This window comes from Citrobacter freundii complex sp. 2024EL-00216, assembly GCF_043945515.1.
GTDB lineage: Bacteria > Pseudomonadota > Gammaproteobacteria > Enterobacterales > Enterobacteriaceae > Citrobacter > Citrobacter portucalensis.
In genome coordinates this window covers 1-115343 of the sequence record NZ_JBIMRA010000001.1, presented here as the reverse complement: position 1 = coordinate 115343, position 115343 = coordinate 1, and the positions used below count along the sequence as shown (strand labels likewise).

Genomic DNA, 115343 nt, shown 5'->3' with positions numbered 1-115343 from the left:
TCCGAATCGTGTGCGCGTGCCTACTCGTCGTGAACTGGCTTCATATGGCATAAAACTGCCGTCACAGCGTATGGCTGAAGAGAAAGCGCGCGAAGAGCAGCTTGATACAGATGCGTACAGTGACGATGAAATGGATGCAATGCAGCAGGACGAGCTGGCACGTCAGTTCGCTCAGTCGCAGCAGCATCGTTATGGCGAAGAGTATCAGGACGATACCCACCAGACTGATGACGAAGATTCAGCCGCAGAAGCGGAACTGGCTCGCCAGTTTGCTTCTTCTCAGCAGCAGCGTTATTCCGGTGAACAGCCTGTCGGAGCGAATCCGTTCTCCCTTGATGACTTTGAATTTTCGCCAATGAAAACACTGGTGGATGAGGGTCCGCATGAGCCGCTGTTTACGCCTGGCGTAATGCCGGAGCCCGCGCCGCAGTACCAGGAACCAGTTGCACCGCAGCAGCACTATCAGCAACCGGCGCAGCCAGTTGCACCGCAGCAGCACTATCAGCAACCGGCACAGCCAGTTGTACCACAGCAGCATTATCAGCAACCAGCGCAGCCTGTTGCACCGCAGCAGCACTACCAGCAACCGGTGCAGCCAGTTGCATCGCAGCATTATCAACAGCCAGCGCAGCCAGTTGCACCGCAGCAGCATTATCAGCAGCCAGCGCAGCCTGCTACACCGCCGCCGCAGGATAGTCTTATCCATCCGCTGCTGATGCGTAATGGGGATAGTCGTCCGGCGCACCGTCCAAGCACGCCGCTGCCATCGTTAGATCTGCTCACGCCGCCGCCGAGCGAAGTTGAGCCGATAGATACGTTCGCACTGGAACAAATGGCACGTCTGGTGGAAGCGCGTCTGGCGGATTTCCGCATTAAAGCCGATGTGGTGAACTATTCTCCTGGCCCGGTGATTACCCGCTTTGAGCTTAATCTGGCTCCAGGGGTTAAAGCAGCGCGTATTTCTAACCTATCACGAGATCTGGCGCGTTCATTGTCGACCGCGGCGGTACGTGTGGTCGAGGTTATTCCAGGCAAACCGTATGTCGGACTGGAGTTACCGAACAAAAAACGTCAAACCGTCTATCTGCGAGAAGTGCTGGATAACGCTAAATTCCGTGATAACTCATCTCCGCTGACTGTGGTGCTGGGCAAAGATATTGCGGGCGAACCGGTGGTGGCCGATCTGGCTAAAATGCCGCACCTGCTGGTGGCAGGGACAACCGGTTCCGGTAAGTCTGTTGGGGTGAACGCCATGATCCTCAGCATGCTGTACAAAGCGCAGCCGGAAGACGTTCGCTTTATCATGATTGACCCGAAAATGCTGGAACTTTCTGTTTATGAAGGTATTCCACATCTGCTGACTGAAGTTGTGACCGACATGAAAGATGCCGCCAATGCCTTGCGTTGGAGCGTCAATGAAATGGAACGTCGCTACAAACTGATGTCGGCGCTTGGCGTGCGTAACCTTGCCGGTTATAACGATAAGATTGCTGAAGCCGCCCGTATGGGACGTCCGATTCCAGACCCATACTGGAAGCCGGGCGACAGCATGGATGTTCAGCATCCGGTGCTGGAAAAACTGCCGTATATCGTGGTGTTGGTGGATGAATTCGCTGACCTGATGATGACCGTTGGCAAAAAGGTGGAAGAACTGATCGCTCGTCTGGCGCAAAAAGCGCGTGCGGCGGGTATCCACTTGGTGCTGGCAACCCAGCGACCGTCAGTTGACGTTATCACTGGTCTGATTAAAGCGAACATCCCGACGCGTATCGCCTTTACAGTGTCCAGTAAAATTGACTCGCGTACCATCCTTGATCAGGGCGGCGCGGAATCGCTGTTGGGTATGGGTGACATGCTTTATTCTGCACCAAACTCGACGATCCCTGTACGTGTACACGGCGCCTTTGTACGCGATGAAGAAGTTCACGCGGTAGTTCAGGACTGGAAAGCGCGCGGCCGTCCACAATACGTTGATGGCATTACCTCTGACAGCGAAAGCGAAGGCGGCGGTGGCGGCTTTGATGGTGGCGAAGAACTGGATCCGCTGTTCGATCAGGCTGTGAACTTTGTTACTCAGAAACGCAAAGCCTCAATCTCCGGCGTCCAGCGTCAGTTTCGTATCGGTTACAACCGAGCGGCGCGCATCATCGAACAGATGGAAGCGCAGGGAATAGTCAGCGAACAAGGGCATAATGGTAATCGTGAAGTGCTGGCTCCGCCGCCCTTCGAATGATTGCAAAGTTAAGTAATTCAGTATTTTCTACTTTCCTCATGCTGATTTTTGGCCTGAAATGGATAGCAGAGGGATCTCCCCGTTGGGAGTGACGTATTTTGAGGAATAATGATGAAAAGAATCGCAATCACCTGTGCATTACTGTCTAGCTTTGTGGTGAGCAGCGTCTGGGCTGATGCTGCCAGCGACCTGAAAAGCCGTCTGGATAAAGTCAGTAGCTTCCATGCCAGCTTTACTCAGAAGGTCACGGACGGTAGCGGCGCGGCGGTGCAGGAAGGTCAGGGCGACTTATGGGTTAAACGCCCTAATCTGTTTAACTGGCATATGACGCAGCCTGACGAGAGCATTCTGGTTTCCGATGGTAAAACGCTGTGGTTCTTTAACCCGTTTGTTGAGCAGGCGACTGCGACCTGGTTGAAAGACGCTACGGGCAACACGCCGTTTATGCTGATTGCGCGTAACCAGGCCAGCGACTGGCAACAGTACAACATAAAGCAAAACGGCGATGATTTCGTGCTGACGCCAAAAACCAGCAGCGGTAACCTGAAGCAGTTTACTATCAATGTTGGGCGGGACGGGACGATCCATCAGTTCAGTGCCGTTGAGCAAGACGATCAGCGCAGCAGCTATCAGCTGAAATCTCAGCAGAATGGTGCGATTGAACCTTCGAAATTCACCTTTACCCCGCCGCAAGGTGTAACGGTTGACGATCAACGTAAGTAGAGGCGTGTGAGTGAGCAATCTGTCGCTCGACTTTTCTGATAATACCTTTCAGCCACTGGCCGCACGTATGCGGCCAGAAAATTTAGCGCAGTACATCGGCCAGCAGCATCTGCTGGCTGCGGGTAAACCCTTGCCGCGTGCCATCGAGGCCGGGCACCTGCACTCTATGATTTTATGGGGTCCGCCGGGGACGGGGAAAACCACGCTAGCCGAAGTTATTGCCCGTTACGCTAACGCCGATGTTGAACGAATTTCGGCGGTCACGTCTGGTGTAAAAGAAATTCGTGAAGCGATTGAGCGGGCGCGTCAGAATCGTAACGCGGGTCGACGTACGATCCTGTTCGTGGACGAAGTTCACCGTTTTAATAAAAGCCAACAGGATGCGTTTTTACCGCATATTGAAGACGGTACCATCACGTTTATTGGCGCCACCACTGAAAATCCCTCGTTTGAACTGAACTCGGCACTGTTGTCGCGGGCGCGTGTTTATTTACTGAAATCGTTAACCACCGACGATATTGAACAGGTGCTGGACCAGGCGATGTCAGATAAAGCCCGTGGTTACGGTGGTCAGGATATCGTACTGCCACCAGAGACGCGTCGGGCGATTGCCGAACTGGTGAATGGCGACGCGCGGCGAGCGCTGAATACGCTGGAAATGATGGCCGATATGGCCGAAGTTGATGATTCAGGCAAGCGCGTATTGAAACCAGAATTGCTCACTGAAATTGCCGGTGAACGCAGCGCACGCTTCGATAATAAAGGCGATCGTTTTTACGATCTCATCTCCGCATTACACAAATCGGTTCGCGGCAGCGCCCCGGATGCGGCGCTTTATTGGTATGCGCGCATCATTAGTGCAGGTGGTGATCCGCTGTATGTAGCCCGTCGCTGTCTGGCAATTGCCTCTGAAGATGTGGGCAATGCCGATCCTCGCGCCATGCAGGTGGCAATTTCCGCATGGGACTGCTTTACCCGCGTGGGACCCGCGGAAGGCGAACGGGCGATTGCACAGGCTATTGTTTATCTGGCCTGCGCGCCGAAAAGTAATGCGGTTTACACCGCCTTTAAAGCCGCGCTGGCTGATGCCCGCGAACGTCCGGATTACGACGTGCCGGTCCACCTGCGCAATGCGCCAACTAAGCTGATGAAAGAAATGGGCTATGGTCAGGAGTATCGTTACGCCCATGATGAACCAAATGCCTACGCCGCCGGAGAAGAGTACTTCCCGCAGGAAATGGCACAAACGCGCTATTATCACCCCACAAACAGAGGTCTTGAAGGCAAGATTGGCGAAAAGCTCGCCTGGCTCGCCGGACAGGATCAAAATAGCCCTATAAAACGCTACCGTTAGTGTTATCGTTGCGGTAATGTTGTCTCTGTATCCCTGTGACCGCAGGCTGTGGTCACTTTCTCCTATTTTAATTCGATAAGCACAGGATAAGCATGCTCGATCCCAATCTGCTGCGTAATGAGCCAGACGCAGTCGCAGAAAAACTGGCAAGCCGGGGCTTTAAGCTGGATGTAGATAAGCTGCGCGCTCTTGAAGAGCGTCGTAAAGTTCTGCAGGTACAAACTGAAAACCTGCAGGCAGAGCGTAACTCTCGATCGAAATCCATCGGCCAGGCAAAAGCGCGCGGGGAAGATATCGAGTCTTTACGTCTGGAAGTGAACAAACTGGGCGAAGAGCTGGATGCCGCGAAAGCTGAACTTGATACCTTACAGGCCGAGATCCGCGACATTGCGCTGACCATTCCTAACCTGCCAGCGGACGACGTTCCGGTGGGTAAAGATGAAAATGACAACGTTGAAGTCAGCCGTTGGGGTACTCCGCGTGAGTTTGATTTCGAAGTGCGCGATCACGTTACCCTGGGTGAAATGCACACGGGTCTTGATTTTGCCGCTGCGGTTAAGCTGACCGGCTCTCGTTTCGTCGTGATGAAAGGGCAGATCGCGCGCATGCACCGTGCGCTGTCTCAGTTCATGCTGGATCTGCATACCGAACAGCATGGTTACAGCGAAAACTACGTTCCGTATCTGGTTAACCATGACACGCTGTACGGAACAGGGCAACTGCCGAAATTTGCTGGCGATCTGTTCCACACCCGTCCGCTGGATGAAGAAGCTGACAGCAGCAACTATGCGCTGATCCCAACGGCAGAAGTTCCGCTGACCAACCTGGTTCGCGACGAAATCATTGACGAAGATGCGCTGCCGATCAAAATGACCGCGCATACGCCGTGCTTCCGTTCTGAAGCAGGTTCTTACGGTCGTGATACCCGTGGTCTGATCCGTATGCACCAGTTCGATAAAGTTGAAATGGTGCAGATCGTTCGCCCGGAAGACTCTATGGACGCGCTGGAAGAGATGACCGGCCATGCTGAGAAGGTTCTTCAGCTGCTGGGCCTGCCGTACCGTAAGATCATCCTGTGCACAGGCGACATGGGCTTCGGCGCATGCAAAACGTACGATCTGGAAGTGTGGATCCCGGCGCAGAACACCTATCGCGAAATCTCCTCTTGCTCCAACGTGTGGGATTTCCAGGCTCGTCGTATGCAGGCGCGTTGCCGCAGCAAATCCGACAAAAAGACCCGTTTAGTACATACGCTGAACGGTTCCGGTCTGGCGGTTGGACGTACGCTGGTTGCGGTGATGGAAAACTATCAGCAGGCTGATGGCCGTATTCAGGTTCCGGAAGTGTTACGTCCGTACATGAATGGCCTGGAATTTATCGGCTAAGCTACCTTTCTTTGCTAAAAAAGCGCCTCAGGGCGCTTTTTTTATGCCCGTTTGACGTCGGACAATAACGCCTACCTCCATAGGAGTAATACTGCCTTCGAATGAAAGTCAGTATTTATCTCTGTCTTTTCGCAAATTCAGTATCTACCAGTCTGTATATTGATATTAACGATATATAAAAATCTATATAACGAGTATTTCTCTTTTGTTTATTGTGAGCAGCAGAGTGAGCCACTATGAAAACTAAGATCCCCGATGCCATGCTGGCAGCTGAGGTTAGTCGCCGAGGTTTGGTGAAAACGACGGCGATAGGCGGACTGGCGGTGGCCAGTAGCGCGTTTACCCTGCCATTTACCCGTATTGCAAATGCTGCAGAAGCCCTTAATCCGACACAGGCCAATGAGAAAGTCATATGGAGCGCGTGTACGGTGAACTGTGGTAGCCGCTGTCCTCTGCGTATGCACGTGGTAGACGGTGAAATAAAGTATGTTGAAACCGACAACACCGGTGATGACAACTATGACGGCTTGCACCAGGTACGCGCCTGTCTGCGTGGTCGCTCCATGCGTCGTCGCGTTTATAATCCCGACCGTCTGAAATACCCGATGAAACGTGTCGGTAAACGTGGCGAAGGGAAATTTGAGCGTATCAGCTGGGATGAAGCCTACGACATCATTGCCAGCAATATGCAGCGTCTTATCAAAGACTACGGCAACGAGTCTATCTACCTGAACTACGGCACAGGTACGCTGGGCGGCACCCTGACACGTTCCTGGCCGCCAGGCAAAACGCTGGTAGCACGTCTGATGAACTGCTGTGGCGGCTACCTGAACCACTACGGTGACTACTCTTCAGCGCAAATCGCTGCCGGGTTGAACTACACCTACGGCGGCTGGGCAGACGGTAACAGCCCGTCCGACATTGAAAACAGCAAGCTGGTGGTTCTGTTCGGGAATAACCCAGGTGAAACCCGTATGAGCGGGGGTGGGGTAACCTATTACCTTGAACAGGCGCGACAGAAATCCAATGCTCGCATGATTATTATCGATCCTCGCTACACGGATACCGGTGCGGGTCGTGAAGATGAATGGATCCCGATCCGCCCAGGTACCGATGCGGCGCTGGTGAATGGTCTGGCGTATGTGCTGATCACCGAAAACATGGTCGATCAACCGTTCCTTGATAAATACTGCGTGGGTTACGACGAGAAAACCTTACCGGCCGACGCACCGAAAAACGGTCACTATAAGGCGTATATTCTTGGGCAGGGCAAAGACGGTATCGCCAAGACCCCGGAATGGGCAGCGCAAATTACCGGTATTCCTGCTGATCGAATCGTCAAACTGGCACGTGAAATCGGTAGCGCTAAACCGGCATATATCAGTCAGGGGTGGGGACCGCAGCGCCATGCTAACGGTGAAATAGCGACTCGTGCCATTTCTATGCTGGCAATCCTTACCGGTAACGTTGGGATTAACGGCGGCAACAGCGGGGCGCGTGAGGGCTCATACAGTTTGCCGTTTGAACGTATGCCTACGCTGGAAAACCCAGTCGAAACCAGCATCTCTATGTTTATGTGGACGGACGCCATTGAGCGAGGTCCGGAGATGACGGCGCTGCGTGACGGTGTTCGTGGCAAAGATAAGCTCGATGTTCCGATTAAGATGATCTGGAACTATGCCGGTAACTGTCTGATTAACCAGCACTCTGATATCAACCGCACACATGAAATCCTACAGGATGATAAGAAGTGCGAGATGATCGTTGTCATCGACTGTCATATGACCTCCTCGGCGAAATACGCGGATATTTTGCTGCCGGACTGCACCGCTTCGGAGCAGATGGACTTCGCACTGGATGCCTCCTGCGGAAATATGTCGTATGTGATTTTCACCGATCAGGCGATCAAACCACGCTTCGAATGCAAGACTATCTACCAGATGACCAGCGAGCTGGCGAAACGCCTTGGTGTTGAGCAGCAGTTTACAGAAGGTCGTACTCAGGAAGAGTGGATGCGTCATCTGTACGAGCAGTCGCGCAAAGCCATTCCTGAACTGCCAACGTTTGAAGAATTCCGCAAGCAGGGGATCTTTAAACAGCGCGACCCACAGGGACATCACGTGGCCTACAAGGCGTTCCGTGAGGATCCTAACGCCAATCCGCTGACCACGCCGTCAGGTAAGATCGAAATTTATTCGCAGCAGCTTGCCGAGATCGCGTCAACCTGGGAACTGTCGGAAGGTGATGTGATTGATCCACTGCCGATTTATACCCCAGGTTTTGAGAGCTTAAACGATCCGCTGGTGGAGAAATTCCCTCTGCAGTTGACCGGCTTCCACTATAAGTCTCGCGTTCACTCGACCTATGGCAACGTGGATGTTCTGAAAGCATCCTGCCGTCAGGAAATGTGGATCAACCCGATGGATGCACAGCGACGCGGCATTAACAACGGCGACAAGGTGCGCATCTTTAACGATCGTGGTGAAGTGCACATCGAGGCGAAAGTAACTCCGCGTATGATGCCTGGCGTGGTGGCATTGGGCGAAGGGGCGTGGTATGACCCGGACGCAAAACGCGTGGACCAGGGCGGTTGTATTAACGTCCTGACGACCCAGCGTCCGTCTCCTCTCGCGAAGGGGAACCCATCACACACGAACCTTGTTCAGGTTGAAAAGGTGTAAGGAGTAACCGATGACAACCCAGTATGGATTTTTTATTGATTCCAGCCGTTGCACCGGTTGCAAAACCTGCGAACTGGCGTGCAAAGATTTCAAAAATTTAACCCCTGAAGTCAGCTTCCGCCGCATTTATGAGTACGCGGGCGGTGACTGGCAGGAAGACAACGGCGTCTGGCATCAGAACGTCTTTGCCTATTACCTCTCCATTGCGTGTAACCACTGTGAAGACCCGGCCTGTACCAAAGTGTGTCCGAGCGGTGCGATGCACAAACGTGAAGATGGCTTTGTCGTTGTCGATGAAGATGTGTGCATCGGCTGCCGCTATTGCCACATGGCCTGTCCTTACGGTGCACCACAGTACAATGCTGACAAAGGGCACATGACCAAATGCGATGGCTGCCATGAGCGCGTCGCTGAAGGTAAGAAACCTATTTGCGTCGAGTCCTGTCCACTGCGTGCGCTGGATTTTGGCCCAATTGATGAACTGCGCAAAAAACACGGTACTTTGGCTGCGGTTGCGCCATTGCCGGGCGCGCACTTTACCAAACCGAGCATTGTCATCAAACCTAACGCCAATAGCCGCCCGACCGGGGATACCACAGGTTATCTGGCTAATCCGAAGGAGGTGTAAGATGGGAAGTGGATGGCATGAATGGCCGCTGATGATCTTCACGGTCTTCGGACAGTGTGTGGTTGGCGGTTTTATTGTTCTGGCGCTGGCGTTGATGAAAGGGGGCTTACGCCCAGAATCGCAGCAACGCGTAATTACCTGCATGTTTGGGCTGTGGGTATTAATGGGCATTGGTTTTATTGCTTCCATGCTCCACCTGGGCTCACCGATGCGCGCCTTTAACTCACTCAATCGCGTTGGGTCATCTGCGTTGAGTAACGAAATTGCCAGCGGCTCACTCTTCTTTGCCGTTGGCGGTATCGGCTGGCTGCTGGCTATGTTGAAGAAAATGTCGCCCGCATTACGCAATCTGTGGTTAGTTGTCACCATGGTGCTGGGTGTGGTTTTTGTCTGGATGATGGTGCGCGTGTATAACACTATCGATACCGTACCGACCTGGTACAGCGTCTGGACACCGCTGGGCTTCTTCCTGACGATGTTTATGGGCGGTCCGCTGCTGGGATATCTGTTACTGAGAATTGCTGGCGTGGATGGTTGGGCGATGCGCCTGCTGCCGGCTATATCAGTGCTTGCTCTGGTCGTGAGTGCCATCATGTCGGTAATGCAGGGGACTGAACTGGCGACAATCCACAGTTCGATTCAACAGGCCTCTGCGCTGGTTCCGGATTACGGTTCGCTGATGGCGTGGCGGATCGTGGCGTTGGCGTTAGCGCTGTGCTGCTGGATAGTACCGCAAGTGAAGGGTTACCAACCTGCCGTTCCGTTGCTTTCCGTCGCGTTTATTCTGCTGTTAGTCGGCGAGCTGATTGGTCGTGGCGTGTTCTACGGGCTGCATATGACAGTCGGTATGGCGGTGGCGAGTTAATCCATAATATGCCGGATGGCGCCACGTGCTTTAACAAGCCTACAATATCCGTAGGCCTTAAAGCTGCGCGCTATCCGGCTACATGTCAGGCCAGGGTTTTGCCCCAGTCTTTACTTCTGCTTAGTTAACGTGTCATAGCTGGTCATCAGATTGCGATAATCCGGAATGTGATTAGAGAACAACGTCGCCAGACCTTCGACATCGTTGCGCCAGTCGCGGTGCAGTTCGCATGCTACTCCGAACCATGTCATCAATTGAGCGCCTGCCTGAGACATCCGATCCCATGCTGAATGGCGGGTAATTTCATTAAACGTGCCTGAAGCATCGGTGACAACAAAGATGTCAAAACCTTCTTCAATAGCCGAGAGCGCTGGGAAAGCGACGCAAACCTCCGTCACGACACCAGCGATAATCAGCTGCTTTTTGCCGGTCGCTTTTACTGCTTTCACGAAATCTTCGTTATCCCATGCGTTAATGTTTCCTGGGCGAGCAATGTAGGGCGCATCGGGAAATTGAGCTTTCAGTTCCGGTACCAGCGGTCCGTTTGGTCCTGTCTCAAAACTGGTTGTCAGAATGGTTGGGAGGTTGAAGTATTTTGCTAAGTCACCGAGCGCAAGCACGTTGTTTTTAAATTTATCGGGATCGATATCCCGAACCAGAGAGAGCAGGCCAGCCTGATGGTCGACCAGCAGTACTGCCGCATTGTCTTTATCAAGTCTTACGTAAGGTTTAGTTATGGTATTTCTCCTGTTCAGTATCAGTGGGGGAAATTTGATGAGTTTAAGTCTACGAAAAGAACGATATTTGGATTAGATAGATAAATAAGAACTCACTGTTCTATTTTGAAGACAATGCAGCTCAGCATCCCGCATAGAGTTTAGTAAGAAATAAAAGTAAGGGGAGTCCATGAAATTTTTCGACTGAACGTAACGCGAGATTTTTGTTTTAGATCAATAAAAACAAGCAGATGTGTTTTTGTGTTTTTTATCTATTCACATTAAGAATCAGTAATGCAAATCGATCGACCAGAAAGCGCCTCAGCCCTCTGATTCCGCCGATTGACAATGTTTTTAGCAGTGGCATGATGCGCATGAAATTTGAACTTCCTCACGGTTTTTATTCATGTCCACCTATACCCGTCCCGTCATGCTATTGTTGTGCGGGCTACTTCTGTTGACCCTGGCGATCGCCGTGTTAAACACGCTCGTCCCGCTTTGGCTCGCCCATGAAAATCTGCCCACCTGGCAGGTAGGCGTGGTGAGCTCGTCTTACTTTACCGGTAATCTGGTAGGGACGTTGCTGACAGGGTATTTAATAAAACACCTTGGTTTTAACCGCAGCTATTACATCGCCTCGCTTATTTTTGCCGCGGGCTGTGTCGGGCTGGGGATTATGGTGGGATTCTGGAGCTGGATGACATGGCGTTTTATCGCCGGTGTTGGCTGCGCCATGATCTGGGTGGTCGTGGAAAGCGCGCTGATGTGCAGCGGGACGTCACGTAATCGCGGACGGTTACTTGCCGCCTATATGATGATCTATTATGTGGGAACGTTTTTAGGCCAACTGCTGGTTAGTAAAGTATCAACAGAATTGATGAACGTCCTGCCGTGGGTGACGGGTACTATCCTGGCGGGTGTTTTGCCACTGCTCTTTACGCGCATTGCTAATCAGCAGGGCGATGAACTGCAGTCTACGCCTATTGTCTCCATGCTGAGGTTGCGTCAGGCGCGCCTGGGCGTTAATGGCTGCATTATTTCCGGGATCGTGCTGGGGTCTTTGTATGGCCTGATGCCGCTGTATCTCAACCATCAGGGGGTGAGCAACGCCAGCATTGGTTTCTGGATGGCGGTTCTGGTAAGTGCCGGTATTCTGGGGCAATGGCCGATTGGCCGTCTGGCGGATAAGCTGGGACGTCTGCTGGTTTTACGCGTCCAGGTCTTCGTGGTGATCGTCGGGAGTATCGCCATGCTGAATCAGGCGGCGATGGCGCCCGCGTTGTTTATGTTGGGTGCGGCAGGCTTTACCCTCTATCCGGTCGCGATGGCCTGGGCCTGTGAAAAGGTGGAACATCATCAGCTGGTCGCCATGAATCAGGCATTGTTATTGAGCTATACCGTGGGCAGCCTGCTGGGACCTTCATTTACTGCGATGCTGATGCAGAATTATTCAGATAGCTTGCTGTTTATCATGATCGCCAGCGTATCGTTTATTTATTTACTAATGCTGCTGCGTAAGACGGGCCATACGCCCAATTCTATTGCGCACATTTGACCTGATTTAACAGAATATGAACAGGTTCCCATACATACTGTTTATGTATGCTTTATGGGAACCTGCATTATTTAATCGCACACGTCTGCCCTGAAAATAAAGTGTGCAGAAGGTTATAGTTTTACATCCTGCCGTTTCCGCTCGCTCATTTTACCGCGCATAATCCCACGCCTCATATATTGATAATCAAAAAGCTTCCACAAAGGATTGCGTATGGCTGGTGTGCAGGAAAAACAATTGCGATGGTACAACATTGCATTAATGTCATTTATTACCGTCTGGGGTTTTGGTAACGTCGTCAACAACTATGCTAATCAGGGATTGGTTGTTGTCTCCTCCTGGATATTTATTTTCGCGCTCTATTTTATTCCTTATGCGTTGATCGTCGGGCAGCTTGGCTCAACCTTTAAAGAGGGTAAAGGCGGCGTCAGTACCTGGATTAAACATACCATGGGGCCAGGGTTGGCCTATCTTGCTGCCTGGACCTATTGGGTTGTTCATATACCTTATCTGGCGCAAAAACCGCAGGCTATTCTGATTGCGCTGGGATGGGCGCTGAAGGGCGATGGTTCGTTGATTAAAGAGTACACCGTCGTGGCGTTACAGGGGCTGACGCTGGCGCTGTTTGTCTTTTTCATGTGGGTTGCGTCCCGTGGCATGAAGTCGCTGAAAATTGTTGGGTCAGTTGCTGGCATCGCGATGTTTGTGATGTCCATTTTGTATGTCGTGATGGCGGTAACCGCGCCTGCAATTACGGATGTGCAAATAGCGACAACCAATATCACCTGGGAATCGTTTATCCCGCACATCGATTTTACCTACATTACTACGATCTCCATGCTGGTCTTTGCCGTGGGCGGTGCGGAGAAAATTTCGCCATACGTTAATCAGACACGTAATCCGGGCAAAGAATTTCCAAAAGGGATGCTCGTTCTGGCTGTTATGGTGGCGGTATGCGCGATTCTCGGTTCGCTGGCTATGGGAATGATGTTTGACTCCCGGCATATTCCAGATGACCTGATGACGAATGGTCAATATTACGCCTTCCAGAAATTGGGTGAGTATTATGGTATGGGTAATTCGCTGATGGTTATTTACGCGATTGCCAATACGCTGGGACAGATTGCGGCATTGGTATTTTCTATTGATGCACCGCTTAAAGTTCTGCTGGGTGATGCTGATCGTAAATATATTCCCGAGAGCCTGTGTAAAACCAACGCTTCCGGTACGCCGGTAAATGGTTATATTCTGACGCTGGTGCTGGTGGCGATTTTGATTATGTTGCCAACACTGGGAATTGGCGATATGAACAACCTGTATAAATGGCTATTGAATCTTAACTCTGTCGTGATGCCATTGCGTTATTTATGGGTGTTTGTGGCGTTCATTGCCGTTATTCGCCTGGCGCAAAAATATAAATCGGAATATGTCTTTATTCGCAACCGCTCGCTTGCGATGACCGTGGGGATCTGGTGCTTTGCCTTTACCGCATTTGCCTGTCTGACCGGGATTTTCCCGAAAATGGAAGCCTTTACCCCTGAGTGGACATTCCAGCTCACGCTGAATATCGTGACGCCATTTGTGCTGGTTGGGCTGGGATTGATTTTCCCGCTACTGGCGAGAAGAGGACGCTAAAGACAAGTGTGGCAGAAGAGCAGGAGATAGTGATGCTATCTCCTGCTTTGCCTCTCAAAACAACGGGGACAGTTCTTTTGGGATGGCATACTGTTTGCCATCATAACGCAGTACCCAACTGGCTTTCCCCGGTTTATCCTTTGATGCGCACTGCTCGTTGGCGTCTGTATAGGCCGTTGATTCCACGTTTTTCTCGTTTACCCGAATATCGAAGTATCCATTATGTGAATCAGGCGCAAGGGCAAGGGTGCGTTTAATATCGTGGAATGTTCCCACACAGTTCCCGTCCCATTCACCGGTGCTATTCTCAAGTACGATTCCGTTTAATACCGCCCGTAGTTGATTATTTTCAATAACAAACAGCGATAGCGCATCTTCACTAAAAGGATTTACACGGGAACTGCCGGTGCGGGCGACTCGTAAGCCAAATGCGGTCTGATCTGGGGTAACTTTCCAGCGCGCAGTATCCAGCGCCAGACCGGTAATTTGAATGGCATCGTCATTCATACGTTCGGGCAGGCGTAGCCGCTGTTTTACGTCGAGGTTTGTGGAATCCAGTACCAGAAGCTCCAGATCGCCAATGCGATCGTAATCGCTATATTGTTGTGCCATCAGCGGAATCGCCGCTAGGGTCAGTTCCGGGTGGGCTGGCCAGACACGGCAAATTGCGCTTTGCGGTGAGTTACCTGTGATATCGATAACCTGATTATGTTGTGTGAGTAGCTTGCCTTCCGCTGTCGGTTTTGCATCTGGCCACGCATGTTGCACAATGGCGTTGATATCACAGTTGCTGGCGGCATTTACGTATTGGGCAGATAACAGCAACATGCCAGAAATGAATAACCGCATGGCGTCCTTTCCTTTAATTCGAGTGGTTGTCGCTTAGATAGCAAAACGGCTGCCGTTCAGGGCAGCCGTTTCGTGGTGGCTAAAACTCAATACATCACTTTATGTCCATATTGCTCGAGAATGCCCTTCACGCGCTCCATGGTCTCTTTCTTCGGTGGTTTGACGCCATCCAGTTTGTACTCTTCGCCCATTGCCACCCATTTGTGTTTGCCCAGCTCGTGGTAAGGCAGCAGCTCGATTTTTTCAACGTTACCCATATCGCGGGTAAATTCGCCGAGGCGGTGTGCGGAGTCATCGTCATCAGACCAGCCAGGTACGACAACATAGCGGATCCACACTTTGATGTCTTTGTTTGACAGGTAACGCGCGAACTCCAGCGTACGATGGTTAGATACGCCGACCAGATTCTGATGGATTTCATCGTTCATCTGTTTGAGATCGAGCATGACCAGGTCGGTGACTTCCAGCAGCTCATCGATCACCGGATCGTAGCGGCGAACAAAACCGTTGGTATCCAGACAGGTATGAATACCTTCTTTTTTACAAGCGCGGAACCAGTCACGTACGAATTCAGCTTGCAGGATAGCTTCGCCGCCAGACGCCGTCACGCCGCCGCCGGATGCGTTCATAAAGTGGCGATAGGTCACCACCTCTTTCATTAATTCGTCGACGGTGACTTCTTTACCGCCGTGTGTATCCCACGTGTCACGGTTATGGCAATACAGGCAGCGCATCAGGCAGCCCTGAAAGAAGGTAATAAAGCGGATGCCCGGGCCATCAACAGTGCCACAGGATTCAAAGGAGTGAATGCGACCAATAACTGACATTGCGGTGTTTCTCCAGGTGTGGCCCATCCGGGGCCAGTGTTAGTGCACAGTTATTAACTGTGTCGAGTCTGTTTTGGCTGCTATCCATACTTTTCGTCTTTCAAGATGCATCTTTGTTAGCTTCCTTCGCTCACCCCAGTCACGTACTTCTGTACGCTCCAGGGGATTCACTCCGTTGCCGCCTCAATGCAACTCGAAATCCATCGAGTATATAAGTATAGATAGCTGACAAAGCAGGCTATTAAAAAGGCCCCACTTACGTGGAGCCTTTATTGTACGCTTTTTAAAGTACGATTTCAGTCAAAACCAATTACATGGTCTGAGTGAAGGTACGAGTAATAACGTCCTGCTGCTGTTCTTTAGTCAGGGAGTTAAAACGTACTGCGTAGCCAGAAACGCGGATGGTCAGCTGCGGATATTTTTCCGGATGTTCCATCGCATCCAGCAGCATTTCGCGGTTCATGACGTTCACGTTCAGGTGCTGACCACCTTCGATGGACGCTTCGTGGTGGAAGTAACCATCCATCAGACCAGCCAGGTTGGTCTTACGAACTTCGTCGTCTTTACCCAGAGCGTTCGGAACGATAGAGAAGGTGTAAGAAATACCATCTTTAGCGTAAGCAAACGGCAGTTTAGCAACGGAGGTCAGAGAGGCAACAGCACCTTTCTGGTCACGACCGTGCATTGGGTTAGCACCCGGTCCGAACGGCGCGCCAGCACGACGACCATCTGGGGTATTACCAGTTTTCTTACCATAAACCACGTTAGAGGTGATGGTCAGAACAGACTGAGTCGGGATAGCGTTACGATAAGTAGTCAGTTTCTGAATTTTCTTCATGAAACGTTCTACCAGGTCAACCGCCATGTCATCAACGCGAGAGTCGTTGTTACCAAACTGCGGGTATTCGCCTTCGATTTCGAAGTCGATAGCCAGACCGTCTTCGTCACGAATCGGTTTAACTTTCGCATATTTGATTGCAGACAGGGAGTCAGCAGCAACGGACAGACCAGCGATACCACACGCCATGGTGCGGATAACGTCACGGTCGTGCAGCGCCATCAGAGAGGCTTCGTAGCTGTACTTGTCGTGCATGTAGTGGATAACGTTCAGTGCAGTGACGTACTGTTTAGCCAGCCAATCCATGAAGTGATCCATGCGGTCCATAACTTCGTCGAAGTTCAGAACGTCGCCTTTGATCGGTTCAGATTTAGGACCAACCTGCATTTTCAGTTTTTCATCAACGCCACCGTTGATTGCGTACAGCATGGTTTTCGCCAGGTTTGCACGCGCACCGAAGAACTGCATTTGTTTACCAACAACCATCGGGCTTACGCAGCAAGCGATAGCGTAGTCGTCGTTGTTGAAGTCCGGACGCATCAGGTCATCGTTCTCATACTGCAGAGAAGAGGTGTCGATGGACACTTTAGCGGCGAATTTCTTGAAGTTCAGAGGCAGTTTCTCAGACCACAGAACAGTGATGTTCGGCTCCGGAGAAGGACCCATGGTGTACAGGGTGTTCAGGAAGCGGAAGCTGTTTTTGGTAACCAGAGTACGGCCATCAACGCCCATACCACCGATTGATTCAGTTGCCCAAATCGGGTCACCGGAGAACAGTTCATCATATTCAGGAGTACGCAGGAAACGAACCATACGCAGTTTCATGACCAGGTGGTCGATCATTTCCTGTGCGTCTTGCTCGGTGATTTTGCCTGCTTTCAGGTCACGTTCGATGTAAGCATCCAGGAAGGTGGATACGCGACCGAAGGACATTGCTGCACCGTTCTGAGATTTAACTGCGGCCAGGTAGCCGAAGTAAGTCCACTGGATAGCTTCCTGAGCGTTGGTAGCCGGACCAGAGATATCGCAGCCATATTTAGCAGCCATTTCTTTGATCTGACCCAGAGCGCGGTGCTGTTCAGCGATTTCTTCACGCAGACGGATAGTTGCTTCCAGGTTTACGCCGTTTTCCAGATCGGACTGCAGAGAGACGAACTGAGCGTATTTGTCTTTCATCAGGTAGTCGATACCGTACAGCGCAACGCGACGGTAGTCACCGATGATACGGCCACGGCCATACGCATCTGGCAGACCAGTCAGAACACCGGATTTACGGCAGTTCAGAATGTCTTTGGTGTAAACATCGAATACGCCCTGGTTGTGGGTTTTGCGGTATTCGGTGAAGATTTTTTTCAGCATCGGGTCCAGTTCGCGATTGTACGCTTTGCAGGAACCTTCAACCATTTTGATGCCGCCAAACGGAATGATCGCACGTTTCAGCGGAGCTTCAGTCTGCAGACCAACAATCTTCTCGAGCGCTTTGTTGATGTAGCCAGCGTCGTGAGAAGTGATGGTAGAAGCAACGGAGGTGTCAAAGTCAACAGGCGCGTGAGTGCGGTTTTCCTGTTTAACGCCTTCCATCACGCTGTCCCACAGTGCAGTGGTCGCATCAGTTGCGCCAGCCAGGAAGGACTCGTCACCCTCATACGGAGTGTAGTTTTTCTGAATGAAGTCACGTACGTTTACTTCATTCTGCCAATCACCTTTGGTAAAACCTTCCCAGGCTGTGGCTAACTTTTCATTAAGCTCGGACATGTAACACCTACCTTCTTAAGTGGATTTTTTATTTACTGCGTGTAATGGGCATCAACAGATTAATGATGATCGTTACCACGCAGATAAATGACCCAGTATGTCAACCCGACCAACAAACCGCCGCCGATAATGTTACCGATCGTAACCGGAATCAGGTTATCGGTGATGAAATTCATCACGGTCAGGTGAGAAAAATTCTCCGGAGAAGACCCAACTGCGGTCCAGAATTCCGGGGTGGCGAAATCGCGTATTACAATACCCATAGGGATCATAAACATGTTTGCGATACTGTGCTCAAAACCGCTGGCAACAAACATTGCGACCGGTAATACCATGATAAACGCTTTGTCCATCAGGCTGCGGCCCGAGTAGCTCATCCATACGGCCAGACACACCATCAGGTTAGCCAGGATACCAAGGCTCACTGCCTCAACAAAAGTATGGTGCACTTTGTGGTCGGCTGTTTGCAGAACGTTGAGCCCCCATGCGCCGTTGGCGGTCATATACTCGCCAGAAAGCCACATGAGTAACACAAAGATCAGGGCGCCAATCAGGTTGCCGACATAAACGTTAAGCCAGTTTTTCGCTAACTGACCCCAGGTAATACGACCACTGGCTTTAGCAACGACGATCAGTACGGTTGAAGTGAAGAGGTCTGCACCGCAGACAACACAAAGGATCAGCCCCAAGGAAAAGCAGATACCACCTACTAATTTCGCCATGCCGAAAGGCATAGTACCAGTGCCGGTTGTGGCGGTGATATAGAAAACAAAGGCAATTGAAATGAATACACCGGCAGTAATTGCCAGATAGAACGTCTTAAGCGGATGTTTCGTTGCTTTATAGACGCCTGCTTCTTCGGCAACTTTGGCCATTGCAGCAGGTAGAATAAGATCAAAAGGGTTGTCAGCTTTCACACTAACTCTCTCTTTATTAAGTCGGCGACGAGATACTAACAAAGCATTATAGATGAGAATTTGATATAGATCATATCTCGCCTGGCTTATAGGCCCGTAAGACGCATGGTTTTTATGCGATTACGGTGTAACATGTTGATTATCCATATAAAAATAAATTTTAAAAATTATAAAGTGAGTTGAATTTTTTCTTTCAGCCTCCTATGGGACGGTTAATTAAAATGGAGTAATTGAGATAAAAAACCACATTAATAAGCTAATTTTTTTAATATCAACTACTAATATTTAACCTTGCTTTTACATTTATTTTTTGGTTTGACCAAAATAAAAAACGGGGCGCTTTAAGCGCCCCGTAATATAGCTCAGACAATACATTTAGCCTACTCGAGGCAAGTTGTTTGTCACTATTTTGACCAGTGTGCCGCTTTCGCGCGTTGCAATTTCTCATAGGCTTTCAGCAGAGACTGATGTGCCGGGAATGCGTGCAGATCGCTGTCTACTGGCTGAAGTCCATAAAACGGTGCTTCACCACTCAGTGCCGCACTTGCCGCTTCAACCGCCTCAGCGCCGTACATGCGGACGAATGCGTTCAGATACTGCAGCGGCTGACGGTCTTCTTCCTGAGACAGCAGCAACAATGTTTGCAGGCAGCGATAGTAGTTTGCACGTTCCGCGCTAAAGACGGAGGCGTTAAATTCCATCGTCCATTCGGTCCACACCAGGGCCTGCTCCAGATCGCCACCGGCCAGCGCCAGCATCACTTTAAGCTCGCCAATACGCAGGGTGTACCAACCGTTATCCGCACCGGTCGCCAGACCGAGCAGCTCGCGCACGCGGGTGAAGTCGTCAAAACCTTCTTCATCCAACTGTTCAATCAGATTGAGGTAGTCTTCTTTATCCCACTCACTGCCTGGCAGAGAGAGAATGGTGTCACGCAGATGGGTGCCCATAGCGTTGTTGGCTAACCACAGATCTTCTGCCGGATAGATGTCAGACATTCCCGGAACAATAATGCGGCACGCGTAAACGCCCAGGTGCTCATAGTCAGCGATATACACTTCTTTATCTTCAGCATTGAAGATGGCCATCAGGGTGGCGAACTCTTCTTCCGTGGTGCCGGAGAAATTCCAGTCAACGAACGGATAGTCGGCATCCTGCTTGAACAGATCCCAGGAGATCAGACCGCTGGAATCGATGAAGTGAGTTTCAAGGTTGGTATGTTCTGCCACTTCCTCATCGTCGAAGGTCGGTGGGGTGAAGACATCAAGATCCTTCAGACCACGGCCCTGCAGCAGTTCAGTCACGGTACGCTCCAGCGCAACGCCGAAATCCGGGTGTGCGCCGAAGGAGGCAAAGCAGGTACCGTTGGCCGGGTTGAACAGGACAACGCAAATCACCGGATACTTACCGCCCAGCGAGCCATCGTAGGCAAAAATTGGGAAACCTTCTGCTTCCAGTGTGGCGATGGACTCCACCACTGCCGGATAGCGCGCCATCACCTCGGCCGGGATTTCCGGCAGGCTGATGCTTTCGGCAATAATACGGTTCTTCACATGGCGCTCAAAGACTTCAGACAGGCCCTGAACGCGAGCTTCGTTAGGTGTGTTACCCGCAGACATGCCGTTAGAAACATACAGGTTGCCGATAATATTCATCGGAATGTAGACGGTCTGGTTATCAGACTGGCGGGTAAACGGCAGGCCGCAGACGCCACGCTCTTCATTACCAGACTGTAGATCGATAAGCATGCTGCCGGTCAGTTCGTTATCTGGATCGTAAAACGCACGCAGACGTTCATCCAGTAAACCTTCTGGAACATCGTCTTCTTCAGTCAGCGGGAACCATTTTTCGTTCGGGTAATGTACGAACGGGCCATTGGCGATAGTTTCGCCCAGCCAGAAATCTGCAAAGAAGTAGTTAGTCGACAGACGCTCAAAGTATTCGCCCAGCGCAGAAGCCAGCGCCGCTTTTTTTGTCGCGCCTTTACCGTTGGTGAAGCACAGCGCGCATTCTTTGTCGCGAATATGTACAGACCAGACGTTAGGGACGGGATTCAACCACGAAGCTTCTTCAATTTGAAAACCGAGGTCGAGCAATTTTTGCTGGAAGCGAGCGATGGAGTCTTCCAGAGCGGCATCTTTGCCGGGGATAAATGTTTGCGTCATGAAAATCACTTTTGTCGTACGGAAAGCGCGCAATGATACGGGTTTTCAATGAACGGCGCTATCGTCGCCGGAGCCCATGCGTAAATAAAAGCATTGGCTATGCTTTCTTACAGCCAATCACGTTTAGAGCATATTAATGAAAGCTTTCGATTTACACCGTATGGCGCTTGATAAGGTGCCCATGGATTTTCTGGGGGAAGTTGCGCTACGCAGCCTTTACACCTTTATATTGGTTTTTCTGTTTTTAAAAATCACCGGACGTCGTGGCGTACGCCAGATGTCGCTTTTTGAAGTCCTTATCATCCTTACGCTGGGTTCCGCCGCGGGAGACGTGGCGTTTTATGACGATGTTCCGATGCTGCCGGTGCTGGTGGTCTTTATTACTCTTGCTGTGCTGTATCGGCTGGTAATGTGGCTAATGGCGCATAGTGAAAAAATGGAGGACCTGCTGGAGGGCAAACCCGTCGTGATCATTGAAGACGGCGAGCTGGCATGGTCAAAGCTCAATAGCGCCAATATGACGGAATTTGAATTCTTTATGGAACTGCGTTTGAACGGCGTGGAGCAATTGGGACAAGTGAAACTGGCTATTCTGGAGACGAATGGGCAAATCAGCGTCTACTTCTTTGCCGATGAAGATGTAAAGCCGGGGCTCAGTATTCTGCCTAAACGTTGTACGCAACGATTTAAAGTAATACCTGAAGCAGGGGACTATGCCTGCATACGTTGTAGCGAAGTAGTGCAAATGAAGGCCGGAGATCATCAATTATGTCCGCGCTGTGCAAATCCAGAATGGTCGAAGGCCAGTCGGGCAAAACGGGTTACCTGACAGCAAAAATCTCGGTTTTTACCCGTCAATCCGATAGATTCTGTTGTGTGACCGATGACACATTTTTACCCTTGCCAGTTTTACCCATTGCGGCGCGTGTCACTGAATGATAAAACCGATATCCACAGGAATAACTTATACCAATGTCTGTCACCGGATTATCGTCAATGACAGGATGTTGATTGGACAACAACACAACGTGGTGAGGGGAAATGGCTCAGGTCTTCAATTTTAGTTCAGGTCCGGCAATGTTACCGGCAGAAGTACTTAAACTGGCTCAACAGGATCTTTGTGACTGGAACGGTCTTGGCACGTCAGTGATGGAAATTAGCCACCGTGGCAAAGAATTCATCCAGGTCGCAGAGGAAGCGGAGCAGGATTTTCGCGATCTTCTCAGCATCCCCTCCAACTATAAAGTGTTGTTCTGCCATGGCGGTGGTCGCGGGCAGTTCGCGGGTATCCCGTTAAATATTCTGGGCGATAAAACCACCGCGGATTACGTCGATGCCGGTTATTGGGCCGCCAGCGCAATTAAAGAAGCGAAAAAATACTGCACGCCAAACGTTATTGATGCCAAAGTCACCGTGGACGGCCTGCGTGCTGTTAAGCCGATGAGTGAATGGCAACTTTCTGATAACGCGGCATACCTGCACTATTGCCCGAACGAAACCATCGATGGCATTGCGATCGATGAAACGCCGAATTTTGCCAGCAACGTTGTGGTCACGGCGGATCTGTCCTCTACCATTCTTTCCGCACCGCTTGACGTTAGTCGTTATGGCGTAATTTATGCCGGGGCACAGAAAAATATCGGCCCGGCCGGTCTGACGATTGTCATCGTCCGTGAAGATTTGCTGGGTAAAGCTCATGTCTCATGCCCGTCAATCCTCGACTATACCGTGCTGAATGACAACGATTCCATGTTCAATACGCCGCCAACCTTTGCCTGGTATCTGTCTGGCCTGGTCTTTAAATGGCTGAAAAAGCAGGGCGGTGTTAATGCGATGGATAAAATTAACCAGCAAAAAGCGGAATTGCTCTACGGCGTAATCGATAACAGCGATTTCTACCGTAACGATGTGGCGAAATCTAACCGTTCACGCATGAACGTACCGTTCCAGCTGGCTGATAGCGCATTGGATAAACTGTTCCTGGAAGAGTCTTTTGCTGCGGGCCTGCACGCGCTGAAAGGGCATCGTGTAGTCGGCGGTATGCGTGCGTCCATCTACAATGCCATGCCGCTTGAAGGTGTTAAAGCACTGACCGATTTCATGGTCGATTTCGAACGCCGCCGCGGCTAATCTGCTGTACTTTTCATCCCCACAGCCCGTCTGTGGGGTTTTTATGTCTGTTTTTGAGAGTCTAGTTTCATGGAATCCCTGACGTTACAACCCATTGCGCGGGTGGATGGCACCATCAATCTGCCTGGATCCAAAAGTGTTTCTAACCGCGCTTTGCTGCTGGCTGCATTAGCCAATGGCACCACTGTCCTGACCAATCTGCTGGACAGCGATGATGTTCGCCATATGCTCAATGCTCTGAATGCGTTAGGGATTAGCTATACCCTTTCTGCCGATCGTACCCGCTGCGAGATAATTGGCAATGGCGGTGCGTTGCACGCAGAAGGTGCAGTTGAGCTGTTCCTTGGCAACGCCGGAACCGCAATGCGCCCGCTGGCCGCAGCGCTATGTCTGGGCAGCAATGACATCGTGCTGACGGGCGAACCGCGCATGAAAGAGCGCCCGATTGGCCATCTGGTTGATGCGCTGCGCCAGGGCGGAGCCAAAATTGACTATCTGGAGCAGGAAAACTATCCACCTTTACGTCTGCGCGGTGGCTTTACCGGAGGCCAGGTTGAGGTAGACGGTAGCGTTTCCAGCCAGTTCCTCACTGCGTTGCTGATGACTGCGCCGCTGGCGCCGCAGGATACGACGATCGCAATTAAAGGTGACCTGGTATCCAAACCTTACATTGATATCACACTGAACCTGATGAAAACGTTTGGTGTTGAAATTGAAAATCAAAACTACCAGCGCTTTGTCGTGAAGGGGCAGCAGCAGTATCAGTCACCGGGTGCATACCTGGTTGAAGGTGATGCTTCTTCCGCTTCCTATTTCCTTGCGGCGGGTGCTATTAAAGGCGGTACGGTAAAAGTTACCGGGATTGGCCGCAACAGCATGCAGGGTGATATTCGTTTTGCCGATGTACTGGAGAAAATGGGTGCAACCATTACATGGGGCGACGATTTTATTGCCTGTACTCACGGCGAGTTGAACGCAGTGGATATGGATATGAACCATATTCCTGATGCGGCGATGACCATTGCAACGGCGGCGCTGTTCGCTAAAGGCACCACGACATTACGTAATATCTACAACTGGCGCGTCAAAGAGACCGATCGTCTGTTCGCGATGGCGACGGAGTTACGCAAAGTGGGCGCGGAAGTGGAAGAGGGGCATGACTTTATCCGCATCACCCCGCCTGCAACATTGCAATTTGCGGACATCGCGACCTACAACGATCACCGCATGGCGATGTGTTTCTCGCTGGTGGCGCTGTCTGACACGCCGGTGACCATTCTTGACCCAAAATGTACCGCCAAAACCTTCCCGGATTATTTCGAACAGTTGGCTCGTATTAGTACATCTGCCTGATTTTATTGCCGCACTTTCGGGTGCGGCACATTCTGACATCTCCGATTGCCTATTTATTCTACACTCAGCTTCAATGATTCTGCATTTTTCACACAAAGATAACGATCGTTGGCGTTGGCGCGTATAATGCGCGGCGTTCACGTTAATGTACGCCCTTTTAAGGAGAAAAAGATGACGGCAATTGCCCCGGTTATTACCATTGATGGCCCAAGTGGTGCAGGTAAAGGCACCTTGTGCAAGGCAATGGCGGAAGCATTGCAGTGGCATCTGTTAGATTCAGGCGCGATTTACCGCGTACTGGCGCTCGCAGCGTTACATCACCATGTTGATGTCACATCTGAAGATGCTCTGGTACCGCTTGCCTCACACCTTGATGTGCGTTTTATCTCAACAGACGGCAACCTGGAAGTCATTCTTGAAGGTGAAGATGTCAGCGGTGAAATACGTACTCAGGAAGTAGCGAATGCCGCCTCTCAGGTTGCGGCGTTTCCCCGCGTGCGTGAAGCGTTATTACGTCGTCAACGCGCATTTCGCGAAACCCCAGGTCTGATTGCTGATGGACGTGATATGGGCACCGTGGTGTTCCCGGATGCGCCGGTGAAAATTTTTCTGGACGCCTCCTCGCAAGAACGTGCGCATAGACGTATGCTACAGTTGCAGGAGAAGGGCTTTAGTGTTAACTTTGAACGCCTTTTGGCCGAGATCGAAGAACGCGATTATCGCGATCGTAACCGTGCTGTAGCGCCGCTGGTTCCCGCTGCTGATGCTTTAGTTTTGGATTCAACCCGATTAAGCATTGAGCAAGTGATTGAAAAAGCGTTACAATACGCGCGCCAAAAACTGGCTCTCGCTTAAGTGCGACCGAATTTGCAGTACCCCCGTTGCAATGGATTGACAGCGGGTATGTTAAACAACCCCATCCGGCATGGAGCCAGGTGGACGTTAAATATGAAACCTGAAGATTAAACATGACTGAATCTTTTGCTCAACTGTTTGAAGAATCCTTAAAAGAAATCGAAACCCGTCCGGGTTCCATCGTTCGTGGTGTTGTTGTTGCTATCGACAAAGACGTAGTACTGGTTGACGCTGGTCTGAAATCTGAGTCCGCCATTCCGGCAGAGCAGTTCAAAAACGCCCAGGGCGAGCTGGAAATCCAGGTTGGTGACGAAGTTGACGTTGCTCTGGATGCAGTAGAAGACGGCTTCGGTGAAACCCTGCTGTCCCGTGAAAAAGCTAAACGTCACGAAGCTTGGATCACGCTGGAAAAAGCTTACGAAGAAGCTGCAACCGTTACTGGTGTTATCAATGGCAAAGTCAAGGGTGGCTTCACTGTTGAGCTGAATGGTATTCGCGCGTTCCTGCCGGGTTCCCTGGTAGACGTTCGTCCGGTCCGCGACACGCTGCACCTGGAAGGCAAAGAGCTTGAATTCAAAGTAATCAAGCTGGATCAGAAGCGTAACAACGTTGTTGTTTCCCGTCGTGCCGTTATCGAATCCGAAAACAGCGCAGAACGCGATCAGCTGCTGGAAAACCTGCAGGAAGGCATGGAAGTTAAAGGTATCGTTAAGAACCTCACTGACTACGGTGCATTCGTTGATCTGGGTGGCGTTGACGGCCTGCTGCACATCACCGACATGGCATGGAAACGCGTTAAGCATCCGAGCGAAATCGTAAACGTTGGCGACGAAATCACTGTTAAAGTGCTGAAGTTCGACCGCGAGCGTACTCGTGTATCTCTGGGCCTGAAACAGCTGGGCGAAGATCCATGGGTAGCTATCGCTAAGCGTTATCCGGAAGGTACCAAACTGACTGGTCGCGTGACCAACCTGACCGACTACGGCTGCTTCGTTGAAATCGAAGAAGGCGTTGAAGGCCTGGTTCACGTTTCCGAAATGGATTGGACCAACAAAAACATCCACCCGTCCAAAGTTGTTAACGTTGGCGATGTAGTGGAAGTTATGGTTCTGGATATCGACGAAGAACGTCGTCGTATCTCCCTGGGTCTGAAGCAGTGCAAAAACAACCCATGGCAGCAGTTCGCGGAAACCCACAACAAGGGTGACCGTGTTGAAGGTAAAATCAAGTCTATCACTGACTTCGGTATCTTCATCGGCTTGGACGGCGGCATCGACGGCCTGGTTCACCTGTCTGACATCTCCTGGAACGTTGCAGGCGAAGAAGCAGTTCGTGAATACAAAAAAGGCGACGAAATCGCAGCAGTTGTTCTGCAGGTTGACGCAGAGCGTGAGCGTATCTCTCTGGGCGTTAAACAGCTCGCAGAAGATCCGTTCAACAACTGGGTTGCACTGAACAAGAAAGGCGCAATCGTAAACGGTAAAGTCACTGCAGTTGACGCTAAAGGCGCAACCGTAGAACTGGCTGACGGCGTTGAAGGTTACCTGCGCGCTTCTGAAGCTTCACGTGACCGCGTTGAAGATGCAACTCTGGTTCTGAGCGTAGGCGACGACGTTGAAGCTAAATTCACCGGCGTTGATCGTAAGAACCGTGCAATCAGCCTGTCTGTTCGTGCTAAAGACGAAGCTGATGAGAAAGATGCAATCGCAACTGTTAACAAACAGGAAGATGCTAACTTCTCTAACAACGCAATGGCTGAAGCTTTCAAAGCAGCTAAAGGCGAGTAATATCGAGTGCTCTAAATCCTTTGTGCTGTTAACGGCACAAAGGGTGACGAGTAGCTTGACAGATTACAGGATTCGTCCTGTAATCAATGACAAAGGGCGGCTACGGCCGCCCTTAATCAATGCAGCAGCTAATTATGCCTTTAAGGAACCGGAGGAATCATGACCAAGTCAGAATTGATTGAAAGACTTGCAACCCAGCAACCTCATATTCCCGCGAAAGCGGTTGAAGATGCAGTTAAAGAGATGCTGGAACATATGGCCTCGACTCTTGCGCAGGGCGAGCGTATTGAAATCCGCGGTTTCGGCAGCTTCTCTTTGCATTACCGCGCACCACGCACCGGACGTAATCCGAAGACCGGCGATAAAGTGGATCTGGAAGGGAAATACGTTCCGCACTTTAAACCAGGTAAAGAACTGCGCGATCGCGCCAATATTTACGGTTAAGTTTTTAGCGAGACTTAACGCCGAGAAAAGCACCCAAATGGGTGCTTTTTTCATTTCTGTCCACCTATCCTGGAATCCTCATCCCAGTTAATTTGTACGTTACAACCATCACTAAATGTCTGCGGAACTCAGGTCGTATAACGATAAATTGATGCCAGACAACCGTCGAAGAGTACTGCACACTCCCTGTAACAGGGAGGTGATTGATGAAAATAACAACGGTGAGTACCTGCGCATTACTCGGCATTCTCCCACTCATGCTATTACCTATGCTGCCAGGCATGTTGTGTATCGGCATTGTATTTTGTCTGGCATGTCTGCTCTGTTTTCTCCCCTACAAATATATGCGTTCCGCCGGACTAACCCTGCTGTTTTTTCTTTGGGGAATCCTGGCCGCGAAAGAGGCTATGTGGGCCGGTAATACGCTGCCTGCGAAAACCCAGCAAGCCATTGTGCGGATAACCGGAACTGACAATATGACAACGCACTACGGCCAGATCACCCACCTTCAGGGGAAACGAATCTTTCCTGAGCAAGGAATCGTCTTGTACGGGCAGTATTTACCCGGTGATGTTTGTGCGGGTCAGACATGGGCGATGACGTTGAAAGTCCGCGCTGTACACGGTCAATTAAACGAAGGCGGATTTGATAGCCAGCGTTACGCATTGGCGCAGCATCAACCGCTGACGGGACGATTCTTGCAGGCTTCGGTAATCACACCACAATGCGGTTTGCGTTCGCGGTATCTCGCCTCGTTGAAAACGGCACTCACCGACTATCCCTGGCAGCAGGTCATACTGGGTCTGGGAATGGGGGAGCGCTTGTCTGTGTCACAAGAGGTGAAAACGATTATGCGTGATTCCGGCACGGCTCATTTGATGGCTATCTCCGGGCTGCATATTGCGTTTGCTGCATTACTGACCGCAGGATTGATACGTGCTGGACAATTTTTTATGCCAACAAGGTGGATTTGCTGGCAGATGCCATTAGTGGGTGGGATTGTCTGCGCCACATTTTATGCCTGGCTGACGGGGCTGCAACCCCCGGCATTACGAACGGTTGTTGCGCTGCTAGTCTGGGGGGCGCTGAGACTTAGCGGCAGGCAGTGGAGTGGATGGTCGGTCTGGATCTGCTGTCTGGCAGCCATCGTGGTGGTGGATCCTGTTGCTGTTCTTTCGCAAAGCCTATGGTTGTCTGCATCCGCCGTTGCGGCACTGCTGTTCTGGTACCAATGGGTACCGCTCCCGGACTGGCCGCTGTCGCGTGCTGGACGTCAATTTCTGGCGCTGGCTCATCTGCAATTGGGTATTACGCTTCTGCTTTTTCCCGTGCAAATCGCAATGTTTCACGGTTTTAGTCTGACCTCGTTTCTGGCTAATTTGTTTGCCGTCCCTTTGGTCACGTTTGTTTCCGTACCCTTGATATTAGCAGGCATGATCGTGCATTTAGCCGGGACGGTGATGGTTGAATCAAGCCTGTGGTATCTAGCGGATCGTTCTCTGGCGCTGCTATTTTGGGGGCTCAGAAGTCTGCCTGAAGGGTGGATCAATATTGATGCACGCTGGCAATGGCTGGCATTTTTACCCGGAATGATGATTATCGCATGGCGACTAAATATCTTGCGTACGCTACCGGTGGTCTGTTTCTCTGTGCTCCTTTTGCTGAGTGGGCCGCTTTGGCGTGTACCACGTACTGATGTGTGGCAAGTGCATATGCTGGATGTCGGGCAGGGGCTGGCGATGGTGATCGCGCGAAATGGGAAAGCGCTGCTTTACGATACAGGTCTGGCATGGCCTGAAGGCGATAGCGCACAACAGCTGATTATTCCCTGGTTGCGTTGGCATAATCTGGAGCCAGAAGGAATTATTTTAAGCCATGAGCACATGGATCACCGCGGCGGGTTGCACTCCTTACAACAAGCCTGGCCGTCGCTATGGGTAAGAAGTCCGCTGAGCTGGAAAGGTCATCTCCCGTGTTTTCGCGGAGAGCATTGGCAATGGCAAGGGTTAACCTTCAGTGCGCACTGGCCTGTGCGTGGAAATACAGACCAGGGGAATAACCACTCCTGTGTGGTTAAGGTCGATGACGGATATCAGAGTATTCTGCTGACCGGCGATATCGAATCTCCTGCTGAACAAAAAATGCTAAGTCACTATTGGCAGCACCTTCAGTCGACGGTGATGCAGGTTCCACATCATGGCAGCAATACTTCATCATCACTGGCACTCATTCAGCGGGTTGACGGGCAGGTCGCACTCGCCTCTGCATCCCGTTACAACGCCTGGCGTCTGCCGTCCTGGAAAGTGAAGCAACGTTATCGGCAACAAAATTATCAATGGCTGGATACCCCCCATCAGGGACAGATTACGCTGGATTTTTATCAAAAAAACTGGCGCATACGCAGCATGCGGGATCAGATTTTACCTCGTTGGTATCATCAGTGGTTTGGCGTGTCGGAGGATAACGGGTAGAATATGCGGCTATTCTAACAAATGCTGGTTTTTTGAATGCATAACGATAAAGATCTCTCTACGTGGCAGACGTTTCGCCGACTATGGCCAACCATAGCGCCTTTTAAATCGGGTCTGATCGTGGCGGGTATAGCGTTAGTCCTTAACGCGGCCAGCGATACCTTCATGTTATCGCTCCTTAAACCATTACTGGATGATGGTTTTGGTAAAACGGATCGCTCGGTGCTGCTGTGGATGCCGCTGGTGGTCATTGGGCTGATGATAGTTCGTGGCTTAACCAGCTATGTCTCCAGCTACTGTATCTCATGGGTGTCAGGCAAAGTGGTCATGACCATGCGCCGCCGCCTGTTTGGTCATATGATGGGCATGCCCGTCTCCTTTTTTGATAAACAGTCTACAGGGACATTGTTATCACGTATTACCTATGATTCAGAACAGGTTGCGTCATCGTCTTCCGGCGCGCTGATCACCGTGGTACGTGAAGGGGCCTCAATCATTGGCCTGTTTATCATGATGTTCTATTACAGCTGGCAGCTGTCGCTGATCCTGATTGTACTGGCGCCAATTGTGTCAGTGGCAATCCGTGTGGTTTCCAAGCGCTTTCGTAGCATCAGTAAAAACATGCAAAACACCATGGGGCAGGTTACGACCAGTGCGGAGCAGATGCTGAAAGGCCATAAAGAAGTTCTGATTTTTGGTGGTCAGGAAGTTGAAACCAAGCGCTTTGATAATGTCAGCAACAAGATGCGTTTGCAGGGCATGAAGATGGTTTCTGCTTCTTCTATCTCCGACCCTATCATCCAGCTGATTGCGTCTTTGGCACTGGCCTTCGTGTTGTATGCGGCCAGCTTCCCAAGCGTAATGGAAAACCTGACAGCAGGTACAATTACGGTTGTCTTCTCCTCAATGATCGCATTAATGCGTCCGTTGAAATCTCTGACCAACGTCAACGCGCAGTTCCAGCGCGGTATGGCGGCATGCCAGACCTTATTTACGATTCTGGATAGCGAACAGGAGAAAGATGAAGGTAAACGTGTGATCGATCGTGCTACCGGCGATCTCGAGTTCCGCAACGTGACTTTCACTTATCCGGGACGTGAAGTACCGGCTCTGCGTAACATCAACCTGAATATTCCAGCGGGTAAAACCGTTGCTCTGGTTGGCCGTTCGGGCTCAGGGAAATCCACTCTCGCCAGCCTGATTACGCGCTTCTACGATGTTGATGAAGGGCAGATTCTGATGGACGGACACGATCTGCGCGAATATACCCTGTCATCACTGCGCGATCAGGTTGCGTTGGTTTCGCAGAATGTGCACTTGTTTAACGATACGGTTGCCAACAATATCGCCTACGCGCGTACCGATATGTACAGCCGTGAGCAGATCGAAAAAGCGGCACAGATGGCCTACGCTATGGATTTCATCAACAAGATGGACAATGGCCTGGATACGGTGATTGGTGAAAACGGCGTCCTGCTTTCCGGCGGACAACGTCAGCGTATCGCTATCGCCCGTGCCTTGTTGCGTGACAGCCCAATTCTGATCCTTGATGAAGCAACATCGGCTCTTGATACTGAATCTGAACGCGCGATTCAGTCTGCGCTGGATGAGCTACAGAAAAACCGTACTTCTCTGGTCATTGCTCACCGTCTTTCAACCATTGAACAAGCCGACGAAATCATCGTGGTGGAGGATGGTCTGATTGTCGAACGCGGAACCCATAGCGAGCTGATTGAGCAGCGCGGGGTGTATGCGCAATTACACAAAATGCAATTTGGTCAATGATCGCACGTATCTGGTCTGGTGAATCGCCGCTGTGGCGATTGTTACTTCCACTCTCCTGGCTGTATGGCCTGGTGAGTGGCGCGATCCGCTTATGCTACAAGTTGGGGCTTAAACGCGCATGGCGCGCGCCAGTCCCGGTAGTGGTGGTCGGAAACCTTACTGCGGGCGGAAACGGTAAAACGCCGGTGGTGATTTGGTTGGTTGAACAACTGCGACAACGCGGGATTCGCGTGGGTGTGGTGTCGCGTGGTTATGGCGGGAAAGCAACTGCTTACCCGCTGTTGCTAACCGCTGATACTACTACCGCAGAAGCGGGCGATGAACCTGTGCTGATCGCCCAACGTACCGGCGTGCCGGTAGCGGTATCCCCGGTAAGATCGGATGCGGTAAAAGCCATTTTGGCCCAACACGACGTGCAGATTATTGTGACGGACGATGGACTACAGCACTATCGTCTGGCGCGAGATGTTGAAATCGTAGTCATTGACGGCGAACGTCGGTTTGGCAACGGCTGGTGGCTTCCCGCTGGTCCAATGCGGGAACGCGCAGGTCGCCTTAAATCGGTGGATGCGACTATTGTTAACGGTGGCGTTGCGCAACCAGGGGAAATCCTTATGCGACTTGAACCGGGGCTGGCCGTTAATTTACGTACAGATGAACGCCGTGATGTGGCGCAATTGTCCAATATTGTCGCCATGGCGGGCATTGGTCATCCACCGCGTTTTTTTGCCACGCTGAAAGCATGTGGTGCCAGTGTGCAAAAAAGCATTGCGCTGGCAGACCATCAGTCTCTGACCTACAGTGACGTCAGTGCGTTTGTAGGGGCCGGGCAAACGCTGGTCATGACGGAAAAAGATGCGGTTAAGTGCCGGGCATTTGCCGATGAAAACTGGTGGTATTTACCTGTTGATGCACATTTGTCAGGCGATCGGCCTGGTGTATTGCTGAATAGCTTAATCTCGCTGACTCGCTAACTGATTCACGCTGCGGCAGCGAATCATTTATGAGGCCATAAATGTCGTTGCCGCGCCTTTCTCTGACGGATGCCCGTCATCTTCACCATGCTGCTCAAGGTCTGCTGAAAAAAACACGCCGCCGGGCAACCCCGGCAGATATTCTCGCGACCATTTCGCGCATGTCGTTACTGCAAATCGACACCATCAATATTGTGGCGCGCAGTCCTTACCTGGTGCTGTTTAGTCGTTTAGGCGATTATTCCCCCCAATGGCTGGACGACTCGTTACAGCAGGGCGAACTGATGGAATACTGGGCGCACGAGGCCTGTTTTTTGCCGCGCAGCGATTTTATGCTGATACGTCACCGCATGCTGGCCCCGGAGAATATGGGCTGGAAATATAAAGCGGCGTGGATGAAAGAACATGCGCATGAGATTGAGCAACTGCTCCAGCACATCCAGCATAACGGGCCGGTACGCTCAGCTGATTTTGAGCATCCACGCAAAGGGACCAGCGGCTGGTGGGAATGGAAACCGCAGAAGCGTCATCTTGAAGGGTTGTTTACCGCCGGGAAAGTGATGGTCGTGGAACGGCGTAATTTCCAGCGAGTGTATGATTTAACCCATCGCGTCATGCCGCACTGGGACGATGAACGCGACCCACTTTCGCAGGAAGATGCGGAAAGTGTCATGCTGGATAACAGCGCCCGCAGTCTGGGGATTTTCCGCGAACAATGGCTGGCAGACTACTACCGCCTGAAGCGCCCGGCGCTAAAAAACTGGTGCAACGAACGGGCGGAACAGCGGCAGATTATTCCTGTCGACGTTGAGGGGCTAGGAGCCTTGTGGCTGCATAGCCACCTTCAGCCGCTGCTTGAACAGGCGCTGGCGGGCAAATTAACGGCGACCCACAGTGCAGTATTATCACCTTTTGATCCAGTGGTCTGGGATCGTAAACGGGCAGAGCAGCTATTCGATTTTAGCTATCGGCTGGAGTGTTACACGCCAGCACCGAAACGTCAGTATGGTTATTTTGTCTTGCCGTTGCTGCATCGTGGACAGTTGGTTGGGCGGATGGATGCCAAAATGCACCGCAAAACAGGTGTGCTGGACGTTATTTCGCTGTGGTTACAGGATGGGGTTAAGCCTGGAGTGACGTTGCAAAAAGGATTGATTCAGGCGATTGACGATTTTGCCCGCTGGCAACAGGCAACACGCGTGACGCTGGGACGTTATCCTGAAGGTTTATTTGCTGATGCACGCCATGGTTGGGAAATAGACCCAGCCCTTTAAGCGATTATGTTAATATTTACGGATTCACAATCCGGTCCATCTGGAGGAACTATGGATCATCGTCTGCTTGAAATCATTGCCTGCCCGGTATGCAATGGCAAACTCTGGTTTAACCAGGAAAAACAGGAACTGATTTGTAAACTGGATAACCTTGCTTTCCCACTGCGTGATGGCATTCCCGTGTTACTGGAAACCGAAGCCCGCGTTCTGACTGCTGATGAGAGTAAATCATGAGTTTTGTGGTCATTATTCCTGCGCGCTATGCGTCCACACGTCTGCCTGGTAAGCCGTTGCTGGATATCAACGGTAAACCGATGATCGTGCATGTACTGGAGCGTGCGCGTGAATCTGGCGCTGAACGTATCATCGTTGCTACCGATCACGAGGATGTCGCTCGCGCGGTAGAAGCGGTGGGTGGCGAAGTGTGCATGACTCGCGCCGATCACCAGTCTGGTACGGAGCGCCTGGCGGAAGTCGTCGAGAAATGTGGTTTTAGCGATGATACCGTTATTGTGAACGTACAGGGTGATGAGCCGATGATTCCTGCGGTCATTATTCGCCAGGTGGCTGAGAATCTGGCGCAACGTCAGGTCGGTATGGCGACTCTTGCGGCTCCGATTCACAGTGCGGAAGAGGCATTTAATCCGAATGCGGTAAAAGTCGTGTTGGACGCTGAAGGATATGCTCTCTATTTTTCACGCGCGACCATCCCATGGGATCGCGATCGTTTCGCCAAAAGTCTGGAAACGGTGGGGGACACCTTCCTGCGCCATCTGGGCATTTACGGCTATCGCGCCGGTTTTATTCGCCGCTATGTTAACTGGCAGCCTAGCCCGCTTGAGCATATCGAAATGCTGGAGCAGCTGCGAGTGCTGTGGTACGGCGAAAAAATTCACGTTGCCGTCGCAAAAGAAGTCCCGGGTACCGGCGTAGACACTGCCGAAGATCTTGAGCGCGTTCGCGCCGAAATGCATTAGTTTTTCTCACGGCACTCCCCCCCATATTGAGGCGTATTTTTGGGAGGAGTGTCGTATCGTTGCGCTTTCCCTCCACTTTTCTTTTCATCAATTGATCTCATCCGGGTGACATCTGTCTGCACGACGCTCATTATGAAAGCAGTAGCATTTATGAGGGCAATCTGAAATGGAACAGTTGCGTGCCGAACTCAGCCACCTGCTGGGCGAAAAACTCAGTCGCATAGAATGCGTGAATGAAAAAGTGGATACGGCCCTGTGGTCACTGTACGACAGCCAGGGAAATCCGATGCCGCTGATGGCGAGAAGTTTCACCACGCCAGGTATGGCGCAGCAGCTGGCATGGAAAACCTCCATGTTGGCGCGCAGTGGTACGGTGCGAATGCCCGTCATTTATGGGGTCTTAACCCACGAGGAGCATCCCGGTCCCGATGTGCTACTGCTTGAGCGTTTACGTGGCGTGCCGGTGGAAGCGCCAGCCCGAACGCCCGAACGCTGGGAACATTTAAAAGATCAGATCGTAGAAGGTCTGCTGTCATGGCATCGGCAGGATAGCCGTGGCTGCGTGGGAATGGTGGATAACACGCAAGAGAATATCTGGCCATCCTGGTATCGTCAGCGTGTTGAAGTGTTGTGGACCACGTTAAATCAGTTCAACAATACCGGGCTGACGATGCAGGATAAGCGGATCCTGTTTCGTACCCGTGAGTGTTTGCCCGCTTTATTTGAAGGATTCAATGATAACTGCGTGCTGATCCACGGTAATTTTAGTTTACGTAGCATGCTCAAAGACGCCCGTAGCGATCAGCTTCTGGCCATGGTCGGACCGGGTTTGATGCTGTGGGCGCCCAGAGAGTATGAATTGTTCCGTTTAATGGATAATGCGCTGGCGGAAAGTCTGCTTTGGCAATACCTGCAACGCGCGCCCGTGGCGGAGTCCTTCATCTGGCGGCGCTGGCTGTATGTGTTATGGGATGAGGTGGCGCAACTGGTCAACACCGGACGTTTTAATCGATCTAACTTTGACCTGGCCACGAAATCACTGCTGCCGTGGCTCGCCTGATGAACATGTGAACGCCTTATCCGGCCTACAATTCTGCGCTGAACACGTAGGCCTGATAAGACGCGTTAGTGTCGCTATCAGGCAACATTACTGTCAATGTTCCGACCCCTTTAGCCACTGCCAGATACGCCCCAACGTTTCGTAACCAGCACGATCGCTATGCATCAACCAGACGGGAGAGGGGATCGCGCGCTCCCACGGATTAAGCGGTGAATCAATCGCTAACTGGTTGGCTGGCGCGGGCAACGGATGTAGTCCGGCCTGTTGGAAGAAAATCATTGCTCGCGGTAAGTGCGATGCGGAGGTCACCAGCAGGAACGGCGCGCTGCCGATGGCCTGCTTAACCGCTGCGGCTTCTTCTTCGGTGTCTTTAGGTTTATCCAGCGTGATGATATCACCGGGTGGCACACCCAGTGACTGCGCTACGCGGGCGCCCGCTTCTGCAGTACTGACGTTATTGCTCTTTGCCGCAGCACCGGTAAAGATAAGCTTCGATCCCGGGTTAGCACGCCAGAGGCGAATACCTTCATTCAGACGCGGAAGACTGTTGCTGATCAGGTTTGAACTCGGCGCCCACTGTGGATTCCAGGTATACCCTCCGCCCAGCACCACAATGTATTCCACTTTTTGTGTATCCTGCCAGGTTGGATAGCTATCCTCAATCGGTTTCAGCAGACTGTCGGCGACGGGCTGCAAGCTTAGAAGTAACAGTGCCAGCCAGCTCAGGCTAATGCACACTTTCCCTGTTTTTTGAAAGCGGCTAAACCAGAGCAGCGCCAGGCCTATGCCCATGATAATGAGCATTAGCGGAAGTGGCAGCATCATACCGCCAATCACTTTCTTCAGCGTAAAAAGCATCCTTTTTGGTTCCTTTTTTAACCATACAGCAGGGGATCAGCAGGGATATTACACCAGGAAGGTTCATTCTCGGCGTGGGTGTGACAAAATAGCGGTTTTACTTAGTCACCCTAAAGCCAGCATGTGGAGAGCCCGATGCGGGATCGCAATTTTGATGACATTGCAGAGAAGTTTTCCCGTAACATTTACGGCACCACCAAAGGTCAGCTTCGTCAGACGATCCTCTGGCAGGATCTGGACAAACTTCTTGCCGACTACGCGGGCCAAACGTTGCGTGTGCTTGATGCGGGTGGCGGAGAAGGGCAGACAGCCATTCTGATGGCGCAGCGGGGCCATCACGTCACCTTGTGCGATCTTTCTGCTGAGATGGTGGCGCGAGCGCAACGGGCGGCAGAAGAGCAAGGTGTGAGCGACAACATGCATTTTATACATTGTGCCGCTCAGGACATCCCACAGCATTTGGATTCTCAGGTTGATCTGATATTGTTTCATGCTGTGCTGGAATGGGTGGCCGATCCGCAAGCCGTCTTAAAAACATTGTGGTCGATGTTACGCCCGGGCGGTGCTTTATCGCTGATGTTCTACAATGCAAACGGTCTGTTGATGCGTAATGTGTTGGTCGGTAATTTCGGCTATGTACAGCAGGGAATGTATAAAAAGAAACGGCGCACGTTGTCTCCCGATTTTCCGCGCGACCCTCAGCAGGTCTATGGCTGGCTGGAGGAGATTGGCTGGGAGATAACCGGTAAAACGGGCGTGAGGGTGTTTCATGATTATCTGCGTGATAAACAAAAACAGCATGACTGTTTTGATGCTTTAACAGAAATAGAAACACGTTATTGCCGCCAGGAACCGTATATCAGCCTTGGGCGCTATATTCATGTCACCGCGATTAAACGTCCGGCCCGAGCCGCAGATGCAAGGATAACCTATGAGTGAATTTTCCCAGACAGTCCCCGAACTGGTTGCCTGGGCCAGAAAAAATGACTTCTCCATCTCTCTGCCGGTAGACAGACTTTCGTTCCTGCTGGCGATCGCCACGTTGAACGGTGAGCGACTTGACGGTGAGATGAGTGAAGGTGAACTGGTGGATGCGTTCCGCCATGTGAGTGATGCGTTTGAGCAAACCAGCGAAACCATCGGCGTCCGCGCCAACAACGCGATCAACGATATGGTGCGTCAACGTCTGCTGAACCGCTTTACCAGCGAGCAGGCTGAAGGCAACGCCATTTACCGTTTAACGCCGCTCGGGATTGGCATCACAGATTACTATATTCGTCAGCGCGAATTCTCTACGCTGCGTCTTTCTATGCAGCTGTCAATTGTGGCAGGCGAACTGAAGCGCGCGGCGGATGCGGCAGCGGAAGGTGGTGATGAGTTCCACTGGCATCGCAACGTCTATGCGCCATTGAAATACTCGGTGGCGGAGATTTTCGACAGTATCGATCTGACCCAGCGCATCATGGATGAACAGCAGCAGCAGGTAAAAGACGACATCGCACAGTTGCTAAACAAAGACTGGCGGGCGGCGATTTCCAGCTGTGAAATGCTGCTGTCTGAAACATCTGGTACGCTGCGTGAACTGCAAGATACGCTGGAAGCGGCAGGGGATAAGCTGCAGGCTAACCTGTTACGCATCCAGGACGCCACGATGACGCATGACGATTTGCATTTTGTCGATCGGCTGGTGTTTGATTTACAAAGCAAGCTCGACCGCATTATTAGCTGGGGCCAGCAGTCCATTGACTTGTGGATCGGCTACGATCGTCACGTGCATAAATTTATCCGTACCGCGATCGACATGGATAAAAACCGCGTCTTCGCCCAGCGTCTGCGTCAGTCCGTGCAGACCTACTTTGACGACCCATGGGCGCTGACCTATGCCAACGCCGATCGTCTGCTGGATATGCGTGACGAGGAGATGGTGCTGCGTGACGAAGAGGTCACCGGTGAACTTCCGGAAGACCTGGAATATGAAGAATTTAACGAGATCCGTGAGCAGCTGGCGGCGATCATCGAAGAACAGCTGGCTATCTACAAATCCAGACAAACACCACTGGATCTCGGTTTGGTAGTGCGCGAGTATCTGGCGCAATACCCACGTGCGCGTCATTTCGACGTCGCGCGTATTGTTATCGATCAGGCGGTACGCCTTGGCGTAGCGCAAGCAGACTTCACCGGACTGCCAGCCAAATGGCAGCCGATTAATGATTACGGAGCCAAGGTACAGGCGCATGTCATTGACAAATATTGAACAAGTGATGCCGGTAAAGCTGGCGCAGGCGCTGGCGAATCCGTTATTTCCGGCACTGGATAGTGCCTTACGTTCGGGCCGCCATATCGGTCTGGATGAACTGGATAATCATGCCTTCCTGATGGATTTTCAGGAATATTTTGAAGAGTTTTACAGCCGCTATAACGTGGAATTGATCCGTGCGCCGGAAGGGTTCTTCTACCTTCGTCCGCGTTCAACGACGCTCATTCCGCGTTCGGTCCTGTCAGAACTGGACATGATGGTGGGTAAAATTCTTTGCTATCTCTATCTCAGCCCGGAACGCCTGGCGAACGAAGGGATTTTTACCCAGCAAGAGCTGTACGACGAGCTGCTAACGCTGGCAGATGAAGCGAAGTTACTGAAGCTGGTGAACAACCGTTCAACCGGTTCTGACGTTGACCGCCAGAAGCTACAGGAAAAAGTGCGTTCTTCGCTCAACCGCTTGCGCCGCTTAGGCATGGTGTGGTTTCTGGGCCACGACAGCAGCAAATTCCGTATTACGGAATCTGTCTTCCGCTTTGGCGCGGATGTGCGTAGCGGTGACGATCCGCGTGAAGCACAGCGTCGCTTAATTCGTGATGGTGAAGCGATGGCGGTCGAGAACCGTCTGCAGCTCAACGATGAGCCCGAAGAGAATCAGCCGGACAGTGGAGAAGAAGAATAATGATTGAACGCGGTAAATTTCGCTCACTTACGCTGATTAACTGGAATGGTTTTTTTGCCCGTACGTTTGATCTCGATGAGCTGGTCACCACGCTGTCCGGTGGTAACGGTGCGGGTAAATCCACCACCATGGCGGCATTTGTTACGGCGCTCATTCCGGACTTAACCCTGCTGCATTTCCGTAACACCACCGAAGCCGGTGCAACCAGCGGTTCACGTGATAAAGGTCTGCACGGTAAGCTGAAAGCAGGGGTTTGTTATTCAATGCTCGACGTCCTCAACTCGCGTCATCAGCGCGTGGTCGTGGGGGTGCGTCTGCAACAGGTTGCTGGTCGCGATCGCAAAGTGGATATCAAACCGTTTGCCATTCAGGGGCTGCCGATGTCGGTACAGCCAACCCAACTGGTGACGGAAACGCTGAACGAACGCCAGGCGCGCGTACTGTCTCTACCTGAGCTGAAAGAGAAGCTTGATGAGATGGAAGGCGTGCAGTTTAAGCAGTTCAACTCAATAACCGATTATCACTCATTGATGTTCGATCTGGGCATCATTGCCCGTCGTCTGCGCTCTGCGTCCGATCGTAGTAAATTCTACCGTCTGATTGAAGCCTCGCTGTACGGCGGGATCTCCAGCGCCATTACCCGTTCACTGCGTGACTACCTGCTGCCGGAAAACAGCGGCGTACGTAAAGCGTTCCAGGATATGGAAGCCGCGCTGCGTGAAAATCGTATGACGCTGGAAGCGATTCGCGTAACCCAGTCTGACCGCGACCTGTTTAAGCATTTAATCAGTGAAGCGACCAACTATGTGGCCGCAGATTATATGCGCCACGCCAATGAACGTCGCATCCATCTGGATAAAGCACTGGAATATCGTCGTGAACTGTATACCTCGCGCAAGCAGCTGGCGGCAGAGCAGTACAAACACGTGGATATGGCGCGTGAACTGGGTGAACACAACGGTGCGGAAGGCGATCTGGAAGCTGATTACCAGGCCGCGAGCGATCACCTGAATCTGGTGCAAACCGCGCTGCGTCAGCAGGAAAAAATTGAACGCTACGAGGCGGATCTCGAAGAATTGCAGGTCCGTCTTGAAGAACAAAACGAGGTGGTCGCGGAAGCCGTTGACCGCCAGGATGAAAACGAAGCCCGCGCAGAAGCCGCTGAGCTGGAAGTGGATGAGCTGAAAAGCCAGCTTGCAGATTACCAGCAAGCGCTGGACGTCCAGCAAACGCGAGCCATCCAGTATACTCAGGCGATCCAGGCCCTAAACCGGGCGAAAGAACTCTGCCACTTACCGGACCTGACAGCCGACAGCGCCGCCGAATGGCTGGAGACTTTCCAGGCCAAAGAGCAGGAAGCCACTGAAAAACTGCTGACGCTTGAACAAAAAATGAGCGTGGCGCAAACCGCGCATAGCCAGTTCGAACAGGCTTATCAGCTGGTGGCGGCTATCAACGGCCCGCTGGCGCGCGGTGAAGCCTGGAGCGTGGCGCGTGAACTGCTGCGCGAAGGCGTGGAACAGCGCCACCTGGCAGAACAGGTTCAGCCGTTGCGTATGCGACTGAGCGAACTGGAGCAGCGTCTGCGCGAACAGCAGGATGCCGAGCGTCTGCTGGCCGAATTCTGCAAGCGTCAGGGTAAACAGTTCGATATCGATGAGCTGGAAGCGCTGCACCAGGAGCTGGAAGCGCGCATCGCCGCCTTGTCGGACAGCGTCTCGTCTGCCAGCGAACAGCGTATGACGCTGCGTCAGGAGCAGGAACAACTACAATCCCGTATTCAGCATTTGATGAAGCGGGCACCTGTCTGGCTGGCTGCGCAAAATAGCCTGAATCAGCTTAGCGAGCAGTGTGGCGAAGAGTTTACCTCCAGCCAGGAAGTGACCGAGTATCTGCAACAATTGCTGGAGCGCGAGCGTGAGGCCATTGTTGAGCGTGATGAAGTCGGCGCACGTAAAAATGCAGTTGATGAAGAGATTGAACGTTTAAGTCAGCCGGGCGGGGCGGAAGATCAGCGTCTGAACGCGCTGGCGGAACGCTTTGGCGGCGTACTGCTGTCAGAAATTTATGATGACGTTAGCCTTGAAGATGCACCGTACTTCTCTGCGCTATACGGTCCTTCGCGTCATGCCATTGTGGTACCGGATCTGTCGCTGATTACCGAACAGCTTGAAGGGCTGACGGATTGCCCGGAAGATCTCTATTTCATCGAAGGGGATCCGCAGTCGTTTGATGACAGCGTCTTCAGCGTTGATGAACTGGAAAATGCGGTGGTGGTGAAAACTGCCGAGCGTCAGTGGCGTTATTCTCGCTTCCCGACGGTGCCTATTTTTGGGCGTGCAGCACGTGAAAGCCGTATCGAAACCCTGCATGCCGAGCGTGAAGGGCTGTCTGAACGTTTCGCCACGCTCTCCTTTGACGTCCAGAAAACCCAACGTCTGCATCAGGCGTTCAGTCGCTTTATCGGCAGCCATCTGTCGGTGGCGTTTGAAGCCGATCCAGAAGCGGAAATTCGCCAACTGAATAGCCGTCGTGTTGAACTGGAACGTGCGCTGACCAATCATGAAAATGATAACCAGCAAAGCCGTATGCAGTTTGAACAGGCGAAAGAGGGCGTCTCTGCGCTGAACCGCCTGCTGCCGCGCTTGAATCTGCTGGCAGATGATACGCTAGCCGATCGCGTAGACGAAATTCGCGAGCGTCTGGATGAAGCTCAGGAAGCCGCGCGTTTTGTACAGCAACATGGCAATCAGTTGGCGAAACTGGAACCTATCGTTTCGGTTCTGCAAAATGACCCTGAGCAGTTTGAACAGCTGAAGGAAGACTATGCGTATTCCCAGCAGATGCAGCGCGATGCGCGTCAGCAGGCTTTTGCGCTGACCGAAGTCGTACAGCGTCGGGCGCACTTTAGTTATTCCGACTCAGCCGAAATGCTGAGCGGCAATAGCGATCTGAACGAAAAATTGCGTGAACGCCTGGAACAGGCGGAAGCCGAACGTACCCGCGCTCGTGAAGCGCTGCGCAGCCACGCCGCACAGTTAAGCCAGTACAACCAGGTCATGGCATCGCTGAAAAGCTCTTATGACACCAAAAAAGAGCTGCTTAACGATTTACAACGTGAACTGCAGGATATCGGCGTTCGTGCGGACAGCGGTGCCGAAGAGCGCGCGCGTATTCGCCGTGACGAACTGCATGCGCAGCTCAGCAACAACCGTGCACGCCGCAACCAACTTGAGAAAGCACTGACCTTCTGCGAAGCGGAGATGGAAAACCTGACCCGCAGACTGCGCAAGCTGGAACGTGATTATCATGAAATGCGCGAGCAGGTAGTCACCGCCAAAGCCGGCTGGTGTGCAGTCATGCGGATGGTGAAAGATAACGGTGTGGAACGTCGTCTGCACCGCCGCGAGTTGGCCTATCTTTCCGGTGACGAACTGCGTTCGATGTCGGATAAGGCGCTCGGTGCGCTACGTCTGGCGGTTGCGGATAACGAGCACCTGCGCGATGTGTTGCGTCTGTCTGAAGATCCAAAACGTCCAGAGCGCAAAATTCAGTTCTTCGTCGCGGTTTACCAGCATCTGCGTGAACGTATTCGCCAGGATATTATTCGTACCGATGATCCGGTTGAAGCCATTGAACAGATGGAGATTGAGCTGAGCCGTCTGACGGAAGAGTTAACCTCACGCGAACAGAAGCTGGCGATCAGCTCACGCAGCGTGGCGAACATTATTCGTAAGACCATTCAGCGTGAACAGAACCGTATTCGCATGCTGAACCAGGGGCTGCAAAGCGTGTCGTTTGGCCAGGTCAACAGCGTTCGCCTGAACGTCAATGTGCGTGAAACACATGCTACCTTGCTGGACGTACTTTCAGAGCAGCATGAACAGCATCAGGATTTGTTTAACAGCAACCGCCTGACCTTCTCAGAAGCGCTGGCGAAGCTGTATCAGCGTCTGAATCCGCAGATAGACATGGGGCAACGCACGCCACAAACCATTGGTGAAGAGCTGCTGGATTATCGTAACTATCTGGAAATGGAAGTTGAGGTTAACCGTGGCTCTGACGGCTGGCTGCGTGCTGAGTCTGGTGCGTTGTCAACGGGTGAAGCGATCGGGACCGGGATGTCTATTCTGGTGATGGTGGTGCAAAGCTGGGAAGATGAAGGCCGCAGATTGCGCGGGAAAGATATCTCTCCTTGCCGCCTGCTGTTCCTTGATGAAGCTGCACGACTCGATGCGCGTTCTATTGCGACCTTGTTTGAGCTGTGTGAGCGTTTGCAGATGCAGCTGATTATCGCTGCGCCGGAAAACATCAGCCCAGAGAAAGGCACCACCTACAAACTGGTGCGTAAAGTCTTCCAGAACACCGAACACGTTCACGTGGTGGGGCTGCGCGGATTTGCGCCTCAGTTACCGGAACCACTGCCGGGGACTGAAGATGCCTCCTCGCAGGCAAGCTAAGTAATAAGTAAAAAGGCGGCTACATGGCTAATGCTCATCAGTTAAGCATGTATGATGAACATGTGATTCTTGCTCAGGGTTCCGTTCACCTCAGTGGTGTCATTTCTCTGAAGCGCAGATACCTGTGAACGTGCAAGGGAGGCTCACCGCCACCTCCCTTGCAACCCAGGCTCCCGGCGGGAAAATCGTCGCTGCGCGAGTTATTCGTCTTATGCCGTCTGCCTGTCGGGTCGGGGCCGAGCCTGCATCCATGCAGGCCATCCCCTCTGCCCGCATCCCTGCGGGCAGTCCCGGGCAGACGTCAACGCCTCATCGATTTTCAGCCGGACAGGGGTCATCGCTTCAATGCCCTGACTTTCAGTAAAAGCTGTTTTGCTGTTTAAACAAAAACGCAGATGGTCAGGTGTGGGCTGGTCCGGCTGAAAATTGCCGACGTGTTTCCGTAAGGCCGGGAGAGCCAGCATGGATGCTGGCTCAGGGCGCGCTTTGCAGGGACGCTTCCTCGCGCCCGGCCCGGTAGCCAGGAGGAATAAGCGGAGGGTATTGCGTAGCAACAATTTTCCCGCCGGGAGCCGGGATTGTAAAGGGCGTGGCGGAGAACGCCCTTTACACGTTCACGGGAATCCGTGTTTCAGAGAAACAATGAGCATGAGGTGAACGGAACTCTATTTCCGAGATAGCATGTTCTTTACCTCCGCCAGTTTACTGAAACTGAGGCGCTAACTGACTGGCATTACGGCTACATGGCCGCCTTATCTTTTTCCGAAAAGACTTCATGCCTGGTGTAATTTCTTTAGACTTCTTTACATTAGGTTAGGCAAAAAGTTTTTGATGTTTATATACTAAAGGTGAGCCTAACGCGTCACAGGCTTGCTCGTCATACTTCAGTTTGTATTGGCGTTTTACAGGTCCGACCCTCGTCAGAATAAAGGGGAATACAGACGGCCTGGCTATTCAGAGTATGATAAAGAAAACAGGGGGCAAGGGATGTTGCTTAATAAAATGTGTGGTCGTCGGCTGTCGGCAATCAGTTTGTGCCTGGCCGTAACATTCGCTCCACTGTTCAATGCTCAGGCCGATGAGCCTGAAATGATCCCTGGCGATAGCTCTGCGACCGTCAGTGAACAGCCAACAGCGTTATCGCAGCCGCAGGTTCAATCTTCTGCGACGGCTATCATGGCGGGTATTCAACCGCTGCCAGAAGGCGTGTCTGTCGATAAAGCCCGCGCCGAAATACACTCTCAACTGCCAGCAGGTTATACGCCGGTTTACATGAGCCAGCTGGAACTGCTGTATGCCGCACGCGAAATGAAGCCGATGTGGGAAAATCGTGATGCGGTAAAGGCATTTCAGCAACAGTTAGCCGAGGTCGCAATTGCCGGCTTTCAGCCGCAGTTCACTACCTGGGTTGCACTTCTGACTGACCCGGCAGTAACCGGTCAGGCGAGAGACATCGTGCTCTCTGATGCGATGATGGGGTATCTGCACTTTATCGCTAACATCCCTGTCAAAGGTAATCGCTGGCTTTACAGCGATAAGCCCTATGCGCTAACGACGCCGCCGATTTCCGTCATCAACCAGTGGCAGGTCGCACTGGATAACGGTCAACTGACTTCATTTGTGACCAGCCTTGCGCCTCAACATCCGCAGTATGCAGCCATGCATGAATCACTGCTCAAGCTGGTGGGCGATACACGTCCCTGGCCGCAGCTCATCAGTACAGCAACGCTGCGTCCGGGGGAGTGGAGTAATGACATCCCCGCGCTGCGTGAAATTTTGCGCCGAACCGGGATGCTGGAGCCTGCCGTCAGTACGTCTGGCAAAGAAGGTCGTGGCACCTACGATCGTGAATTGGTTGATGCGGTAAAGCGTTTTCAGACGTGGCAGGGACTTGGCGCAGATGGCGCGATTGGCCCAGCCACACGTGACTGGCTGAACGTGACGCCTGCTCAGCGTGCGGGCGTGCTGGCGTTAAATATTCAGCGCTTGCGCCTGCTGCCGAGTGAGCTGTCTACCGGTATCATGGTGAACATTCCTGCCTATTCGCTGGTTTATTATCAGAATGGCAATCAGGTGCTGGCCTCGCGCGTTATTGTCGGGCGTCCCGATCGTAAAACGCCGATGATGAGCAGCGCGCTGAATAACGTAGTCGTTAACCCGCCGTGGAACGTGCCGCCAACGCTGGCCCGAAAAGATATCCTGCCTAAGGTCTGGAATGATCCGGGGTATCTTGAGCGTCACGGTTATACCGTGTTGCGCGGCTGGAACAGCAAAGAAACGATAGATCCGTGGCAGGTAGACTGGGCTACCATCACTGCCTCCAATCTGCCGTTCCGCTTCCAGCAGGCTCCGGGAGCGCGTAACTCGCTCGGACGCTATAAATTCAACATGCCGAGTTCGGACGCTATTTATCTGCACGACACGCCGAACCACAATCTGTTCCAGAAGGATACGCGGGCATTAAGCTCCGGCTGCGTGCGGGTGAATAAGGCCTCTGAGCTGGCAAATATGCTGCTACAGGATGCGGGCTGGAATGATACGCGCATCTCGGATGCCCTGAAGCAAGGGGATACGCGGTACGTGAATATTCGCCAGAATATCCCGGTCAACCTCTACTATCTGACCGCATTTGTCGGCCCTGATGGGCGCACGCAGTATCGTACAGATATTTACAATTACGATCTGACAGCGCGATCCAGCGCACAAATTGTGTCAAAAGCCGAGCAATTAATCAGATAAATGAAGCAGTTCGAGGAAAATGATTGTCGTAAGTTATGCTGGAAACGGGGCAAAATGGCTGTGAGCCCCGTATTTCCTGGGGGTGGGAGCCTTGACGTGGACTACTTAGCCAGATAAGGTTTCCCGCGTGCGCTAGAGCATACATACGATAACATTGACCTTGTAGACCTTAATACCATGGACAAATTTGACGCTAATCGCCGCAAACTGCTGGCGCTTGGTGGTATTGCCCTCGGCGCTGCCATCTTGCCTACGCCTGCGTTTGCAACACTCTCTACCCCACGTCCGCGTATATTGACTCTGAATAACCTGCATACCGGTGAGTCAATAAAAGCAGAGTTTTTTGATGGCAGGGGCTATATTCAGGACGAATTAGCAAAACTTAACCACTTTTTCCGTGATTTTCGGGCCAATAAAGTGAAATCCATTGACCCGGGACTGTTTGATCAACTCTTCCGTCTGCAGGGCCTGCTGGGCACGCGTAAACCCGTACAGCTGATTTCAGGCTATCGCTCTATCGATACCAATAATGAACTCCGTGCACGTAGCCGTGGTGTGGCCAAGAAAAGCTACCACACTAAAGGTCAGGCCATGGATTTCCATATTGAAGGCATCGCATTAAGTAATATTCGCAAAGCTGCGTTATCTATGCGCGCAGGTGGTGTAGGATACTACCCCAGCAGTAACTTTGTGCATATTGACACCGGCCCTGCACGGCACTGGTGATCCATAAGCTTAATGAAACAGGAGCTGTATGAACTATCGTATTATTCCGGTCACTGCCTTCGCCCAGAACTGCTCGCTAATCTGGTGTGAGCAGACTCGTCTGGCCGCGCTGGTCGATCCCGGCGGCGATGCCGAGAAAATCAAACAGGAAGTGGATGCCAGCGGTCTGACGCTTATGCAGATCCTGCTTACCCATGGTCATCTTGATCACGTAGGCGCGGCGGCTGAACTGGCACAGCATTATGGTGTACCGGTTATTGGCCCGGAAAAAGAAGATGAGTTCTGGTTACAGGGACTCCCTGCTCAGAGCCGCATGTTTGGCCTGGGCGATTGTGAGCCGCTGACGCCCGATCGCTGGTTGAATGAAGGTGACAGGATAAGCGTTGGCAACGTGACGTTACAGGTTCTGCATTGTCCGGGTCATACACCGGGACATGTGGTCTTCTTTGATGAGCAATCAAAGTTACTGATTTCTGGTGACGTGATTTTCAAAGGTGGCGTAGGGCGCAGCGATTTCCCGCGCGGTGATCACAGCCAACTGATCGATTCGATTAAACGTAAACTATTGCCGTTAGGCGATGACGTAACGTTTATTCCGGGGCACGGCCCACTTTCTACGCTGGGTAACGAACGGCTACATAACCCGTTCCTGCAAGATGAAATGCCTGTCTGGTAATTCGTTTAATAAATAAAAAGGCCGCATTTGCGGCCTTTTTTGTGCGCGATAGATTACAGTACTGCAACAATCGCTTCGCACAGCGGCGCCATGTTGTCTGGCGTCATTCCTGCCACGTTTACGCGTCCGGAAGCGACAGCGTAGACACCAAACTCTTCACGCAGACGCAGAACCTGCTCTTTGGTCAGGCCGCTAAACGAGAACATGCCGTTCTGTTTGATGATAAAGCTGAAGTCGCGGTTTGCACCTTTCTCTTGCAACGTATTCACAAACAGTAAACGCATGCGCTGAATGCGCTGGCGCATATCAGTCAGTTCCTGTTCCCAGATGGCACGCAGCGCGTCGTTGCTCAGAATCGTGGCCACTACGGATGCACCGTGTGCTGGTGGGTTGGAATAGTTAGCGCGAATGGCTGATTTCATTTGGCTGAACGCACGGTCAACGGTTTCAGCATCGGCAGCAACCAGCGTACAGGCGCCTACACGCTCATTGTACAGTCCAAAGTTCTTGGAGTAGGAGCTGGCAACGATCAGCTCTTTGTGCAGAGCCGCAAATGCGCGCAGACCTTCTGCATCTTCTTCCAGACCACGGGCAAAGCCCTGGTATGCGAAGTCAAACAGCGGTAACCAACCTTTTTCGACAGACATCTGAGCCAGTGTTTGCCACTGTTCCAGCGTAGGATCGATGCCGGTAGGGTTATGGCAGCAGCCGTGGAATAGCACTACGTCGCCAGCCTGCGCTTCGCTGAGGCTTGCCAGCAGCGCATCAAAATCTAACGAGTGGTTTGCTGCATCGTAATAGTTGTATTCACAAACTTCCAGGCCTGCAGAGTTAAAGACGCTCTTATGGTTCGGCCAGCTTGGATTGCTCACCCATACGCGTTTAGCCGACGTATTTTTTGCCAGGAAATCAGCTGCCACACGCAGTGCACCAGTGCCGCCAGGGGTCTGTGCGGTACGTGCACGCTTATCGTTGATCAGCGAACTTTCTTTACCAAACAGTAATTCCTGAGTGCAGCGACCAAACTCTGGAATACCGTCAATGCCAAGGTAATTTTTGGTGGTTTCATTTTCCAGTATATATTGCTCGGCTTTTTTAACGCTGGTCAGCACCGGCGTTTTGCCTGTCTCATCTTTATATACACCGATCCCGAGGTTTATTTTTCCAGGGCGGTCATCGGCACGAAACAAATCAGCCAGACCCAAAATGGGGTCGGCAGGAGCGGCGGTAATGTTCTCAAACATGACGAGGTTCCATAGTGATTACAGAAGGGAAGTCCGCTATCAGGTTAACGGTAGATTTACAAAATGCCAACCGTTACTGACGAAAAGCTGAGGTGTTTTTTTAAGACGCAAGAATTCGCTAGCAGATATAAAAAAACAGGACCGAAGTCCTGTTTTATAGGCATTTAACAAAGAGGTCTGCTATTAGAACTGGTAAACGATACCGACTGCTACGGTGTCGTCAGAGCCTACGCCCAGTTTGTTGTCAGAATCGATCTGGTTGATGATGTAATCAACATAGGTGGACATGTTTTTGTTGAAGTAGTAAGTCGCACCCACTTCGAAGTAGTTCACCAGATCTACGTCACCGATACCTTCAATGTCCTTACCTTTAGATTTGGTATAGGCGAGGGACGGACGCAGGCCGAAGTCGAACTGGTACTGAGCAACCAACAGTACGTCTTCAGTTTTGTTAGCATAACCGTTAGAGATACGGGTAGCGTTACGGGTTTCGCTGTAGTTCGCCGCCAGGTAGATGTTGTTCGCATCGTACTTAACGCCAGTCGCCCACTGCTCAGCTTTGTCGCCATGGCCGCGCAGAGCCGGGTTCTGCTGGGCATCGGTACGGTCAGCCGCACCATAAGCACCTACGATACCGAAGCCGTCGAATTCGTAGCTGATAGAACCGCCAACGCCATCGCCGTTAGAGCGACGAACGTCATCACGCTCGTTTTTGCCCAGGTACTGAACGGCGAAGTTCAGGCCTTCAACCAGACCGAAGAAGTTGGCGTTACGGTAGGTTGCGAGACCGCCGTTACGCTGGGAGAAGAACTGGTCAGAAGCAGCGGTATCACCACCGAATTCTGGCAGCATATCGGTGTAACCCAGTGCATCGTATACGACGCCGTAGTTACGACCGTAGTCGAAGGAGCCCGCGTCGCCGAATTTCAGACCGGCAAATGCCAGACGAGTTTTGTTACCGTTCTGAGCGTCACTACCACCTTCGGAGTTATTGCCGCTGAACTGGTATTCCCACTGGCCGTAACCGGTCAGTTGGTCGTTAATCTGAGGAAACCAAGACGGGCGTATGTCTGATCGCCGTTAGCAGCGTAGGCATTTTCACCGTTGTGCTTGGAAAAATAGTGCAGACCAACGGCTTTACCGTATACGTCTACTTTGTTGCCATCTTTGTTATAAACTTCTGCAGCGTTAGCTGCCCCGGCTACCAGCAGAGCAGGGATAACCACTGCCAGAATATTGCGCTTCATCATTATTTATTACCCTCATCGGTTTTTATATGACACCTGCCACTGCCGCCAATAAATTCCGTCAATCAAAATTTACGGAACTATTGATGAGAGTTTGGTGTCTTTATGTGTCTGACAGGCATCTTTCCATTCAAACTACCGTTTCGCTACCGTCAAAGTGCTACAAATATAAAGATTTAGTTTCAAAAAGAAAAAATGTGTAACAAGATGTTATTTTTGTGCAACTTTGTGAACAGCGTCAAACTTCGAATGCCCCTGCGCTTAAAATTCTCGTTTTTATTTCTATTTATATGATTTTCTTATGTTTAATTTTGCTAAGGTCATTTTTTATCCGTTATGCCGGAAAGTTCGGATTTTACAGGTAACGATTTTTGGACGTCTGGAATGCCGTGCGAGAGGTTAAAAAATGTACTATTTAATCAGAAAATGCTAATCCACAATAAAATTGCTGATTATTTTTTGTGCAAATGTGTTGCGATGAAATATTACGTAACAGGTGGAGGGGATTGAAAGGTTGTGTTTAACGTGAGATGGGTATCCAGATAGCACTAAAAGGGTATAAAAAAGGCCAGCAATGCTGGCCTTTGAAACAATAACGCACGTTTAGAAGGTGGCGTTACGTGGAGTACGCGGGAACGGAATAACATCACGGACGTTCTGTACGCCGGTGACGTAAGCGATCAGACGCTCGAAGCCCAATCCGAAGCCGGAATGCGGAACGGTACCGTAGCGACGCAGGTCGCGATACCACCAGTAATCCTCTTTGTTCAGACCCATTTCCAGCATACGGGCATCCAGCACGTCCAGGCGCTCTTCACGCTGAGAACCACCGATGATTTCACCGATTCCCGGGGCCAGTACGTCCATTGCAGCAACGGTTTTACCGTCTTCGTTAAGGCGCATATAAAACGCTTTGATATCTTTCGGGTAGTTTTTCACTACCACCGGCGCTTTAAAGTGCTCTTCAGCAAGGTAACGTTCATGCTCAGAAGACAGATCCACACCCCAGTAAACCGGGTTTTCGAACTGTTTACCGCATTTTTCCAGAATGCTTACCGCGTCGGTGTAATCCACCTGCGCGAAGTCAGCGTCAATGAAACGTTCCAGGCGTGAAATCGCGTCCTTGTCGACACGTTCAGCGAAGAATTTCATATCATCCGCACGCTCTGCCAGTACGGCTTTAAACGCGTACTTCAGCATCGCTTCAGCCAGGCCTGCAACATCATTCAGGTCAGCAAAAGCCACTTCTGGTTCCAGCATCCAGAACTCTGCCAGGTGACGACTGGTGTTAGAGTTTTCTGCACGGAATGTCGGGCCAAAAGTATAAATTTTAGACAGGGCGCAGGCGTAGGTTTCACCGTTCAGCTGACCGGAAACGGTCAGGAAGGCCTCTTTACCAAAGAAGTCTTTGTCGAAATCGACTTTGCCCTGATCGTTACGCGGCAGGTTTTCCAGATCCAGCGTAGAAACACGGAACATTTCACCGGCACCTTCCGTATCGGAAGCGGTGATCAACGGAGTCGATACCCAAAAGAAACCCTGCTCGTGGAAGAAACGATGCAGAGCCTGCGCCAGCGTATGACGTACACGCGCTACCGCACCAATCATGTTGGTACGCGGACGCATGTGCGCCACTTCACGCAGATACTCAATGCTGTGACGCTTAGCTGCCATTGGGTAAGTGTCAGGATCTTCAACCCAGCCCGTTACTTCAACCTCAGTGGCCTGAATTTCAAAGCTCTGTCCTTGTCCAGGAGATGCAACGACTTTACCCGTTACGATAACTGAACAACCCGTCGTCAGGCGCAGTACGTCCTGATTGTAATTGGGCAGAGAATTATTGATGACGGCCTGTACAGGATCAAAGCAGGAACCGTCATAAACGGCGAGGAAGGAGATGCCAGCTTTTGAATCTCGGCGGGTACGCACCCATCCGCGCACGGTGACTTCGCTGTCAACGGCTACGCGGCCCTGGAGTACGTCGGCTACAGGCACAACGCTCATAATATTCTCTCTGTTAATAGTCGGATATATAAACACATGTCCACCCGTAATGGGGGGATACCTATGTTACCTGGCATCTGCAATCAGACAAGCAGAATTCGTAGCTGGAGTGAAAGATTTCGGAAATAAACGCGAAAAAGGGAGCCAAAATGGCTCCCTGGAAGGCTTAACTGGCTTTTTTGATATGCGGGAGATCGAAGGCTTTGCGCAGTGCACGAACAAATGCTTTATCGTGGCAGATGGTTTTACCCGGGCTGTCAGATAACTTCGCCACCGGTTTGCCGTTACATTCCACCAGCTTGATCACAATATTGAGTGGCTTAACCTGCGGAATGTCGCATGTTAGCCGTGTCCCAATACCAAAACTCAACTGTAAACGGGAAGAGAAGTGGCGGTAGAGTTCAATCGCTTTTTTCAGATCGAGATTATCTGAGAAGACCAGCGTTTTGCTTAGCGGATCAATACCCAGTTTTTCATAATGGGCGATGGCTTTTTCACCCCATTCCACCGGATCGCCTGAGTCATGGCGTAACCCTTGGTAGCGGGTAGCGAACTCAACGCCAAAGTCGCGTAAAAATGCGTCCATGGTGATGCAATCGGTCAATGCAATGCCGAGTTGATCAGGGTATTCATTTAACCAGGCTGCCAGGGCTACGCGCTGGCTGGTGGCAAGTTCTGGACTGATTTGCTGATGAGCCTGGAACCACTCATGCGCCTGCGTACCCATTGGGGTTAATGACAGGCGGCGGGCCAGATCGTAGTTACTGGTGCCGACAAACCAGGGCTCTTGCTGCAGGCGTTTAACGATAGCCTGCTGTACTTCGCGCGAAAAACGACGACGCGTACCGAAATCCATCAAATGGAAGCGGGACATATCGACATCTTTCGTTAAAGCAGAGAATTCTACTAGTTTGCTTTCCAGCTCATCGAGTGCCTGCGGGACGCCTGATTCAGGTGAACGGTAACGGTGTACCAGTTCGCTAATCACAGCTAACAGAGGGACTTCCCACATGATCACTTCACGCCACGGACCGGTTAAGCGGATGTTTAGCTTGCCGTTATCATTGGTGACGTGAACCTGTTCCGGGTTATAGCGGAAATCACGTAACCAGGTGAGGTAATCAGCTTTAAAGAAAGGCAGGCCGGAGAGCCACTGGTACTCATCCTCCTGCAGTCGCAGGTGCTGCATAGCATTCACCTGCTCACGAATAGAATCGGCATAAATACCGAGCAGGTCATCGCCACGGCAACGAAATTCAGCCGCTACTTGTACATCATAGTAGTGGTGAAAAACGGCTTGCTGCATATGCAACTTATAAGCGTCTGTATCCAGCAGCGAGTGCAGAACAGGAGAAGCGAATTGTGTCATAGGTGCGCAGTAGCATCCTCTCACGGGAGCGTTTAGTACAATAAACAACTAAGAAAACCGCTGGAGTATACCCTGTTTAGCGATTTATTGAACCCCGATCACACCATAAGCTCTCTTTCTGGTCGAGGGCAATTCGTGCCACGTGTTATGAAAATGTAGCAAAAAGGGTGTTTGTGCCTGAAAAGATGAACATTCTGCGTAGCGCGATTTACGCAACAGGAATAGACTGAAGCCGAGACTCTATTAAAGATGCTAAAGGTTTTTTTATGACACAACAGCCACAAGCCAAATACCGTCACGACTATCGTGCGCCGGATTACCAGATTACTGATATTGACTTGACCTTTGACCTGGATGCTGAAAAAACCGTGGTCACCGCAGTGAGCCAGGCTGTCCGTCATGGCGCGTCCGATGTGCCCCTGCGCCTGAATGGCGAAGATCTGACCCTGGTGTCGATCCACGTGAACGACGAGCCGTGGACAGAGTATAAAGAAGAAGAGGGCGCTCTGGTCATTAGTCAGTTGCCGGAACGTTTTACACTGCGTATCGTGAATGAAATTAGCCCAGCGCCCAATACCGCGCTGGAAGGGCTGTACAAGTCTGGCGAAGCGCTGTGCACCCAGTGTGAAGCGGAAGGGTTCCGCCATATTACCTGGTATCTCGACAGACCCGATGTTCTGGCGCGTTTTACCACCAAAATTATCGCCGATAAAACCCAATATCCGTTCCTGCTCTCCAACGGCAACCGTGTGGCGCAGGGCGAACTGGAAAATGGTCGTCACTGGGTACAGTGGCAAGATCCGTTCCCGAAACCGTGCTATCTGTTTGCGTTGGTAGCCGGTGATTTTGACGTTCTGCGCGATACCTTTATCACCCGTTCCGGGCGTGAAGTGGCGCTGGAACTGTACGTCGATCGCGGCAACCTTGACCGCGCGCCGTGGGCGATGACCTCGCTGAAAAACTCCATGAAATGGGATGAAGAGCGCTTTGGCCTCGAGTATGACCTCGACATCTATATGATTGTCGCTGTGGATTTCTTCAACATGGGCGCGATGGAGAATAAAGGTCTGAACATCTTTAACTCCAAATATGTGCTGGCACGTACCGATACCGCCACCGACAAAGACTACCTCGATATTGAGCGCGTTATCGGTCATGAGTATTTTCACAACTGGACCGGCAACCGTGTGACCTGCCGTGACTGGTTCCAGTTGAGCCTGAAAGAAGGCTTAACTGTGTTCCGCGATCAAGAGTTCAGTTCCGATCTCGGCTCACGCGCGGTAAACCGCATCAGCAATGTGCGCACCATGCGTGGTCTGCAGTTTGCTGAAGATGCCAGCCCGATGGCGCATCCTATCCGTCCGGATATGGTCATTGAAATGAACAACTTCTATACCCTGACCGTGTACGAAAAGGGCGCTGAAGTCATTCGTATGATCCACACCCTGCTCGGTGAGGCTAACTTCCAGAAAGGGATGCAACTTTACTTTGAGCGTCATGACGGCAGTGCTGCAACCTGTGATGATTTCGTGCAGGCGATGGAAGATGCTTCTAACGTTGATCTCTCCCATTTCCGCCGCTGGTACAGTCAGTCCGGTACGCCGATTCTGACCGTGCGTGATGACTACAATCCGTCAACTGAGCAGTACACGCTGACGATCAGCCAGCGCACGCCGGCCACGCCGGATCAGGCCGAAAAACAGCCGCTGCATATTCCTTTCGCCCTCGAGTTGTATGACAACGAAGGGAAAGTGATCCCGCTACAAAAAGGCGGGCACCCGGTGAATTCTGTACTCAACGTCACCCAGGCAGAGCAGACGTTTGTCTTTGATAACGTCTACTTCCAGCCGGTTCCGGCGCTGCTGTGCGAATTCTCCGCGCCGGTAAAACTGGAATACAAATGGAGCGATCAGCAGCTGACCTTCCTGATGCGTCATGCGCGTAACGATTTCTCTCGTTGGGACGCGGCGCAAAGCCTGCTGGCGACCTATATTAAGCTTAACGTTGCCCGTCATCAGCAGGGACAACCACTGTCGCTGCCGGTACACGTGGCTGATGCATTCCGCGCAATTTTACTGGATGAGAAAATCGATCCGGCGCTGGCGGCAGAGATCCTGACGCTGCCTTCAGTAAATGAAATAGCCGAACTGTTCGACATCATCGATCCGGTGGCGATAACCGAAGTACGCGAAGCGTTAACCCGCACGCTGGCGGCCGAGCTGGCAGATGAATTCCTCGCCATCTATAACGCTAATCATCTTGATGAGTACCGCGTTGAGCATGCCGATATTGGCAAGCGTACGCTGCGCAATGCCTGCCTGCGTTTCCTGGCCTTTGGCGAAACCCATCTGGCTGACACGCTGGTAAGCAAGCAGTATCGTGAAGCGAACAATATGACCGATGCGCTGGCGGCTCTATCCGCGGCAGTGGCGGCGCAGCTACCTTGTCGCGACGCGCTAATGCAGGAGTATGACGATAAGTGGCACCATGACGGTCTGGTGATGGACAAATGGTTTATCCTGCAATCCACCAGCCCGGCGAAAAACGTGCTGGAAACGGTACGCGGCCTGCTGAAGCATCGCTCTTTCAGTATGAGTAACCCGAACCGAATCCGTTCGCTGATCGGTGCCTTTGCAGGTAGCAACCCGGCGGCATTCCATGCGGAAGATGGTAGTGGATATCAGTTCCTGGTCGACATGTTGACTGAGCTTAATAGTCGTAACCCGCAGGTGGCGTCACGTCTGATTGAGCCGCTGATTCGCTTAAAACGTTATGATGCAAAACGTCAGGCGAAAATGCGTGCGGCGCTGGAACAGCTGAAAGGTCTGGAGAATCTCTCCGGCGATCTGTTCGAGAAGATTGACAAAGCGTTAGCCTGAAATGTTGACCTGTAGTTTAGTAGGCCGGATAAGGCGGTAACGCCGCCATCCGGCAAAAGGCCCGGTAAGCGCTACCGGGCCTGGTTTTCTGAGCGGTTATCCATGTCGAAGGATCGGTTGTTCCGTCTTGCCGCGTTTCATAACCCGGTTCAACACTTCCGCTTCCAGATCGGCTAACCGTACCGATCCCAAACGGCGGGGGCGCTGAATATCCACCGTTAAATCCAGCCCGATTTTTCCATCCTCAATCAGCAATACGCGATCGGCCATTGCCACCGCTTCGCTGACGTCATGAGTGACCAACAGTACGGTAAAGCCGTGCTCTTGCCATAAAGAAACAATCAGATCCTGCATTTCAAGGCGGGTTAGGGCATCCAGAGCGCCGAGGGGTTCGTCCAGCAGCAGCAAACCGGGGCGATGAATTAATGCCCGCGCCAGGGCCACACGCTGTTTTTGTCCACCGGACAGCGCAGCCGGCCATTCGCGAGCACGACTCTCCAACCCAACTGCGGCCAGCGCATCTCGGGCCGCATCGCGCCACTGACCTTTCAGACCCAGGCCCACATTATCGATAACCGTCTTCCATGGCAGCAGACGCGCATCCTGGAACATCATACGCGTATCATCCTGAATTTCCGCCAGTGGGGTGGTTCCGGCAAGTAATGCGCCTGAGGTCGGCGATTCCAGCCCTGCCAGCAGACGCAGCAAAGTACTTTTACCACCGCCGCTGCGGCCAACCACGGCAACAAACTGTCCGGCCGGAATATGCAAATCTAATTGATTGAGCACTGTATTGGCGGCGTATTGTTTTGTCACGGCGCTCAGCAACAGCGGTGTACCCTGGTTCAGGCGAGCGGTATTCATACGGTAGCCTCCTTTACATGGTAAGCCGGATGCCAGCGTAGCCAGACTCGCTCCAGCAATTGGGCGCTGACGTCGGCAAGTTTGCCGAGCAGGGCGTAGAGAATAATGGCCACCACGACCACATCGGTTTGCAGCAATTCGCGGGCGTTCATCGCCAGGTAACCAATACCTGCATTGGCAGAAATAGTTTCCGCCACAATCAGCGTCAGCCACATCAGCCCGAGAGCAAAACGCACGCCGACCATAATCGAGGGCAGGGCGCCGGGGAGGATCACATGAACAAACAGTGAAAAGCCGGATAATCCATAGCTGCGCGCCATTTCTACCAGCCCACGATCGATACTACGGATCCCATGCCAGGTGTTGATGTAAATTGGGAACAGCGTGCCCAACGCCACGAGAAAGATCTTGGCGGATTCATCAATGCCGAACCACAAAATCACCAGCGGGATCAGCGCCAGATGCGGTACGTTACGCAGCATCTGCACCGAGGTGTCCAGCAGGCGTTCTCCCCAACGCGAAAGACCGCTGATAAGTCCCAGTGTCAGGCCAATCGATCCACCGATGGAGAATCCGATCAGCGCGCGCCAGGAACTGATGGCCAGATGCTGCCAAAGCTCGCCACTGGCGGAAAGCGTCCAGAAAGCTTCGATAACACCTTCCGGAGAGGGCAGAATGCGAGTGGACAGCCAGCCCATTGAAGATGCGAGCTGCCAGAGCGCCACCAAACCTACCGGTAAAAACCAGGGCGCGAGGCGTAATAACCATCTGTTTTTCGGCGTTGCCATTAGCCGCTCCTTAACTTTGCGCGACTTTGCGCGGGATAAATTCGTTTGCCACCGCTTCACCTTGTTGTTGCAGGTATTGCGGCTGCGGAATTTCCGGTATAGCAACATCCAGATGCGGGAACAGCAGCTCGCCAACCTTGTATGCCTCTTCCAGATGTGGGTATCCGGACAACACAAAGCTGTCGATTCCCAGCGCGGCATACTCGTTGATACGCGCCGCGACAGTCGGACCATCTCCGACCAGCGCGGTACCCGCACCACCGCGTACCAGTCCAACGCCTGCCCACAGGTTCGGACTAATTTCCAGTTTGTCGCGTTTACCATTGTGCAGTGCAGCCATTCGCTGCTGACCAACCGAATCCGTTCTTGAGAAGGCGGCCTGGGCTTTGGCAATGGTGTCGTCATCAAGGTGGGCTATCAGACGATCCGCTGCCTGCCACGCCTCGTGGGTTGTCTCCCGTACGATCACATGCAGACGAATACCAAAGCGGATCTTGCGCCCGAGCGCCGCCGCTTTGGCTCGCACCTGTTCAATCTTCGCTTTCACCTGCTCAGGGGGCTCGCCCCAGGTCAGATAGAGATCAACCTGCTCGGCAGCAAGGTCTTGTGCGACATCAGACGAGCCGCCGAAATAAAGCGGTGGCTGGGGTTGTTGTACGGGAGGGAAAAACAGCTTCGCGCCGCGAACATGAATATGTTTGCCGTTGAAATCCACCGTTTCACCTTGCAGCAGTCGCCGCCAGACCTGAGTAAATTCAGCAGAGGCTTCATATCGTTCTGTGTGATCGAGGAACACGCCGTCGCCTGCCAGCTCCTGCGGATCGCTGCCGGTCACCAGATTAAATAACGCCCGGCCATTTGAGAGTCTGTCGAGCGTAGCAGCCTGACGTGCGGCAACCGTTGGCGAGGTGACGCTTGGGCGCAGCGCGACCAGAAACTTTAATCTCTGGGTGACCGGGATCATCGAAGCGGCGACCAGCCAGGCATCTTCGCAAGAGCGACCGGTTGGGATCAGGACGCCGGTAAATCCAAGACGATCGGCCGTTTGCGCGATTTGTTGCAGATAACTGTGATCGACCGGGCGCGAACCTTCTTCCGTTCCAAGATAATGACCGTCACCGTGGGTGGGTAAAAACCAGAACATATTCAGACTCATAATTTTTCTCCTGCCTGCTGAGTGGGTTGCCAGATACGCTGGCGAATATCGATTTTTTTCGGTACCAAACGGTTGTCATAAAACAGATCGGCGGTTTGTTGTTGCAGGGCAGCAACAGAGGCGTTGACTGGCACAATGGTGGTTGGCGGACGGTGATCCAGATAAGACGCAATCACCGGTTCGGGCAGCCCCATGGTTTTGGCCAGCAGGGTAATGCTTTGCTGGCGCTGACTGAGCGTTAACGCATCGGCCTGGCTAAAGGTATCCAGTACGCCAAGTACAAAAGCGCCATTTTTCTCGGCATAAGGACGGGCGGCGAGATAAAACGAACCGGTTTGCTTGAGGTCTGAGCCGTCCTTCAGTACGCGTACATCACCTTGCAGTAACGCGGCGGAATAATAGGGATCCCAGATAGCCCACGCATCCACGTTTCCTTGCTGAAAGGCCGCTCGCGCATCGGCGGGAGTCAGATACGTCGGTTGAATATCGGTAAATTTCAGTCCGGCCTGTTGCAGCGCCCGGAGCAGTAAATTGTGGGCGCTGGAGCCTTTCTGGAAGGCGACTTTATGTCCTTTAAGCTGCGCGACGCTCTGGATCGGGCTATTTTTTGGCACCAGAATCACTTCGGCTTTCGGTTTGGGCGGCTCGACGCCCACGTAAACCAGATCGGCCCCGGCTGCCTGGGCGAAGATCGGCGGAATGTCACCGGTACTGCCGAGATCGATACTGCCGATATTGAGTGCTTCCAGCATTTGCGGTCCAGCCGGGAATTCGACCCACGAGATTTTAGTCTGCGGATAGCGTTTCTCGAGTAGCTGATGGCTTTTGGCCAGCACCATACTGACGCTTCCTTTCTGGTAACCAATACGCAGGGCATCGGGGGCCGATTCTGCGGCATGCCCCAGCGTTGACAGCGACAACAGCCCGGTCAGTGCCAGCCATGACGTGTGACGCCTGAGAAAATCAAGCATGAGCGGCACCTCGCAGGGTGTTCAGTTGAGGAAGTTGGACATCGCGACGATGCAACGCCAGCCAGAAGGTATCGAGCGCACTGTCCAGACGCTGCTGAAGGTTGGGCGTAAACTGAGGTTTATGCTGATAATCAATCACCTGTGAATCATCGGCAAACACACCGTGCAGGATTTCCTGGGCCTTTAATGCGCTCAGTACCGGTTTCAGCGCGTAATCGACGGCAAGTAAATGCGCCACGCTGCCGCCGGTCGCCAACGGCAAAACCACTTTTCCTTCCAGCGCCCGCTCGGGGAGCAAATCGAGCAGCGTTTTCAGTGCGCCAGAGTAAGCGGCTTTATAGACCGGGGTTGCGACAATCAGCCCGTCAGCATCCTGCAGTTGTTCGATAAATGTGTTCAGCGCCGGACTGTCGAAACGGGCATAGATCAGGTCTTCCGGGGTAAAGTTGTGCAGATTCCAGTGAAAGATTTCGACATCCTGATCGTTTAGTTTTTCTCGGGCATATTCCAGTAACGCACTGGAGCGAGAAGGAAAGCGAGGGCTCCCCGCCAGAGTGATGACGCGCATAATTTCATTCTCCCCTTATAACCAATTGTTTGCTTTTAATTAACATTGATAACAATTTATGCAGTCTGGCAGAGAGGCTTTGTATATCGAAATGATTTATACGAGATAGAAAAGTTGGAAATTGAATAAAAAGGCAGGGGCGAGGAAAACGATTGCTATTTATTGCCGCAGGTCAATTCCCTTTTTGCTCGCGATCGCACATAATACGCCCCCGGTTTGCACACCGGGAATCCAGGAGAGTTCATGTACTACCCCTTCGTTCGTAAAGCCCTTTTTCAGCTCGATCCAGAGCGCGCCCATGAATTGACATTCCAGCAATTACGTCGCATTACCGGCACGCCGCTCGAAGCGCTTGTCCGCCAGAAAGTACCCGCAAAACCGGTTACCTGTATGGGGCTGACGTTTAAAAATCCACTCGGGCTTGCTGCCGGACTGGATAAAGACGGGGAGTGCATTGACGCACTCGGCGCGATGGGATTTGGTTCCATTGAGATTGGTACCGTGACGCCACGCCCTCAGCCGGGTAACGATAAACCGCGTCTGTTCCGTCTGGTCGATGCAGAAGGTTTGATCAACCGCATGGGGTTTAATAACCACGGGGTTGATAACCTGGTTGAGAACGTTAAAAAATCGCATTTCGACGGTATTCTGGGTATTAATATTGGTAAGAACAAAGATACCCCAGTAGAGAACGGCAAAGATGACTATCTGATTTGTATGGAAAAAGTCTATGCTTATGCTGGTTATATCGCGATTAATATCTCTTCGCCTAATACGCCGGGATTACGTACGCTGCAATACGGCGAGGCGCTGGACGATCTCCTGACGGCAATTAAAAATAAGCAAAACGATCTGCAAGCGATCCACCATAAATATGTTCCGGTGACGGTAAAGATCGCGCCGGATCTTTCTGTGGAAGAACTGATCCAGGTCGCCGATAGTTTAGTTCGTCATAATATTGATGGCGTAATTGCGACTAACACCACCCTCGATCGTTCTCTTGTTCAGGGAATGAAAAATTGCGATCAAATGGGTGGTCTGAGCGGTCGACCGTTGCAATTAAAAAGTACAGAAATTATTCGCCAGTTGTCTCAGGAATTAAAAGGTCAGCTGCCGATTATTGGTGTTGGTGGTATCGACTCGGTGATTGCTGCACGTGAGAAAATAGCTGCTGGTGCAACCCTCGTACAGATTTATTCGGGCTTTATTTTTAAAGGTCCGCCGTTGATAAAAGAAATCGTCAGCAATATCTGAATGCTACCTTAATCACAAACCAGGGCTTTATTTCTAGCCCTGGTTGTTTTATATTCCTTTACTGTTGCTTATTTAAACATTCTGAGCTTTTATTATTAGGGCAATAAACGAAGCGGCAAAAGGATACTGTCGTAACGGTGATGATTAAGGAAAGGAGAGAAACTGATGCGAATTAAACCCGACGATAACTGGCGCTGGTATTATGATGAAGAGCACGATCGTATGATGCTCGATTTAGCCAATGGCATGTTATTCCGTTCGCGTTTTGCTCGTAAAATGCTCACTCCTGATGCATTTTCTCCGTCAGGTTTTTGTGTTGATGACGCCGCGCTTTATTTTTCCTTTGAAGAAAAATGTCGCTACCTGGATTTAGCCAAAGAACAAAAAGCGGAACTGGTGCTTAATGCGCTGGTGGCGATTCGTTATCTCAAACCGCAAATGCCAAAAAGCTGGCACTTTGTCGCACACGGTATTAACTGGTCGCCGGTCGTGGGTGACGCAGCCTGTGTTGATTTAAGCGATACCGATGAACAGGTAAACCTGTTAGTGGTTGAGCCGGGTGAAAACGCCGCGCTTTGCCTGCTTGCGCAACCTGGCGTGGTTATCGCCGGGCGTACGATGCAGCTTGGCGATGCAATTAAAATAATGAATGACAGACTGAAACCGCAGGCCGTTGTTGACAGTTTCAGCCTTGAGCAGGCGGTTTAGCTCTCCAGCCTGATTGCTGTTTTGGGAACACAGCTACAGCACAGAATCGTTCCGTCGTCCCCCATCGCTGATTTCTTCAACGGGCTAACTTCGCCTTCTACCAGTCGAATTCGACAGCATCCGCAAATGCCTGCCCGGCATGAATAGGGAACCCGGATACCCTGGTTTTCCAATTGCTCAAGCAATACCTGTTGATTATTTCCGCGAAAGGTCTGTCCCTGCCAGTCAATAAGCACCGTGGCATCAGGTTGTTGTTCGGGTGTAGTTTCGTCTGATTCAGCCGCGCCGTACGCTCTGGCGGGGCCGGTTGCCAAAATTTCTACCTCATCGCCGACGCGAATAACGCCACTGTTACGCGCGATAAGATTCTGACCGAAATCGACATCGCCGTTATCTACCGCAGTGCGGAAGGTTTGGAGTGTGGCAAGCGGTTCACCGGATGGATGTTTCTGGCCTTTTTCCGGGCTAACTGTCGTGAAAATACAGCGGCTACAGGGTTTTGCTACATCAAAAATGACGTCGCCAATACGAATCACTTTCCAGGTATCTTCTTCCCAGGCACCAGCTCCCGAAACTACTATATTGGGGCGAAACTGTTCCATTTTGACGCTTGCCGGACAGCGCTGTTGCAGATCGCGCAGGGATGCTTCGTTGGCCAGCAGATAGGGATAACCATCAGCGAAGGATAAAGGAACATCAACATGGCGTTTTACACGGCGCGTCAGCTGCGGGCCGACCCAGCGTAACTGTACTTCACGGGAGAAAAAGCCGCTAAGCCACTGGTTGATAGCCGCTGGCGCAATACGCGCGGTAAAATGGTTTCCCCATACTTCCGTCGGCGCATCCTGGCTAGCGAAATCGGCAAATCGCACGAGCGCGCTGCTGCCATCTGGAGCTGTAAGATGCAGCCCATCGTGGAATGGGGAAGGCGTAAAACGGACCATTTGTGGGAACTGGCGGGCAGTTATGAACGTTCCGTCAGGTTCAGTGATCATAAATATGCGATCAAAGGCGAGACCGCTAATATCTGCCAGGGCATGCGTAAGCCCAATGCCGCGCATTGATTTAACCGGATGAATAAAAAGTCGGGTTAACGTGACCACTGTACAGCCCCTCGAATGAAAATAAGCCTTCAACTTTATGACATACAGCCCATATTAGCTATAATGCGCAGCAATTTTCTCGGAGTAAAAGTGACATTATGAATTCTCTGTTTGCCAGTACGGCCCGCGGGCTGGAAGAGCTGTTAAAAACTGAACTGGAAAACCTCGGCGCGCTGGAGTGTCAGGTCGTTCAGGGTGGGGTCCATTTTAAGGGCGACACACGGCTTGTTTACCAGAGCCTGATGTGGAGCCGCCTGGCCTCGCGCATTATCCTGCCGATGGGAGAGTGCAAGGTCTACAGCGATCTTGATCTGTACCTCGGCGTTCAGGCAATCGACTGGACAGAGATATTTAACCCTGGTGCTACGTTTGCCGTCCATTTTAGCGGACTGAACGAGACCATTCGTAACAGCCAGTACGGCGCGCTGAAGGTCAAGGATGCGATTGTCGATGCCTTTACCCGCAAAAATATGCCGCGTCCGAATGTGGATCGTGAATCTCCGGATCTGCGCATCAACGTCTGGTTGAACAAAGATACTGCCAGCATTGCGCTCGATCTGAGCGGTGACGGTTTGCATCAGCGTGGCTATCGCGATCGCGCGGGTCAGGCACCGATTAAAGAGACGCTGGCCGCCGCTATTGTTATGCGTTCTGGCTGGCAGCCGGGAACCCCGTTACTCGATCCGATGTGTGGTTCCGGCACACTGCTGATTGAAGCGGCAATGTGGGCGACCGATCGCGCGCCGGGTCTGCACCGTGGATACTGGGGCTTCAGCGGTTGGGCGCAACACGACGAAGCTGTCTGGCAAGAAGTTAAAGCCGAAGCGCAGGTGCGTGCGCGTAAGGGACTGGCTGACTATACCTCGCATTTTTATGGATCCGATAGCGATGCGCGCGTGATTGAAAAAGCGCGTAGTAATGCTCGCCGCGCCGGTATCGCCGATCTGATGACGTTTGATGTGAAAGATGTCGCCAAACTGAGCAATCCGCTGCCGAAAGGACCGTATGGGACGGTTATCAGTAACCCGCCTTACGGCGAACGTCTGGATAGCGAACCGGCGCTGATTGCTCTGCACAGCCTGCTGGGCCGTACGATGAAAAACCAGTTTGGCGGCTGGAATTTGTCGTTGTTCAGCGCCTCGCCGGATCTGCTCAGCAGCCTGCAATTACGTGCCGACAAGCAGTTCAAAGCGAAAAACGGCCCGCTGGATTGTGTGCAGAAGAATTATCACGTTGCAGAGACCACTGCGGACAGCAAGCCTGCCACGGTCGCGGAAGATTATGCCAACCGCCTGCGCAAGAATATTAAGAAGCTGGAAAAATGGGCACGTCAGGAAGGCATTGAATGCTATCGCCTGTATGACGCTGACCTGCCGGAATACAACGTTGCAGTAGATCGTTACGGTGATTGGGTCGTGGTTCAGGAATACGCACCGCCGAAGACGGTCGATGCGCAAAAAGCACGTCAACGCTTGTTCGACATCATTGCCGCCACGCTGTCAGTACTGGAAATCGCGCCAAACAAACTGGTGCTGAAAACCCGTGAGCGTCAGAAAGGCAAGAATCAGTATCAGAAGATGAATGAGAAGGGTGAATTCATTGAGGTAAGCGAGTACAACGCGCGCCTGTGGGTTAACCTGACTGACTACCTTGATACGGGTTTATTCCTTGATCACCGTATTGCGCGCCGCATGTTGGGGCAGATGAGTAAAGGTAAGGACTTCCTCAACCTGTTTTCCTACACCGGTAGCGCCAGCGTACATGCAGGATTGGGCGGTGCGCGTAGCACCACGACGGTCGATATGTCGCGTACCTATCTGGAATGGGCGGAACGTAACCTGCGCCTGAACGGATTGAGCGGTCGCGCTCATCGTTTAATTCAGGCCGATTGCCTGGGCTGGCTGCGTGATGCGAATGAACAGTTTGATCTGATTTTCATCGATCCGCCGACGTTCTCTAACTCAAAACGTATGGAAGATTCGTTTGATGTGCAGCGCGATCATCTGGCGCTGATGAAAGATCTGAAACGTCTACTGCGTAAAGACGGCACGATCATGTTCTCCAACAACAAACGTGGGTTCCGTATGGATCTCGACGGTTTGGCTGAACTGGGATTGAAAGCACAAGAAATTACCCAAAAAACGCTTTCCCAGGATTTTGCCCGTAACCGTCAGATCCACAATTGCTGGCTGATTACCGCAGCCTGAAAGGATAAATAAATGTCATTGATCAGTATGCATGGTGCATGGCTGTCGTTCAGCGATGCGCCGCTTCTTGATAATGCAGAACTGCATATCGAGGATAACGAACGCGTCTGTCTGGTTGGCCGTAACGGCGCAGGTAAATCGACGCTGATGAAGATCCTGAACCGTGAGCAGGGGCTTGACGACGGGCGTATCATTTATGAGCAGGATCTGGTTGTGGCGCGTCTGCAACAGGATCCGCCGCGTAATGTTGAAGGCAGCGTGTATGATTTCGTTGCCGAGGGTATCGAAGAACAGGCCGAGTATCTCAAACGTTATCACGATATTTCGCGTCTGGTGATGACTGATCCGAGCGACAGAAATCTGAATGAGATGGCGCGGGTTCAGGAAATGCTCGATCATCACAATCTGTGGCAGCTCGAAAGCCGTATTAATGAAGTGCTGGAGCAGTTGGGGCTGGATCCAAACGCCGCACTTTCTTCGCTTTCAGGCGGTTGGCTGCGTAAAGCGGCGCTGGGCCGCGCGTTAGTGAGCAATCCGCGTGTACTGCTGCTGGATGAACCAACAAACCACCTAGATATTGAAACCATCGACTGGCTGGAAGGGTTCCTGAAATCTTTCAATGGGACAATCATCTTCATTTCCCACGACCGTTCTTTTATACGCAATATGGCGACGCGTATCGTCGACCTCGATCGTGGCAAGCTGGTGACCTACCCGGGGAATTACGATCAGTATCTGCTGGAAAAAGAAGAAGCGCTGCGCGTAGAAGAGTTACAAAATGCAGAGTTTGACCGCAAGCTGGCGCAGGAAGAGGTCTGGATCCGTCAGGGGATCAAAGCGCGCCGTACCCGTAATGAAGGCCGCGTGCGCGCACTGAAAGCCATGCGTCGCGAGCGTGGCGAACGCCGCGAAGTGATGGGCACGGCGAAGATGCAGGTCGAAGAGGCGAGCCGTTCAGGCAAGATTGTTTTCGAAATGGAGAACGTGGATTACCAGGTTGATGGTAAGCAGCTGGTAAAAGATTTCTCCGCACAGGTACAACGTAGCGACAAAATTGCGCTAATCGGACCGAACGGCTGCGGCAAAACAACGCTGCTGAAGCTGATGTTAGGCCAGCTTCAGGCTGACAGTGGACGCATTCACGTCGGCACCAAGCTGGAAGTGGCCTATTTCGATCAGCACCGCGCCGAACTGGATCCAGATAAAACCGTGATGGACAACCTGGCTGAAGGTAAGCAAGAGGTGATGGTTAACGGTAAACCTCGCCATGTGCTGGGTTATCTGCAGGACTTCCTGTTCCATCCGAAACGCGCGATGACGCCAGTGCGAGCGCTCTCTGGTGGGGAACGAAATCGCCTGCTGTTGGCGCGTCTTTTTCTGAAACCCAGCAATCTTTTGATTCTCGATGAACCAACGAACGATCTTGACGTCGAAACGCTGGAACTGCTTGAAGAACTAATTGATAGCTATCAGGGGACTGTACTGCTGGTAAGCCACGACCGTCAGTTTGTGGATAATACTGTAACTGAATGCTGGATCTTCGAGGGCGGTGGTAAAATTGGTCGTTATGTCGGCGGTTATCATGACGCGCGCAGCCAGCAATCTCAGTATGTGGCGTTTAAACAACCGGTCGCGAAAAAAACAGAGGAAGCTGTTGCTCCTAAAGCAGAAATTGTCAAACGTGGTACGAGCAAACTAAGCTATAAACTGCAGCGCGAACTGGAGCAGCTCCCCGCTCAGCTTGAAGAACTGGAAGCTAAACTGGAAAGACTACAAGCTCAGGTTGCTGACGCCGCTTTTTTCAGTCAGCCACATGAGCAAACACAGCAGGTATTAGCTAATCTGAACGAAGCGGAACAAGAACTTGAGCAAGCCTTTGAGCGCTGGGAGTATCTTGAGTCTTTGAAGAACGGCGCATAATTTAAAGGAGCACATATGTGCGAACATCACCATGCCGCGAAGCATATTTTGTGCTCGCAGTGTGACATGCTGGTGGCGTTACCTCGCCTTGAGCATGGTCAGAAAGCGGCATGTCCACGATGTGGCACTACGTTAACGGTTGAGTGGGACGCGCCGCGGCAGCGTCCTACCGCCTATGTATTAGCAGCATTGTTCATGCTGCTTCTGTCAAATCTCTTCCCCTTTGTGAATATGAACGTCGCAGGGGTGAGCAGCGAAGTGACGTTGCTGGAGATCCCCAGCGTTCTCTTTTCTGAAGACTACGCCAGTCTCGGCACCTTCTTTTTATTATTCGTGCAGTTGGTCCCCGCGTTTTGCCTGCTGACTATCTTGCTGCTGGTGAATCGGGTGCAGATGCCCGCCAGACTTAAGGCGGGTCTTGCACGCGTCCTGTTCCAGTTAAAAAGCTGGGGGATGGCGGAAATCTTCCTCGCTGGCGTGCTGGTCAGCTTCGTTAAGCTTATGGCTTACGGCGATATTGGCGTGGGCAGCAGCTTTATTCCGTGGTGCTTCTTTTGCGTTTTGCAACTGCGCGCATTCCAGTGCGTTGACCGTCGCTGGCTGTGGGATGATATTGCGCCAATGCCAGCGATTAAGCAGGAGTTAAAACCAGGTGTGCCCGGCATTCGACAGGGACTGCGTTCCTGCTCTTGCTGCACCGCGATTCTTCCCGCTGATGAACGGGTGTGTCCGCGCTGCCAGACGAAAGGATATGTGCGGCGTAAAAACAGTCTGCAATGGACGTTGGCATTACTGTTCACGTCGATCATGCTTTATCTTCCTGCCAATATTTTGCCGATTATGATTACCGATCTGCTCGGGTCAAAGCTGCCATCAACGATACTTGAGGGGGTGGTTTTAATCTGGAGCGAAGGCTCTTATCCGGTGGCTGCGGTTATTTTTATCGCCAGTATTATGGTGCCGACGTTGAAAATGATCGCCATTGCCTGGCTATGTTGGGATGCCAAAGGGCACGGCAAACGCGACAGCGAACGTATGCACCTGATTTATGAAGTTGTGGAATTTGTCGGTCGCTGGTCAATGATCGACGTCTTTGTGATTGCGGTACTCTCTGCGCTGGTACGCATGGGAGGGTTAATGAACATTTATCCTGCAATGGGTGCTTTGATGTTTGCTTTAGTCGTCATTATGACAATGTTTTCTGCGATGACATTTGATCCGCGTCTGTCGTGGGACCGTGAACCAGAACCAGGCCATGAGGAGTCCTGACAGCATGGAATCTAAAAGTGGGGAAGCCAAAGTGCAAAAGGTAAAAAACTGGTCGCCCGTGTGGATATTCCCTATCGTCACTGCACTCATTGGCGCGTGGGTACTGTTTTATCACTACAGTCATCAGGGGCCACAGGTTACGCTTATTACCACCAATGCCGAAGGTATTGAAGGGGGCAAAACGACGATTAAAAGTCGCAGCGTGGATGTCGGTATCGTCGAGAGCGCAACCCTGACTGATGATTTGACCCATGTGGAGATTAAAGCGCGTCTTAACTCCGGAATGGAAAAGCTGCTGCATAAAGATTCTGTCTTTTGGGTGGTGAAGCCGCAGGTTGGACGTGAAGGTATCAGTGGGCTCGGCACGTTATTGTCCGGGGCTTATATTGAACTGCAGCCTGGCAATAAAGGCAGTAAGCTGGAAAATTACCAACTGCTGGATTCACCGCCGCTGGCTCCGCCAGATGCAAAAGGGATCCGTGTGATTCTGGACAGCAAAAAAGCCGGTCAGTTGAGCCCTGGCGATCCGGTGCTTTTCCGCGGCTATCGTGTGGGCTCGGTTGAAACCAGCACGTTTGATGCGCAAAAGCGTACGATCAGCTATCAGCTTTTCATCAATGCGCCTAACGATCGTCTGGTGACCAGCAATGTACGTTTCTGGAAAGACAGCGGGATCGCCGTAGATCTTACCTCAGCAGGTATGCGCGTAGAAATGGGATCGCTCTCCACGCTGTTTGGCGGTGGTGTAAGTTTTGATGTGCCCGAAGGACTGGAACAAGGTCAACCGGTTGAGCAGCAGGCCTCATTTAACCTCTATGACGATCAAAAAAGTATTCAGGATTCCCTGTATACCGATCATATTGATTACCTGATGTTCTTTAAAGATTCGATTCGTGGCCTACAGCCTGGTGCACCGCTGGAATTCCGTGGCATCCGCTTGGGTACGGTGAGTAAAGTACCTTTCTTCTCACCGAATATGCGTCAGGTATTTAACAATGATTACCGCATTCCGGTGCTGGTGCGTATTGAACCAGAACGTCTGAAGGCACAGCTGGGAGAAGATACCGATGTTGGCGCTCATTTGGAGCAACTGCTTAAACGCGGATTACGAGGATCGCTCAAAACCGGGAACCTGGTGACTGGTGCGCTGTATGTCGATCTCGACTTCTACCCGAAAGAGCCGCCGATTACCGGTGTACGCGAATTCAATGGTTATCAAATTATTCCGACCGTGAGCGGTGGTCTGGCGCAGATCCAACAGCGTCTGATGGAAGCGTTGGATAAGATTAACAATCTGCCGCTGAACCCGATGATTGAGCAGGCAACCAATACGCTGTCGGAAAGCCAACGCACGATGAAACATCTGCAAACCACGCTGGATAACATGAACAAGATCACGTCCAGCCAGTCGATGCAGGATCTGCCGGCGGATATGCAGAACACGCTACGTGAACTGAATCGTAGTATGCAGGGCTTCCAGCCTGGTTCCGCGGCCTACAACAAGATGGTGGCGGATATGCAGCGTCTTGATCAGGTACTGCGTGAACTGCAACCGGTACTGAAAACGTTGAACGATAAGAGTAATGCGCTGGTATTTGAAGCGAAGGACAAAAAAGATCCAGAGCCGAAGAGGGCGAAACAATGAAAAAGTGGCTAGTGGTGATGATGGCGGTCTGGCTGACGTCATGCAGCTCCAGCGGAGAAAATAAAAGCTATTACCAGCTCCCTATCGCACAAGGCGGAGTGCAGAGCTCTGCCAATCAGGGAAACCGTCTGCTGTGGGTTGAACAGATTGCGGTACCTGATTATCTGGCCGGTAATGGGGTGGTTTACCAGACCAGCGATGTGCAATATGTGATAGCCAATAATAATCTCTGGGCCAGCCCATTAGATCAGCAATTGCGCAATACACTGGTTGCGAACCTCAGTATGCAGTTGCCTGGCTGGGTTGTCGCTTCACAACCGCTTGGAAGCACTCAGGATACGCTGAACGTGACCGTAACCGGCTTCCACGGTCGGTACGATGGTAAGGTTATTGTGAGCGGTGAATGGTTGCTGAATCATCAGGGACAACTGATCAAACGCCCGTTCCACATCGAAGCTGTACAGACGAAAGACGGCTACGATGAGATGGTGAAGGTTCTAGCCAATGCCTGGAGTCAGGAAGCGACGGCCATTGCTCAAGAGCTGAAACGCATCCCTTAAGCTTAAATAATTGTAAATTATGCCGCCCCTGGTTCATTGCCCGGGGCGGTTTTTTTTATTTTTTTAGCCGTGAAGATAGCTGTTCTGACTGACTATTTTTGTACAAATGATTTAGAGGCTAGCTCACAAATATGACACTGGCGTGAATTTTGCGCATTGACGAGCCTGATGTTTAGGGGTATTCGTTTAGTGTGATTGCACACTTAGTAATCACTGTTTTCTTTTCCACCAGACCCAAAAATGAGGGAAACGAGGCATGAAGAGACAAAAACGAGATCGCCTGGAACGGGCACATCAACGTGGATATCAGGCCGGCATTGCCGGACGCTCAAAAGAAATGTGTCCCTATCAGACGCTGAATCAGAGGTCATACTGGCTGGGAGGCTGGCGAGAAGCCATGGGGGATAGGGTTTTAATGGCCTGATTCTGTCTCTTTAGATAAAAGAAACCTCCGCAGAGCGGAGGTTTCGCCTTTTGGCACACCAGATAAAACGGAGAAACGTTAATGTCTGGCTGCTTCCCAGTTCTGGATTAGAACGCGGAAGTGTCCTGGAACAGACCCACTTTCAGATCGTTTGCGGTATAGATCAGGCGACCATCAACCAGCACTTCACCATCAGCCAGGCCCATGATCAGGCGGCGGTTAACGATACGTTTGAAGTGAATGCGGTAAGTGACTTTCTTCGCGGTCGGCAGAACCTGGCCGGTGAATTTAACTTCGCCTACGCCCAGCGCACGGCCTTTACCTTCGCCGCCCAGCCAGCCGAGATAGAATCCAACCAGTTGCCACATGGCGTCGAGACCCAGGCAGCCCGGCATCACCGGATCGCCGATAAAGTGACAACCGAAGAACCACAGGTCCGGGTTGATATCCAGTTCAGCTTCAACATAACCTTTATCAAAGTTGCCGCCGGTTTCGGTCATCTTGATGACACGGTCCATCATCAGCATGCTTGGTGCTGGCAGTTGTGGCCCTTTAGCGCCAAACAGCTCACCGCGACCAGAGGCAAGAAGGTCTTCTTTCGTATAGGATTCGCGTTTATCTACCATGTTCTCTGTAAGCCTTATTTTATTGAAGCACGCAGGATAGCTAACACGTGTACGCTGAACAAGTCCGATCAGTTCGGAATAATCCAGTTCAGCCAACGTAGCGGCCATGGAAAACGGTGACGACCTTCCTGTTGCGTAGCCGTGGCAATACGCTCCTGAATGGTTTGCATCAGCGTTGTCTGGCCTTCGCCATCCCACACCAGATTTAACAACAGTGGCAGTGCATCAGTCACGTCGTCCACCGCCCAGATAGTGAATTTTTCTTCTTCTATGGCCTGTAGCAGTGCAGGCTGCAGGCTGAGGTGTCTGACGTTAGCCGAAGGAATGATGACGCCCTGTGTGCCTGTCAGCTCGCGCTGCTGGCAGATGGCGAAGAAACCTTCAATTTTCTCGTTCAGACCGCCAACAGGTTGCGCCCGACCAAACTGATCGACAGAACCGGTAATAGCGATACTTTGATTAACAGGTACGTCGGCGAGGGCGCTAATCAATGCGCACAGTTCTGCCATGGACGCGCTGTCACCGTCCACCTCACTGTAAGATTGCTCAAAGGTCAGCGAGGCAGAGAAGGGGATCTGTTGCTCCAGCTGGAGTTCCGACATCAGGAACGCCTGCATAATCATCATACCCTTGGCATGAATATTTCCGCCAAGCTCGGCTTTGCGCTCAATATCCGTAAACTCGCCGTCGCCAATATGCACGACGCAACTGATACGAGAAGGCTCGCCAAATGCGCGTGGGTGGCCTGGAAACTCAATCACCGACAAGGCGTTGATCTGGCCAATACGCTCGCCTTCTGTCTCGATAAGGATTTGCTCTTGCAGAATTTCATCCTGCATGCGTTCAGCCAGGAATCCCTCACGCCATTCGCGTTGAGCCAGCATCAGGCTGAACTGCTCAGCGTTGCAGGTTTCGCCCTCGCATAACGGTGCCACCTCTTTGAACTGTCGGGTGATCCACAGCGGGTTAAGCGGCAATGTATCCTGTTCACCGGTATAGCGAACGGCTTCACGGATCAGAACCTGCCAGGCATCGGGAGCGGGGTAAGGCAAATTATTGCGCATGGCAGTATGCGTGACCCATTGACACCACTGCGTCATGGTTTCGGCATCCACAATCTGCAGATTATCTTCAAACTCGCTGTAAATGGCCTGCTCAGCCAATTCTGGTTCCATGTCCTGGAAATCCGCCAGCGATTCACGCTCACCCACCAAAATCACTTTCAGTTTAAGCGGCATAGGCGGAACGGAGACAGGCAGCGGGCGAGACTCATCAAATGCCACCCAATCAAAACGCTCGTGGCTGACAATGGCTTTCAGGCGCATCCATAACAGCGGTTGGGCCAACAGCGTGCGCAATGAGATAACCAGCACACCTCCATTGGCCTGATGTACCAGACCTGGCTGTAGCGTGATTTCACCATTGAACTGACGTAGACAGCCGAACAGTTGTTCGGCTTCGGCCCAGTCAGCGCTGACCACCTGCGTTAACGTCGCAAAATTGTCTTCCGTTTTCTCAGCTGTACGATAACGAATAGTGTGACCGGAGATGTCGTAATGACCGCCAGTCAGGCTTCCTGCATCCGTGTGCAAGGGACGTGCAGCCTTTGCAATAAGGTTGAGATACTCAAGCTCTTCCGGTGCTTTTACCAACATGAACGAGGATGTTGTCCAGTGCTGAAGAAGCTGCTCTAGCGCGAATTGTAAACGTGGCTGAGTATCACTAAGTAAGGTGTCGGTGTCGTCAGTGACGTGCGGCTGTGCAAATACTTCCTGATAACTGTCGGTATCAGGAACCAGATCACGCCATGCAAGTTTCGTAATGGTCAAAGTTGATGTTTTTTAGTCTGTTGTAAAAAACGAGATTATACCGTAACCCTCACCACTAAACACCTGGAAAGCACCGCGAAACGGTTGTGATGACGCGCGACAGTTCACAGGCTGGATATTCTTTTCTTCAGATGCCGAAAAAGCTGATATTCTGATAAGAGTTACACGGTAACATTGAGATCGCAATGAAATATCAACAACTTGAAAACCTTGAAAGCGGCTGGAAATGGAAGTATCTGGTGAAGAAGCATCGTGAGGGGGAATTAATCACCCGTTACGTCGAGGCCAGCGCTGCCAAAGAAGCCGTTGATTTATTGCTAACCCTCGAAAATGAACCGGTTCGGGTCAATAGCTGGATTGAAGAACACATGAATCCTGCGCTGCTTAATCGTATGAAACAAACCATACGTGCCAGGCGCAAGCGGCACTTTAATGCTGAGCATCAGCATACCCGGAAGAAATCCATCGATCTGGAATTTATGGTCTGGCAGCGTCTGGCAGGTCTTGCGCAGCGGCGCGGAAAAACGCTTTCTGAAACTATTGTGCAGCTGATTGAAGACGCAGAGCATAAAGAGAAGTACGCGAACAAAATGTCGACATTGAAACAGGATTTACAGGCGTTGCTGGGGAAAGAGTAGCGGTCGGCTGGTTGAATGCGTGGCTTACTTTGGATGAAAACAGATGAAAAAAAACCCCGCTATGCGGGGTTTTTTATAAGACGATAACTTAAGCCTGAGGCTGAGTTACAACGTCTTTGATGCCTTTAACTTCGATCTCAACACGACGATCCGGAGCCAGGCAGTCGATCAGTGCAGCGCGAGCTTTCACGTTGTCACAGGTGTTGCCAGTAACTGGGTTGGATTCACCCATACCACGTGCAGAGATTTTGTCAGAAGGAATACCTTTAGAGATCAGGTAATCAACAACGGACTGAGCACGTTTCTCGGACAGACCCTGGTTGTAAGCGTCAGAACCGATGCGGTCAGTGAAGCCCAGAACCACTACGGAACCGTCTTTCGGATCCAGGTTGCTCAGCTGGCTGTACATCTGGTCCAGAGCCTGCTGGCCTTCTGGTTTCAGAGTTGCTTTGTTGAAGTTGAACAGAACGTCAGACTTCAGAGTGAAGTGCTTGGTCTGTACTTCTGGAGCCGGAGCCGGAGCAACAACTACTGGAGCTGCTTCTTCCTGCTGACCGAAACGGTAAGAAACACCAACGCTCAACAGGCCGTTATCCGGACGACCGCCAACGGTGTTCGCGTCACCGATGTTGTTGGTCCACTGGTATTCCAGACGGGTTGCGATTTCAGGAGTAATTGCATACTCTACGCCACCAGCGAATACTGGGGATACACCAGTGTCGTGGTCTTTGAAGCCATCGTTGTTTTTAGCGTCTGCACGCCAAACCATACCACCCAGACGGGTATAAACGTCCAGATCGTCAGTGATTGGGTAACCCAGTTTAGCGGTCAGTTGAACGCCCTGAGCTTTGAAAGCGCCATTCTGCTCGCTGCCTTTGTATGGCATACGGCCTAACCAGTCGTAACCCATTTCGAAACCAACGTACGGGTTAACCTGATAACCACCGAACGCACCGGCACCCAGTTGGCTTTCGTGGGTCGGACCGTTGTTGTCGATACGGTTGTTGCCAATATCATGGAACTGAGACCAGCCCAGTTTAGCACCAGTATACCAGGTGTTATCTTTCGGAGCGGCCTGCGCCACGGTAGCGAAACCAGCCAGTGCCACTGCAATTGCGATAGCTGTCTTTTTCATTTTTTGCGCCTCGTTATCATCCAAAATTCGCCATGAATATCTCCGAAGAGAGATAACACGGTTAAATCCTTCACCCGGGGACCAGTTCAATAGTTACTCTACCGATATCTGCGGCTTACGCCGAGCACCCCTGGCGATGTAAAGTCTACAACGTAGTTGAAAACTTACAAGTGTGAAGTCCGTCAGGCATATGAAAAAAAAAGGCTTGTATACACAATATTTAACATTTATAGCTGAATAAATGTACTGAGGATATCCTGAAAACCGCTTCAGACAAGCGTTCAGACGAAAAACACATTACAGCTCAAAGACAAATTGAGAGATGAAAAAAAATTCCAGGATAAATCCTAATTTTACTCAATGATACAAATTCGAGTGAATTTTTAGCCCGGAATGCTGTCTGCCCGCAAGTGTCTGGGCGCGAACCGGACGCATGATAAAACCCATCGCATTACCTTCATCAGCCGCTTTGACCAGTTCGGCATGTTCATCTTCCGTTAATTCTTCCGCCAGCCAGCCAATGACAACACTGTAATTACCCGTGCGTAGCGCACGAATCATCGATTCCAGCGTATTGCAGGGGGAGAGCTGACTAATTTGCATGACTTTCGTCAATGGAAGTCCAGCTGACTGCACCCACTCCCGACTTAATTTTTGCTGAGGCGTCAGCCACAGCTGCCAGCGTGATTGTTGCCCTAACTGTTGCAGCAGGGGAAGCAGCAGCAGTTGTGTCATCATGGGCTGGTCCTCGCGATAGACAACTTCACTGATAAGCCCAGCGGTTGCGTTCTCTGATGAAACGCGCGCAATGTTGCTTGATGTGGAAGAGAACGACGATGAACGATTTGCATAGCCTGAAGTGTACATAATCAATCCAGCCCTGTGAGTTACTGTATGGATATACAGTAACCCTGCAATCAACAAAGATCAACCTTATTTTCGGAAACAGGTTCGCAATTTTTAGTCGTCGTCACGGGAAAAATAAAATTCATCTTGCCCCATACGCATAAGTTGCCTATTTTCGTCATTAACGGATCCGCTACTGAAAATCATTTGCTTACGTTATGATTTAAAAAGGATTTTTATGAAAGAGCTTTCTTATGCAAGGATCTATAAATCGCAGGAATATCTGGCTTCTCTGGGGACAATTCACTATCGCTCACTGTTTGGTGGCTACAGTCTGACGGTTGGCGATACGGTCTTTGCCATGGTCGCTAATGGTGAGCTGTATCTTCGCGCCTGTGAGCAGAGCGCCCAGTATTGTGTACAAAATTCTCCTGTCTGGCTGACATTTATTAAGCGCGGACGTCCTCTTGTACTTAATTATTACCAGGTGAACGATGCCCTGTGGCAAAACCAGCAGCAGCTGGTGTCGCTATCGCGATATTCGTTGGATGCAGCGGTTAAGGAAAAACAGAGTCGCTTTGCCCAGCATCGTCTGCGGGAATTGCCGAATATGACGTTTCATCTGGAGACTCTGTTGAATGAAGCTGGAATTAAAGATGAGGGGACCATGCGATCGTTGGGAGCACAAATGTGCTGGCTGAAACTTCGGCAAAATAACCCGGCTCTGACGGTAAAAGTACTCTATGCCCTTGAAGGCGCGGTAGGGGGGATACATGAAGCCGCGCTCCCGGCGACGCGTCGCCAGGAGCTGGTTGAGTGGGTAAGTTCTCTTACGCCGGAGCCGGGGTATTAGACGGCAGCACGTCAATTTGCTGCTGTAATCGCCGGATCTCAGGGAGCAGGGCGATCAATAGCCCAACTTGCTGAACGACCAGCGGCTCTTTACTGTCCGGGCGTGGTTCCAGGTGCTGAATTCGCTGCTTCAGCCCTTCTAACGCCTGATATACACGCTGCTCGTCAGCGGGTTGATGGTGAAGGGCATCATCAACATAGCAAACAGAGTCATCCAGCAATGCCAAAACGTCTGGATTGGTCAGCTGTTCGCGATGTGCGCCCAGCGCAGAAATATAGCTGGTAAACGTATGGTTGAGACACAGTAAACGGAACGCCGTTTCGCGGGTTTGGGCCGTGACATCCGGCTCGCTCGACATGTTTGATACCACGGAGGCGAGTTCAGCATCACGATTATGCGCATCACGGCGAGCGATACGGTAGGCCAGACGATTATCACGACCCTGATGATATTGCTCGAGAATAGCATCAAGGTAGCGGCAGTTAGCGTCAGTCGCCCGTTCAATTACCCGTGGTAGGTTACGAAAACGCCAGTCTGGCCAGATGAAACTGACAGCAGCCCAGGCGATAGCACAGCCAATTAGCGTATCGATGACACGCGGCAGTGCAACCTCAAAGCCTTCGCCGAGCAGGTTAAAGCACAGTAACACCAGCAGCGTGATAAACATGGTGGCGTGTGCATACTGGACGTTGCGAAAGGCAAAAAACAGCACACCAGTGATCACCAGGAGTATCAGCTGCCCTTCGAGAGAGGGCACAAACCACAGGATCGGTAAACCAATGGCAATCCCAACCAACGTGCCGATAATCCTGAGCGCCAGGCGATGTCGGGTGGCGTTGTAGTTTGGCTGACAGACAAACAGGCTGGTCAGCAAGATCCAGTATCCGTGATTCATGCCGGTTATCTGGATAATGGCGTAACCAACACAGAGCACTAACGACATGCGAACGGCATGGCGAAACAGAGCAGACTCAGGGGTGAAATTACGGCTCAGACGTAACCAGATATCACTGAATCCATGGGGACTGTCATCGGCAAGCTGATTTTCAGTCTCATTGCGCGAGAGTACCTGAGCCTGTTCAGACTCTATGGTAGCAAGCTGCGCGTCGATTGCCCGTAGGTTTGACAGTAAAAAACCCAGCGTATTGAGCAGGTCGGCAGGTTCACCACTGGCACGCATGCGCTCAAGTGCGGCATCTATATGGGTGAAGGCGCGCTCAAAGTGCGGATCGTGCTGGTAAGGCGTGCGCAATAAAATACAGCGAGATAATTGTGAACAAGCTTGCCCTTGCATCGACATCAACCGCTGGAAACGGAACATCACATCGCTGTGACGGAAATGATCGCGTAGCGTTTGATACTGAATATGTGAAGAGCTTGCGCGTTCATGAATATCCTGCGCCACAAAATAGTAATGTAGCGTGCGACGTGTTCCTCGTTGTCCACGGTCACCGCGCAGGCGCGTCAACAGCGACACTTTAGTCTGATTCAGCGTTGCCATCAGTTGGCCATTCGCGAGAGCTAAATCATACAACGGTGCCTGGCTTTCATCTTCTATGTCGGGGTCAAAAAGACGCGATTTCAGTTCCAGGTAGTGCGCTAACTGTTCGTAGCTGCGTGCAAGATTGTCCTGTAAGGGGCGGATGGGGAACAGAAGATGACCGGTGAGCGTCAGCAGGTTATACCAGATAGCGCCAGCGAGCAGCAGGATGGGTTGTTGATACCACTGATCGTAAAGCGAGGTGCCCAGCATCGTGTAAATGGCGATCAGCAATGCGCCAAAAGCAATAGTTGCATAGCGCTGGCCTAATCCCCCCAGCAGAATAAAGCCGCTGGTGGAAAGCGTTAACCCAATAGCAAACAGCCATGGCCATGGGAAGAGCAGCTCAACGGAGGCCGAGGCAATAAAAAAGCACACCAGTGTGATGATTAAATTGCGCAGTCGGCCTGCGAGACGATCGTCCAGATCGGTAAGTGCGGCAGCGACCATACCCAGCGTGAGTGGGATAGTCAGCTTGACGTCACCCAGCCACCAGGGTAGCGCCGTTGTGCCGCATAGCGCGATAAAAATCCGCACGTAGTACAGCCAGGTGCTGTTCCAGGTATAGCGTTTGAGCAGAGGACTTAACATAAAGGCCATCGGTCCTGATTATTCAAAACGACGACGCGCATTGGCTTCACGCGCTGCACGGGCAACTTCTACTGAAACCACCCGGCGACCCACCGGCCAGAGCGCAATGGCAGCGATTTTAAAGTTTGCAATGCCAACCGGAATACCAATAATCGTAATGCACTGAGCAATACCAGAGATAATGTGCATCAGGCACAACCACCAGCCGAAGAAAATCAGCCAGAAAATATTGAGCACGGTGCCGCCGGTATTTAACAGGACGCTTTTACCGGCCGGATTCAGTTCATCGACATGAATCGCTTCGTTACCATAGGGAAACAGCGAAAGTCGGGTTATCTCCCAGCATGAACGGGTCAAGGGTAAAGTAAAAATAAGCACGACACTGACCAGCGTTGCCAGTAACCAGGCTAGGGTGGTGGCGAACCCCCCAAGCACAAAATTTAAAATATTCAGAACAGTACGCATAAACCCTCGGTTAACTCTGGTTTTCTGTGAATTCGGCAATTGTAACGTTTTTTTGGGCTGGAGCACGTTTTCTCTGGCGGTTACACTGATAAGCAAACCTCTTCGTGTGGATCCGCTTGAGTCTTATGGAACTGAAAGCAACTTCTCTTGGAAAACGTCTGGCACAACACCCTTACGATCGGGCCGTTATTCTCAATGCCGGGATTAAAGTTTCCGGCGATCGTCACGAGTATCTTATTCCCTTCAATCAGTTACTGGCTATTCATTGCAAACGCGGCCTGGTATGGGGCGAGCTGGAGTTTGTACTCCCGGATGAGAAGGTGGTTCGTCTTCACGGTACAGAGTGGGCGGAAACCCAGCGCTTCCATCATCATTTAAATGCACTCTGGCAACAGTGGAGCCAGGAAATGAGTGACGTTGCTGCGGGGGTTTTACAGCAGCAGTTGGATGCGATAGCGGCGCGTACTAGTGAAAGTAAATGGCTGACGCGCGAACAAACGTCAGGGCTGCAGCAGCAGATTCGCCGTGCCTTTGCCGCGTTACCGCTCCCGGTTAATCGGCTGGAGGAATTTGAAAATTGCCGGGAGGCGTTACGTCAATGCCAGGCATGGTTGAAAGACATTGAAGCCTGTCGCTTACAGCACAATCAGGCGTACACCGATGCAATGTTGGAAGAGTATGCCGAGTTTTTCCAGCATGTTGAATCTTCGCCGTTGAACCCTGCTCAGGCGCGCGCGGTGGTGAACGGTGAGCAATCATTGTTGGTACTTGCAGGTGCTGGAAGCGGTAAAACATCTGTGTTGGTTGCTCGGGCTGGTTGGTTGCTTGCACGAGGAGAAGCCGCACCAGAACAAATCCTGTTGCTGGCGTTTGGACGCAAAGCCGCCCAGGAGATGGATGACCGCATCCGTGAGCGTCTGCATACGGATGAGGTCACCGCACGGACGTTCCATTCACTGGCGTTGCACATTATTTCGCAAGGTAGCAAAAAAGTTCCAACGGTGAGCAAGCTGGAAAATGATGCTATCGCGCGCAACAAACTCTTTATAACAACCTGGCGTCAGCAGTGCAGTGAGAAAAAGGCTCAGGCTAAAGGCTGGCGACAATGGTTAGAAGAAGAAATGCAGTGGTCTGTACCCGAAGGTAACTTCTGGGATGACGAAAAATTACAGCGCCGTCTGGCTTCCCGGTTGGATCGCTGGGTTAGTTTGATGCGTATGCATGGCGGAGCACAGGCGGAGATGATTGCTAATGCTCCGGAGGAGATCCGTGATCTGTTCAGTAAACGCATAAAGCTAATGGCGCCGCTGCTCAAGGCCTGGAAGAGTGCCCTGAAGGATGAGAATGCCGTCGATTTCTCCGGGTTGATCCATCAGGCTATTGTCATTCTGGAGAAGGGGCGGTTTATCAGTCCGTGGAAACATATTCTGGTCGATGAATTTCAGGATATTTCCCCTCAGCGCGCCGCCCTGTTAGCCGCCTTGCGTAAGCAAAACTCGCAGACCACGCTGTTTGCCGTGGGAGATGACTGGCAGGCCATTTACCGGTTCAGCGGAGCACAGCTTTCTCTGACAACCGCATTCCAGCAAAATTTTGGTGAGGGCGATAGCTGTAATCTGGATATGACTTACCGTTTTAATAGCCGTATTGGCGAAGTCGCAAACCAGTTTATCCAACAAAACCCACACCAGCTCACAAAACCGCTGAACAGTCTGGCGACCGGTGATAAAAAAGCCGTCACGTTGCTCGACGAAAGCCAGTTAGATCTGTTGCTGGATAAGCTGTCGGGTTTTGTAAAAGCCGAAGAGAGAATTCTGGTGCTGGCGCGATACCATCATCTCAAACCTGCCAGCCTGGACAAAGCGGCCACCCGCTGGCCTAAGCTGCAGTTGGATTTTATGACTATTCATGCCAGCAAAGGGCAGCAGGCGGATTACGTCATTGTGATGGGGCTTCACGAAGGGAATGACGGTTTCCCGGCTCCGGCCCGCGAGTCGATTATGGAAGAGGCGTTACTCCCGGCTGTTGAAGATTTTCCTGATGCAGAAGAGAGACGGTTGCTGTATGTGGCGCTAACGCGTGCGCGGCATCGGGTATGGCTATTGTTTGGCAAAGACGCGCCATCATGCTTTGTTGATGAGCTTAAGCAACTAGACGTTCCGGTGACCCGGAAACCCTGAAAAGCAGGCGGCAGTTGCCGCCTGCTTAGCGTTTATTTGAGGCGTTCTGCAAGATAACGGGCGTAATCCGGGATCAAGATATCCGTTGCGTCGTTGAAGTTTGGCGACTGGATAATAAAATCAGCCGTTGACACGTTGGTGGCGACTGGAATGTTCCAGACCGTGGCCAGGCGTAGCAGGGCTTTGACATCAGGATCGTGGGGAACGGCGTTGAGCGGATCCCAGAAGAAAATCAGCACATCAATTTTCCCTTCTGAAATCAGCGCACCCACCTGCTGGTCACCCCCCATTGGGCCGCTCAGCATGGCGTTGACGTCCATTCCTGTCGCGCGTTGAATTAAGTTTCCTGTTGTTCCTGTAGCATACAGAACGTGTTTTTCCAGTAATGGCTGGTGGCGTTCAACCCAGCTCATCAACATCTTTTTGCAGTGATCGTGTGCGACCAACGCAATATGTTTCTGCGCTGGCAATGTGCGAGTCGTTAATTCCATAGTACAGCTCCCAAGTTAACCTTGTTACAGAGTACTGGAAGCACTTGACGCTGCAAGAGAAAGACAAAAAAAATGCGTATACGAACATAAATGTCACGATGGGGGTTGTTTCTCCGCCCATTGTAAGAAGTTACTTCTCGTTTGTGCGTCAGCCTGTTGAAACCAATATTTTAAGCGCTGCTCGGTCAGTGTTTGCGACTGAGGCGGCACGCGATCCAGTTCAGACACTCCGGAAAGCAGCGAACTGTCATCGGCCATCATCGTGGCAAATTGTGGTAAAGACGCATGCTTAGCCGCTTTGTTATAGCGCTCTGTTTCCATTTCATAATCTACGATTTTTGCGGTGGACGTGATTGACAGAATATCCAGCTTAACCGGTATAGGCATGGAGTCCCCATCCAGCAGTTCTACGCGCGGGGCATCATCAAAATGCGCTGCATCCCGCTCGTTGCTCAGACGTGGGAGGTGGAAATTAACCTGACTGACGAGTTGGGTATCAAAGCTGATGACCAACGGAGGAGAAATATACAGACGTTCTTCGTGGCTGGACAGGCGAATGGTTTTTTCTACGCGAAACACGAGCTGGTGCCGACCATTTTCCAGCTCAATACTGTCGGCACCACGCAGTAATGAGCTGGAGACTTTTTTTCCGTCCAGTACCAGAAGGTCAATATCATTAGACAGACGTAAAGAGGTAGCAAAAACGGTTACCGGCAAACATAGGGCAATCAAGGCTGTCACAATGCCGGCTTTCATAGGTTTCTCCTGTCCAGAAAATATCTGTATAAGATGTATCTAAATTTTTCGATAATCATGTTTACTAACATATAGACATATTTTTGAGTTTAGCTCTCATGCGCCAGTATGGGATGAATGGTTGCGGGGGCAGGTTTGTCGTACACTTTGCTAAACAGCCTGGAGGAAAACGATGAAAGAGACCGATATTGCTGGCATTTTGACAACGACCCGTACGATTGCGCTGGTGGGGGCAAGCGATAAACCCGACCGTCCAAGCTATCGGGTGATGAAATATTTACTCGATCAGGGCTATCACGTTATTCCTGTTTCACCGAAGGTTGCCGGAAAAACGCTGCTGGGGCAGCAGGGCTATGCGACGCTGGCAGATGTACCAGAGAAAGTGGATATGGTAGATGTCTTCCGTAATTCTGAAGCGGCGTGGGGTGTTGCTCAGGAGGCAATTGCCATCGGAGCGAAGACCTTATGGATGCAGCTCGGAGTGATTAACGAGCAGGCAGCCGTGCTGGCTCGCGATGCAGGGATGACGGTGGTGATGGATCGCTGCCCGGCGATTGAGATCCCGCGGCTGGGACTGGCGAAGTAAGGCTGATCTGTAGCCGAACAAAACGCACAGGCCCGATTAGCGAATCGCCATCGGGCCTGTGTTAGCATCAATTGCGCAGGCGCGGGGCCTGAAGCTGTTTTCGAATTGTTCGCGCCAGTTCATCCATCGACGGTTGCTCCGGATGTTCTTCCTGTAGCTCACTACTCAGTTGCGCTTCGGCCAGATACGTATGCACTGGCAGACCATTATCGTCTTCCATCACCACGTGATACCAGGGAGCGGCGCGAAGTTCGTCGTTAACCGCCAACTCATCGGCTGACGGTTGATCAAGCGAATATTCCGGGTCGATATCCACGACCACTCCGAGGTAACCTAACAGGGAATGGCGGACCTGCTGGCCGATACCGAATTTGCTGGCAATCATAGTCACCTCCCGGGAAATAGATACCCTTTATGTAAGGGTAATATTCCACTTTTCAAGTTACATGATGCGACAGGCAAACCCTTTCAGATACAGCCCTTCCGGGTAGGTAGCGATCACTGGGTGATCGGCGGCCTGACGGAACTGCTCTATAAATTGTACATCACGACCAGCATCTATTGCGGCATCAGCGATGATTTTCTGAAATAAATCGGTGGTCATTAGCCCAGAGCAGGAGAAAGTCAGCAGCACACCGCCCGGATTGAGCAACTGAATAGCCAGCATATTGATGTCCTTATAGCCGCGGCAGGCGCCCATCAACTGGCTTTTGTTTTCGACAAATTTCGGCGGATCCATCACGATGACGTCGAATTTCTCACCACGATCGCGATAAGCACGCAGAAGTTTGAACACATCATCACGCACGAACTCAGCTTTGCTCAGATCCAGCTTGTTCAATTCTACGTTCTGGCGGGCAATATCGAGCGCTTCCTGAGATGTGTCAACGCTGACAACCTGACGGCATCCGCCCATTAATGCTGAGACCGCAAAGCCGCCGGTATAAGAGAAACAGTTCAGCACACGCTGATTTTCCACATAACGACGCGTGGCCAGGCGGCTGTCGCGTTGATCGAGGTAATAGCCGGTTTTGTGACCATGCTGAATATCAACCAGCAGCTTCATTCCGTGCTCTTCAATTGGCAGCAGGGCTGGCGGAAGCTCACCCGTTACTGGCCCTTGAGTCAGCTCCATACCTTCTTTTTTACGTACGGCCACATCGCTACGGTCATAAATGGCGCAGTCCGGGAAAACAATTTGCAGAGCGCTAATCAGCGCGGCGCGTTGGTATTCAGCCCCCGCGCTGAGCAACTGCAACACCAGGAAGTTGCCGAAGCGGTCAATGGTGATGCCCGGCAGGCCATCGGATTCTCCGGCGATCAGACGGTAACTGTCCAGACCGTCTTTTTTCGCCAGCCAGTCACGCCATGTTTGCGCTTGTTGTAGACGACGGGCGAAGAAATCAATATCGATGGACTCAGACTTGTCGAATGTCCAGACGCGTGCACGGATCTGCGACGCGGGTGAGTACGCGCCGCGTGCTAACCATTTACCCTGATGGTCAACAATATCGATGGTTTCACCGAGGTTGGCTTTACCTTCCATACGTGCGACAGCACCGGAAAATACCCACGGATGGCGGCGCAGTAATGATTTTTCGCGCCCTTTGGCTAACACTAAACGTACACTCATAATTTACTATTCTGTCAATTCAAAGAAATGGGCGCCATTGTCCTGAGTTTTACGCATATTTGCAACGCGCGCTGTGATGATAAGGAGAACCGCAATGTCGAAAGTCTGCATAATCGCCTGGGTCTATGGCCGGGTTCAGGGGGTAGGATTTCGCTACACCACCCAGCATGAAGCACAACGGCTGGGGTTGACCGGCTACGCGAAGAATATGGATGACGGCAGCGTAGAGGTTGTCGCCTGCGGTGAAAGCGACCGGGTAGAACAGCTGATGAAGTGGTTGAAAGCCGGGGGGCCGAGCAGCGCCAGGGTTGACCGGGTTCTCAGTGAACCACATCGTCCTGGCGACGAGCTAAAGGGATTTAGTATCCGCTATTAAATACATTTCACCGGTTTCGGCAGGCCGGCAATTTTAGTCGCCTGCTTGGCCGGACCTTTCGGGAACAGGCGGTAGAGATAACGGCTGTTGCCTTTCTCTTCGCCAAACTTGTTGGCCATCGCTTTTACCAGCATGCGGATAGCGGGGGAGGTATTAAACTCCAGATAAAACTCGCGGACAAAACGCACCACTTCCCAGTGTTCCGCGGAGAGCGTAATGCCTTCGTTTTCGGCGATTCTCTCCGCCAGCGCCTCGCTCCACAGCGTGGTATCTTTCAGATAGCCTTCGCTATCGGTACTGATTTCTTTACCTTCAAAGATCAACATAATTCGTCACTGCGTTAGTCAAACTGGCGGCAGTTTACCAAAAAAGAAAGCCCCGCATAAGCGGGGCTGGATAATGCGTGTGGACATCTTAATCGCGGCTGGCGAAGCCCAGAATACTCAGCAGGCTGACGAAGATGTTGTACAGCGAAACATACAGGCTAACGGTGGCACGAATATAGTTGGTTTCACCGCCGCGGATGATATTGCTGGTTTCAAACAGGATTGCGCCTGAAGAAATCAGAATGAACACCGTGCTGATTGCCAGATGTAATGCTGGCAGTTGCAGGAAGATATTGGCAACCATACCAATCAACACCACTACAACACCCGCCATCAGCATACCGCCGAGGAAGGACATATCTTTACGCGTGGTCAGCACATAGGCCGAGCAGCTGAAGAAGACCAGCGCCGTACCGCCCAGCGCCATGGCGATAACATCACCCATGCCTGCGGACAGGTATGTATTCAGCATCGGTCCCAAGATGTAGCCCAGGAAGCCAGTGAAAGCGAAAGCTGACAGAATACCAACCGGTTTATCCGCCGTTTTATAGGTCAGGAACATCAGACCATACATACCCACCAGCGTCAGGATAAGTCCCGGAGAAGGTAACATCAGTACGGTACTGGCGGTTGCGGTGATCGCTGAAAACGCCAGCGTCAGGCTGAGCAGGAAATAGGTATTGCGCAGCACCTTATGCGTGCTGAGTAGCGATGTACGCTCGCGCGAAGAACTAATAATACGATCCATGAGTCACTCTCTTATGACAGATGTAATTAATGATGGAGGATAATGAAATCAAGAGGAATGACACAGCGGTTTTACCCATCTTTACGCATTTTAGCCCGCCAGACTTAAGCATATTATTTCAACAAAAGTTCCCGAATTAGATGTTAGCACTGTATGTGCAAAAATGTCAGATCGCTATCTACCAGGTAACTGAAAAATATTGCGTTATTCCTGAATCTCTCTGACAGTGACATCGGTGTCTACATAAAACAGAGCAATAAGGTAAAGGGAATGATTCAACATAAATCGAAGATATTGACGTTTACGCTGTTGGCTGTCTGTTTGATGTCTATAAACGGCGCGGCGAGGGCGGCAAATGTTCCCGCAGGAACACTACTGGCAGAAAAACAGGAACTGGTCAGAAACAACGGCAGTGAGCCGGCATCGCTGGATCCGCATAAAGTTGAAAGCAACGTTGAGTTTAATTTAATCAGCGATATGTTCGACGGTCTGGTGGCTGTCAAGCAGGATGGGTCTATCGAACCCCGTCTAGCCTCGTCCTGGGAGAATAAAGGCAACACTGTCTGGACCTTCCATTTACGCCCGGGCATAACCTGGTCAGATGGATCTGCTATTACCGCACAGGATGTCGTCTGGAGCTGGCAGCGTCTGGTCTCGCCGCAAACGGCTTCACCTTATGCTTCGTATCTGGGCAACATGCACGTTGCGAACGCGGTTGATATTGCCCAGGGGAAAAAAGATCCCGCCACGCTGGGAGTCAAAGCCCTGGATGATACCACGCTGGAAATTACCCTGACGCAACCGACGGCGGCGTTTCTGGCGATGCTGGCGCATCCATCTCTGGTCCCGCTGGATAAAGTGTTGATAGGTCGTTTTGGCGATAAGTGGACCAGGCCAGAGCATTTTGTCAGCAGCGGGCCGTACAAATTATCGCAGTGGGTGGTTAATGAGCGCATCGTTGCCGAGCGTAACCCACATTATTGGGACGATCGGCATACGGTTATTAATAAAGTTACTTATTTGCCTATTAGCTCAGAGTCGGCTGACGTAAATCGCTATAAGGCCGGTGAAATCGACATTGTGTATAGCGTACCGGTTAACCAGTTCGCGCAACTGAAAAAAACAATGGGGGATGAACTGCATGTCTCGCCTCAGCTTTCAACGTATTACTATCAGTTCAATACAACCCGCGCGCCGTTTAATGATCCGCGCGTGCGCCGGGCGCTGAATATGGCGTTGGATAAAGACATCATTGCGCAAAAGGTGATGGGGCAGGGGCAGCGAGCAGCGTGGGTTATCAGCCAGCCGGAAATAGGTGGGGTGAAACTGCATGCGCCGGAGTATGCGTCATGGCCGCTCGAAAAACGTATTGCTGAAGCCAAAAAACTGCTGGCTGAAGCCGGTTTTGGTCCTGAACATCCGCTTAGCTTAAATCTGCTCTACAACACCTTCGAAACGCACCAGCGTATTGCGATTGCCGCATCGTCGATGTGGAAGAAAAACCTTGGCGTCGAGGCGAAGCTGCAAAACCAGGAATGGAAAACCATGCTGGACACTATGCACACCGGTAATTTTGACGTCGTGCGTTATGCGTGGATAGCCGACTATGATGATGCCTCAAGTTTTCTCAATATCTTCCGGACCGGTGATAGCGAGAACACCACCAAGTACAGTAACCCCGCCTTTGATAAAGCGATGCGTAATGCGGCACAAGCAAGTTCACTGGAAGAACGCGGTAAATACTATCAGCAGGCTGAAGACCTTTTAGGTGAGGATGTGCCCGCGATTCCAGTTTACCACTATGTCCGCACGCATCTGGTGAAGCCGTGGGTGGGGGGATTTGCGCCGGATAACCGGGGAAATTACTACACCAAAGATATGTACATCAAAAAACATTAAGCGCTATAGCCGGTATTCGTGCTGAATAAATGGTCAATTTGTTGTTATTTCAGTCGATTAACAACATTTTGGCTGTTTTTCAGGCAAACGAACACATTGGTGCTTTACAGGTCCGTTCGGGATGTTTATAGTGCGCCTCATTGGAAGCGTGGCCGAGCGGTTGAAGGCACCGGTCTTGAAAACCGGCGACCCGAAAGGGTTCTAGAGTTCGAATCTCTACGCTTCCGCCAATTTCTTAACAGAATCAATAACTTAAGAGTTAGTTTTGATTTTGTACTGCATAAAGTATTGCATCAAAAGCCCGTGTAAACGGGCTTTTTTTGTATCTAAAATTCCTGTTTTTCATCAAAAAACTTATCCAGTCTTCATTCCTTCCTGTACAACAAAACCCTTTAAAAGCAGAAATACGATAGCAGGGAGCCTCCGGAAATTTAGTAATCGACGGATGATTTCACACCAATCTTAAGAACCTACCAGCAATAAGCTCAGCTGACCTACGCCATTACTGGACAACCTGTTGTTCTGTCAGTTAAAACAACTAAAAATGGTAAAACGGACAGCACAGTAATGAAACGAAGTGAACTCAGGAAACTATTGGAAGAATGGTTCGATGTAGAGCGGTATGAAGCGATAAAGGAACTCACCCTTCAGCAATTCTATGTTGAGGTTGAGCGGCGTATCTTGGCTTACAAGATGTTGCTGAAACGGGATACATTACCGCCTCTGAACAGACTTTTATTAGATGATTACCGCTATAAGATCCTCAGAGGTGAAATTTTTTTTAGCGGCGACACGTCCACGCAAGGACATGGGCTTGCCAGAACTTACGCAGTGGTCCCCGTAACCCGGAGCAACGCACAATTATATGCGAAAAGTTTAACTCTGATTGGAACCCATCCTGAAACATCCCAAAGAAGTCAGTCTGAATATATGTCGGAGTACCTGAAGGAATCCGGCATCAAAAGTCTGTCCTCAATTACTGTCGATATCTTCCTGCAAGAGGCTTCAACCGAAGATATCATCGAACACCTGAAGGTGCTCATTCCCCAATGGAAAAAACAGCTAAAAATGAACGATCCGGCTGTTCGGAAGTATCGTTTTGGTAAAAGCACGTTGAGAAAAATCATCGACTATCGACTCATCCCTATGATGGATCTCATTTTTTGGGGGGCAGATAATAATGATACCAAAATCTCACTGTCGCTGATGTCATCGCTGCTTCATGAGAACAGCGAGAAGGATAGGGATGAGGGAATGCTTAAGGTGACTGACTATCCGCTGGCTATGGCGTTGCTGACAGATGAGAACTATCTGAAATCGTTTGAAGATTACATGATGGAAAACAATGTATTAAAAGACACAAAAATTATAGATCACGTCAAAGACGAGAAGAAGAAAGAAGATAAGTAAAAAAGGGTTACGTTCGCCCTGAGCGAACGTGATCACATCCATCCTCAACCATTTTTTTTCTGTTCACCTACCCCCATTTTTTTCGAAAAAGTCTTTTGCCAACATCCCTAAAACGCCATAAACGAATTAGCTATTATTGTCCTCGTTGAAACAACAGAGGAAAAAACAAATGAGAAATGAAATCGCAGGTAAAAGATTAATCCGTGTTCCTGAAGTTCTTAGAAGAGTCGGATTTAGTCGAACCACAATGTATGAGCTTATTAAGGAAGGCCGATTCCCGGATAAGGTAATCATAGGGGCAAGATCTGTAGCCTTTGTGGAAAGTGAGATTGATGCTTGGATTGAAAATACTATTTCAGATTCACGCAAAAATAATAAATAACATAAAAGAGGAAGCGAAAATGAAAGTGCAAAAAATAGAAATAAATGTTAGCAATGATGATACAAAATACTTTGTTCTGAAAAGCGGGGAAGACTATGACTACTATTTGCGATGTATGCATGAGTATATGGGGGAAAGATTCTATCATAACCTTGAAGACGATGGTTATATGGAGGGTGTTTTAAAATCAATAATAGAGAATGGTAAGAAAGATTTTAATGAGTTCTTGAAAAAACATAAATATAAAGCATCGATTAAAAACGTATATTTTGATGAAGTGCTTGTCAACCTGAGGCAGATACATCATGTGATGAGTCACTATATTTTATATACATAATCGCTGTCGTCATCTATTCGGCCCCGCAAGGGGCTAATATAAAACGAAATGAATAAAATAAGCATTTAATTATGAGGATATAAGTATGTCTAAAGAAACTGTTATTGAAAATAAATCAACAGAACTGTTTTATGATCTTGCTTGTAGATCGTTTACAGCAAGCTGGAATCTGTTCATGGAAGTGAATGGTGATGGAGATGCCAATGACTATCTGGATGATCCGGATTTTATGAGTCCATTTATTATTTATGTGATTGACCATATTCAGAATAACTTTGAGAGATTTACCACGCAAGAAGGAAACTGTGGTGATATTAATCAGGTCAACTTTGAACAAGTAGCAGCCTTACTGGTAGGGTATTCAGAAAACTTTAGAAAGTAAGAACTAATCTTGCCCCGGAAGGGGCTAACTATAAACAAAAGGAAAAACAGATGAATAATGATATGACAGTAATTGTAAGTATGTTATGTGAAAAAACACCTAAAGTGATGAACCTTATCCAAGAGAGCTTGGATATATTTATCGCATTAAGAGGTAGCTCTGTCGAAGAAATCATGAATGATAAGACCTTGTTAGATGATTTAAATCGTTATGTAAATGAGACACTGTATGATGAGATGGATGTGGAATATGGTTCTGTAATCATCAAAATAGTATCTAATAAATAGTATTAATACCTTCTCGATATGTATCTAATGTTTAACTTAATAAAAGGAATCAGTATGAAAGAGATTATTTTAAATGAAAGTAATAAAATGGTAGTAGATTTTATCACAAATGTATTACAGGGGTATTGCGAAACGATCTATAGTATCTCTGAAAAACAGCCTGAAACAGCCATGAATATTTTAACAGGGGAAATGTTATCAGAGATACTTTATGATGTGTTGATTACCTGTGAAGTTGAAGACTATGTTAAAAGTGGAAGAGGCAAAGATGTATCTGAGATCAACATGGATAAGTTAAAGGAAACGATTTTATACTGGCATAAAGAGCATATCATTGAACTTGTACTGAAAAACATAAAACCGGATGATGCAGAGGAGCATATTTACTGGAAGTTAAAAATGACTGTGAGTCAGTATTGAAAATGGCAATATTCCCTCGTGCAGAGGGAAATAATCCTGTAATGAAACGGAGATGACCAATATGATTGATGAATTCCATGTTATGTATATGTATAAAAAAATCCAAGCTGAAGCTGCAACGACAGATATGAAAACACTGGAGCAGCTTTTGAAGAAGTTCCGCCAAGTCGTTGCGGAGCGCCGGGAAAAATACTATCTGGAGATTGGTGAGAAAAAGGCACAAAATTTGAGGGCCAAGAGATTACAACAGTTGCTTGAGAAAATGGTGCGTGACCGTGTATCGCCGGAAAGTTTATTCAAATAATGATAGCCCGGACACGAAATGTGGACGAACATACCGGGTAAACTGATAACAGCAATTGTAATAACTCGACTGGTGAAGGTATTGTTAGTTTGTCTAAAGCATACAGGGGTGTTGAACTGATGTGATAGTTGCCATCTGACAAAGTAGTGCCTGAAAGCCTTTCTACTTCCTCAGTGGAGAGAACTGAGTGAGGTTTTGGGCAGACCATTCCATTGCTAAGCTGGCTTTTCATGCTGAGATGGGTTCTGATGAAATTAGAGAGGACTTGCATGGATTTTGAAGAGAAAAAAGAACGAGCCATTTCCATTATGAAAAGCAAGAAAATGTGGAGCAGTAACTATGCCCCCCCTCTGCTACGCCTTGCATGGAAAATGGGTATCAGGATACCTCCGTTGCCTTTCGCTCGATTCTGGCAAGTTGCTTTGTTAATGGGAATACCGATTGGCTCTGTCTGGGGTATACTGATGTGGTTTTTTACATGGAAGGAATCGGGGATGGATCCAACTGATGCTATTGCTAGAAGTTTGTTATTTGACGTTTGGATGGGGATTTCTATGGCGTTGTACCATTGGTGGAGAAGAGTAGCCAATAATCTTCCCGACTGGGATAGTCTTAGATGAATATTCGAATAATTTCCGGGCCAGCTATATTGAGAACAGTGAAGCCCGGATGCGCCGTATCAGTTAGATCGCGAAGTCTTCCAGTGTTTTACCGGCTTCAATAGCAGCAGTGATTGCTTTCGGAGTACGGCCCTGACCCGTCCAAGTCTGCTCATTACCGTTTTCATCTGTATATTTGTATTTGGCAGGGCGAGGAGTACGAGTCGATTTGGCTTTAGGCTGAGATGAACCAACCGCTGCAAGAAGTTCTGCTGGATCAATACCATCGTCTAACAGTTTTTGACGGAAGGCTTCCAGCTTAGCCTGACGTTCTTCTTGTTCTTTACGGATGGCACTTTCTTCCTCACGACGATCTTCAACGATTGCTGTTAACTTTTCCAGCATCTCTTCCAGAGTTGCCAGATCTGTTTCACAAGCATGTGCGCGAAGTGTACGAATATTGTTCAGTGCCTTGAGAGCTTCACTCATAGTATGTTATCCCGTATTTTAAAATAGATGATTAGTAAAAAAATGTATCCGGTGCTGTTGAAAAATCAAAAACATACAGTTAGTAGATAATATAGTCAAAATTACCGCTTGAGCAATCTAATACATCCCATTTTACACGAAATAACATAGTGTCATTTTTAAAGAGACATTTTTCTACGTTTTTGGCTTGATGAATCGAACTCTGACGAGATTTGAGAGAGTTGCTGAAGACTTTGTTCAACGGAGCGTTGGAATTCCATAGCGGCTTCTGTACGCTGCTTTATGACTAAGGCAATTATTTCTTCATCGCTTTTCTCAAGGAGATTTCTCCTGTAGAGACTATACGTTTCGAGCTTATCAATGTTTTTAGAAGCAAAAGCGGAGGCTTGGTTAACAGGGTTAAGCTCATCAAGAAATTTATCAAGAAGAGATTCCTTTTTTCTGTTCAAACGACGTAGTTCGGTATGTGCTGATTTGAATTTTTGCGCTTTAATGAAAGGAATACTATCAGCACGAAGTTTGCGATATTCTTTTTTGTATTCTTCAATAGAAATGTGATTTTTTAGTTCTTCGACTGTCTTTAAATATTGTATTAAATCATTGTTATCTGTTTTTACGTTTCTCATGAGAATACCTCGTTAATAAATAGTGGATATATTTATATGTTAAGGTATATAGAGAAAGTGTCAAATTAATGAGGGGTTAAATATTTTATTCCTGCCTTCGTTGCATAAAAGTATTAAGGATGTTTTTTCCTTATTGTCCTGTTTTAGGATGCAACTTTTAAATAGGTATCGATATCAGCCACGTCTTTTCTTGCCGCCTCATTTTCTTTTGTTCTTTTATATACCTTGCGAGGTTTATCGATCTTGACACTGTTTTTAGCACTAGGAACAGCATTATTTTTCTTCTTCTTGCTAAAAACAAAGGCATCTGTGTAGATCTCTTTATTTTCAGTTTCCAAAGATAAGTTTCGTCTTTCTTTCTGTGAAAGATCTGCATAATGCTCTGGATATTGTTCAATATCAGCATTGAGGCTTTTTGCATTACTCAAATGCTCTTTACGTTTTTCATCAAGTTGATGACTCATACCCTTGGCAAAAATATTAGAGTTGATATACAGGTGTCCATGATGTTCAACGAGAATACCTTTTTGTTTTAGCTTTTTGAATATGTTTGACATATTACCGGATGCGATATTCAACGCTTTACAGAGTGATGACTGTGAGAGGTTGATTAGGTTTCCAAACTCCATATATTCTAAGATATAAGTCAACACGCGGAATTCATTCTTAGATATGTCCAGATCAGAAAAAACACGAAAGTTTGAAGTAAAAGCAAAAACATAAGGCTGTGCAAATGAGATCGCTTTATCTTCTTCTGTTGCAATAACGGTGGTTGATTTTATATCTTTGTTTTGTAGCAAGTGTCTTGCGATATCAATCTTTTGCTCTGTGGTTAATGTTTCAAATAAGCGAAGTAGTTCAGTGTCATTAGTATTCATATTATTCTCTCTTATAGTTCTTATTATGCCTATTTAATACTATGCAGAAAAATGAAAGTCAATAGTTAAACTATAAATAAAATAGAACTTTTATTATTATGATGTTGCTATATGTTAAAAAAACTATGTTTAAACATAGATTCCGCTATGTTTAAACATAGGAGGGTTCTATGTTTAAACATAGCAGACACCTATGTTTAAACATAGGAAAAAAAGGTGTGAAGCCCCGATTTTATTGGGCTGGGATAGTGCTTATAATTAAATAATTATTAAGAAGTTAAGAGAGTCTAGTTTTCCTTTTATCTTATGTGCAGAGCGTTTTACGTAAAAACATATGGTTTTCTTGGGGTGTATTTTCAGCGAAGTGATTGTTTCATACAATCACGCAGCGCTGCTGATGTTTCAGGAATACTGCAATTGCTTACCTTTATTTTATTGGCGGCTGTCGCCGCAATTCTTCATTGATAAATCCATCATTAACAGGGATGAACCCTGTTTCAGCAATGTGATTGTTTTGAACAATCACTAAGTGCTGCTTCTATGAATATAGTTTTCCTATGCGTTTAAGAGCAAATACTATATTTTTTAGTGCTAATACTGTTATGAAATATAGGATCTAAAATATTTAATCATGAATAAAAGAATAGATGTTGATCCTTTTGGCTTTCCCCTAAAACATAGCAAATACCATTGTCAAATCGTTAAATATATTTTATAGCGTTAGGGCGTAGCCGTGCGTCAGCACATGAGCGTTAGCTCATAAGATAAATATCTTTTCAAAAGAATAATAAAAACAGGTAGAACGTTTATTAAATGAGTTAAATTTGATTTTTACCGATTCGATATGGTATTAAATAATAAAAAAAGAAGGAAAATAAAGGATGAACAACATTAAGATTATTACGCTCTTTCATACAAATAAAATAATACCATTTATGACTTGTATTGTTAAAGATGTTGAAGAAAATGAACAAGGAATAAAACTCACTTTGGAAAGTGGTGATAATATCCATGTCAAAGATTATGGCTATTTCTTCTTATCAGAATCAGCAAATGAGTTTGATCAGGAACGAATGATTAATACATACAGAAGATTGATTTCTGAACCCAGCCAAGTTAGCGAAGAAACAATAGAGTCCTTAGTTCCGAAGATATCGAATAATATGAAAACCAATTTCCCGGCAAGTGGTGTGAGTGCTTTGGAAGATGATTGAAAAGTCTGAATGGTAGCTACCATTCCATATGAAACAGTATATTAAAACATGCGTTGCATACAGGTTTTTACAACACCATATCTGAAGATAGCTACATTACCTGAGATCTAACAATACCTGTCTGCGTAATGGTCGACAGGGTATTATCTGTTCCGACCTATACCTTTCTATCTCCATCCATGTGCAAACAGCTACTGACATGGCTCTTCGTGTACATTACCCTCTTATTGATCGATATAAAAGATCAATAAACTGCATTTAATAGATTTTAACTATCAAATTAGCGTCAATTGATCGGTGTTTTAATTGTTTATATCGATCGATTATAGATATATGATAGTTTTAATCTATCAAATGATTTGAATTCGATCGATACAAACGATATGACGAACAGAAAAATAAATTGAATCTTATCAATTGATTAATGCTTTTTTACAGCCCAGAGAGACCAACCTATGGGTAGGGCTGTCTTTGACATAAAGTTTCCACACATTGGGGATAGATATGAAATTACGGATAGTGATGCCTCTACTGCTGTCTGCTGCCGCACTGACAGGATGCCAGCAGCTCAACGATGGTGTGAATACAGTTAATGGAGCAATCAGTTCTTCGTTGTCTTCAGTAGGTAAAGCGCTGGGGGGCACCGCCACCACTCAAAGCCTTGGCCCGGTATCGTCTGTATCTGGCCTTGGTGCTGTCTGCAAAGACTATGAAGAAAACGCAATGGCGGCAGAGAAACAGTGGACTGGCAAAAGGATCTCTATCACCAATGCCACTGTTCTGGAAGTTACGAAGGGCAGAAGTGCCAGCGATATGATGACGGGAATGCCCAAAACAGCCCCTAACTATTACCTGCTCTTTAAAACAGCCGATACAAGCTACTGCGGTGGCATGGTATGGCTGGATTACTACTCTGGTATTGATGATGCAGTTCTTACCTATAAGAAAGGCCAGAAAATCAGCGTCACCGGAACTGTAAATAATTTCGAAGTCCGTGGGTTCGCTACCGTCAACAACGCCGATATGGCAGTTCGTCTGGTTGTTCTGAGAAACGGCACAATCAATCATTAATTCTGGGATAACACTATGCGTAAATTTTTACTCGTGGCGGGTCTTGCTGCTCTTGTATCGGGATGCGGTGAAAAAGGCGACTTTGAGAAAGCGATCAACGGGAAAATATCACAGTCAAAGCTGTGCTACTCCCTGCAGGACAACGACATTGTATTCAACAAAGGTTTTCCGATTAAGGTTAACCGTGGCTACCGTTCTGCCGGATACAGTGCCAGTGATGAAATCCTGAAAGGACTTGCTGAACAAGGGCTGCTCACTGTTTCGCAACAGGCAAATGGCTTTAGCAGTGTTGATGTTCTGGAAGTAACAGATAAAGGCCAAGAAGTTGAGTTTTGGGACCGTGAGAAAGGGGCCTGTGTCGGTCATCGGGAAGTTGCTGAGATAAAGGAATGGACCGAACCGGGAAACGGTAATCAGAAAGTTGTTCGCGTGTCTTATATATGGAAGCTAACGGATGTTCCTTCATGGGTGGACAAAAAAGCGTTCTCCAGCGTCAAGGGTATGAATGAACCTGAAGAAGGCATGATTAATCTTGTTAAAACCAGCAATGGCTGGAAAGCGATTTAAGGGGCTATCATGGAAAACAAAACTATTCAGTGTCCGTTTTGTCTGAAAGAAAGCCAACGCGGAGTTCACGTCTGCACTGGCTGCATGGCGACTGTTTTATATGGAGCCTACCCCGGCTGGTATGCTTTCGTAGTTATATTATTGACCTTCGGCCTGTCTATACTGATCGGAATGTCTACAGGCATGGCGGGAGCTACTATCAGCCTGCCAATCATTGCGGTTGTTGGGTTTGTCGCAGGTAAGGCAATTTTCTCTGATAATGTTGTTTTCAGACGAAGAATGTAGCACGGAAATTATTATATTATGGGCGAAAAACAATTTATCGCCCATAATACGTCTGACTAAAGACCATTTCTTGCTGATTTAATGTCCAATAAATTTATTTTATCAATTTTATCTTTGTGAATGACAATAGTAAGCTTTGCCGGAAACTTAAATCGCATCTCACTGATTCTAAATGTCCACAACATTATTTTAAGCAAATCTTCATCGCTTATATTCTTATGTTCTTTTATTCGTGTTATTCCAGAACCAAAGATAGGAACCGAAACGCTTTTTTGAGCATATATACGATTTACCTTGTCCCAGAAATTTATTAAAAAACCTAAATAGTCAGGCATGGTAAGAAACGCTCTATTTTTATCATCAAATTTTGAAAAAGCAGTTAATAGATAATCTTCATTTACGAAGATAGTTCCTAACGAATATTTTTGTTTCTTGCCTACCTTTCTTTCTTGGTTGACTTCAAGGATTTCATCTTCATCAAATTTATAATTTGAAACACGCTGGTCTAAATCAGAGATAGGACCTGATAAATGGTTGTCAATGTATAACCCATTAAGGGATTTATGAGAGATAATATTGTCATCAACTTGAGTGTCAAAGTATTCATTAAAAGCTATAACCTTGAATCCGTCTTGTAGAAATAGATCCCCAGCTTTTACAGTAACAATACTTCCCTCTACATCTAAATTAACTTCCGTAAGATTATTTGATTTCAACCAAATTCCAAAATACAACAATGATAAAGTGAATAAGAATATAATCCCAAGCGTGATTTTATTTTCTGTTGGAATGTCAACAAAAATCAATAAAAGTGAAAAAATAGTGCTTATTGTTGATGTGTAGTCTGAAAATTTTTTAACTATACGCGTGTCGAAAAAGTTAACTTTTGCCATTTTTTGTGCCAGCTAGGTTGATTTTATGTTGCCTGAATGTGTTTGATATGATTTTTCATAAAAAATGTTTACCAAGTATAAAGTATAATGTATTTTTAACAAGTTGGCATCTGTTGTTTAGTGTGATATGGAGATTGTATGAGCTATCGTAATAAAACATATGTAGCGTTTGCGAGTGAAAATATAAGTTCTTATCGTCTAATGGAGGCGTGGAAAGCAAATGAGAACATTGACTTCAACTTTTTTGATGCACACGACCTTTTTATTTCAAGAGATACGAGCAAACCAGAAACGATAAAGAAAAATCTCCGTGAGCGTATGAAAAACGCTAAACAGGTTGTACTTCTTGGGAGCAGCGATGCGAAGAGAAAAGGTGGTGATGGTGACTCATTCCTTGCGCATGAAATAGATCTCATTATTGAGTTTAATCTCCCTGTGGTCATCGCAAATCTGGACGGTGATAGGAAGGTGGATCGGAATTTTATTCCTAAACCATTACTGGATGCAGACCACTATACTGTCTCTGTTTCGTTCCAGCCAAAAATTATCAAATATGCTTTAGATAACTATTGTGCGACTTATTCTTCAAGCACAAATAAAGGGCCTCATCAATATCCAGATAGCGTCTATAGTGGTTTGGATATTTAATGTGTTATTCTAATGCATTGTAAAAAACCATAGAGAACAACTTACTCTATGGTTTTTTTAATTTAAGACCAATATTGTGTTGTCTTCTAGGTTCCCGTTGGATGAAAGATTAATATTAATTTTTTTCACTATAATAGTTTATCATTTATATAATAATTGATTATACCCATGAGCCATTTCATCAATGAAATCATCAGCTATTTCAGGGAAGCCGTAGACAAATGAGTGTGTTTCCTTGATTTTAAATATATTGTAGAGATAGCTTTCATTATTATGCGAAACATGTATTGAGGGGAATGGTCTGCCCTTTATAATTTTATTAGTAAGTTCGTAATCATTGATGAGATTATATTGGTCTCCTGTTATATCAACAACAATATCATTGATTTCAAGCCAGTAGTGAGTTATCCGATCATTTTTGCCTGTGGCTGCACTTACTCCTTTAATTTCAAGGTCAGGCCATATCATCAGGAAGTGATAAGAAAGAAGCATCGAAGAAAGTTTACAACTCATAACAGGAAAACAGTCTATAACAAGGCTGGTGTTCTTTTTGTCACAGTTCTCGATCAATTTTCGAAACATTGTAGCTTCATCTTTGATTTCGTTAATCGTTAACAACATGTGTCCTTGGTAGAGTGAGTATATTAATCTAGATAATATACATAACTGACGGTGAATTAAAAAGAGTATTTTATTCTTGTTTTCTGTAGCCGGAAGGTATTAGCTTTAATGTATTTTTTCAGGAAGGCATTGGTGGAGTAAGTTCCAAACTATGAACGCCCTTAGGCCATTATTTAAGGACGACTCAGAAAGAGAGAGATTAATTCCATAACTTCCAGTAAAATGAAATTTGCAGATTATTGTTGGAGAGACCGTGTTATCGTTTTGCTTATCACCTCATACGATTTTTCAGCTTGTATGTTAATAAGTTCCAACAGAGAGAGATGTAGAGAAAAAGATTTCGGGTGGCATATTAAGGGGCGCAGTTGTTATGTGTTTTCTAATACTTTCACAAATCCTCAGATTTATAATATAAGTAAAAATCAGTTGATGCTGTGAGGTTAACGTTTAAATTGGTTATTCCCCTTGAAGATTGAATCGGGATTCCGCGAAAGCATTGTATATGCTCTCGTTCGGGAATAGTGGAAATGTTGCCTGCTCAGCCGCAACTTTTAATGCAGCACAATAATGCTTATTGCCATCCCTTACTTCAATGTTTTTAAGTTTTCCATCATAAGCAAAATCCAAATGCAATATACACTTTTTACCAGACCAAGCATACCTTTGAGCAAGTTGTGATTCGATAGCATCTTTAATCGCTCTGGCCTGTTTTCCATATTCATTATTATCGGTGAAACGACCGGAGCTACAACTGCCGAGAGCTGTTGTTTTATGGCAATCAGCTGGATGAAGTGGGGCGCAGCCAGTGACAGAAACGACTAAAGCCAGTAAGGTTAATGGTTTGTTCATATGTACTATCCTGCTAACAAATATAAAAAGAAATTATATTAATGTCATTTTAGAGATCTATATACATAATACAGATGTCAAACAAATTATCATTTATTTTTTTTAAAGGCAATAGTAGCATGATCCAACCAAGGATTCTCATTAACATGAATATAATTGATAGAAAATCCTGATTTAGTTATTTCTTCCTTGAGACAGTCAAGAGGTTTTAGTGTACGCCATGGTTGACCTTCATGATTGAGTTGATAGCTATCAAGGTCATAGTTATTGATATCTTCTTGCTGCTTAGGTAGGCCACACATTGTAGAAATTATTAAACTACCATCTGGTTTAATCAGACGTTTCATTTCTGCGAAGCAAGTTAATCTGTCTTCGCCAATGATGCAATGCAAGCAACTTCCATCATAAATAATATCAAAGCTTTCGGAGGGGAAATGAGAAATATTGCAAACATTATCAACATAAAAACTACCTTTCAGGTTTAATGATGAAAATCGCTCATTAGCCCATGTTATTGCTGTTGGAGATATATCGATGCCGTAAACATCATAACTTTTTTTCGCCATCAGTTGCGAAGACATCGCTGCATTGCCACAACCAAGTTCAAGAAATTTTGCAGGTGGTGCCGGGAAAAGATTTTCTTTGTTGAGCATATCAAAAATATGATTCAGTTGCTCCCACGCTCTTGCGTATCCTTCACCTGTCCAAGCATCAAGATTTTGCTGGCGCAATATCCGATATTTTTTTTCATCCGTATCATCATTGTTCATTTTTTATACATTCTCTATTTGTTTAGGTAATAGTAAATGATATTTGCTGGTTACATCAAAGTTGATCGATATTCTCAGCATTTCATTTTTCGATAGTGTTTTTGAGATGTAGATCACGTAATTATATTTCTCTGTTCATAGGATAAAATGAAATTTTTACAACAAATCTTTCTATTTCCTTCAGAATCATTTTTTTTTGACTAATGTCAATGTGTTCTTATGCAAGAGATATACATTTAGTCAATGTATCATGTGAAGAGGGAGCAAGATGGATATTAATGAGCAACAAACTATAGATATCTACGAGATTGAGATCTGTGAGTTTGAGGAAGTAAAGGATATTGACCCAGTATCCAAAAGAAAGACTCTCGGATGTTGGGGCCCTAGCCCAGATGATGGATATAACCAATGTTGAAATAAAATAAATCTAATAAGAGCAATGCGACTGTTGCTCTTATTTTATATTGGATGATTATGAATTAAGATGAAAAGCGTATATGTACCTAGAAGGATAATGGATGAATATATTGTCATCAATCAATCTAATAATAAGTGCTATAATGTTAATGAGCTAGTGTTTGATGTTTTAATGTATTCAACTGAAATAAACAGCCACAAGTTGGAAAAGAAATACGGATTTGATGATATTCAAATTCAAAACGTATTAGATAAAATATATGGCAAGCTAAATGAATCATGATTCCTTGAAAGAAAAAGCATTACAAAGAGAATGTTTGATAACCGCAAGTATTGAGTTAACTCAGCATTGTAATTTTAAATGTCTACATTGTTATTGCCCATCGAATAAAGTTCATATGGATTATAATGATGTTATTGCATGTATCGATAAATTATACAATATGGGAGTTTTATACTTAACATTTACAGGTGGAGAGGTTTTTTTATATAAAAGATTTAATGAAATATATTTGTATGCAAAAAATAAAGGATTTATCATCTCGGTTATGTCAAATTTATCTTACATAACGGATATAACTAAGAATCTTCTTATTAAATATCCACCCAAAGTTATTATGGTTACGTTATATGGAACTAGTACTGACGAATACGAAAAGTTCACTATAAATAAAACCGCGTTTAGAAAAGTTATTGATAATCTGAGTTTTTTACTTTCTAATAATATTGATTTCATGCTAAAATCAATTCTTAGCAAAGAAACCATACCCGCAGCTTTGAAAGGTAGGTTTGATGATATTGCGAGAATTTATAAAAAAGAAATTATGTATGATGCAATAATTTTCCCGCAAAAAGATTTAATGAGAGGTAAACTATCTCAAAGAGCTAGTATTGATGATATTATTAGTTTCGAACATAGTGATCCAGAAACTATAACTTTTTGGAGGAAATCGATATCTAATATGACTTCTCAAGCATGTATTAAATGTGGAGGTGGAATTAATAGCCTTTCAATAGATGCTGAAGGATACGCATCTATATGTTCTTTATATGTGGAAGATAAAATTAGTTTTTTGAGTAATGATGAGAAAACTATAATAAAATATCTGAGAGATTCACATAATAAAATGCAAAGTTATTATATCAATAGCAAATGCTCTACATGCGAGAAAAAATCCATTTGCAGATGGTGTGCTGCATATGCCAATTTAGAACATGGGAATTCATCTAAACCAATAGATTTTATGTGTGAGTTAGCACAACGTAGAATTTCTGGGGTTACGGAGGAGCAATGAAAAACTTAACATCGGCTACAATTGAAATTATAACATCATGTAATTTTAAATGTCCGCACTGTTATCTTGATAATAAAACCTCAGCTGGACTAGGTGTGAACGAATGGAAAATCGTGATAAATAAATTAATGTTAAAAGGATGCAGGAAATTAATTATTACTGGAGGTGAGCCTCTTCTTTATAAAGACTTTATTTCATTATATACCTTCATTCACCAGCAGGGACTTGAGATTTCACTATTTACTAATGCAAGTTTAATGACTGAAAAACATTTTGAACTGTTCGGTAAATATCCACCAAGTTCTGTTTCTGTATCTATATACGGGAAAAATAATAGCGAGCTTATTGGCTTTGCTAAAAATAAAAGAGCTAACCTTGATAGGATAATGTCTAATATAGTCAGGTTAGAACAATTAGGTATTACAATGTACAAAGGGTTAACCCTATGTAAATCAATATCTGTATCTTCGACGGATCTAGCTTTCTTTTCGGAAAACAAAATTGAGATAAACACATATCTTATTCCATCATTGAATTATCAAAATAATCTAAATGAGAGATTGGAACCGAATGAAATTGTTAGGATTGAAAATGAACTTGCAATGAAAAGGATAATTAAAAGTGATAATCTAGCAATGGATAATTTAGACTATTTTAAGAAATGTTCAGGAGGATATTCGAGTCTGTTTATTGACCAGTTCGGTCGCGCATCTATTTGTGCCATATACAGAAAAAAACAATGTAATATTATAGACGGAAACATTAATGATGTATGGGCAGAGTTAAATTCTATCAGTGAACAATTGCATAAGATATATTATGACAGTAAGTGTGGTAAATGTGTTTTAAACTCTACATGTAGGAATTGTCCTGCATATATGGTTTTAGAGCATAACGAATATAAAAATAAATATCTCTGTGATTTAGCTAGTGCACGCATGAATTATAATTGAATATTTTTAGAATGGATTTATTTTAGATGGTGATCCTTTAGTTTACGTTGCTCAACTCGATAGAGTCAGACTTGTGTTGTTATCGAAATAAAAAATTATCTGCTTTGAATGAATTGGAAAGAGAATGAGCTTTCTTTGGAAGGCTTGTAATCATCATTGTTGAATTTTGCGAGTATTTTGGCCTGTTAATGGTGCTCATCAAATTATATGAAATCTAAACATGGTAAACATTTCATAGGGATTTTACGAGTCAAGTTATTATCCTCCCACTGGGTATGGTTTATATTCAATGATTATAAAAATCCGGTGGCTTCATTTTAGGTACTGGCTTTTTTCTGTCTGCCGTCAGTGTTGGTATGGAATCAAAATCGTTATCTGTTTGTTCAGGCTTAAGCGGTCGACTTGGGAAACGTCTGATCTCATCCTTTGTTGGCTTGTAGTCATCACTGTTCAATCTGGTACGTCTATCATGCTCAGCGCGTAATACATAGATACCCTGAACCTCATCGAAGACATAGTTTTCAGCTATACGCTTATCGTGCTCAGTATCTACTGAAACAGGAGCTGGCTTATTCTTGACCCAGATGAATTTCTCTCTGATAAAATCTACTACCAGTAAGGTGAAGCGCTTGAACACACCGCTCTGACGAGGTTCAACTTTCTTCCTCTTAACTTTGACTGGAGCGCGTTTAAGTGCTCTGGCTGCTGAAGAGGATGTGGTTTTCAGCGTAGTGCGTGTATGAGGTGCAGGAGCCACCAGCATAGGTTTCTGCGAGCCTGTAGATGAAGCTCTACCTGTGTTATCAGGGATAACAATTTCTTCCGGTTCAGCCAGTGCATGAACCCTAAAGCTGGCAACATCAACAACGATGTCTAATGGTAGATCTTTAAAGGCAAAGTAGGCTTCAACAGCTTCTTTTTTCAGCTCATCACGTATGGCTTGCTCTGCAGCACGTTGTTCCTGAGCGGCTACAGTGCCCCAGCGATCACGAGGGATATGAAGTATTGGATCGCGGTTCGTTTCAATAGCTTTAGCCAGCCAGATCGCTTTCTCTTCATTGGTAGCGGCAACAGTAGCCTGTTCAAGGGCTTCTTCATACTGAACTCTGATAGAACGGTGATCAACGCGTTCATCATGACCATACAGCTCAAGGAACCCATTACAGATGTTCTGCCAGCCTTTACGCCAGATATCAAGGGTTTCAGGCTTATCCCACTCACGGATCTTTTTACCAAAGCCGGTAGAGAGAACCTCACGGGTTGTTCCCATGATATGGATATGCGGGTTATGACCATTAATATCGTGGATAACAACATCGGCTATGATGCCTTGCTTGGTAAAGTGCTCAAGAACAAAAGCTGCGGTGAGTTCAATGTTCTGTTCTGGTGCTAGCTCTGCGGGGAGAGCAATTTTAAACTCTTTGGCAAGACGGGCATCTTTTCTCTTCTCTGAGGCTTCAACAGCATTCCAGAGTGTTTCACTGTCAACAATCAGGTCAGGTGGAGTATTTTCAGGTGCAAAAATCTGCGCAAAGGCAAGGTCCTTTTTATGTGCTGTTTTGCGCCCACACACTTCACCTGTTCTGTTATCGAAGAAAACTTTACGATGACGATATGCAGCAGAGTTAACCGAAGACTGACCTTCGCCTCTGCTGATGTTCTCCATTTTAAAACTGTATATCGCCATCCAAATATTCCTCAATGCCAAATGCTGCTTTTCGTTTTACGTAAGGAAAACGCTGGGGTTGACGTTGACCTTGATTTTGTTTTCGAAGGAAACGGTTTTAGCCTGCGGCAGGCAACCGTCGGTAGACCCCACGGCATTAGAGCGAAGCGATAATGCGTAAGTGGGCATTGCTTTATTTTTTATCGCCATAAATGGCTCAAAAATAACGGCAATGTATAAGGCTTTCCTTTATTAATTAATACTAAATATATGAATGGCTGTAAAACAAACCGCCGAATTAAGCGGCGCAATCTGGATGAAAGGGCGAAGTGTTCCACGATATTACATAAATGGGGTTTTGATAGCGTCCGAAGGACAAAAAGAGTGTTAATTTATCCCGCGGCAAGGCGGGAAAAACTAAAACATAAATAAAATAGTTAAATTTAGAGATGACTTCTCCGTTATATAATTAACAGGTGAGGTTTAAAAACTAGGGTGAAAAACCGAAAGGTGAAATGAAAATCATATATAAACAAAAATAAGTAACGCGGAGAGTATCAGATATTTTAAGTTAGTAGTTGCTATCACTTGTGTTGCATAAATTACAAAGTGCGCGATTCAGGTTCTTGTTGACTGGAAATCGTGAGGATATGGCCTAAACTCAGTCTGCATCATTTCTTAAAGCAGTTTGATGCATTGGGAATGATGATCAGTTTATTAATTACATACAGCAATTATAACGAGGATAAAATGTCCGAACATCAAGTGTTATGTATCAATAAAAGCAATCGCCAGAGTGCTCATGAAAGGATAACTCATATTGGCGGTAAGAATGCTGATGGCACCAGATGGAAGCTCACACAGCAAGAGGCTATAAGCGGAATAGAATCTGGGAAATGGAGATTTTACGTTAATGCAGGAGGACACTCAGTGTGGGTGATTGTTGCTGTTAGCGCTTCTGGTAACAAATACTTAAAAACACAAAATGATGGCGAACAACCTAATAACCTTTTGAGTCTTCCTGAGTGCGCATGAGTGTTAAATAAAGGGCCTATTGGCCCTTTATTACTATTTACCACGCTTACCATTGTCACTTCTAAATATAGTTAGCTATAGAGATAATTTGAAAGTTAATTAAAAGACTTGGAGATATATAATTAAAATATTCTTCCTATACTATTGATTAATTCGTTAATTATGCTAATTGGTGTTAAGGAAATAAAGACAAGGAGGTTTTATGTATAAAAATAACGATGAAGCTATCGATCTTGAGGCAAAGCGATTACTTGATAATGGAATCTATACGGATCTGGAAAAAGCGTATAGTGAAGCAGAAAAGATAATCACAAAAGTGAGAGTTGAGTTTAAAAAGAAACAGGAAAAACAACAGTTCCGATCTCGGATTAAATCAATTAAGCGTGCACTTTCAGATGATGAGTTCAGAAGTAATGTCCCTTATAATCATAGAAATCAGTGGAGAAAAGAATGAGTGATGATGAAATAAAAAACACCTATCTGACTGGCAATGTTTTTCAGAGTGATAGAAGCAGAACGGAAATTAAGAAAACTCTTGAGCAGAAAATTGCTGGAGCACAAAATAAGTTAAATTACCTTAAAGCAAAAGAAAAAAGAGATAGCAAAAAAGAAAACACACGACAAAAAATAATTCTTGGTGCAGAGGTTGCCAAGGTTTTAAACTGTGATATTAGTGAGGTAGATAAACAATTACTATTTGGTTTGTTGTTGGAGGTTCCATCCTTACATACACATGATATCGAACGGTATAAAGTAAATGGACAAATCTACATTGAAAGAGTTCTCAAGAAATTCAGACCATAAAACCATTTCACGTCCGAACAGCTCTCCGGCTTAAAACTTGTTTTAGGCTGGGGAGCTGTTGACCAAGTCCCAGAGGGCGCGGTAGTCAATTTTTACTGCCATCCGTGGCAATAAATCACAACCAAACTCAGATGGCAAAGTCTTCAAGAACTTTACCACCTTCGAGTGCAGCAGCAATCGCTTTTGGTGTACGACCTTGACCCGTCCACGTCTTTTCATCACCATTTTCGTCAATGTACTTGTATTTAGCAGGACGAGGAGCACGAACAGCAGCCGGACGGGAAGATTTAGGATTGCCCAGCAGTTCAGATGGATCAATACCATCTTCAAGCAGTTGCGCACGAAGCGCTTCAATTTTGGCCTGACGTTCAGCATTTTGTTGCAGTGCAAGTGATTCTTCTTGGCGTCTGTCTTCAACAATAGCAGTTAATTTTTCCAGCATCTCTTCCAGTGTAGCCAGATCTGTTTCTCGAGCCTGAGCGCGAAGGGTACGGATGTTATTAAGTGTTTTAATAGCGTAAGTCATTATCTTTTATCCTGAGTGTTTAAAATCATAAGCAGGATAACATACAAAAGACGATAATGGATAAAATTATCCCGCCTAAAATTTATTGTTAAGTCTTTTTTATGGATTATATCTTAACCAACCTTGACCTCTTTTTTATTTTTGTTAATTGATATGTACGTGAAACAAAAAGGACGATGAAAATGAAAAAACAAAATAAAAAAGGGTTCTCATTACTTGAACTCATTTTGGTGCTGGGTGTTGGTAGTATGATGGCTTTTATGCGTTTTCAGGATATGAAAACTGAACAAGAAAATGTTATGGCTAAGGCTGTTGGTCAACAGATGAAGCAGATAGGTGAGGCGGTAAATGGCTATATCAATATCAGATATGACAAGCTTTCTACGCTGACGTCAAGCAGTAGTCAGTCAAGCGATCCGGGTCCCCGTACCTGTAATGGTTCAGGTTGTGAAATCACTTATCAGACACTCATTAATGAAGGGTTATTGCCAGTATCATATACCGGGATAAATGCCCAGAAATCTTCTTATAAGATAATGTTAAAACGTTCAGGAGCTACTCCTAACTATGTGGTTAATGGCTTAATCACAACAACTTTACCTTGGAGTGAAAGCGGAAAACTTCGCTACGATTTATTAGGTAAAGCTATGCAGGAAGCGGGTATTGACAGTGGCATGACAAGAACAACATCAAATGCTTTCGGTTATGGTGGTCAATGGTCTGAAACCTCTGCTAATTTCAATAATATTACCTCCGCTGGACAGTTGGCTTTCCGTGTTGGGTTTAATAGTGCATTATATTCTGTTTATTTAAGACGAGATGGAACACTGCCAATGACAGGAAACCTTAACATGGGTGGTCAAAGTGTCTATAATGCTCAGGATATAACAGCAGCAGGAACGACAACAACAGGAATATTAGAAACTAATACTGCTACCGTTGGAGCAACATTAAACGTAGCAGGAGTTACTACATTAGCCTCTGATCTTAATGTATCAGGAAACGGACAAGTCAATGGGAACTTAAATTCTAACAAAACCCTATCAGGCGCAACTGTAACGTCTCGTTCTGAAACCTATACTCAAAACTGGTTTAGAACATTAGGAGATGGAGGAATTTATTTCCAAAAGTATGGTGGTGGTTGGAATATGGGAGATACAGCTACAATAAATGCGTATGGCGGTAAAAATGTCCAAACATCCGCTGGTTTCTATGGTGGATATATAAAATCAACAGGAAATATTGATGCTAATGGCAGAGTAAATGCTGGTGAATTTATTTATATAAATGGACAAGCGAATGTAGGATGGGGATGTTCTCCTAATGGATTACAGGGAAGAACGCCAGAAGGGGCTATTTTATCTTGTGTTAATGGTGTGTGGAAAAGTAGTTCTGCAAGAATTGAGAGAACTCAATTTTTAGTTTCTAGTGGTAGTAATTATGGAGATATTTGTCAATCCAACATTAATAGTAATGGAATGGCAGCACAAGGTTGGGTCGCAAGTGGGTCTGATGCTTGTACTGAGGACGGGAATAATTGTTCAGTGGACAATGTTAGATGTTTTGCAATAAGAATTGTAAATTAAGAGATTAACTCTTACTTACTATAATTGAAAGAGTTTTGATAACAGGTCTCGACCTGAGCATGAAATAATCACTCACCACTATCTGCGGGTAAGGGCACGGAAATCGAGTTGGTTTAATTCAAAAAATAAAAAGAAAGGGCCGCTTGGCCCCCTTCTTTTATATGCTGCTCACAACCTCATTTAGATTGGTAGAGCGCATGTATCTAGCAGGATTAATCAACTGATCTTTGAGTGACATAAAATGCGCATTGCCACAAGTTATTTTCGCATCTTCTTCATTACCAAGACCAACGTGTTTACTTTTTGTCTCAACAACAAAGTAAATATGGTCTTCACCATTGTCTTCAATAACCAAAGCCCAGTCAGGATTGTAAGTTCCTAGTGGTGTCGGGATTTTAAACCAACCGGGAAGCTTTACATAAAGCTTAACTTCATCCTGTTCTTCGAGTTCCTGAGCGAAACGGCTTTCGACTTCAGAATCTTTAGGAACATATTCGTAAACGCACTTAAATGAGGTTTCGAAAAGATTACGGGCATATCCTGTTAGCTCTTTATCAATAAAGAGACTTTGCGCATACACCTCTCCTTTTAGTGGATAATATTTAATACCGTCAACAATTGACAGGCGTTTGCAATAGTTGATTCGACTTATAGCTTCACTGATAAACTGCTGTGGGTTTTTAGCAAAATCAACGAGTCTTCCACTTTCTTTCAGGATGGTGCTTAAACTGCGTCTTGTCAGTCCGGTTTTTTCCTGTAGAACACCAAGAATATCTGGCAGCGGTTGTTCAGCAACATCAATAACAGCGCTTGTTGTCCCATTAGACTGTGTCTTAACATCAAGACCTGACTGGCTTTGTTTGATTGTTGCTTTGCTGAAACTGACCATCGCTTTTGCTACAGGCTGCATTTCAGAAAGTGATTTCGTACAGGATTTAATCAATTCGTTTTCGTCAAATGCCAGTCGGTACAGTGTTTTTTGACAAATTCGCTGCCATAACGCTTCGAATTCCGGGCTGTTTAAGACTTCTTTCCGGTATTTGATGGTTTTGCGCTCATCAGCATTGTTTATATTGAGTCGCCCTGCTGATTTACGCAGGATAGTTTCAATTTGTTCCTGTAGTGAGGCATACTTCTCACTAACAACAAAAGTGTCTTCGAATAACACTTCTTTCAGGGCTTTTGTGATTTTCCCCGATTTTTCCAGATAACCTTCGGTCTGTAGTTCAGACCAAATCTCATGTGAACCGGCGATACCCACAACTTGTGAGGAATCAGAGAAGATCAGATGGGCAAACGCATCTTTTTCGACGATGCCAAAACGGATGCCTGTTTCGTTCTCAATTTCAGACTGTAAGCGCTCGGCGTAGGCTTGATAATTTTCACTGGCAACTACAGTCAGAATGTTAATGCTGTCATCCCGGACACGCTCACCATCTTGGTTAACACACAGGCGAAGCCCACGGCCTAATGTCTGACGGCGCTCGCGTTCACTCCCCATCTCACGAAGGCTACAGATCTGGAATACATTTGGATTATCCCAGCCTTCTTTCAAAGCAGAGTGTGAAAAAATAAACCTCACTGGATTCGAGAAACTCAAAAGCTTCTCTTTATTTTTCATGATGAGGTTATAACCACGTTCAGCATTTTCACGGCCTGTATTATTGCTTTCGCTTGTTTCAGCCCACGCACCTTTTTTATCAATGGAGAAATAACCATCATGAACGTCTTTAGCATGTTCTGGATGAGAAGGGAGTAAATCTTTATATGCAGGGCTTTTGATTGCTTTAAGATATTCTTCTTCAAAAATACGGGCATATTCACCCTGTTCACGTAGTCCTTCTTCATTGGTCTGACGATATAAATCAACCTTATCAATGAAAAACAGGGTAAGAACCTTGATTTGCTGAGTATTCAGGCGAAGTTCTTTATCCAGATGTTCACGGATTGTACGTCTAATCATATGACGCTGGATGAGCATAGGGTCAATATCACCTACGACATCACCTACTTTCATATAATATGTATTAGAAGGCGTTTCCAGTGTAAGATAGCCTTCTTTGCCCGTGCGGATCTCGCTTATCCGGTATCCCTGATAAATATCACGTCCTGTTTCGTCATCAAGTGTCATACCGTCATACACTGTAATCTCAGAACGATTTACGCTCCCTTTTTTATCGGCTATATCAACAATAACAGTCGCGTTAATGTTATTTTTATTACTGTTAATACTGACCAGTTTTACATAGGGGCTGTTGCTTGCATTCTGGACTTCAAGCCCGGCAACTTCGATCTGTTTGACCAGCTTCTGATTGTAAGCATCAATGGCATCGAGACGATAGACCATATGATGTTTATGCACATGCGTTGCTGAATAGCGTAAGGTGAACATAGGGTGCATAGCATCAAGTGCGGTTTTACCTGCACCGTTCAAGCCACCATCAACACTTTGCGGTTCATCGACAATAATAATTGGACGTGTAGCACGGATTAAATCAATGGGCTTATCCAGATCGTCCACAGTTGTTTTTTCACTGGACTGATAGAGCTTGTTAACATCTTTTTTGTTAATCGCACCCACAGTCATTACCATGATCTGCATAACAGAACTGGTTGCAAAATTTCGAACATCCGCAGGCTTTGCTGAGTCATATAGATAGTATTCGTATGGAACTCCCGCATACAGGCTTTTGAAATGTTCTTCAGTGATTTGTAGTGTTTTATACACGCCTTCCTTGATAGCAACGGAAGGAACAACAATAATAAATTTACTCATGCCGTAGCGTTTGTTCAACTCAAGCATGGTGCGAAGGTAAACATACGTTTTACCTGTCCCTGTTTCCATCTCAACAGTAAAATCATGACTGTCAAGGACAGGTGAAGGTGGAAGCTGGTTTTTTAACTGAACATTGTTCAGATTTTTAAGCAGTACATCATCTTCGGGTATTTGTGGGTTAACAGGCATTGAACCTGTTGCGCCTTCAAATGAGAGTGCACCCTGAGCTGGGGCCAGCACAGTCATTTCGCTTTCCCATTTCTCTTGCCCTTCAAACAAATCACAGACCGATGTTATGGCGTTTTGCTGATAGGTAAGGTCAGATTCAAAATGTAGTTTCATCTCATTCCCTTACAGGCTGTGCAGGTTAGTCAGGCCATGTTGTTCCAGAATGGCGCAAAGATTTGTTTTAGCAACGTTATTTTCAAATGCATCATCAAGGAAATAGCAGACAGTATCTTTGCCAGCCTTCAAGCTTTTATGCCAGTCAAGGATCCCCTTGGTCAGTTCTTCGACTGAAGATGCAGGGATTTGACTGGTAAAGCAGGTAAACAATTTGCCACCGTCAACACAAGAAACGGTCAACCCATCAAATTGCCGGGTTTCAACGTTTACGCTCAGGTCAATGCCACGCTTAAGCATTAATTCAGCAAGTAGGTCTTCTTCACTACGGCCTTCAATAATTGGGCTTATATAGGCATCAAGTTGTTGTGAAAGGCTTTCCGCTGTTGCTTCCCACGGGCGAATATTGGATGTGTCAAGTTTAAATACACGGAACCCAGTATCACCATTCCGGTGATGCTGCCAACTTACTGATTTAGTGTATGATGGTGTTTTTGAGGTGCTCCAGTGGCTTCTGTTTCTATCAGCTGTCCCTCCTGTTCAGCTACTGACGGGGTGGTGCGTAACGGCAAAAGCACT

102 protein-coding genes, 1 tRNA gene and 2 pseudogenes (1 of these 105 running past the window's edge) are annotated in these 115343 nt (G+C 48.6%); 65 read left to right on the top strand and 40 right to left on the bottom strand.

Features of this window, described 5'->3' with window-relative positions; translation table 11 throughout:
* From ftsK to ACHHZ7_RS00495, 7 genes are all read left to right on the top strand, one after another.
* Positions 1-2233 carry the 3' portion of a DNA translocase FtsK gene (gene ftsK / locus ACHHZ7_RS00525; RefSeq protein ID WP_060682478.1) on the top strand. The gene continues 1829 nt to the left of window position 1, outside the view, so 2233 of the gene's 4062 nt are visible here — the last part of the coding sequence; the start codon falls outside the window, past its left edge; it ends in the stop codon at positions 2231-2233.
* Positions 2234-2344: 111 nt separating this feature from the next.
* Positions 2345-2956, top strand: coding sequence for an outer membrane lipoprotein chaperone LolA (gene lolA, locus ACHHZ7_RS00520; RefSeq protein ID WP_003831898.1), 612 nt, complete (start codon positions 2345-2347; stop codon positions 2954-2956).
* A gap of 10 nt (positions 2957-2966) precedes the next feature.
* Positions 2967-4310, top strand: a complete 1344-nt coding sequence (gene rarA / locus ACHHZ7_RS00515) for a replication-associated recombination protein RarA (protein WP_003836910.1) — start codon at positions 2967-2969, stop codon at positions 4308-4310.
* 92 nt (positions 4311-4402) lie between these two features.
* A complete protein-coding gene (gene serS / locus ACHHZ7_RS00510) occupies positions 4403-5695 on the top strand; it encodes a serine--tRNA ligase (RefSeq protein WP_003831902.1) in 1293 nt (430 codons plus the stop codon).
* Between the two features lie 236 nt (positions 5696-5931).
* Entirely contained in the window at positions 5932-8376 is a 2445-nt protein-coding gene (gene dmsA, locus ACHHZ7_RS00505) for a dimethylsulfoxide reductase subunit A (protein WP_060682477.1), read from the top strand.
* A gap of 10 nt (positions 8377-8386) precedes the next feature.
* A complete protein-coding gene (gene dmsB / locus ACHHZ7_RS00500; protein WP_003831905.1) occupies positions 8387-9004 on the top strand; it encodes a dimethylsulfoxide reductase iron-sulfur subunit DmsB in 618 nt (205 codons plus the stop codon).
* Between the two features lies 1 nt (position 9005).
* Positions 9006-9869: a dimethyl sulfoxide reductase anchor subunit family protein gene (locus ACHHZ7_RS00495; RefSeq protein ID WP_003831906.1), complete on the top strand. Its 864-nt coding sequence runs from the start codon at positions 9006-9008 to the stop codon at positions 9867-9869.
* Between the two features lie 110 nt (positions 9870-9979).
* Here ACHHZ7_RS00495 and ycaC read toward each other — a convergent pair whose 3' ends face one another.
* On the bottom strand, positions 9980-10606 hold the full coding sequence (gene ycaC, locus ACHHZ7_RS00490; RefSeq protein ID WP_060682476.1) for an isochorismate family cysteine hydrolase YcaC: 627 nt from the start codon (positions 10604-10606) through the stop codon (positions 9980-9982).
* Between the two features lie 385 nt (positions 10607-10991).
* Here ycaC and ACHHZ7_RS00485 point away from each other — a divergent pair, with 385 nt between their 5' ends.
* Positions 10992-12140: an MFS transporter gene (locus ACHHZ7_RS00485; protein ID WP_060682475.1), complete on the top strand. Its 1149-nt coding sequence runs from the start codon at positions 10992-10994 to the stop codon at positions 12138-12140.
* 213 nt (positions 12141-12353) lie between these two features.
* The gene (locus tag ACHHZ7_RS00480) at positions 12354-13775 is read left to right on the top strand and encodes an amino acid permease (protein ID WP_003035749.1); all 1422 of its coding nucleotides are present in this window, start codon (positions 12354-12356) and stop codon (positions 13773-13775) included.
* A gap of 54 nt (positions 13776-13829) precedes the next feature.
* Here ACHHZ7_RS00480 and ACHHZ7_RS00475 read toward each other — a convergent pair whose 3' ends face one another.
* From ACHHZ7_RS00475 to ycaO, 5 genes are all read right to left on the bottom strand, one after another.
* A complete protein-coding gene (locus ACHHZ7_RS00475) occupies positions 13830-14624 on the bottom strand; it encodes a hypothetical protein (RefSeq protein ID WP_060682474.1) in 795 nt (264 codons plus the stop codon).
* A gap of 86 nt (positions 14625-14710) precedes the next feature.
* A complete protein-coding gene (gene pflA / locus ACHHZ7_RS00470) occupies positions 14711-15451 on the bottom strand; it encodes a pyruvate formate lyase 1-activating protein (protein ID WP_003035751.1) in 741 nt (246 codons plus the stop codon).
* A gap of 310 nt (positions 15452-15761) precedes the next feature.
* Positions 15762-18044 (bottom strand): formate C-acetyltransferase, encoded by a 2283-nt coding sequence (gene pflB / locus ACHHZ7_RS00465; RefSeq protein ID WP_003035753.1) that lies wholly within the window; start codon positions 18042-18044, stop codon positions 15762-15764.
* Positions 18045-18103: 59 nt separating this feature from the next.
* Positions 18104-18961: a formate transporter FocA gene (focA, locus tag ACHHZ7_RS00460; RefSeq protein ID WP_003831909.1), complete on the bottom strand. Its 858-nt coding sequence runs from the start codon at positions 18959-18961 to the stop codon at positions 18104-18106.
* A gap of 404 nt (positions 18962-19365) precedes the next feature.
* Positions 19366-21126 carry a 30S ribosomal protein S12 methylthiotransferase accessory factor YcaO gene (gene ycaO / locus ACHHZ7_RS00455; RefSeq protein WP_060682473.1) on the bottom strand — a complete coding sequence of 587 codons (1761 nt, stop codon included), beginning with the start codon at positions 21124-21126 and terminating at the stop codon, positions 19366-19368.
* A gap of 136 nt (positions 21127-21262) precedes the next feature.
* On the opposite strand from ycaO, the gene ACHHZ7_RS00450 reads away from it, so the two are divergent.
* The 13 genes from ACHHZ7_RS00450 to ACHHZ7_RS00390 all read left to right on the top strand — a co-directional run bounded on the left by ACHHZ7_RS00450 (position 21263) and on the right by ACHHZ7_RS00390 (position 36236).
* On the top strand, positions 21263-21955 hold the full coding sequence (locus ACHHZ7_RS00450) for a DUF421 domain-containing protein (RefSeq protein ID WP_008784261.1): 693 nt from the start codon (positions 21263-21265) through the stop codon (positions 21953-21955).
* 212 nt (positions 21956-22167) lie between these two features.
* On the top strand, positions 22168-23256 hold the full coding sequence (gene serC / locus ACHHZ7_RS00445; RefSeq protein ID WP_032942886.1) for a 3-phosphoserine/phosphohydroxythreonine transaminase: 1089 nt from the start codon (positions 22168-22170) through the stop codon (positions 23254-23256).
* 69 nt (positions 23257-23325) lie between these two features.
* A complete protein-coding gene (gene aroA / locus ACHHZ7_RS00440; protein ID WP_060682472.1) occupies positions 23326-24609 on the top strand; it encodes a 3-phosphoshikimate 1-carboxyvinyltransferase in 1284 nt (427 codons plus the stop codon).
* A 171-nt stretch (positions 24610-24780) separates the two neighbouring features.
* Positions 24781-25464 carry a (d)CMP kinase gene (cmk, locus tag ACHHZ7_RS00435; RefSeq protein WP_003035772.1) on the top strand — a complete coding sequence of 228 codons (684 nt, stop codon included), beginning with the start codon at positions 24781-24783 and terminating at the stop codon, positions 25462-25464.
* A 113-nt stretch (positions 25465-25577) separates the two neighbouring features.
* Positions 25578-27251, top strand: coding sequence for a 30S ribosomal protein S1 (rpsA, locus tag ACHHZ7_RS00430; protein ID WP_003035776.1), 1674 nt, complete (start codon positions 25578-25580; stop codon positions 27249-27251).
* 159 nt (positions 27252-27410) lie between these two features.
* Entirely contained in the window at positions 27411-27695 is a 285-nt protein-coding gene (gene ihfB / locus ACHHZ7_RS00425; protein ID WP_003035780.1) for an integration host factor subunit beta, read from the top strand.
* A gap of 206 nt (positions 27696-27901) precedes the next feature.
* On the top strand, positions 27902-30166 hold the full coding sequence (locus tag ACHHZ7_RS00420) for a ComEC family protein (protein ID WP_060682471.1): 2265 nt from the start codon (positions 27902-27904) through the stop codon (positions 30164-30166).
* Between the two features lie 36 nt (positions 30167-30202).
* On the top strand, positions 30203-31951 hold the full coding sequence (gene msbA, locus ACHHZ7_RS00415) for a lipid A ABC transporter ATP-binding protein/permease MsbA (protein ID WP_060682470.1): 1749 nt from the start codon (positions 30203-30205) through the stop codon (positions 31949-31951).
* The gene (gene lpxK, locus ACHHZ7_RS00410; protein WP_060682469.1) at positions 31948-32925 is read left to right on the top strand and encodes a tetraacyldisaccharide 4'-kinase; all 978 of its coding nucleotides are present in this window, start codon (positions 31948-31950) and stop codon (positions 32923-32925) included. The genes msbA and lpxK overlap by 4 nt, the downstream gene beginning before the upstream one ends.
* A 41-nt stretch (positions 32926-32966) precedes the next feature.
* On the top strand, positions 32967-34199 hold the full coding sequence (locus tag ACHHZ7_RS00405) for a winged helix-turn-helix domain-containing protein (protein ID WP_060682468.1): 1233 nt from the start codon (positions 32967-32969) through the stop codon (positions 34197-34199).
* Positions 34200-34250: 51 nt separating this feature from the next.
* Entirely contained in the window at positions 34251-34433 is a 183-nt protein-coding gene (ycaR, locus tag ACHHZ7_RS00400; protein WP_003035793.1) for a protein YcaR, read from the top strand.
* Positions 34430-35176: a 3-deoxy-manno-octulosonate cytidylyltransferase gene (gene kdsB, locus ACHHZ7_RS00395; protein ID WP_003831932.1), complete on the top strand. Its 747-nt coding sequence runs from the start codon at positions 34430-34432 to the stop codon at positions 35174-35176. The genes ycaR and kdsB overlap by 4 nt, the downstream gene beginning before the upstream one ends.
* A gap of 166 nt (positions 35177-35342) precedes the next feature.
* Entirely contained in the window at positions 35343-36236 is an 894-nt protein-coding gene (locus ACHHZ7_RS00390) for a YcbJ family phosphotransferase (protein ID WP_003831934.1), read from the top strand.
* 93 nt (positions 36237-36329) lie between these two features.
* Here ACHHZ7_RS00390 and elyC read toward each other — a convergent pair whose 3' ends face one another.
* Positions 36330-37094 (bottom strand): envelope biogenesis factor ElyC, encoded by a 765-nt coding sequence (elyC, locus tag ACHHZ7_RS00385; protein ID WP_060682467.1) that lies wholly within the window; start codon positions 37092-37094, stop codon positions 36330-36332.
* Between the two features lie 135 nt (positions 37095-37229).
* On the opposite strand from elyC, the gene cmoM reads away from it, so the two are divergent.
* From cmoM to ACHHZ7_RS00350, 7 genes are all read left to right on the top strand, one after another.
* Entirely contained in the window at positions 37230-38033 is an 804-nt protein-coding gene (gene cmoM / locus ACHHZ7_RS00380) for a tRNA uridine 5-oxyacetic acid(34) methyltransferase CmoM (RefSeq protein WP_003035803.1), read from the top strand.
* Positions 38026-39348, top strand: coding sequence for a chromosome partition protein MukF (gene mukF / locus ACHHZ7_RS00375; RefSeq protein ID WP_057067096.1), 1323 nt, complete (start codon positions 38026-38028; stop codon positions 39346-39348). Before cmoM ends, mukF begins: the two co-directional genes overlap by 8 nt.
* Positions 39329-40033 (top strand): chromosome partition protein MukE, encoded by a 705-nt coding sequence (gene mukE, locus ACHHZ7_RS00370; RefSeq protein ID WP_003035809.1) that lies wholly within the window; start codon positions 39329-39331, stop codon positions 40031-40033. Before mukF ends, mukE begins: the two co-directional genes overlap by 20 nt.
* Positions 40033-44493 (top strand): chromosome partition protein MukB, encoded by a 4461-nt coding sequence (gene mukB / locus ACHHZ7_RS00365; RefSeq protein ID WP_060682466.1) that lies wholly within the window; start codon positions 40033-40035, stop codon positions 44491-44493. Before mukE ends, mukB begins: the two co-directional genes overlap by 1 nt.
* A gap of 987 nt (positions 44494-45480) precedes the next feature.
* Positions 45481-47232 carry a L,D-transpeptidase gene (ldtD, locus tag ACHHZ7_RS00360; protein WP_060682465.1) on the top strand — a complete coding sequence of 584 codons (1752 nt, stop codon included), beginning with the start codon at positions 45481-45483 and terminating at the stop codon, positions 47230-47232.
* A gap of 177 nt (positions 47233-47409) precedes the next feature.
* Positions 47410-47958 carry a YcbK family protein gene (locus tag ACHHZ7_RS00355; RefSeq protein WP_003831948.1) on the top strand — a complete coding sequence of 183 codons (549 nt, stop codon included), beginning with the start codon at positions 47410-47412 and terminating at the stop codon, positions 47956-47958.
* 28 nt (positions 47959-47986) lie between these two features.
* Positions 47987-48634, top strand: coding sequence for an MBL fold metallo-hydrolase (locus tag ACHHZ7_RS00350; protein ID WP_003831949.1), 648 nt, complete (start codon positions 47987-47989; stop codon positions 48632-48634).
* Positions 48635-48687: 53 nt separating this feature from the next.
* Here ACHHZ7_RS00350 and aspC read toward each other — a convergent pair whose 3' ends face one another.
* From aspC to pncB, 4 genes and pseudogenes are all read right to left on the bottom strand, one after another.
* Complete coding sequence (aspC, locus tag ACHHZ7_RS00345) at positions 48688-49878, bottom strand: aspartate transaminase (protein ID WP_003831950.1); 1191 nt, start codon at positions 49876-49878, stop codon at positions 48688-48690.
* A gap of 183 nt (positions 49879-50061) precedes the next feature.
* Positions 50062-51128 (bottom strand): annotated as a pseudogene (ompF, locus tag ACHHZ7_RS00340) (porin OmpF).
* A gap of 600 nt (positions 51129-51728) precedes the next feature.
* Positions 51729-53129, bottom strand: a complete 1401-nt coding sequence (gene asnS / locus ACHHZ7_RS00335) for an asparagine--tRNA ligase (protein WP_020996514.1) — start codon at positions 53127-53129, stop codon at positions 51729-51731.
* A 166-nt stretch (positions 53130-53295) separates the two neighbouring features.
* Positions 53296-54498, bottom strand: a complete 1203-nt coding sequence (pncB, locus tag ACHHZ7_RS00330; protein ID WP_060682464.1) for a nicotinate phosphoribosyltransferase — start codon at positions 54496-54498, stop codon at positions 53296-53298.
* A 266-nt stretch (positions 54499-54764) separates the two neighbouring features.
* Between pncB and pepN the strand changes: the two genes are divergently transcribed.
* On the top strand, positions 54765-57377 hold the full coding sequence (pepN, locus tag ACHHZ7_RS00325; RefSeq protein ID WP_060682463.1) for an aminopeptidase N: 2613 nt from the start codon (positions 54765-54767) through the stop codon (positions 57375-57377).
* Between the two features lie 96 nt (positions 57378-57473).
* Here pepN and ssuB read toward each other — a convergent pair whose 3' ends face one another.
* The 5 genes from ssuB to ssuE are packed head-to-tail and all read right to left on the bottom strand — an operon-like array spanning position 57474 to position 61724.
* Positions 57474-58241 carry an aliphatic sulfonates ABC transporter ATP-binding protein gene (gene ssuB / locus ACHHZ7_RS00320; RefSeq protein ID WP_060682462.1) on the bottom strand — a complete coding sequence of 256 codons (768 nt, stop codon included), beginning with the start codon at positions 58239-58241 and terminating at the stop codon, positions 57474-57476.
* Positions 58238-59029 (bottom strand): aliphatic sulfonate ABC transporter permease SsuC, encoded by a 792-nt coding sequence (ssuC, locus tag ACHHZ7_RS00315; RefSeq protein ID WP_395148419.1) that lies wholly within the window; start codon positions 59027-59029, stop codon positions 58238-58240. Before ssuC ends, ssuB begins: the two co-directional genes overlap by 4 nt.
* A 10-nt stretch (positions 59030-59039) precedes the next feature.
* Positions 59040-60185 (bottom strand): FMNH2-dependent alkanesulfonate monooxygenase, encoded by a 1146-nt coding sequence (gene ssuD / locus ACHHZ7_RS00310; protein ID WP_008784276.1) that lies wholly within the window; start codon positions 60183-60185, stop codon positions 59040-59042.
* The gene (locus ACHHZ7_RS00305) at positions 60182-61156 is read right to left on the bottom strand and encodes a sulfonate ABC transporter substrate-binding protein (RefSeq protein ID WP_048235698.1); all 975 of its coding nucleotides are present in this window, start codon (positions 61154-61156) and stop codon (positions 60182-60184) included. Before ACHHZ7_RS00305 ends, ssuD begins: the two co-directional genes overlap by 4 nt.
* On the bottom strand, positions 61149-61724 hold the full coding sequence (gene ssuE / locus ACHHZ7_RS00300) for an NADPH-dependent FMN reductase (RefSeq protein ID WP_060682461.1): 576 nt from the start codon (positions 61722-61724) through the stop codon (positions 61149-61151). The genes ACHHZ7_RS00305 and ssuE overlap by 8 nt, the downstream gene beginning before the upstream one ends.
* A gap of 243 nt (positions 61725-61967) precedes the next feature.
* Here ssuE and pyrD point away from each other — a divergent pair, with 243 nt between their 5' ends.
* Together pyrD and zapC are read left to right on the top strand one after the other, a co-directional pair.
* Positions 61968-62978: a quinone-dependent dihydroorotate dehydrogenase gene (gene pyrD / locus ACHHZ7_RS00295; protein WP_060682460.1), complete on the top strand. Its 1011-nt coding sequence runs from the start codon at positions 61968-61970 to the stop codon at positions 62976-62978.
* A gap of 165 nt (positions 62979-63143) precedes the next feature.
* The gene (gene zapC, locus ACHHZ7_RS00290; protein WP_003035852.1) at positions 63144-63686 is read left to right on the top strand and encodes a cell division protein ZapC; all 543 of its coding nucleotides are present in this window, start codon (positions 63144-63146) and stop codon (positions 63684-63686) included.
* On the opposite strand, the gene ACHHZ7_RS00285 is transcribed toward zapC, so the two are convergent.
* A complete protein-coding gene (locus ACHHZ7_RS00285) occupies positions 63683-64789 on the bottom strand; it encodes a YcbX family protein (protein ID WP_060682459.1) in 1107 nt (368 codons plus the stop codon). The genes zapC and ACHHZ7_RS00285 overlap by 4 nt on opposite strands.
* A gap of 98 nt (positions 64790-64887) precedes the next feature.
* On the opposite strand from ACHHZ7_RS00285, the gene rlmKL reads away from it, so the two are divergent.
* The 6 genes from rlmKL to rmf all read left to right on the top strand — a co-directional run bounded on the left by rlmKL (position 64888) and on the right by rmf (position 72814).
* On the top strand, positions 64888-66996 hold the full coding sequence (gene rlmKL, locus ACHHZ7_RS00280; protein ID WP_003831977.1) for a bifunctional 23S rRNA (guanine(2069)-N(7))-methyltransferase RlmK/23S rRNA (guanine(2445)-N(2))-methyltransferase RlmL: 2109 nt from the start codon (positions 64888-64890) through the stop codon (positions 66994-66996).
* Between the two features lie 12 nt (positions 66997-67008).
* Entirely contained in the window at positions 67009-68916 is a 1908-nt protein-coding gene (locus ACHHZ7_RS00275) for an ABC transporter ATP-binding protein (RefSeq protein WP_008784281.1), read from the top strand.
* Between the two features lie 15 nt (positions 68917-68931).
* Entirely contained in the window at positions 68932-70185 is a 1254-nt protein-coding gene (gene pqiA / locus ACHHZ7_RS00270) for a membrane integrity-associated transporter subunit PqiA (protein ID WP_060682458.1), read from the top strand.
* A gap of 4 nt (positions 70186-70189) precedes the next feature.
* Positions 70190-71830: an intermembrane transport protein PqiB gene (gene pqiB, locus ACHHZ7_RS00265; RefSeq protein WP_020996511.1), complete on the top strand. Its 1641-nt coding sequence runs from the start codon at positions 70190-70192 to the stop codon at positions 71828-71830.
* Complete coding sequence (gene pqiC / locus ACHHZ7_RS00260; protein ID WP_003035868.1) at positions 71827-72390, top strand: membrane integrity-associated transporter subunit PqiC; 564 nt, start codon at positions 71827-71829, stop codon at positions 72388-72390. Before pqiB ends, pqiC begins: the two co-directional genes overlap by 4 nt.
* Positions 72391-72646: 256 nt before the next feature.
* On the top strand, positions 72647-72814 hold the full coding sequence (gene rmf / locus ACHHZ7_RS00255) for a ribosome modulation factor (protein WP_003035871.1): 168 nt from the start codon (positions 72647-72649) through the stop codon (positions 72812-72814).
* Positions 72815-72921: 107 nt separating this feature from the next.
* Here the strand turns inward: rmf and fabA are convergent, their stop codons facing one another.
* A complete protein-coding gene (fabA, locus tag ACHHZ7_RS00250) occupies positions 72922-73440 on the bottom strand; it encodes a bifunctional 3-hydroxydecanoyl-ACP dehydratase/trans-2-decenoyl-ACP isomerase (protein ID WP_003035875.1) in 519 nt (172 codons plus the stop codon).
* A 68-nt stretch (positions 73441-73508) separates the two neighbouring features.
* Complete coding sequence (locus ACHHZ7_RS00245; RefSeq protein ID WP_032942904.1) at positions 73509-75269, bottom strand: Lon protease family protein; 1761 nt, start codon at positions 75267-75269, stop codon at positions 73509-73511.
* A gap of 185 nt (positions 75270-75454) precedes the next feature.
* On the opposite strand from ACHHZ7_RS00245, the gene matP reads away from it, so the two are divergent.
* Complete coding sequence (matP, locus tag ACHHZ7_RS00240; protein WP_032942905.1) at positions 75455-75907, top strand: macrodomain Ter protein MatP; 453 nt, start codon at positions 75455-75457, stop codon at positions 75905-75907.
* An 88-nt stretch (positions 75908-75995) separates the two neighbouring features.
* On the opposite strand, the gene ompA is transcribed toward matP, so the two are convergent.
* Together ompA and sulA are read right to left on the bottom strand one after the other, a co-directional pair.
* The gene (ompA, locus tag ACHHZ7_RS00235; protein ID WP_020996510.1) at positions 75996-77042 is read right to left on the bottom strand and encodes a porin OmpA; all 1047 of its coding nucleotides are present in this window, start codon (positions 77040-77042) and stop codon (positions 75996-75998) included.
* A 357-nt stretch (positions 77043-77399) separates the two neighbouring features.
* On the bottom strand, positions 77400-77909 hold the full coding sequence (gene sulA, locus ACHHZ7_RS00230) for an SOS-induced cell division inhibitor SulA (RefSeq protein WP_008784287.1): 510 nt from the start codon (positions 77907-77909) through the stop codon (positions 77400-77402).
* Positions 77910-78126: 217 nt separating this feature from the next.
* On the opposite strand from sulA, the gene ACHHZ7_RS00225 reads away from it, so the two are divergent.
* Positions 78127-78741, top strand: a complete 615-nt coding sequence (locus tag ACHHZ7_RS00225) for a TfoX/Sxy family DNA transformation protein (protein ID WP_003831996.1) — start codon at positions 78127-78129, stop codon at positions 78739-78741.
* On the opposite strand, the gene yccS is transcribed toward ACHHZ7_RS00225, so the two are convergent.
* Both yccS and ACHHZ7_RS00215 read right to left on the bottom strand, forming a co-directional pair.
* Positions 78719-80872: a YccS family putative transporter gene (yccS, locus tag ACHHZ7_RS00220; protein ID WP_060683739.1), complete on the bottom strand. Its 2154-nt coding sequence runs from the start codon at positions 80870-80872 to the stop codon at positions 78719-78721. The genes ACHHZ7_RS00225 and yccS overlap by 23 nt on opposite strands.
* 18 nt (positions 80873-80890) lie before the next feature.
* Complete coding sequence (locus ACHHZ7_RS00215) at positions 80891-81337, bottom strand: YccF domain-containing protein (RefSeq protein WP_003831998.1); 447 nt, start codon at positions 81335-81337, stop codon at positions 80891-80893.
* A gap of 125 nt (positions 81338-81462) precedes the next feature.
* On the opposite strand from ACHHZ7_RS00215, the gene helD reads away from it, so the two are divergent.
* Positions 81463-83517 carry a DNA helicase IV gene (gene helD, locus ACHHZ7_RS00210; RefSeq protein ID WP_060682457.1) on the top strand — a complete coding sequence of 685 codons (2055 nt, stop codon included), beginning with the start codon at positions 81463-81465 and terminating at the stop codon, positions 83515-83517.
* Positions 83518-83549: 32 nt separating this feature from the next.
* Here the strand turns inward: helD and mgsA are convergent, their stop codons facing one another.
* Together mgsA and ACHHZ7_RS00200 are read right to left on the bottom strand one after the other, a co-directional pair.
* Positions 83550-84008, bottom strand: a complete 459-nt coding sequence (gene mgsA, locus ACHHZ7_RS00205; RefSeq protein WP_003035897.1) for a methylglyoxal synthase — start codon at positions 84006-84008, stop codon at positions 83550-83552.
* A 93-nt stretch (positions 84009-84101) separates the two neighbouring features.
* Positions 84102-84764 carry a DUF2057 family protein gene (locus ACHHZ7_RS00200; protein WP_060682456.1) on the bottom strand — a complete coding sequence of 221 codons (663 nt, stop codon included), beginning with the start codon at positions 84762-84764 and terminating at the stop codon, positions 84102-84104.
* A gap of 172 nt (positions 84765-84936) precedes the next feature.
* Here ACHHZ7_RS00200 and ACHHZ7_RS00195 point away from each other — a divergent pair, with 172 nt between their 5' ends.
* Positions 84937-85350, top strand: a complete 414-nt coding sequence (locus tag ACHHZ7_RS00195) for a CoA-binding protein (protein ID WP_032942909.1) — start codon at positions 84937-84939, stop codon at positions 85348-85350.
* A 67-nt stretch (positions 85351-85417) separates the two neighbouring features.
* On the opposite strand, the gene hspQ is transcribed toward ACHHZ7_RS00195, so the two are convergent.
* Both hspQ and rlmI read right to left on the bottom strand, forming a co-directional pair.
* The gene (gene hspQ / locus ACHHZ7_RS00190; protein ID WP_003035905.1) at positions 85418-85735 is read right to left on the bottom strand and encodes a heat shock protein HspQ; all 318 of its coding nucleotides are present in this window, start codon (positions 85733-85735) and stop codon (positions 85418-85420) included.
* Between the two features lie 57 nt (positions 85736-85792).
* On the bottom strand, positions 85793-86983 hold the full coding sequence (rlmI, locus tag ACHHZ7_RS00185; protein ID WP_060682455.1) for a 23S rRNA (cytosine(1962)-C(5))-methyltransferase RlmI: 1191 nt from the start codon (positions 86981-86983) through the stop codon (positions 85793-85795).
* A gap of 94 nt (positions 86984-87077) precedes the next feature.
* On the opposite strand from rlmI, the gene yccX reads away from it, so the two are divergent.
* Positions 87078-87359, top strand: a complete 282-nt coding sequence (gene yccX, locus ACHHZ7_RS00180) for an acylphosphatase (RefSeq protein ID WP_020996508.1) — start codon at positions 87078-87080, stop codon at positions 87357-87359.
* Here the strand turns inward: yccX and tusE are convergent.
* Together tusE and yccA are read right to left on the bottom strand one after the other, a co-directional pair.
* Positions 87356-87685 (bottom strand): sulfurtransferase TusE, encoded by a 330-nt coding sequence (gene tusE / locus ACHHZ7_RS00175; RefSeq protein WP_008784296.1) that lies wholly within the window; start codon positions 87683-87685, stop codon positions 87356-87358. The two genes, yccX and tusE, sit on opposite strands and share 4 nt — an antisense overlap.
* 88 nt (positions 87686-87773) lie before the next feature.
* Positions 87774-88433, bottom strand: coding sequence for an FtsH protease modulator YccA (yccA, locus tag ACHHZ7_RS00170; protein WP_060682454.1), 660 nt, complete (start codon positions 88431-88433; stop codon positions 87774-87776).
* A gap of 270 nt (positions 88434-88703) precedes the next feature.
* On the opposite strand from yccA, the gene ACHHZ7_RS00165 reads away from it, so the two are divergent.
* The 10 genes from ACHHZ7_RS00165 to ACHHZ7_RS00120 all read left to right on the top strand — a co-directional run bounded on the left by ACHHZ7_RS00165 (position 88704) and on the right by ACHHZ7_RS00120 (position 94474).
* Complete coding sequence (locus tag ACHHZ7_RS00165; protein ID WP_060682453.1) at positions 88704-90332, top strand: ABC transporter substrate-binding protein; 1629 nt, start codon at positions 88704-88706, stop codon at positions 90330-90332.
* A gap of 142 nt (positions 90333-90474) precedes the next feature.
* Positions 90475-90562, top strand: a tRNA-Ser gene (locus ACHHZ7_RS00160).
* A gap of 337 nt (positions 90563-90899) precedes the next feature.
* On the top strand, positions 90900-91742 hold the full coding sequence (locus tag ACHHZ7_RS00155; protein ID WP_063940596.1) for a DUF6387 family protein: 843 nt from the start codon (positions 90900-90902) through the stop codon (positions 91740-91742).
* A 169-nt stretch (positions 91743-91911) separates the two neighbouring features.
* Positions 91912-92124 carry an AlpA family transcriptional regulator gene (locus ACHHZ7_RS00150; protein ID WP_016243656.1) on the top strand — a complete coding sequence of 71 codons (213 nt, stop codon included), beginning with the start codon at positions 91912-91914 and terminating at the stop codon, positions 92122-92124.
* A 19-nt stretch (positions 92125-92143) separates the two neighbouring features.
* Positions 92144-92461: a hypothetical protein gene (locus tag ACHHZ7_RS00145; RefSeq protein ID WP_032667204.1), complete on the top strand. Its 318-nt coding sequence runs from the start codon at positions 92144-92146 to the stop codon at positions 92459-92461.
* An 85-nt stretch (positions 92462-92546) separates the two neighbouring features.
* Positions 92547-92843, top strand: coding sequence for a hypothetical protein (locus tag ACHHZ7_RS00140; RefSeq protein WP_016243654.1), 297 nt, complete (start codon positions 92547-92549; stop codon positions 92841-92843).
* Between the two features lie 50 nt (positions 92844-92893).
* Positions 92894-93130 carry a hypothetical protein gene (locus tag ACHHZ7_RS00135; protein ID WP_032667113.1) on the top strand — a complete coding sequence of 79 codons (237 nt, stop codon included), beginning with the start codon at positions 92894-92896 and terminating at the stop codon, positions 93128-93130.
* A gap of 54 nt (positions 93131-93184) precedes the next feature.
* On the top strand, positions 93185-93550 hold the full coding sequence (locus ACHHZ7_RS00130; protein ID WP_032667112.1) for a hypothetical protein: 366 nt from the start codon (positions 93185-93187) through the stop codon (positions 93548-93550).
* Between the two features lie 61 nt (positions 93551-93611).
* Positions 93612-93854: a DNA-binding protein gene (locus ACHHZ7_RS00125; protein WP_047414173.1), complete on the top strand. Its 243-nt coding sequence runs from the start codon at positions 93612-93614 to the stop codon at positions 93852-93854.
* 269 nt (positions 93855-94123) lie between these two features.
* Entirely contained in the window at positions 94124-94474 is a 351-nt protein-coding gene (locus ACHHZ7_RS00120) for a DUF6404 family protein (protein WP_032667203.1), read from the top strand.
* Between the two features lie 63 nt (positions 94475-94537).
* Here ACHHZ7_RS00120 and ACHHZ7_RS00115 read toward each other — a convergent pair whose 3' ends face one another.
* The 3 genes from ACHHZ7_RS00115 to ACHHZ7_RS00105 form a co-directional block, all read right to left on the bottom strand.
* Complete coding sequence (locus ACHHZ7_RS00115; RefSeq protein WP_060682415.1) at positions 94538-94942, bottom strand: H-NS family nucleoid-associated regulatory protein; 405 nt, start codon at positions 94940-94942, stop codon at positions 94538-94540.
* A gap of 158 nt (positions 94943-95100) precedes the next feature.
* Positions 95101-95568: a DUF4756 family protein gene (locus ACHHZ7_RS00110; RefSeq protein WP_032667109.1), complete on the bottom strand. Its 468-nt coding sequence runs from the start codon at positions 95566-95568 to the stop codon at positions 95101-95103.
* Positions 95569-95711: 143 nt separating this feature from the next.
* Positions 95712-96446 (bottom strand): DNA-binding protein, encoded by a 735-nt coding sequence (locus ACHHZ7_RS00105; protein ID WP_032667108.1) that lies wholly within the window; start codon positions 96444-96446, stop codon positions 95712-95714.
* An 881-nt stretch (positions 96447-97327) separates the two neighbouring features.
* Between ACHHZ7_RS00105 and ACHHZ7_RS00100 the strand changes: the two genes are divergently transcribed.
* The 4 genes from ACHHZ7_RS00100 to ACHHZ7_RS00085 all read left to right on the top strand — a co-directional run bounded on the left by ACHHZ7_RS00100 (position 97328) and on the right by ACHHZ7_RS00085 (position 99583).
* On the top strand, positions 97328-97660 hold the full coding sequence (locus ACHHZ7_RS00100; RefSeq protein ID WP_060682414.1) for a hypothetical protein: 333 nt from the start codon (positions 97328-97330) through the stop codon (positions 97658-97660).
* 504 nt (positions 97661-98164) lie between these two features.
* On the top strand, positions 98165-98731 hold the full coding sequence (locus ACHHZ7_RS00095; RefSeq protein ID WP_060682413.1) for a hypothetical protein: 567 nt from the start codon (positions 98165-98167) through the stop codon (positions 98729-98731).
* 15 nt (positions 98732-98746) lie between these two features.
* Complete coding sequence (locus tag ACHHZ7_RS00090; RefSeq protein WP_060682412.1) at positions 98747-99298, top strand: lipoprotein; 552 nt, start codon at positions 98747-98749, stop codon at positions 99296-99298.
* 9 nt (positions 99299-99307) lie between these two features.
* Positions 99308-99583: a hypothetical protein gene (locus tag ACHHZ7_RS00085; RefSeq protein WP_060682411.1), complete on the top strand. Its 276-nt coding sequence runs from the start codon at positions 99308-99310 to the stop codon at positions 99581-99583.
* A gap of 56 nt (positions 99584-99639) precedes the next feature.
* Here the strand turns inward: ACHHZ7_RS00085 and ACHHZ7_RS00080 are convergent, their stop codons facing one another.
* Positions 99640-100476 carry a macro domain-containing protein gene (locus ACHHZ7_RS00080; protein ID WP_001151472.1) on the bottom strand — a complete coding sequence of 279 codons (837 nt, stop codon included), beginning with the start codon at positions 100474-100476 and terminating at the stop codon, positions 99640-99642.
* A gap of 138 nt (positions 100477-100614) precedes the next feature.
* Between ACHHZ7_RS00080 and ACHHZ7_RS00075 the strand changes: the two genes are divergently transcribed.
* Positions 100615-101124, top strand: a complete 510-nt coding sequence (locus ACHHZ7_RS00075; RefSeq protein ID WP_000122167.1) for a TIR domain-containing protein — start codon at positions 100615-100617, stop codon at positions 101122-101124.
* A 141-nt stretch (positions 101125-101265) separates the two neighbouring features.
* Here the strand turns inward: ACHHZ7_RS00075 and ACHHZ7_RS00070 are convergent, their stop codons facing one another.
* The 3 genes from ACHHZ7_RS00070 to ACHHZ7_RS00060 all read right to left on the bottom strand — a co-directional run bounded on the left by ACHHZ7_RS00070 (position 101266) and on the right by ACHHZ7_RS00060 (position 103364).
* On the bottom strand, positions 101266-101745 hold the full coding sequence (locus tag ACHHZ7_RS00070; RefSeq protein WP_225623074.1) for a hypothetical protein: 480 nt from the start codon (positions 101743-101745) through the stop codon (positions 101266-101268).
* Between the two features lie 456 nt (positions 101746-102201).
* Positions 102202-102594 (bottom strand): cell envelope integrity TolA C-terminal domain-containing protein, encoded by a 393-nt coding sequence (locus ACHHZ7_RS00065; RefSeq protein WP_060682410.1) that lies wholly within the window; start codon positions 102592-102594, stop codon positions 102202-102204.
* 89 nt (positions 102595-102683) lie between these two features.
* On the bottom strand, positions 102684-103364 hold the full coding sequence (locus ACHHZ7_RS00060; RefSeq protein ID WP_063941849.1) for a class I SAM-dependent methyltransferase: 681 nt from the start codon (positions 103362-103364) through the stop codon (positions 102684-102686).
* Between the two features lie 689 nt (positions 103365-104053).
* Between ACHHZ7_RS00060 and ACHHZ7_RS00055 the strand changes: the two genes are divergently transcribed.
* Together ACHHZ7_RS00055 and ACHHZ7_RS00050 are read left to right on the top strand one after the other, a co-directional pair.
* Positions 104054-105076, top strand: coding sequence for a radical SAM protein (locus ACHHZ7_RS00055; protein WP_063941850.1), 1023 nt, complete (start codon positions 104054-104056; stop codon positions 105074-105076).
* Positions 105073-106029, top strand: coding sequence for a radical SAM protein (locus ACHHZ7_RS00050; RefSeq protein WP_063941851.1), 957 nt, complete (start codon positions 105073-105075; stop codon positions 106027-106029). Before ACHHZ7_RS00055 ends, ACHHZ7_RS00050 begins: the two co-directional genes overlap by 4 nt.
* Before the next feature lie 286 nt (positions 106030-106315).
* On the opposite strand, the gene mobQ is transcribed toward ACHHZ7_RS00050, so the two are convergent.
* Positions 106316-107716, bottom strand: coding sequence for a MobQ family relaxase (gene mobQ, locus ACHHZ7_RS00045; RefSeq protein ID WP_060682406.1), 1401 nt, complete (start codon positions 107714-107716; stop codon positions 106316-106318).
* Between the two features lie 729 nt (positions 107717-108445).
* Between mobQ and ACHHZ7_RS00040 the strand changes: the two genes are divergently transcribed.
* From ACHHZ7_RS00040 to ACHHZ7_RS00030, 3 genes are all read left to right on the top strand, one after another.
* Positions 108446-108730 (top strand): DUF3892 domain-containing protein, encoded by a 285-nt coding sequence (locus ACHHZ7_RS00040; RefSeq protein ID WP_032667201.1) that lies wholly within the window; start codon positions 108446-108448, stop codon positions 108728-108730.
* Positions 108731-108932: 202 nt separating this feature from the next.
* The gene (locus ACHHZ7_RS00035) at positions 108933-109184 is read left to right on the top strand and encodes a hypothetical protein (protein WP_032667103.1); all 252 of its coding nucleotides are present in this window, start codon (positions 108933-108935) and stop codon (positions 109182-109184) included.
* Positions 109181-109534: a conjugal transfer protein TraD gene (locus ACHHZ7_RS00030; protein WP_032667102.1), complete on the top strand. Its 354-nt coding sequence runs from the start codon at positions 109181-109183 to the stop codon at positions 109532-109534. The genes ACHHZ7_RS00035 and ACHHZ7_RS00030 overlap by 4 nt, the downstream gene beginning before the upstream one ends.
* A 127-nt stretch (positions 109535-109661) precedes the next feature.
* Here ACHHZ7_RS00030 and ACHHZ7_RS00025 read toward each other — a convergent pair whose 3' ends face one another.
* Positions 109662-110060, bottom strand: coding sequence for an H-NS family nucleoid-associated regulatory protein (locus ACHHZ7_RS00025; RefSeq protein ID WP_032667101.1), 399 nt, complete (start codon positions 110058-110060; stop codon positions 109662-109664).
* A gap of 182 nt (positions 110061-110242) precedes the next feature.
* Here ACHHZ7_RS00025 and pilV point away from each other — a divergent pair, with 182 nt between their 5' ends.
* Positions 110243-111646 carry a shufflon system plasmid conjugative transfer pilus tip adhesin PilV gene (gene pilV / locus ACHHZ7_RS00020; RefSeq protein ID WP_080470572.1) on the top strand — a complete coding sequence of 468 codons (1404 nt, stop codon included), beginning with the start codon at positions 110243-110245 and terminating at the stop codon, positions 111644-111646.
* A 157-nt stretch (positions 111647-111803) separates the two neighbouring features.
* Here pilV and ACHHZ7_RS00015 read toward each other — a convergent pair whose 3' ends face one another.
* Both ACHHZ7_RS00015 and ACHHZ7_RS00010 read right to left on the bottom strand, forming a co-directional pair.
* Positions 111804-114764, bottom strand: a complete 2961-nt coding sequence (locus ACHHZ7_RS00015; RefSeq protein WP_063941852.1) for a type III restriction-modification system endonuclease — start codon at positions 114762-114764, stop codon at positions 111804-111806.
* Between the two features lie 9 nt (positions 114765-114773).
* A pseudogene (locus ACHHZ7_RS00010) lies at positions 114774-115214 on the bottom strand (site-specific DNA-methyltransferase); the annotation flags it as partial.
* Between the two features lie 57 nt (positions 115215-115271).
* On the opposite strand from ACHHZ7_RS00010, the gene ACHHZ7_RS00005 reads away from it, so the two are divergent.
* Positions 115272-115343: IS1 family transposase (locus ACHHZ7_RS00005; protein ID WP_001568368.1), on the top strand; the 72-nt coding region annotated here is incomplete at its 3' end.

Bases quoted from the DNA above. Each gene is read 5' to 3' on its own strand.
- rmf (WP_003035871.1), top strand. From the start codon at position 72,647: ATGAAGAGACAAAAACGAGATCGCCTGGAACGGGCACATCAACGTGGA.
- pqiC (WP_003035868.1), top strand. From the start codon at position 71,827: ATGAAAAAGTGGCTAGTGGTGATGATGGCGGTCTGGCTGACGTCATGC.
- mukE (WP_003035809.1), top strand. From the start codon at position 39,329: ATGTCATTGACAAATATTGAACAAGTGATGCCGGTAAAGCTGGCGCAG.
- serS (WP_003831902.1), top strand. From the start codon at position 4,403: ATGCTCGATCCCAATCTGCTGCGTAATGAGCCAGACGCAGTCGCAGAA.
- ACHHZ7_RS00070 (WP_225623074.1), bottom strand. From the start codon at position 101,745: ATGTTGTTAACGATTAACGAAATCAAAGATGAAGCTACAATGTTTCGA.
- ACHHZ7_RS00480 (WP_003035749.1), top strand. From the start codon at position 12,354: ATGGCTGGTGTGCAGGAAAAACAATTGCGATGGTACAACATTGCATTA.
- dmsA (WP_060682477.1), top strand. From the start codon at position 5,932: ATGAAAACTAAGATCCCCGATGCCATGCTGGCAGCTGAGGTTAGTCGC.
- ACHHZ7_RS00215 (WP_003831998.1), bottom strand. From the start codon at position 81,337: ATGCGTACTGTTCTGAATATTTTAAATTTTGTGCTTGGGGGGTTCGCC.
- asnS (WP_020996514.1), bottom strand. From the start codon at position 53,129: ATGAGCGTTGTGCCTGTAGCCGACGTACTCCAGGGCCGCGTAGCCGTT.
- yccS (WP_060683739.1), bottom strand. From the start codon at position 80,872: ATGTTAAGTCCTCTGCTCAAACGCTATACCTGGAACAGCACCTGGCTG.
- mgsA (WP_003035897.1), bottom strand. From the start codon at position 84,008: ATGGAATTAACGACTCGCACATTGCCAGCGCAGAAACATATTGCGTTG.
- ACHHZ7_RS00195 (WP_032942909.1), top strand. From the start codon at position 84,937: ATGAAAGAGACCGATATTGCTGGCATTTTGACAACGACCCGTACGATT.
- pqiB (WP_020996511.1), top strand. From the start codon at position 70,190: ATGGAATCTAAAAGTGGGGAAGCCAAAGTGCAAAAGGTAAAAAACTGG.
- mukB (WP_060682466.1), top strand. From the start codon at position 40,033: ATGATTGAACGCGGTAAATTTCGCTCACTTACGCTGATTAACTGGAAT.
- ACHHZ7_RS00100 (WP_060682414.1), top strand. From the start codon at position 97,328: ATGAACAACATTAAGATTATTACGCTCTTTCATACAAATAAAATAATA.
- ACHHZ7_RS00130 (WP_032667112.1), top strand. From the start codon at position 93,185: ATGAAAGAGATTATTTTAAATGAAAGTAATAAAATGGTAGTAGATTTT.
- ACHHZ7_RS00135 (WP_032667113.1), top strand. From the start codon at position 92,894: ATGAATAATGATATGACAGTAATTGTAAGTATGTTATGTGAAAAAACA.
- mobQ (WP_060682406.1), bottom strand. From the start codon at position 107,716: ATGGCGATATACAGTTTTAAAATGGAGAACATCAGCAGAGGCGAAGGT.
- lolA (WP_003831898.1), top strand. From the start codon at position 2,345: ATGAAAAGAATCGCAATCACCTGTGCATTACTGTCTAGCTTTGTGGTG.
- ACHHZ7_RS00390 (WP_003831934.1), top strand. From the start codon at position 35,343: ATGGAACAGTTGCGTGCCGAACTCAGCCACCTGCTGGGCGAAAAACTC.
- pflB (WP_003035753.1), bottom strand. From the start codon at position 18,044: ATGTCCGAGCTTAATGAAAAGTTAGCCACAGCCTGGGAAGGTTTTACC.
- ACHHZ7_RS00060 (WP_063941849.1), bottom strand. From the start codon at position 103,364: ATGAACAATGATGATACGGATGAAAAAAAATATCGGATATTGCGCCAG.
- ACHHZ7_RS00115 (WP_060682415.1), bottom strand. From the start codon at position 94,942: ATGAGTGAAGCTCTCAAGGCACTGAACAATATTCGTACACTTCGCGCA.
- zapC (WP_003035852.1), top strand. From the start codon at position 63,144: ATGCGAATTAAACCCGACGATAACTGGCGCTGGTATTATGATGAAGAG.
- pqiA (WP_060682458.1), top strand. From the start codon at position 68,932: ATGTGCGAACATCACCATGCCGCGAAGCATATTTTGTGCTCGCAGTGT.
- ACHHZ7_RS00120 (WP_032667203.1), top strand. From the start codon at position 94,124: ATGGATTTTGAAGAGAAAAAAGAACGAGCCATTTCCATTATGAAAAGC.
- ACHHZ7_RS00350 (WP_003831949.1), top strand. From the start codon at position 47,987: ATGAACTATCGTATTATTCCGGTCACTGCCTTCGCCCAGAACTGCTCG.
- msbA (WP_060682470.1), top strand. From the start codon at position 30,203: ATGCATAACGATAAAGATCTCTCTACGTGGCAGACGTTTCGCCGACTA.
- rpsA (WP_003035776.1), top strand. From the start codon at position 25,578: ATGACTGAATCTTTTGCTCAACTGTTTGAAGAATCCTTAAAAGAAATC.
- ycaR (WP_003035793.1), top strand. From the start codon at position 34,251: ATGGATCATCGTCTGCTTGAAATCATTGCCTGCCCGGTATGCAATGGC.
- ssuE (WP_060682461.1), bottom strand. From the start codon at position 61,724: ATGCGCGTCATCACTCTGGCGGGGAGCCCTCGCTTTCCTTCTCGCTCC.
- ACHHZ7_RS00355 (WP_003831948.1), top strand. From the start codon at position 47,410: ATGGACAAATTTGACGCTAATCGCCGCAAACTGCTGGCGCTTGGTGGT.
- ACHHZ7_RS00030 (WP_032667102.1), top strand. From the start codon at position 109,181: ATGAGTGATGATGAAATAAAAAACACCTATCTGACTGGCAATGTTTTT.
- ssuD (WP_008784276.1), bottom strand. From the start codon at position 60,185: ATGAGTCTGAATATGTTCTGGTTTTTACCCACCCACGGTGACGGTCAT.
- yccX (WP_020996508.1), top strand. From the start codon at position 87,078: ATGTCGAAAGTCTGCATAATCGCCTGGGTCTATGGCCGGGTTCAGGGG.
- lpxK (WP_060682469.1), top strand. From the start codon at position 31,948: ATGATCGCACGTATCTGGTCTGGTGAATCGCCGCTGTGGCGATTGTTA.
- ihfB (WP_003035780.1), top strand. From the start codon at position 27,411: ATGACCAAGTCAGAATTGATTGAAAGACTTGCAACCCAGCAACCTCAT.
- fabA (WP_003035875.1), bottom strand. From the start codon at position 73,440: ATGGTAGATAAACGCGAATCCTATACGAAAGAAGACCTTCTTGCCTCT.
- ssuB (WP_060682462.1), bottom strand. From the start codon at position 58,241: ATGAATACCGCTCGCCTGAACCAGGGTACACCGCTGTTGCTGAGCGCC.
- ACHHZ7_RS00305 (WP_048235698.1), bottom strand. From the start codon at position 61,156: ATGCTTGATTTTCTCAGGCGTCACACGTCATGGCTGGCACTGACCGGG.
- pyrD (WP_060682460.1), top strand. From the start codon at position 61,968: ATGTACTACCCCTTCGTTCGTAAAGCCCTTTTTCAGCTCGATCCAGAG.
- cmk (WP_003035772.1), top strand. From the start codon at position 24,781: ATGACGGCAATTGCCCCGGTTATTACCATTGATGGCCCAAGTGGTGCA.
- ACHHZ7_RS00165 (WP_060682453.1), top strand. From the start codon at position 88,704: ATGATTCAACATAAATCGAAGATATTGACGTTTACGCTGTTGGCTGTC.
- ACHHZ7_RS00095 (WP_060682413.1), top strand. From the start codon at position 98,165: ATGAAATTACGGATAGTGATGCCTCTACTGCTGTCTGCTGCCGCACTG.
- ACHHZ7_RS00225 (WP_003831996.1), top strand. From the start codon at position 78,127: ATGAAAGAGCTTTCTTATGCAAGGATCTATAAATCGCAGGAATATCTG.
- ACHHZ7_RS00145 (WP_032667204.1), top strand. From the start codon at position 92,144: ATGAAAGTGCAAAAAATAGAAATAAATGTTAGCAATGATGATACAAAA.
- ACHHZ7_RS00275 (WP_008784281.1), top strand. From the start codon at position 67,009: ATGTCATTGATCAGTATGCATGGTGCATGGCTGTCGTTCAGCGATGCG.
- ompA (WP_020996510.1), bottom strand. From the start codon at position 77,042: ATGAAAAAGACAGCTATCGCAATTGCAGTGGCACTGGCTGGTTTCGCT.
- ACHHZ7_RS00105 (WP_032667108.1), bottom strand. From the start codon at position 96,446: ATGAATACTAATGACACTGAACTACTTCGCTTATTTGAAACATTAACC.
- pilV (WP_080470572.1), top strand. From the start codon at position 110,243: ATGAAAAAACAAAATAAAAAAGGGTTCTCATTACTTGAACTCATTTTG.
- ACHHZ7_RS00055 (WP_063941850.1), top strand. From the start codon at position 104,054: ATGAATCATGATTCCTTGAAAGAAAAAGCATTACAAAGAGAATGTTTG.
- ACHHZ7_RS00420 (WP_060682471.1), top strand. From the start codon at position 27,902: ATGAAAATAACAACGGTGAGTACCTGCGCATTACTCGGCATTCTCCCA.
- aroA (WP_060682472.1), top strand. From the start codon at position 23,326: ATGGAATCCCTGACGTTACAACCCATTGCGCGGGTGGATGGCACCATC.
- ACHHZ7_RS00090 (WP_060682412.1), top strand. From the start codon at position 98,747: ATGCGTAAATTTTTACTCGTGGCGGGTCTTGCTGCTCTTGTATCGGGA.
- ACHHZ7_RS00025 (WP_032667101.1), bottom strand. From the start codon at position 110,060: ATGACTTACGCTATTAAAACACTTAATAACATCCGTACCCTTCGCGCT.
- ycaO (WP_060682473.1), bottom strand. From the start codon at position 21,126: ATGACGCAAACATTTATCCCCGGCAAAGATGCCGCTCTGGAAGACTCC.
- helD (WP_060682457.1), top strand. From the start codon at position 81,463: ATGGAACTGAAAGCAACTTCTCTTGGAAAACGTCTGGCACAACACCCT.
- hspQ (WP_003035905.1), bottom strand. From the start codon at position 85,735: ATGATTGCCAGCAAATTCGGTATCGGCCAGCAGGTCCGCCATTCCCTG.
- ACHHZ7_RS00155 (WP_063940596.1), top strand. From the start codon at position 90,900: ATGAAACGAAGTGAACTCAGGAAACTATTGGAAGAATGGTTCGATGTA.
- aspC (WP_003831950.1), bottom strand. From the start codon at position 49,878: ATGTTTGAGAACATTACCGCCGCTCCTGCCGACCCCATTTTGGGTCTG.
- ACHHZ7_RS00405 (WP_060682468.1), top strand. From the start codon at position 32,967: ATGTCGTTGCCGCGCCTTTCTCTGACGGATGCCCGTCATCTTCACCAT.
- yccA (WP_060682454.1), bottom strand. From the start codon at position 88,433: ATGGATCGTATTATTAGTTCTTCGCGCGAGCGTACATCGCTACTCAGC.
- ldtD (WP_060682465.1), top strand. From the start codon at position 45,481: ATGTTGCTTAATAAAATGTGTGGTCGTCGGCTGTCGGCAATCAGTTTG.
- sulA (WP_008784287.1), bottom strand. From the start codon at position 77,909: ATGTACACTTCAGGCTATGCAAATCGTTCATCGTCGTTCTCTTCCACA.
- ACHHZ7_RS00050 (WP_063941851.1), top strand. From the start codon at position 105,073: ATGAAAAACTTAACATCGGCTACAATTGAAATTATAACATCATGTAAT.
- rlmKL (WP_003831977.1), top strand. From the start codon at position 64,888: ATGAATTCTCTGTTTGCCAGTACGGCCCGCGGGCTGGAAGAGCTGTTA.
- matP (WP_032942905.1), top strand. From the start codon at position 75,455: ATGAAATATCAACAACTTGAAAACCTTGAAAGCGGCTGGAAATGGAAG.
- ACHHZ7_RS00140 (WP_016243654.1), top strand. From the start codon at position 92,547: ATGTCTAAAGAAACTGTTATTGAAAATAAATCAACAGAACTGTTTTAT.
- pncB (WP_060682464.1), bottom strand. From the start codon at position 54,498: ATGACACAATTCGCTTCTCCTGTTCTGCACTCGCTGCTGGATACAGAC.
- ssuC (WP_395148419.1), bottom strand. From the start codon at position 59,029: ATGGCAACGCCGAAAAACAGATGGTTATTACGCCTCGCGCCCTGGTTT.
- pepN (WP_060682463.1), top strand. From the start codon at position 54,765: ATGACACAACAGCCACAAGCCAAATACCGTCACGACTATCGTGCGCCG.
- ACHHZ7_RS00495 (WP_003831906.1), top strand. From the start codon at position 9,006: ATGGGAAGTGGATGGCATGAATGGCCGCTGATGATCTTCACGGTCTTC.
- ACHHZ7_RS00085 (WP_060682411.1), top strand. From the start codon at position 99,308: ATGGAAAACAAAACTATTCAGTGTCCGTTTTGTCTGAAAGAAAGCCAA.
- dmsB (WP_003831905.1), top strand. From the start codon at position 8,387: ATGACAACCCAGTATGGATTTTTTATTGATTCCAGCCGTTGCACCGGT.
- ACHHZ7_RS00035 (WP_032667103.1), top strand. From the start codon at position 108,933: ATGTATAAAAATAACGATGAAGCTATCGATCTTGAGGCAAAGCGATTA.
- ACHHZ7_RS00125 (WP_047414173.1), top strand. From the start codon at position 93,612: ATGATTGATGAATTCCATGTTATGTATATGTATAAAAAAATCCAAGCT.
- ACHHZ7_RS00015 (WP_063941852.1), bottom strand. From the start codon at position 114,764: ATGAAACTACATTTTGAATCTGACCTTACCTATCAGCAAAACGCCATA.
- ACHHZ7_RS00110 (WP_032667109.1), bottom strand. From the start codon at position 95,568: ATGAGAAACGTAAAAACAGATAACAATGATTTAATACAATATTTAAAG.
- ACHHZ7_RS00485 (WP_060682475.1), top strand. From the start codon at position 10,992: ATGTCCACCTATACCCGTCCCGTCATGCTATTGTTGTGCGGGCTACTT.
- serC (WP_032942886.1), top strand. From the start codon at position 22,168: ATGGCTCAGGTCTTCAATTTTAGTTCAGGTCCGGCAATGTTACCGGCA.
- ACHHZ7_RS00075 (WP_000122167.1), top strand. From the start codon at position 100,615: ATGAGCTATCGTAATAAAACATATGTAGCGTTTGCGAGTGAAAATATA.
- kdsB (WP_003831932.1), top strand. From the start codon at position 34,430: ATGAGTTTTGTGGTCATTATTCCTGCGCGCTATGCGTCCACACGTCTG.
- ACHHZ7_RS00065 (WP_060682410.1), bottom strand. From the start codon at position 102,594: ATGAACAAACCATTAACCTTACTGGCTTTAGTCGTTTCTGTCACTGGC.
- tusE (WP_008784296.1), bottom strand. From the start codon at position 87,685: ATGTTGATCTTTGAAGGTAAAGAAATCAGTACCGATAGCGAAGGCTAT.
- cmoM (WP_003035803.1), top strand. From the start codon at position 37,230: ATGCGGGATCGCAATTTTGATGACATTGCAGAGAAGTTTTCCCGTAAC.
- ACHHZ7_RS00150 (WP_016243656.1), top strand. From the start codon at position 91,912: ATGAGAAATGAAATCGCAGGTAAAAGATTAATCCGTGTTCCTGAAGTT.
- pflA (WP_003035751.1), bottom strand. From the start codon at position 15,451: ATGTCAGTTATTGGTCGCATTCACTCCTTTGAATCCTGTGGCACTGTT.
- rlmI (WP_060682455.1), bottom strand. From the start codon at position 86,983: ATGAGTGTACGTTTAGTGTTAGCCAAAGGGCGCGAAAAATCATTACTG.
- mukF (WP_057067096.1), top strand. From the start codon at position 38,026: ATGAGTGAATTTTCCCAGACAGTCCCCGAACTGGTTGCCTGGGCCAGA.
- ACHHZ7_RS00200 (WP_060682456.1), bottom strand. From the start codon at position 84,764: ATGAAAGCCGGCATTGTGACAGCCTTGATTGCCCTATGTTTGCCGGTA.
- ACHHZ7_RS00080 (WP_001151472.1), bottom strand. From the start codon at position 100,476: ATGGCAAAAGTTAACTTTTTCGACACGCGTATAGTTAAAAAATTTTCA.
- ACHHZ7_RS00450 (WP_008784261.1), top strand. From the start codon at position 21,263: ATGAAAGCTTTCGATTTACACCGTATGGCGCTTGATAAGGTGCCCATG.
- elyC (WP_060682467.1), bottom strand. From the start codon at position 37,094: ATGCTTTTTACGCTGAAGAAAGTGATTGGCGGTATGATGCTGCCACTT.
- ACHHZ7_RS00040 (WP_032667201.1), top strand. From the start codon at position 108,446: ATGTCCGAACATCAAGTGTTATGTATCAATAAAAGCAATCGCCAGAGT.
- ACHHZ7_RS00475 (WP_060682474.1), bottom strand. From the start codon at position 14,624: ATGCGGTTATTCATTTCTGGCATGTTGCTGTTATCTGCCCAATACGTA.